Here is a 115,343-nt window from a genome sequence, read left to right as displayed (position 1 = left end):
TGAAGTACATAGTCATATCCCCGATTTTTAAGTTCAGCACAAGCTTTGAGTAGAATATCCAATCCTTTAGCTGGTACGAGACGGCAGACCGTAACAAGCTGCGCTATCTCATTCTCATGGGGAATCGGCTTGAATCTCTTCTCATCAAATCCATTCGGAATGACGTTAATAAGTTCAGGGTGATCAACATGAGATGACAAATATCCTGTAAAAGACTGCGATACCGTTATTAAACGGTCACTCTTGTATTCCAACTCACGATACAGGGAAACCAGAAATTGATGCTCAGGTCCATTCTCTTGAATTTTCCCATTAAGGATCAACTCTCCTTCATAACTGGAGTGGATCGTTTGGATCAGTGGAGTATCAGGAAATAATTGTTTCAGCGCTAGCCCAGCAATCGGATGATGTGCATGAATAAGGTCATATGGTTTTTGAATACGCATGTGACTCCACCAAAGATAATCCCGATAAGTCTGAATATATTTCTGTACGATGTTATTATCTTCATATATAGTCCAGTCGAATGTGTCAAATACAACTTCTTCTTGACCTTTGTTGCGAAGTCTCCTGGGTAACCAGAACATATCCATCTCCCATCGGGAGGAACTGAATCGCTCCTGCATATAAGGAATCATAGATGATACACCACCCGGTTGTTCTGGTGGGAAGAATAATGCTTGTAACAATCTCATTGAGAACTCCCTCTTTCTATTATGTCATTCCTATCTATCATTCGCGGATTTATGGTATATTGAGAACATACGTTTCATTATGACGGATTGATAATTCGTTGTAAATAAAATTCACATTCAGGAACGAGGAATATTGATGCCATCTTCACTTTGGTCCTCCCCCATCGTATCGGGGATTGCTGCAACATGCAGTCTTTACATTGTATTCATCATGACAGTGATGTGCCTCATTATGTATAGTAAACAACGTAGACAGGCTTACCTATATATGGTGCTTGCCTTCCTCTTTATTATGGCATACGAAGGAATGAACATCCATTTCAACCTTACAGATAGAGATGCTGTATATAGATCTTCCCTATGGTCTATGCGAATGCAGGTCTTCTCATTTCTACTTTTAAATGCTTCCGTTTATCTATTGTATCGAAAAATGAATAAAGTTGGATACATACTACTTAGCTTGATGATATTACTATTTCTTGTTCCACTTTTCCCCCTAGGGTTTCCACCCTTCAACACCACTTCGGGACAGTTTCTTTATCTTAATCTCCATCAAGGGATTGTTATTATTATAGGTCTCTGGTTGATATCGCCCCGAATTGGACAACAATTTAAATACATCTTTGGCTCGATAATAAGTCTAATTTGGGTCGTTATGACCATCATTAATCTTTATACAGATCAATTTAATATAGCACTCAATACATTAAGGTTATTACTTCCACTTCTGTATCACACGGTTATCTTCTTTATATTATTCCAAAGAATTGTTGAGCAAATGCAATCCATCTATCGTTCCTCTATTACGGATGGATTAACCAATCTTTATAACCGGCGGTTTTTCATGAAAAATGTGAATCGTTATGTAGATCAGGGATTGAAGGTCTCTATTATTTTTTGTGATATCGATAACTTCAAGAAATTAAATGACACGCAGGGCCACGCCAAGGCAGACGAAGTATTGATTCAGGTAGCTAACATTCTAGAAGAAGAAGTATCTGGAGTAGGGCTTTCGGGTCGATACGGAGGAGAAGAACTAGTAGCCGCATTGGTTGACAAACGAGCCAATGTAAGTCAGATCGCAGAAAGTATACGAGCACGTATTGAACAAGAGAGCATTGTGACGATCAGCGTGGGGTATAGTAGTCTCAGAAAGAATGTGACCGCGGATGAATTAGTCTCACAAGCAGACCAAGCGATGTATCGTTCCAAAACAACAGGCAAGAATAAGGTCTCTCCTTTTCATGCTCCTAGATCGAAAAAGGTGCCTCTTCAAGACTAAGGTCGCTGAAAAATTCCATACACCCTATAAGAAACAAATGGGTTGTCCCTAGCCATTTTCATGACTTTGGGACAACCCATTTCTCTTTACTATTTAGGAGAGACAATATTTAAGGAGAGCAGCATGTACACCATCGTCATTGTTCGAAAGTGTTATTTCATCTGCCGCCGCTTTAACCTTCACCGGCGAATTATCCATAGCAATCCCTTTACCTGCATATTCCAGCATCGTGATATCGTTATAATAATTCCCGATAGATAGTATCTCTTCCTGTTTAATACCACGTTTCATAGCAAGTTGCTTCAACGCATTTCCTTTAGAAGCCTCTTTATTCATGAGGTCTATGAAATAATCTCCACTGCGGAGCATCGTAAGATCGAATGTCCAATTGCTTAATTCTTTATATAATTCATCTATTACATCCGATTCAGCGAACATCGTAAATTTGACGATAGGGTCTTTAAATTCAGTCCATTCTGGCAGATTCGACGGTAAAGTCAGGTAGTTCTCGTACATACCCCTTATTACTTCATCCAAGCCCTCCACGCTATCCACGAACATTTCTAACGGTGTGTTAACATCAAAGTGAATACCTTTATCCCGGCAATACTCCATAAAAGGAGTTAGCGACATCGGATCCATGGGGAATTGATGAACGATTTCTCTTGTGTCTACCTTAGCAGTTGCAGCGCCGTTATGACTGATAACATATCCCGATAACCCCATCTGTTCCATAAAAGGTATCGTATTCTGAGGTCCCCGACCTGTACACAAAATAATTTCTGCTCCTGTGTCAGATACCGCCTTCACGGTCTCCATCGTCTGTTTACTAATTTCATGATCATCATTCAAAAGCGTTCCATCCACATCTAGTGCAATCAGTTTGTATTTCATAACTCCATCCACCCTTTACTATCTCTTTATTTACTTATCTATCTATTATTAATCCTTGCCTAACAAGGATAATTCGTCCATTGTCAACTCACGGTATTTGCCGATATCAAGCTTTGGATCCAGCGGTAGCTGCCCCATTTGAACTCGTTTTAGGTATACCACCTTTTTACCTACAGCCTCAAACATCCGCTTCACCTGATGGAACTTCCCTTCATGAATCGTTAGCGAAATCGAAGAAATCAACACATCTTCAACTTGCTCTTGGCTTAACACAATCAACTCTCCAGGCAAGGTAGTATAACCATCATCCAGTGTGACCCCAAGTGCAAATTTGGCTACATCTTCCGCTCCAACATCCCCGTCTACCTTCGCTTCATACGTCTTAGGGACATGCTTCCGTGGTGACAATAGATTATGTGCGAACTTCCCATCATTCGTTAAAAGTAGTAATCCCTCTGTATCTTTATCCAGTCTTCCAACTGGAAAGGGTTCAAACAAAGCATGCTCAGAGTCCAACAAATCAAGCACCGTTGCTTCGCGCTTATCTTCGGTGGCAGATATGACTCCTTGCGGCTTATGCAACATGATATAGATAAATTCCTTATAAACTATCCTCTTTCCATCTACTTCAACCGTATCATTGAACGGATCGACATGCAACCCGCTGTCTTTCAGAATGGTATCATTTACCATGATGCTGCCTTGTTTAACCATCCTCTTGATCTCACTTCGAGAACCATAACCAAGATGAACTAGAATTTTATCAATTCTTTGCGTCTTCCGGTTTCCTCCACTCATTTAAACGACACCTCCAATTCTTCACTTATGTACGAATGTACGAATGTACGAAAAAAGCTCCAATCATAACATATATCTGTGGAACAACCCGCTATAATATCACATAGCGGGTTGTTCCATTTATTCGTCTCAAGATAAACTTCATCCTGATCGTTATCCATATTCATCCACTATCATGAGTTTTCACTCTCTCTGGTCGTTCAGGTCCCCTACGCTGTGGAATATTAGTCTTAATCGTCAGATCAGCCAAATCAACCGCCTGTTGTAGTGCTGGATCCACAATGACAATGGTCAGATCATAATAAGAAAATGGTTTCTCATCATATCGCTCCAATTTCTTAGCATAACGGCGAACTTGACTCACTAACGAACCCAACTCAATTCCGAGCGACAAGGATGGATAATGCTCCAATCGATCAGCAGCACTATCCATCATCTTCCTACCACCGGTAATATTATTATTTCGGAAATGATATAGTCCGACCGCTACTTGAAGAAGACCCTTGTATAACGGATTCCGGTTATCACGAAGCCACAATTCTTCGAGTACCTCATGACATTCGAAATAATCCTGATCACGATTGAAATAAATGAGGTAGGAAATGTACAACTCCTCATATTTCATCTGTATTCTCACCTTTTTTGGTTATAGCAATCAGTTGCTTCACTTCATCTAGAAGCAGCTTCATTTCATCCATATCATGCCTCTGCCAAATATCATTGAATCGATCTTGGAATCCAATGGCCTCATTAACCAAATGGTAGAAGTACAACTGATGGATCTGTGACAACACCTGTGTAGTAACATTGGATTCATCCTCGAACTGTTTCTGAGCCTCCAATATATCTTCACGAATACTCGACATCTCATTATCCAATGTAGATGCTGCTTCCCCTGCTTTTTTCAACCGCTTGCGAATATTTTCAGGTAAACTTTCTGGATATTTATAGCTTAGTGAATGCTCGATAGTAGCCCAAAAGTTCATCGCCAATGTACGAATTTGAATCTCAGCAAGTACAATTACTTGTCCAAGTGCGGTTTGAACAGGATATTCTACAATCATATGAAAGCTTCGATAACCACTTTCCTTATAATTCGTAATATAATCCTTCTCATACACTACTTTCAGATCTTTACGATTACGAATGTATTCGGCTACTCGTCTTATATCCTCTACGAATTGACACATAATTCGAATACCAGCAATATCCTCAATGCCCGTTTCAAGCTTATCCATCGGGACATCTAAACGTTTGGCCTTATTTAGAATGCTAGATATTTTCTTAACTCTACCTGTTACAAATTCTATAGGAGCATATTCTTCACGCTTCTTCAATTCAGAACGCATCGTTTTAAACTTAACTTTCAATTCCTCTACTGTCTGTTCGTATGGGAGCAAAAACATGCCCCAATCCCTATTGTCCATTCCCATAAGCTAGCGAACCTCCTGTCTTTCACCTTCAGTGATGATCCGCACCTACTGCTTCTGATATATGACTAAATCCATCCTGAAGTAGGCACTTTCTCAACTCAGCATGAATCTTTCGATTCACATCTGGTCCTTCATAGATAAGTGATGTATATATTTCAACCAGACTCGCGCCTGCCCGAATTTTCTCATAAGCATCCTTACCAGTAAAAATTCCCCCAGAACCGATAATCGGCAGGGAGCCATGACTCTGGCTGTAAATTCGAGATATGATTTCTGTAGATCGATTACTTAGCGGTTTGCCACTCAATCCACCGCTTTCCTTCGCATTTGAATGATTCAGCCCTTCTCTAGATAAAGTCGTATTCGTTGCAATGACACCTGAAACACCACTTGTTTGAAGGACTTCTACCATAGATTCAAGCTCCGAATCACTCACATCTGGAGCAATCTTCACCAATATATGTTTACTATTATTATGCTTACGCGCTTGTTCTTGCATTTCCTCCATGATATGCGAAAGTAGAGAAGATAATTCACTACCATATTGCAGATTACGCAAGTCTGGTGTATTCGGTGAACTAATATTGACTACGAAAAAATCACCATAAGGATATAACTTACGAATACATTCCTGATAATCCTTATAAGCTTCTTCATTCGGGGTTAGTTTATTCTTCCCTATATTTATAGCAACTGGAATTCGTCGCCTCTGATTCGTTGAAAGTCTTCGTTCCATTGCATCTATACCTTCATTATTGAACCCCATTCGATTCACGAGCGCCTCATCAGGAGGTAGTCTAAATAGACGCGGCTGTTCATTTCCAGACTGCCCCTTCGGTGTCACGGTTCCTACTTCCATAAATCCAAACCCAATGGAAGAGAATCCTTGCACAGCTACCCCATTTTTATCTAATCCCGCTGCAAGTCCAACAGGTGTCGGAAAATGTAAGCCGAATAAATCAACGGCAAGATCAGCTGTTTCCTTTACACCCCATAAGCTTCGTAACACATGAGATACACCCGGGATGGAGCCAGCAGTATGTAATCCTCCAACAACAAGATGGTGCGCCTTTTCTGGATCTATTTTAAAAAGTATCGGTTTAGCCACATTTTTATATAACACAGGTAATCCTCATCTCCATCCACTGTTTTCTCTATTTTTATAGTTTATCCTTTTACCGTTTAAAAAGAAAGTGAAACGACACCTCTATCAATCTCAATTTCCTCATGAATAGTGTTGTAGCTATTTATTTAAAAACACATTACAATTGGATTAGCGAGTGAAAATCATAGAAAGAGGGTTATCTTTATGGCAACCAAACGCAAACCACCAACACTTCAACATACCAAACAAGAAGTGAATAAGAAAGCGCTCTTATGGGTTGGACTCAGCATATCTTTCGTCGTTATTGCATTTATCGTACTACTTATTTATAACGTTTAATTCAGCCAGCGATATCTCTTGAGGGGGTTCGTCTGATCCTGTCTATGCTGTGATCGATAACGCTCTGTTGGTACCAGCACCTTATCAGGCAGAACCCCTTTTTCTATACGTACCTTCGTACCCATCGGAATAAGATCGAATAACTCCTCTACGTCCGCCTTCTCCATTCGTATACAACCTAACGATTCATCACGACCAATACTATCAGGCTCATCCGTTCCATGAATCGCATAATTGCTTGAAGATAACTGCATTCCACGGCTGCCAAATTCACCATTAGATCGTCCATTCGGGTTCACAACCTTATCCGATATAATAAAGTCATCCTCTGGTGTTCTATCACCACCCAGCCCCACTTTGTAATTACGTAATATGATATTCCCACTAACTACCGCCAAGCGATAGTTCTTTTTATCCACAATAATTTCTAATGGCTCCTCGAAAAACATATCCCCGCCCATGCCTGGGGTAGAATCCGTCGTTACTGGGTCTTCCTTATTACCAGACGTTGTACTAGAATCGCCTTTAGAGGTAGTCGTGGAAGTTGTTGCCGCTACTGTTGCACCAAAACTTGCATTGATTTCATTGAAATACTTCTTCATCACTTCCGTTGATCCGGAGATTCTATTGTGCGGAAAAGGTTGTACTAATTCACTGAAACTTTTGGGAACTCTCCCCTTTTCTTTCACAAAGAAGCGAATTGCACCTGATAATGCTGCTAATTCCTCCTGTTTCTTAACCCACAATACGGAAGATGCCTTGAGAGTCGTATCATCAGGTGGTGTACATTCACATTCATTGGGATCATAAGGCTGATAGACCACTTGTGATCCATCCGTTTTTTCTAGTGTGAACGATATGGGCATATTTTGTTTCCATAACAGCCATTTGTCTTCACGTGCCATCCCAAGCACTGCTAGCCTTGCCGGTAAAGCACCTGAATAAGCAAGCATACTCGACAAACTTTGAGCCCTTTCATCTGTTGAGCCACCAGGTTGAGCCGTAAATAGAGGATTCACAATAGGAGCATTCTGCTTTAACTCCCCTTTAGTTACGATCGTCTCCGGTTTCTGCTCAATTTCATTCATAGCAATCTGCTCTTCATCAGTACCCGAAATAGTCCTATTTTCCGGGGCCTGAATAGAAGGTATAAAGGTCAGGAGTAGGATGATTAGCGCCAGTAGAAAGACCCGTATTTTACGAGTACGACGCTCTTTATGACGTGAAATCTGCAAAATTCTATCTTCGTATTCCTTCCAGACATCATCTGGCACTTTACTCTTTTCAAAAGCTTCAAATACTTCACTAGATTGATTAAAACAATAATTAGCCTTACCTTCCTGACCATTTTTTTCGTATTCCTTACCTAATAAGTACCATCCCATCTTATTCTCAGGATGTAACTTCACATATTCTTTAAGATATATAGAATCTTTCATCTCATCTGAACCCCCGAAACACCGATTTACTATATATATCGGCAGAAAGACAAAAAAAATAGACATCCCCACTTCAAGCTATTTCGTGAGAACGCCTATTTTATTATTTCATCCCTATCAAAACCTGCCATTAACCCTCTTTATTAAAAGGTTCGTCTGCGATCTTGATAGAATCTGTAGGGCAACCATCACATGCATCATCTAAATCATCAAACATGTCTTCTGGTATCACTGTCACACCGCGGTTAGCATCGTTTCCGTAGATAACTTCAGCTATGCCTTCATCGTCATAATCATAAATATCTGGTGCTGTTGCACCGCACGCACCACATGCAATGCATGTATCTTTCTCTACCCATGTATATTTAGCCATTGTTTTCTCTTCCTCCTGTATATCCATTCATTACAGTCTTTATTTCAAACGACATCATTCATAATATTAAACCATTAAAAATGAATTTTCAATTGATTTCAAACAATATTACCAATTGCTATCGCATTTATGACAATTTATCATCTGCTTTATCTCTGAAATCCATTTGCAATGAAGTTCCTCTAACTTTGTGATTCCGGATTAACACCGACGGGTCATCACCTAACATTCCAGCTGTCAGAACCGCATTCTCACCGAACTTATTACGTAGCAAATCCATTGCCTTCGTTAAGGATTCCTTCTTGGGCTGCTGCTCATAATTAAAAAGGTCCAATTGAATGGCTGAATTTTCTTTAGATATAAGATGTTGCAACGTAACGCCTAGCAATCTCACGGGCTTATCCCAGTTCCAGTGTTCATGATATAATTGGCAGGCCTGCTCATAAATATCTTCTGTATGGTCTGTTGGAGCATTCATCGTATGGGTACGTGTAATGGTCTTCATATCAGGCGTTCGAATCGTGATCTGCACTCCACCCGCAACCAATTGTTGTCGTCGAAGCCTACGAGCCACTTGGTCGCTTAAGTTGAGCAGAACACGATGGATATCCTCTTTCACACAGATATCCTCAGGAAGGGTCGTTGTATGACCAATCGACTTGCTCTGTTCACGCCCCTCTAGCACCGGAGAGTGGTCAATCCCATTCGAAGCCTGCTTCATCCATAAACCAAGCACACCAAAACTCTGTTTCAATAATTGGTCTTCCGCTACAGCCAACTGCCCAATCGTATGAATATTAAGTTTACGTAATTTATCTGCGGTTCGGTCACCAATGCCAAATAATTCAACACAGGGCTTTTCCCAAAGAATCTTAGGAACATCACGGATACGGAGTATCGTTAGACCGTTTGGTTTTTTCATATCTGAAGCCATTTTTGCCAGAAGTTTATTCGGTGCGATACCAATAGAGCATGGAAGCGATAGCTCTTTATACACTCTATTCTGAATTTCTGTAGCAATCTCAAGTGGGGTGCCAAATTGTTTGGATCCTGAAATATCTAAGTAACACTCATCTATCGATGTCGCTTCCATACAAGGCGTGTAATCATAAGCTATCTTCATAAAAGCGTTAGAATACTTACGATATGCATTGAAATCCGGCGAAATAACAATCAAGTTAGGACACTTCTTCAACGCTTGATTGACAAGCATCCCCGTTGATACACCTAAACGTCTTGCAGCATATGAACAAGTCACAATAATTCCTTTACGAAGCTCAACACTTCCCGCTACAGCCGTCGGCTTACCACGGTATTTATCAGGCTCTTCCGCTTCATGTACAGAGCAATAGAATGCATTCATATCGACATGAAGTATAACCCTGCCATGAGCTGGATAATATTCATCGATTTTTCTCACTATTATACCCCTTCTTCATTCATATAGATGACGGTATTGTCAGCATACCCCCCTCTCACCTAGAGGTCAAGATATAAGCCTGGCAAAGAAAATTGAATTCTTTGTTACATTCCAGCGTAGAAGTGTTATAATTATGAACTATAAAAAAGGTCATTACAGTGAGAGTTCAAAAGGAGGGCTACCATGTCTGCATCCATTTCTATATTCGATACAACCTTACGTGACGGCACACAAGGCGAAGGAGTCAGTTTATCGGCGGACGACAAATTGAAAATCGCCAAAAAACTAGATGATCTCGGTGTTCATTATATTGAAGGTGGCATTCCCGGGAGCAATAGCAAAGATATTGAATTTTTCAAAAGAGTTCAAGAGCTTGGGCTTCGTGCAAAAATCACTGCATTTGGAAGTACAAGACGCAAGAACACGGAAGCAGCACAAGATAGAAATCTACTGTCCATTCTTGATTCAGGCGCACAGGCTGCAACTTTAGTTGGGAAGTCATGGGACTTCCATGTTCATACTGCACTTCAGACAACTTTGGATGAGAATTTAGCTATGATTTACGATTCCATTTCATTCTTGAAACACAACGGACTTGAAGTAATCTTTGATGCTGAACATTTCTTCGATGGCTACAAAAACAATCCAGAATATGCGCTTGCAGTTCTTCAAAAAGCAAAAGATGCTGGGGCTGATTGGTTAACGATGTGTGATACGAACGGCGGAACCCTTCCCCATGAGATTCACGATATTGTCGCATCTGTTGCCACACATTTACCTCAAGCTAACCTAGGTATCCATACTCATAATGACTGCGAACTTGCTGTTGCTAACACATTAAGTGCTATCCAAGCTGGAGCAAGACAAATCCAAGGGACAATTAATGGGTATGGAGAACGATGTGGAAATGCAAATCTATGCTCGATCATCCCTACGCTTCAGCTTAAAATGGGGTATGACTGCATTGAATCAGAATCGTTAAAGCAACTATCCAATACGGCTCGTTATGTAAGTGAAATCGCAAATGTACACTTACCCGTTAACCAGCCTTATGTTGGTAGTGCTTCATTTGCCCATAAGGGAGGCATTCATGTCTCTGCAATCCTGAGAGATTCACGTACTTATGAGCATATCTCACCGGAACTTGTTGGTAATAAACAACGAATCCTCGTCTCTGAATTAGCAGGTCAGAGCAATATTCTGTCCAAAGCGAAGGATATGGGCGTAGAATTTGATCCAACCCATGAACAATCGCGTAAGGTGATTGATAAAATCAAGGATCTTGAACACCAAGGATATCAATTTGAAGCAGCGGACGCTTCCTTAGAGCTTTTGTTACGTGAAGCAAATGGACAAATATCCGAGCTCTTCACCTTTGAATCCTTCAAAATGCTTGTTGAAAAAATTGCAGGTAAACCTGTCGTTTCTGAAGCATTTGTTAAATTAAAGATTGATGGTCAAAGCGTATACACGGCAGCAGAAGGAAATGGACCGGTCAATGCGCTAGATAACGCCTTACGAAAAGCACTTGTTCAATCCTTTCCAGAGCTTAAAGAAATGCATCTATCTGACTACAAGGTACGTGTCCTAGATGAGAAAGATGCAACAGCAGCTAGAGTTCGCGTTCTTATTGAATCGAAGAATATGGATAGTACATGGAATACGGTCGGTGTATCTGGTAATGTCATTGAAGCCAGTTGGGAAGCCTTAGTCGACAGTATGCGATATGCACTCTTAGGTCAGATTGGGCAAGTTGAGAAACTTCCGAATAATGCAGGCCAACATGGTCTTGTCAATCATTAATGAGTAAGAATAAAACCTCGGCATCCACAATGGACACCGAGGTTTTGTTCTATCAGAATTTAATTAACTGTTGCACTTTCTTTTCCAATTCCTTTGCCGAAATAGTCCCGAGAATGATTTCCTGAATCACACCGTGTTTGTCGATCAGTACATTTGTTGGAAAGGCTGCGCCCTGATATTGATCAAATATCGTAGCCTCGAGATCAAGCAGCACAGGGAAATTCAAGTGATATTTCTCAACGAATTTCTCAGCACTCTTCTTATTATCAAACTTGGTTACATTGACACCATAGATTATAAGCTCATTTGGGTACTCGTTAGCTATTCTTACTAAATCAGGCGCCTCTTGCTTACACGGATCACACCACGAAGCCCAGAAGTTCACCATAATGGCTTTCTCCTGCTCTCCACCTACATTATACAAATCCCCATCCAAACCAATCGCAGAGAATGGAGGAGCGAGTAACCCCGCCTTAGGACCCGTCTCAGTGGGGTGAGGTTTATCCATCTGAAATACAGCTTTCACCCCAGGATCAGCATTCTGATACACAGCTATTGCCAACAAAATAAATGTGACAATCAATACAGTTATGTTGCGCTTCATGATGGTTTCTTCCTTCACTTAAAGTTATTACGTATTATTCTACCCTGTTTCTTAAATAACTTACAGCGTTATCCCTCATGATTGTTTGTTAAGCGCTAGTTATCGTGTTGATCCCTCTCATTATGAACGACTTAAATAGGCGTATAGATCACTAAGTGTATCTACCCTACGCTTGGAGATATCGGTGAGATATGACTTCCACAACTTAGCAGTCATCAACGCATCCTCTAAAGCATGATGTCTTCCTATAATAGGAATATTACGCTCCATTAATAATTCATCAAGTCCGTACCCATCACGCTGTGGTTCGAGCCAGCGCGCAATCATCATCGTGTCAATGATACGATGTCTTAGATGAGTCTTCGAAGTCTTCCACAAAGCTGCATTTAGAAATGCCTTATCATGAGCGCTAGCATGAGCAATTAGCACTCTTCCCCCTACAAAAGACATAAAGTCATGCAAACCATTCATAAGTGGTGGTGCTCCGTCTGTCATCCCTTGCGTGATCCCCGTCAATTCAGTAATATGCTGTGGAACTTGCCTACGGCAATCCACCAATGAATAGAACCTTTCCTCCTCAATGATATCAGCACCTACCATTTTCACAGCACCGAAAGACAAAATTCCATCCCCATGCTGGGAGGAAAAACCCGTAGTCTCAAGATCAAATACAACAGTCTCAAGCTTTGATAAAGGAATCATTAACGCATCTGGACGACGCTGTTCTTTCAATAATGAACGGATAAAGGCCATATATTGAGCAGTGGGTGCCCCTATGCTGGTAGCTTTAGTAGATGGAATTCCCTCATGCCCTTTCATAGTTTCTTCCAATCTGCATATCGTAACATACGCTGTAGTACTCTATGTGTTCTTCTCACTGATCCCAAGCTCTCACGAAGGTCATGCATGATTTTTTTTCTCTTCAGATCTTGTTCCGGAATATAATTACTACCTACAAATAACCCATCAACTATTGTGTAGGAAGTACTTGCCCTCAATTGGATAGCTATTTCAAAGGCTTTATGGCAATCTTCAATGGCGATATCCCCCGCACCTAGAGACATCAATTTATCCAACCTACTCTGTGTCATCGTTTCTTGTACACTGAATTGTATTGCCATAAATCTCACGAAATTTACTAATGGAATATAGAGGCCATATTTAATATCGAATTCACCTGCATGCTCACCAAATCGCTCAGTCACGACTCTCCCCAATAGATTTAATGTTGCCTTATGTTTAACCGTATTGCGTAATATGGAAAATTGTAGTTCAGGAGAATCTTCGAAAGCTTGATATAATGCACTTTTAAAATGCTCGGTTAAGATATTGTCGCCAGCTATATGACGTACATCAGCTGCGATGATCAAATAACGAATTGGCTCCCAACTCATATCTTTTCCCCACTCCGCTAATGTCACTTTCCACTCCTGTAGCGACCTTCTCCACATTGGTTCTGAGCACATCACTTTCCCTAGACATTTCTCATATCCCAAATAAGCAAGCCTGTCACACACGATGATGGAAAACTTCTCGAAATATTTATTTTTGCTCTCACTAAAGTCATCACTGATAATCATCCCATTATCTTGATCACTCCACAGAGTAGATTCTAAACGCCCTGCACTTCCGAATACAACGAACGAATAAACTACAGGTGGTAGACCATAACCGTCTACCACCATTTCTTCTTCACAATTTTTCAATACTTTAGCTACAAATAAATCATGCATATGATTGACAAGAGACATCCATTCTGAAATTGGCAATACACACTTCAACTGCTGAAGATCTGTCTGATATTCAATACGCCTGTCTTTTAATTCCTCCCAAGATGTGGAGATTGCAATTCGGTTCAAGTCTATATTATGCGCCAGTGAATTCAACGATGTCATATCACCCGCCCCTCTCCTTACATGCATTTTGGTTAGCAGATCATAATAATCGTTAATTCATATCCGGTGTTGACGGGTTCACCTGGGATTTAGCTTCTGTATTTACTAGTAATTTCATTTGTTCAGGATATCCATAGGTACCATGTTCACTAATATCCAACCCCATCATTTCTTCTTCTTCCGTAACACGAAGTCCCATAATCATTTTCATTGCACCAAGAATAATGAATGAGACCGTAAATACGAATGCGAAGGTACCAAGGACACCTAGTGCTTGAATCCCTAATTGGTGAAGACCTCCGCCATAGAACAATCCTGCTTCCCCCACTCCCGTAGCCTCAGCCAATTCTGCAGTAGCGAAGAATCCAGTAGATAGAGCACCCCATACTCCTGCAATACCATGAACAGATACAGCATAGATTGGATCATCTAATCCAGCGCGTTCTAACCATTGTCCAGCTAAGAATGCGACCATACCCGCAATAGCACCGATGACAATCGCTGCCCATGGTTCAACAAAAGCACAAGATCCTGTTATAGCTACCAACGCGGCAAGCAGGCCATTCAACATACTCGGAATATCACCCTTACCAAAAATGACCCAGGAGATAGCAAGCGCGGCCAATGCTCCAGCAGCAGCTGCAATATTCGTTGTAAGCGATACATATCCAAAGAAATCTCCTAATCCCGTTAATCCGCTGCCTGGATTAAATCCGAACCAACCTATCCAAAGAATGATAACACCAAGTACCGTATATACTTGGTTATGTCCTGGAATAGAATTCGGCTTACCGTCTTTATTGTATTTACCTAGGCGCGGTCTTAATAAATATGTCGCTACAAGCGCTGCCGTAGCACCCGTCAGATGGACTACAGTAGACCCAGCATAATCTTGCATACCTAACTCAGCAAGCCATCCTCCACCCCATACCCAGTGCGCGACGACTGGATAAATAACTACCATGAACAATATTCCAAATATAATGTAGACACTTAATTTAGCACGTTCTGCCATTCCACCAGAAGCAATCGCCAACGAAATAGCAGCGAACGATAATTGGAATAAAAACTTCACCGTTAAAGATACATCTGAACCTGCTAAGGAATTGAATGAACTAGCCATACCTTCTCCACCTAGGAAGAAGCCCGTTTGACCAATTATTCCATTACCATTACCAAATCCTAGACCAAATCCAACTGCCCAGAAGGAAATCACTGAAACACCCAAAGTCAATATTGTTTTACCTGCAACATGACCAGCATTCTTCATACGAACAGATCCTGCTTCCAACAACACAAAGCCTGCTTGCATGAAGAATACTAGTATAACTGCTAAAAAGACAAAGACTGTGTTAAGCCCTGCTTGTAATTCCAAATTGCTTGCCCCACCATCTGCAAAAGCACGTATTGGAAAAGCTAACAATGCTGTCATTCCCAAAAAGACACCCATCCATCTTCTTCCCATAAAAACCATCCCCTTTTCATGTCAGGTTATATAACACAATTCAACACCCTGTAAGGTGATTATAAGCACGAGCAATAATACCTGACAATTCTTTTTTATTTATCAACAGAATAGATATTTCTTATGTTAGAATCTGTAACATTTCAAGTGTTATATTTATTTATAGTTTCTATTTCACAAATAAAACATTTTATCATCAAGAAAGTCTAACGTTTGACTGTATGGTTGTTCATCAGGTATCATAATTTAAATAAGTACTTAATGGGGTGATTTCACATCGGAGATATCATGTTGTACCGAATTGGACAATTAGCAAGAGTGGCTGGCATCAGCGAACGAACTATCGATTACTATACCAAATTAGGGTTGATTACTCCCGAAAGCCGAACTCAGAAAAATTACCGTCTATACAGTAATGAAACCTCTGAACGTCTGGTACGTATTATTCAGTTAAAGAAAGAGAAGTATACTTTAGAAGAAATTAAAGCAAGGTTAGACAAGTGGAATATGATTATCGAGGAAACACAAGTTTCAGACAAGCTAACCTATCTAGAACTGCATATGCTTCAGTTGGAGAAGGAATTAAGAGAACTTAGCCCTCTAATTGAACAGATGAAGCCAGTACAGGCTAGGCGTACGCTTAGACAATTACTGCCACAAGGGGCAGCTTGTTTAGAGGCACTGAAGATTCTACTCGATCATGGACCATTGTTGTGACTTCTTTAACTGACTTTAAAGTAGCACTATTATACAGGAGGTTAATAAATGAATTCTAATTCCATGTTTATTCTAATTATCATCGCATTCTTATTCTCATTATGGGCACAATTCCGTGTTAAAGGAACTTTCAATAAATGGGCTAAGGTACCCGTCCATAACGGATTAACAGGATATGACGCTGCTAGGCGTATGCTAGATGCTAATGGCCTTCAAGATATTCCCATTGAGCCTGTCAAGGGTTCCCTGACCGATCATTACGACCCCATTCATAAGGTAGTTCGTTTATCGGAAACCGTGTATTACGAAAATTCAATCTCAGCTGTATCTGTAGCCTGTCATGAGATTGGCCATGCTATACAACACAAAGAAAGCTATCCTATGTTAGTACTGCGCCATCGAATGTTCCCAGTTGTTAATTTCGCTTCACGGATAGCACCTTTCCTACTGATTGCAGGATTCATATTCGCTGCTACCAACCTAATCGGTCTAGGAATAATCTTCTTCTCCGCTGCTGTAGCATTCCAACTCGTTACATTGCCAGTTGAATTCAACGCTAGTAATCGTGCTCGTACGATCATGATAGAACAAGGCTTTATTTCGAACGATGAAGAACGCGGTGTAGCTAAAGTTCTTAATGCTGCTGCACTTACTTACGTAGCCGCTGCTATAATCTCGATTCTCGAGTTAATTCGTTATATCATGATCTTTACAAGCAATCGTGACTAATCAAGTAGAAACGGCAATACCGTCCTTTTTCAAAGAGCTTATGCTTTCGATGCTAGCGATACTTCGTATCACTTTAAGGCACCCGTTTCAGCGGAAATATAAGGAATAGAGTATCAAGTGAAACTTATACTTTCTTATATTTCAAATCAAAGAAAACCCCGATTTTATCCAATCGGGGTTTTCTTATTCTCGTCAATAAACTCGAAATATTTAAGTAAGAAATTACGAAATGCCTGTGCAACTAGGGGAAGCTTGTCATCTGATCTATGAATTAATCCGATCGTACGTGTTATTCTCGGTTCGATTACTCTAACACGAGCAGGTTGGAGTGGATTACTCTGAAAGAAGGCCATCTCTGGCAAGAGACTAACTCCCATTCCCGCCCCTACCAAACCACGAATCGTATCCGTTTCTTCCCCTTCAAAGGCGATTTCCGGAGTAAATCCCGCTTCAAGACATGCCTGCCACACGATTGGACGTAGAGAATATCCTTTACTAAATAAAATGAATTTATCTTCTTTCAGTTGATCTAGAGTTATCGATTCCTGCTCTGCCAATGCATGACTTAGGGGAAGTATCGCGTACAGCTCCTCAGTTAAAAGAACATCTCCTTCTACGTGTTCATGCCCCTCAGGAAATGGAGATATAAATGCCAAATCAACTTCAGCTGATATGACATCCTTTATTAGCGATGGGTACATCCCTTGTTTGAAGCGGAATCTCACATTAGGGTAACGCTTTCTGAACTCTGCAACAACGGATGGAATCAAGTGAATACCCAGACTATGAGGAAAGCCTATTCTAATCTCCCCACGTTCAGGATCTAGAAATTCATGAACCTCAGCCACAGCTTTATCCAGATCCTTCATAAGGGTCTCTACTCGCTTACAGAATAGATGACCTACAGGTGTTAATTGTAGGTTTCTACCCTTTTGCATAAATAAATCCACACCTAATTCCTGCTCCAATTGATGAATCTGCCTACTTACTGCAGACTGGGCTACATGAAGTTCTTCAGCCGCTTGAGTTACGTGCTCTTTCTGTGCAACTTTCATGAAATAGTGCAACTGTCTCAGTTCCACGCGGATATCGCTCCAATCTAGAGTGTGTAATTTTCATTCATTATCGCTTTTTTATAAGTCTAATCATGAGTCCATATACGAAGAATCCACCAATCATACCGCCGAAATGAGCCATCAAGTTCACATTTGGGGCAATGAAAGAATATACGATCCCAATCATAAGCATAGCATACAACGTCTTGCGAGAGGACTCATCTATTATTTTCCGTTGGAATACAGCAATGTATAGTAACGCACCGTATACGCCATAGATCGCACCTGAAGCACCCACAGATATCATATTCGTACCTATTTGAGTATAATAGGCAGTGGATAGAATATTCCCTACAATGCCACTCAAGACGTATAGCAGTGTGTATCTCCACCAACCCATAAGTCGTTCAAGTGGCGGAGCGAATACTAATAACGCAAAACTATTAAACAGCAAATGTTCAAACCCATTGTGAAGAAACATAGAAGTGACATATCTCCAGGCTTCACCACCATTCACAAGTGCCCCGAATCGATATAGTGTCTCTTTTTCGGTTGAGCCACCATTCAAAGATAACACCAAGAACATGATGATGTTAGCTAATAATAGAAGTGTTGTGACAGGATAAAATTTAATATAACTTTTCCAGTTCTCATAACGAATAAATATCATAATAGCCTTCCTTTCTTTATACTTAGATAACGCCAACATTGGTAATACATTCTTAAGTAGATTATAATAATCTTGGAAGTCTTTACTTAAATCAAATAATCAAGGAGGAATCTCACAATGCCACAAGAACGCTCAGGTATAGCTACTCTTAAAGGTAACCCCATCACATTGGTTGGTCCAGAATTAAAAGCAGGTGATTCCGCTCCCGACTTCACAGTAAGTAAAAACTTGCTTGAAGAAGTATCCCTGAAGGATTATGCAGGTAAAATTAAATTAATAAGTGTCGTTCCTTCACTTGACACAGGTGTGTGTGACGCACAGACTCGACGATTCAATGTAGTTGCAGATCAACTAGGAGACGATGTCGTTATCCTTACGATCAGTATGGACCTTCCATTCGCCCAAGAACGTTGGTGCGGTGCAGCCGGTGTTGAGCGTGTCGTGACATTATCTGACCATAAGTCATCTTCTTTCGGTGAAGCTTATGGAGTATTGATTAAAGAATTACGTCTTGATATGCGCTCAATTTTCGTTATAGATAAAAACGATAAACTCGCTTATGTTGAATATCTCAAAGAAATGACTGAACATCCAAATTACGAAGATGCTATAGCAGCAGTTAAAGAACTACTGTAATTCATACTAAAAAAAGCGAGAGAAAGAGAACATCTTTCTCTCGCTTTTTTATAAATTCATATAATAATTGCTTGTCCACTATGACTGTATATTTCCAATCCATTGAATCCCTGTTATGAAATTTTATATTTAGCTAGTTTCTTATCTAATATGGTGAACAAATGGATAATATATCGATAATTAGCTCCTAAATCTCCTAACGAGCCCCTTGAAGCTGAGTATATATCGACCGCACTACGAACTGGTGTGACCGATAATACAGATACTGTAATATCCACCGTACGTCCCATAGCACTCCTCTTCTCTAGAATGATCTCTCCAACCGAGGGTACCTCATGCAAAACTTTATAACCTGGAATTTTTTTTAGCGTGGATGTCACTTCCTCCCATGCCTTGTCCTTCGATAAATTGTAGTAGCGCGTTTTCATTTTAGGATCTTTCGCTCGGTCACTCGTTCCCTCTTGACTCCGTATGACCCCAATTAAAACTCTCTTTAACGACAAGACCGTTCCCCCTTTATATTATCCATCAATACATACCTATTAGTTTAACATTGAACTGTTCAGAACAAAAGAGGTGCTACCTTATAATCTCATTCTTGAATAAAAAAAACATTCGAATGTCGTTAAATTATCGACATTCGAATGCAGGTAACAAATACTTATTAGATAAAAAGGAATCCCGCTTATGCCGTCCGGTCAAATAGCCCTCTGAACCTGCAGTAGCAGGTGGGTGATTTCGGAAATGTTTTTGAAGTCCCCGTGTCATATAGACAGGGCGTTCCAGCCACGCTTCTTATTAATCTCCCTAGACAATCATCATTGGTTCAAAATAACGATCAACCGTGGCGAACATCGCAGGATGTATTTTCATTATAATCCTAATCTCTATAAAAGTAAACTCAAATGAAGTCGTTTTCATACTCCACCTTATTCCAAGTCGTTTTCTTTTTCCTTCTCCGCTTTCTCTTCTTCTAACAGTCTCAAGCGCTCTGCTTGCTCCTGCATTTTGAGGAATGATCCATAGAAGTTAAAGAATGACCATAACGCTATTAAAGTGATGATAAAAAAGAAAACCAACACTGGGTAGAGTGAAGCTATATACAATAGCAGTCCGCAGCCCAGTACAGTTGAAATCATCCGGAAAGGTCTAATGATTGTCAGAAGGATTGCATTCTTAATAATCATAAAAATACCCAAGTGATAATGAACAACCATCGAGAAGAAGTTAAACATAGAAACAAATAAAATAAGAAGCAGTAACAACATAACTCCGCCCACAAGTTGCAAGTTGTCCATGGTCATATACACTTTATAGTCGACCCACATCACAACAAATAATAATGTGTAGAATATTCCACCAATCATGCTTTGTTTATAATTTTCCTTGTATCCTGAAAAAAACGTTCGAAACACAGGAACATCCGCATCCCCCATAACCCACTTGCGTATGACAGCGTATAATGCCGAAATTGCCGGAAATAGTATGAACGGAGCTAGAATACCCAGAACCCAATTTAATAATAACTGATCGTCTGCCGTTGCTTGCGTTTGAAATAACATGAACTTGAGTATTAACACCAATACGAATGGTGATGAACAGATAAGCCACAGTATGTTAGTATACGCAATCCGTGTAATCCATTCCGTTAATTTGTAAATGCCTCCCATTGTGCCCTTGAATTCCAAAAATTCTCCCCCTCTATAATTATGCTTGTATATAATAATATAACGCATTTCCTATCGACAAAGCCAGTGCCTAATTTTCTTAATCATAGGTAGATGTCTAAACAAGCTTTAACCTATTGCATAGAATATCAAGTAAACCAAGTAATTTACAAATCAGAGGAGGTTTTTCACAATGTCTGGTCATATGGGATTTGGTGGTTTCACTTCAACAGGTGCAATTCTGGTATTGTTCATATTGTTGGTTATCATCACACGCGCATTCATTATCTAATTCTAAATTTCAGTGGGGTCATCCCTTATTTACTCATACAAAAAGGCAGAGTGTAGTTACACTCTGCCTTTTTGTTATAGTACACAAGCCTAATTGAATAATTATTCGAAAGAGCTATCTGGACGCTTCGCCGGACGAGTGCTACTGCTACTACTTGGACGAGGTTTATTCGTACGTGCAGAAGAATCACGAGAAGCTCCACCATCTTTGTTGTAGCTGCTCTTACCTGCGTAACCACCACGGCTACCTCCACCACTACCACTGCTACTATCACGACGGTAGTTGCTTCCGCCAGTGCTTGAACCAGAGGAACTGCCGTTACGGGAACCATAACTGCTTGATGGCTTGCGGCCACTACGAATGTCTGGTTTACGACGTTTTGCGCGCATTGGATCTTCCGGTGTTAATTGGATATCTGAATCCTTTTTATCACCTGTCAGTAGTTTCATAGCTGCTGTTAGTAATTGAACTGAATCATATTGCTCCAACAATTGGATCGCGATTCCTTTATACTCGTTCAATTCACCGTTTCCTATCGTTTCAATCAATCTTTCTGCCGTAACTTTTTGTTTACCTTCAACAGCTTCGGCCATTGTCGGAAGTGCCTTACGAGTAATACGATGGCGTGTAACGCGCTCAATAAAGTGGAAATGATCCATTTCACGAGGAGTTACGAACGACCATGCCGTACCTTCTTTACCCGCACGACCTGTACGACCAATACGGTGTACATAGCTCTCAGGATCTTGAGGCAGATCGAAGTTAATAACATGCGTTACACCAGAAACATCGAGACCACGTGCTGCAACATCTGTCGCAACTAATACGTCAATACTTCCATCGCGGAATTTACGCATCACTGCATCACGTTGATTCTGCGACAAGTCACCATGCAATCCGTCAGCTGAATATCCGCGCTTTTGCAAAGCTTCAGACAATTCATCTACACGACGTTTTGTACGTCCGAATACAATCGCAAGATCAGGGGATTCCATATCAATAAGACGGCTAAGTGCTTCGAACTTTTGACGTTCCGGAACCTCAATATAGGCTTGATCAATAAGTGGACCTTGATCTACTTGTTTAGAGATAACGGAAATATGTTCCGGATTACGCAAGAACTGTTGCGCAAGCTTCTGAATGTTAGCTGGCATTGTTGCGGAGAAGAGCATCGTTTGACGTTCCTCAGGAACTAGCTTAAGAATGGATTGAATATCTTCCATGAAACCCATATCCAGCATTTCATCAGCTTCATCAAGTACAACGGTTTGGACATCATTCAAACGAATCGTTTTGCGATTAATATGATCCAATAGACGACCAGGTGTACCGATAATAATTTGAGGTTTGTTCTTTAGGGAACGAATTTGGCGGCTAATATCTTGGCCACCGTAAATTGCCAATGAACGAACTCCTGCAAAGCGGGCAAGTTTACCAATTTCTTCTGATACTTGAATAGCCAACTCACGTGTTGGAGCCATAATCAGCGCCATAATTCTGTCTTCATCTTTGCTGATTTTTGAAATCAACGGTATACCAAATGCTGCTGTTTTACCTGTACCTGTTTGTGCTTGACCGATTAAATCTCTTCCTGCTAAAGCAGGGGGAATAGCTTGAGCTTGAATGGGTGTAGCTTCTTCAAACCCAAGCTCCGTGATTGCTTGGAGAATTCTCGGATCCAAGTCAAATTCTGCAAATGTTTTCAAATATATTCATACTCCTTCTATAGAGTGGACATTCCACTTCATCATAAGTGGACATTCCACATTCTTGTCTGTATTCTTAAGTAGCGGCATACAGTTATAGGGTAGCCATACATGCCATAAAATATTGCATGAACAAAATGTTCATGCTTTAAGTCGGGATATTTAACCATTCTAATGACTAATGGGTTATTATTTTACCGAAAGAAAATCGAAAATAATACTATTGTACAACCCTACTCAAGAACATCCAATACATTATATCACATAACGAATTGCGATTACTACTACAGTTAGCAAGTTTATATAAATTTTTGTATCAACAAGACAATTAAAGGTGGTTTTATTTTGTTCGAAAAATGTTGGAATGCGTTTGTTATCATTCTTGGTGCCGCTATCATAGCATGCGGTTTTAATTTATTTCTTATTCCGCATCAACTTCTTAGCGGCGGTGTATCTGGCTTATCTTTACTCATTAGCTATTTCAGTGACTTTAGTGTCAGTACTATGTATTTGCTAATTAATATCCCTATGCTAATCCTCGGCTGGTTCAAGCTTGGAAAGAAGTTTATAAGTTTAAGCATTCTTTCCGTTATCGCTACCACATGGTTCATTGCTGTGATCCCTGTCCAAACAATCGCAACAGATATACTTCTTGCTAGCGTATTCGGTGGTGTATTAGTCGGAATCGGTGCCGGAGTATCATTCCGTATTGGAGGATCATCTGGAGGGTTTGACATCATTGGCTCGTTAATTACACGTTATCGTGATTTCCCAGTGGGTACTATCCTTGTTGGAATGAACGCTTTGGTCATTCTTGCTGCAGGATACTTAAATGACAATTGGAATATCGCCTTAGCTTCTATGGCTTCAATTTACATAACCGGTAAAGTTCTGGATCTGATTCATATCAGTCACATAAAGGTAACCGTATATATCATTACTAACCAAACCGAAGAACTCCTTTCTAAATTGCTAGAAATCCCCCGGGGTGTCACCAAAATCAAAACGGAAGGTGCTTATTCTCACGAACCGAGAGATATGCTAATGACGGTCACCACTCGCTATGAACTAGCAGAACTTAAGAGCATTATTAAAAAGGCTGATCCACAAGCATTTGTTAATATTGTTGATACCGTAGGCGTGATGGGTTCATTCCGCAGAAGATAATTATCGAGGATAACAGTGTCATACCATCCATATTATGATATATTAAAGGTGCGCGGTTCCCATTTCTTTGCCATAAGATTTAGCCTCACTCTTAATGCTCAGGCACTAAAGACTTTTCCGATTCGCTACTCTAGAAATTTTGGTGGTAAAGAATTCGAAGGAGGAAGGGTGATCTTTATGGAAATGGAATCGGTAAAACTATCTGAAATTGTATTGCGTTGGTATCCCGATATGATGCCTTTCCTGAAGCAGAATGAACTGAATTTACTCATTATGCTTAGAGATGGAATCAGCATCCTTGAACCACATGATGCCATGGAGATTATCCAATTCAGTATTTGCGAACATCAGAACTTAGCGCATCTTCATTAACCAAAGGGCTATACCGATTACCGTGCCGTCTTCTCCTCCTTACTGGCGGGGAAGGCGGCATTTTCCATATATAATGACACATGAATTACTCCAGAAGGAAAATACTTAAAGGGAGTATTCAAAAAAAATGACTTTTTGAACATCCTCTTAAAGTCCAAGTTCAAAAAATTATCTTTTCAGCACCGAGAAGATTGGATGAAAATGGGGAGTGAGGAGCGGAGCGTAGGCAGTACCTACGTGAGCACCGGAAGGACCGGCTGAATTCAATATTCGATGTCGAATACACTTCTTGTTATACTTCGTGATCAAAAGATAACTTTTTGAATATCCTCTTAAAATGTTACAAAGCTGTCCTTTCAATTCTTCATTGATTCTATATAATTACAAAGAGACCGCACCTTATAAGGGAGAGAATAAAATGAACATCATCTGGGCATTATTGCTACTCGTACTAGGAAGTACAACAGGAAATCAGACAGACGATCACAACACGATAAACACTCTGCAATCATCCATTCATTCAGCTATCACATCTTCTCAACAAAAAGACTCTGAAACTACAATGGGTAATATTCCACTAGATCCGTCGATCAAGACCGATCCCCAGTTGGATGCTCCCATTGTTAAAGGGATTTACGTAACAGCACATAGTGCTGGAGGGGCACGCATGACCGAGCTTCTAGATCTCCTTGATTCAACAGAACTCAATGCCATGGTTATAGATATTAAGGATGATGCTGGATACATAACGTATAAAACAGATAATCCACTCCTTCAAATGAACGGCAATCTTAAGTCATATATTGGTGATATCCAACTACTAATGGAGCGTCTACAAAAACATGATGTCTATCCGATTGCACGTATTGTTGTATTTAAGGATACATTCCTTGCTATGAAGCAGCCAGAGCTATCTTTCGTTAACAAGGATGGAACACTGTGGAAGAATGGAAATGGCGACGGATTTGTAAATCCCTACAGCAAGGAAGTTTGGGATTACAACATTGAACTTGCAAAAGAGGTAGCGAAGCTGGGTTTCAAAGAAATACAATTCGACTATGTTCGTTTCCCTGAAGGATTTGATAAGCGAGCTGATATTTTGAAATATATCAAAAGCGACTCCTCCCGTGTAGATATTGTCTCTGACTTCGTACAATACGCACGTCAAGAGCTAGCCCCACTCGGAATTCGTGTATCGGTTGATATTTTTGGGTATGCCGCTTCGGTTCCAGCAGCCGAAGGTATTGGACAGGATATGGTCAAAATTTCAGAGAATGTAGATGTTATAGCCCCTATGGTATACCCAAGTCATTACTCTACAGGATGGTACGGAGCGACTAATCCAGATAAAGAACCGTACAACGTAATCAAAGGCTCTATGGTTGATACTCATAAAAAATTAGACCCACTAGGAGATCAGAAACCGATCATACGTCCTTGGATCCAAGATTTCACTGCTAGTTGGCTTGGTAGTGGACATTACACTAAGTATGGTAAGAAAGAAGTAGAGGATCAAATTCGGGCATTGAAAGATATGGATGTTCATGAGTATCTGCTCTGGAATGCTAATAATCGCTACAGCAAAGGTGTCATCTACAAATAAACATGAAAACTACGACAACTATAACAGAAAAATTCAAACAGTTTCTAGCTATATTACTTCCTATTCTAATTACACAGATTTCATTATCAGCTATCACCTTTTTTGATACGAATATGTCGGGTAAGTCAAGCTCTATTGATCTTGCAGGAGTTGCCATAGGATCTAGTCTGTGGGTTCCCATTCAAGTGGGACTTACTGGGATTCTGATAGGTCTTACCCCCATTGTATCGCAGTTAATTGGCAACAATCAGAAGAACAAAGTGTCCTATTACGTCGTACAAGCACTATGGTTATCCCTTCTCCTGGCATTGCTCGTTCTACTTATTGGAGGAATTGTAGTTCCCCCGATATTAGATGCCATGAGATTGGATATCAATGTCCGCACTATCGCCTATCAGTTCCTACTAGGTATCTCCATCGGCGTAATTCCTTTGTTCGGATACACCGTATTACGTAGCTTAATGGATTCACTCGGTGAGACACGAATTTCGATGACAATTACCCTTATTTCCTTACCCATTAATATTAGTCTTAATTACTTATTAATATTCGGCAATTGGGGTTTCCCGCGTTTAGGAGGAGCAGGTGCTGGAATAGCCTCTGGTATAACTTACTGGTGTATTTTCATTATTGCGATATGGTTTGTTCAACGACGACAGTCATTTGCAATTTTGGGTATATTTCAGACATTCCATAAGATCTCTTTAACAGCATGGAGAACGCTACTCAAGATCGGCGTGCCCATCGGCCTCTCTATCTTCTTGGAAACAGCTGTATTTGCGGCTGTTACGCTGTTGATGACTCAATTCGATACATCTACGATCGCCGCACATCAGGCAGCTTTAAACTTTGCAACAACGCTATACATGATTCCACTTAGCATTTGTATGAGTCTTACGATATTAATCGGTTTCGAAAAAGGAGCCGGTCGGAATAAAGATGCCAAGCAGTATGCCATTATTGGAATAAGTTCCGCCATTGCTTTGTCTCTACTAACAGCTATTATACTTATCTTCGCAAGTAGACAGGTCGCTTCACTCTATTCGAATGAGATACAGATTATCGAACTCATTCAGCATTTTCTTGTCTATGCTATTTTCTTTCAAATTTCCGATGCCATTGCTACACCTACACAAGGTGCACTTCGTGGTTACAAGGATGTCAATGCTTCCTTTATTATTGCACTGGTTTCCTTTTGGGTTATTGGACTTCCCAGCGGATATGTACTGGCTAATTTCACTTCACTTGGAGCCGATGGTTATTGGATTGGCTTAATAGCCGGATTAGCTATTGGGGCTACCCTTCTGCTGAGACGTCTCTTCCGTATCCAACGAGACCTCGTAATAATATGAAATAGGGGGTGTCTCAAGCCATTGTTCATGGCTTTGAAGACACCCCCTATCTTTATAAAGTTCATTCATTATTGAGACAGTCGTGCTGCCAATTCATACAATTCCATATTGAAATCTTTCTTACTGTTAACGACCTTGTCAATATCGGTCAGCACTAACTCATTTTTAATGATTCCACAAGCTTTATCCGATTCACCTTTAATGAGCATCCGTACCGCGAAATCACCTAAACGACTTGCAAGATTTCTGTCTGCTGGCGTTGGTGTACCCCCACGTTGAATATGACCTAGCACAGTTACTCGTGGCTCCAATGAAGGGCAACGTTCAACCAGTTGTCTAGCGACATCTTCCCCACTACCGGCACCTTCAGCAACGACTACGATGCTATGACGTTTACCGTGAGCGAAATTCTGCTCCATGCGATCCGCTATTTCATTCATATCGTAAGAAACCTCAGGTACAAGAATGGTCTCTGCGCCTGATGCTAGCCCAGCGTATAATGCAATATCGCCACAGTGTCTACCCATAACTTCTACGATCGATGAACGCTCGTGAGACGACATCGTGTCTCTAAGTTTATTAATCGCATCCACGACAATACTTACGGCAGTATCAAATCCTATTGTGAAATCCGTAAAAGAAACATCATTATCAATCGTCCCCGGCAAGGCCATCGTATTAATTCCCAACTTACTTAACTTATTAGCGCCATGGTAAGACCCATCGCCACCGATGACTACTAGACCGTCAATTCCGTGCTTACGCAAAATTTCCGCACCTTTTTGTTGACCTTCTAGAGTCGTAAACTCTTTACATCGTGCAGACTGAAGAACGGTTCCCCCGCGCTGAATAATATCTCCCACGCTCCGTAGATCCATGGAGAATATATCATCATTGAGAAGTCCTTGGAACCCTCTTTGAATACCATATACCTCCAAACCATAGTACAATCCACTCCGAACTACAGAACGAACCGCTGCATTCATGCCTTGAGAATCTCCACCACTTGTTAATACTGCTATTTTTTTGACTGACATGATCTTTTTCCTCCTTATTTATCACTTGTACCAATATTTACGAATCCATCGGCTATTGATGAAGAAGAAGATCCTGGTAAGCGGGCTCCCTTTCATCAAATGCTTTGAAGCAGTAACGACTTCCTGTTGCTCACTAACTTTCGGATCGGATAAATAGATGGCCAATAAACCCTCAATGATCATTCGATGAAATGAAGTCGACGGGATTGTAATAACGTCTTTTCTTGCAGACTCCACAATCATAGTAATTCGTTGCAACATCGTTTCGGAATCATTATAATAGTTGCAAAAATTAAGATCCCCGCCCAAGCGATCTTCTTCCTGATCAATCAAATAATCCAACAAAATATGTAGACAACATAAATGTGGGAAATAAGATTTATGAATAGAAGCCGCTTCATCACCGGATAACCCTTCATTCGATGCAGCAAGAAATAACATATATACTGCTAAGGTAGATCCCGTAGCAGCAGCAAATTCTTGCCACTCCAAATGGGGTGCTCTATACCTTTCCGATGACCACCAATCCAGTAGTGCCTCTTCTCTTAGCTGCGGATCAATATGCTTATATACCTGCAGATCCGTATACAGACTAACCAGATCCTTTATGTACGGCTTCGCAGCACTATAACCTGGAAGCATTCGAATGCAAGTCTGACAGGTCTCAACTAATCTAGATAGATAACCACCATCATCCACTTCCTGATGCATAGCATAATAATCGCATTGTTCTGCTTGAGGATCAACCGCATCCAGCATGGACTGATGCAACAATCTGAAGTCCTCTGGATCCATGGACGTACTTCGATCACATAAATTATCAAGATAATCACTAATAGTTTGATAAGAGACGATGAGACGAATTAAAACGTTCCTATCCGGCAGACCAATGGCTGCATAAACAGCACCACCTTGACAATGAAATTGTTTCGTATCGATGCTGGCAAGTGCCTGCGTCCGTAACTCTGGATCCGGGATTTCGATAGCTATCTCGCGCCAAGCGCCTAATTCTCTGCGCACTTCCGGCAAAATATGTTTATATACCCGGCTCATGAGACTTAATGGATTACGAGGAACTTGATTTAGGTGTTGCACATTATCATTCACTGACGGGTGCCTCCACATGATTGTCTACTTATTCCTGACCAAATTATTATTATTATAATATGTACCCACCTTTTGTACAAATAAACTAAGTCACGTTTCTTAACTATTCTACATTAGTATGAAGAAACATGTCGAAATCAGACCAATTCACATCCGTATCCCATTCCATATGATATACTATCATTACCGTATAACCTTAAACTAATAAGGAGTTTTTAATCCATGACTATAGATGACTCACTCACTTGGAGAAAATTATTCAGCTTTTTCCTCCCTCTTGGCGTAGCCGCATCACTAGTGACCATTTCACATGTCATTATCAATGGGACACTAGCTCAAGCCGCGAATCCCGAAACCGTCATTGCTAGTTATGCCATCGCATTAAGCTTTTTAACCATTACAGAGCGTCCATCCTCTTTATTGAGGCAGACGTGCTCAGCACTAGTCAGAGATAGAATATCATTTAAAGCCTTGACCTATGTAACCAAAGTCTTTTTAGCATTTGTCATGCTTGTAGGCTTTCTAATCGTATACACACCTGTTGGTCATGGCATATTCAAATATTTATTTGGAGTAGATTCTAGCCTATTGTCTTCTGTCATCGATGTCTACCAGATCCTCATGTTTGTTAGCATCTTTTCTGTCATTCGCAATATATATCAAGGTGTCATCATTAGTCATAATCGCACGAAATGGTTAACGATTGGTATGATCTTCCGTCTCGCTGTTATGTATGCACTTTCCCTATATTTCGTTATTTCTGACAATATTACAAGTGGACGTGTTGGTGCAATTATATTCTTATCAGGGATGATCATAGAAGCAGCAGTAAGTTATTGGGAAGGGAACAACATCGCACGTAACATGCCGCTCAAACAAATAGATCATGAAGTTGAATCGAAGGCTGATGTATTCTCGTTCTATAAACCTTTATTGCTATCCTCCTTCGTCGCTATGTTTATTGGTCCGATGATTAATATCATGCTTGGAAAAACGACTGGTATACTCTTGTCGATATCTGCCTTTGCCGTTGCTAGTAGCCTGATGCAATTAATGCTGAGTTTCTTCACTTATATTCATCAGATTGTGTTGAACTTTTACAATATTAATGCTCCTCTGGTCAAAAGGTTCGCGCTCAGCATCGGGTTTATCCCTTTCGCGCTACTTGTAAGTGTCGCTTACACACCACTTGGCCCATGGGTACTAGAACATATGATGAACGTTAATGGACAATTGTTAAATGAGAGTCTACTTACGTTACGTGCCTTCGCACTATATACACTAGTCATGCCCTGGCTTGACTATGGGAATGGCTTAATACTTCTTCGAGGTCAGACAAAAGCCATGTTCCGTTCCCAGACTGCAAACGCCGTTTGTACAATCATATTCTTAGTTATCCTAATACTCATTTCGCCCGGATGGAACGGAATGGTTGGTGCGCTCTCCCAGTCCTTTGGACTGCTAGCTGAATTGGCGATTGTTTGGATCGTTATTCGTCGCACAAACAAAGAACCTTTGCTTGAACAAAGACAGCAGACTCAGAAGGAACATTTATAATCGTAAGAACAATTGTCTGAGAAGTTTGTTAAACACTTACACCTGATGATTTTTAAATGACTTGTACGTACACCTTACAAGTAAAGCAGAAATAACTATAGCAGTTATTGCCATCATAATGGGTTGCAACAAGCGTGTACCAAATAGATTATAGAACACACCTAACTCGAAATGTTCGTATGCATTCATGATGTTGACAGGGAACAATGACATGATTTTTTCAGCTAGATCAGATACACTCGCCAAGTCAATCATGGGAATATAAAGTGCCAATGCTGAAAGAATGACGCAGATAAACGGATTTTTTCCTTTGGATGATATAAATAGCGTCATAGCAGCGATAAAGATTAAACCAATATAACTTAAACCTAAGACTGACAAATTCAAACCTACAAAGGTTAGATTGTAAGGTGATTGGTAATAAAGTAAATCAAGCTGAACATCGCTATTGTACCCAGTTAATCCATAAACAGCAGCATATAAACCGAAATTGATTGCCGCAAATAAGAGATAAGCAGCTGTTGTGAATAATAATGAGCTGACGAATTTAGCTACAATTAACTTATTTTTCCCGTGTTTCGTCGGCAATATAATGGCATCCGTATGGTTACTGTATTCCTGAGAAAAGACTGGCGACAGACCGATGACAATCACTGCACTTAAAATGATTGCAACAAGCGAAGATAAATTTCGACTGAGGCGTTCCCATCCGAAATAATAGTCATAATAATAGGGCTTGTTAACTTGCTGATACATACTGAGGAGTTTACTCATCTCTTTATCTATCAAAGCTGGACTTTGCGCGCCTCTAAACTGTGCTGGCCTATTCTCATAAATCTCATTCAGGTCACCAGCCTCAAGTTCAGATATGATCTTAGGGATTCGAACGATTAACCCAAGATGGCTACCAAGCAATTCGTATTTGCCGAATTCACTTACGTACACTTCATCCTTCAGCCTCATCACAGGTATTTTCTCAATTCGATCCTCTGAATATCCCAATCCCCTCATTGCATTCTTTTTTTCTGCTAATGCCTCTTCAGGTATTTCCTCCAAATTTTCAGGGTTATTTTCAATAGCCGCTCGTTCTGCTTCCCGTTTGTTAATATACTCATCCGTCAAATATCCCTTTAGCGCTTCCATTGCATCCCGATCAGAGCTGATTGCCTCGAGTCCATGAAGCGTTTGAATATCGGAACTGTAGTGTTTTTCACTAATCACACTAAAAACAAAAAATAATATACTTAGAAGGATCGCTCCTAATAAAGCTACAACCGTCATACGTCTACCCATTATTTTCTTTAGTTCAAAAGAGATTAAACTTCTCATGTTACTAGCTCCTCCTCGAAATAATACAAATATAAATCCTCAAGGTTTGGAGGTGTATTCACTGCACCATCGCAAGGCTTTGTCTCTGCGATAATCCGCAAGTTAACCTGATTACCAATATTTTTTAAATTGCTAACTGTGTATGTTTTATTCAAATATTCGGCTTCCTTATCGGATACGGTACATTCCCAAACAAAACCTTCTATACTTTTTGTAATTTGAGTCACATCGCCCTTGTTTAATAATTGGCCACTTTTCATCACAATGATCTCATCAGCAATATATTCGACATCGGATACAATATGGGTAGATAAGATAACAATTCTGTCTTTTCCAAACTTACTAATTAGGTTTCTGAATCGAACTCTTTCCTTTGGATCAAGACCTGCGGTCGGTTCATCAAGTATTAAAATTTTCGGGTCATTAAGCATCGCTTGAGCAATGCCTAATCGTTGCTTCATCCCTCCAGAAAAGCTTTTAATCTTTTTATTTTTTTCTTTCGTAAGATTTACAGTTTCGAGCAGTTCCAAACTTTTTTCTTTCGCTTTGAAATGGGGCAATCCTTTTAACGAAGCAAAATACATTAAGAAATCGTATGCTTTAAAATCAGGATAGTATCCAAAATGTTGCGGTAAATATCCCAATATATCCCGATACTCTTCACCCAGTTTTGTAATATTTACGTTGTTATATTCTACTCCACCCGATGTTGGTTGTAAGATGTCACAAATCATTCTCATCAGAGTTGTCTTCCCAGATCCGTTCGCACCAAGCAAGCCATAAATACCTGGTTGTAACACAATTGAAAACGTATCTACAGCAATCGTATCGCCATAATGCTTAGTAAGTTTGTCTATCGTAAGTTCCATTCTAATTTCTCTCCTTCTTGAAATGACTTAAACATATTCATAATTTCATACGCTAAGACAGCGGTTGATATTATAAACAGTGTGATCCAAATAAAAGTAGATGTTAATGTAAATAGCTCACTGTATACTGCAAGTATTCCAACTCCTAAAGCCATAAATATTCCTGCTGTTAAACAAATAATTGTCGCTGAGTTACCTCGAATTCTCCTTAAAATCGTTAAATAAATACTGCTTGCCAGATTAAACGGTACAAGTATGTACAAGATAACGTTGATAAGGCTCAATTCATAAAAAGCACTCGTAATGATCACCATGATGGTGATAGCAAACAAATCCAGAGTACCAATGATCATAAGACGAATGGCAATCAACTTTTGGAGATTAAATTTGCAGGTAGCTTCCATCTCCCACACATGATGATTAAAACTTTTGGCAAGTTCAGGTATGACCACAAGAGCTATAATGGGGGATGACACGGAAAGTGTGGCGATTACTGACTGATATACATTTTGGGTACTATTTGAAATTAGCAAAAACCCCGAAACGATAAGAAGTAGTGTAGCTTGGATGACCCATAAATAAGGAGAAATATATTTAATCTGACCTACAAGTATCTCTCTAAATGACATTTTGTATTTGATACCTATTCTTTCGAACTCCCCTTTAGCAAGACGAACCGTATCATCAATCAGTGAATCCGATATCTCTGGAATAGCGTAGTTTCTCAACGTATTTTTGATTCTTTTATCCTTCAAAATATATCCTCCTTCCTTATGATCTTCTTGAGCTTATCCAATCCCTGCTTTAATCTTGATTTTGTCGTAGCGAGACTTGATTTGGTTATCTCGGCAATATCCCTTACCTTCATATCATGATAAAATCTAAGAATAACTACATCCTTTTGTGTATCAGGTAAAACATTTAAAGCTTGTATGACAATTTCCGACTGTTCTACATTAGTCAAATTTTCATCGTTTACTGGTACATCAAAACCCTCATCAAATGGAATGACATCCCTTTTCTTTCTGTAATCATCATTACAAACATTTCTTGCTATCGTAAAAAGATAATTTTTAAATTTCCCATTATGAACATAGCTATGAATGTAATGAACAAGTTTTAAAAATACTTCTTGGGTAAGATCAGCGGCAATATTGGAATTCGCTGTTTTTCTGTAGCAAAACGTATAAATATCCTTGTAATATTTCCGAATTAATACATCAAGTAATTCGCTGTTTCCCTGTTGTATCTGTTTTATGAGTTTTTTATCATCCAATGATTACCGCCTCCATTCAAAAAGCTCCCTCCTCCATTTTTGAGTCTTACAACTAGATTAACGTTCTAACAGATAAAAAGGATTTAACTAAGCTTTATTTATTTTTTGAGAGAAAAAAAACACTGCATCCTCGTAACTCCAAGGTGCAGTGCATTTATGGTTTGGGTAAGCTGGTTTGTTATCCGATACGTTCTATTTCATCTTCACTAATCTCGAAGTTTGTATACACATCTTGAACATCATCATTGTCTTCAAAGATATCCATCATTCGTAGTAGCTTCTCTGCATTCTCACCTTCAACATCAATCGTGTTCTGGGGAATCCATCTTACTTCAGAACTACTAAATTCAAGGTCTTCTTCTTCCAATAGCCTTTTGATCGTTTCAAATTCATGCGGATGAGTTAACACCTCAAAACTGTCATCATTCGTTATGACATCTTCAGCACCAGCTTCAATGGCCTGAAGCATCAATGTATCCTCATCCAAATCTTCATATTTCTCACGATCAATAATAAGCATACCTTTTTGATCGAACATATAAGAAACACAACCAGACTCGCCCATGTTTCCTCCAAGCTTATTAAATATGGATCTTACATCCGCAGCCGTACGATTGCGGTTATCTGTCAGACATTTCACCATGATAGCTACACCACCAGGGCCATAACCTTCATAGTAAATTTCGTCGTATTCTACATTATCACTATTACCGGAGGCTTTCTTAATCGCACGTTCAATGTTATCGACAGGCATGTTAATCTGCCGTGCATTCGCGATAGCCGTCTTTAGACCGAAATTCGCATCTGGATTAGGTCCGCCTTTACGAGCTTGTACATAGATTTCCCGGCCAAGCTTCACAAATTTATTATTTTTAGCCTGATCTGCTTTCCCTTTACGATCTTTAAATAACTTAAACTTCATAACGGAGCGCTCCCTATAAGTGTATGTTCAAAAAGTCAGTTTTTCAGCACCGAGAAGATTGAATGAAGATAGGGAGTGAGGAGCGGAGCGTAGGCAGTACCTACGTGAGCACCGGAGGGACCGGCTGAATTCAATCTTCGATGTCGAATACGCCCCCTGCTAACCTTCGTGATCAAAAGATGACTTTTTGAACAACCTCTATAAAATTGATTATTTCATAGCTACTAGTGTATCATTCTAACGCTAATTCGGTCAAAGGCATGAATATGATTATTTGACATACATTTAAGCAAGCAGAAATGGCTATGCCGTCCTCTTTCAAGGAGTTTATGCTTTCTTACATATTTAATAAAAAACAGATCCAAACACCATTAGAATACATGAATTTTATTATTTTTGTACAATAAGCATCCTTTTCTCCGTTTTTATTTGCTTTTATAAGTGCGTCTGCGTTATCATTTTATCAAAAGAGCAAACGGAGAAATGTGAATATGATAAAAAAACATGAAATATACAAAAAAGACAATTGGAATATGATGACCGTCGAAGTTCAAGGAAAGTATCTCGTACTTCGTGAAATCTCCGATCAATGGGGAGAAGAAACTCAAACTTTTCTAAGTCGGCCTGCTTTGATGAATTGGGCAAATAATCGTTTTCCCAAAGAAGAGTATATCGGTAATGAAGACGAATGGCGTACGATCATAGCGGCCTTCAAAGGAGTTTAATTTACAATGGACTCAAGTAGCACTCTAATCTTTACCATTTGCGCTTTTGCTCTTGGTATTGCCCTTATCATGGGCAAGAATTCCGTCCCACCACCATTAAAGCGTTGGATGGCTCTTACCGCCATCGTTATGATCCTTATTTCTTTTTTCTTAATCGTCATTAGTTTTATAAATATGGGTTCCTAAGTTTGATGGGAGATTTGTAATAATACGTGTAGGGCTGGATATACTAAGGGTTAATTGTATATGCAAAGGAGGTACACCTTTGGTCATCTTAACCAAAACTGTATCGCTTGTACTCACTCTTAGTATATTGTCCACTCCCTTTTCCACCCCCATCACTGCATCACAAGGAACCCAACCTTTATTCTCAAATCACGTGAGGAGGATTCCCATGGATCAATTATTGAACCGTTCAGAAGTATCTGAGGACCATCAATGGAACCTGCAAGATTTGTATGCTGACCAATCGAATTGGGACCAAGCTTACGCCGACGTTCAAAAGAAACTATCCACTGTAACAAACTTAGAAGGAAAGTTAAATACGGTTAAGTCCGTGAAAGAATGCTTTACACTTGAAGATGATATTTCTAATCATGTCGAGCGTCTATATGTATATGCTCATATGCATCATGATGAGGACACAACCAATCCTACATATCAAGCACTAACCCAAAAGGCTAAAAAGTTAAGTGTCGACGCGAATGAGGCTCTTTCTTTTGTGACACCAGAAATTCTGTCTCTCCCAGATGATAAACTAGACGCCTTCATTGCGGATTCAGCCCTATCTGACTTCAAATTCACTCTGCAAGAAATGAAACGTGAAAAGGCTCATGTTCTAACGAAGACTGAAGAAGCTCTGTTAGCTCAGGTAGGCAACTTATCTCAAGCTCCGCAAACGATCTTCGGTATGATTAACAATGCAGATATGAAATTCCCTAAGATCAAAGATGAGAATGGTAAAGAAGTTGAACTGACTCATGGTAGCTACATTCAGTATCTAGAGAGCCCTAATCGTGAAGTTCGCAGTCGTGCTTTCAAAGCAGTCTATGAAACTTATGCTAAACAGAAGAACACTATTGCCGCAACGCTAAGCGCTAACGTCAATAAGAATATTTTCTACTCACGTGTGCGTAAATACCCTTCTGTACTTGATATGTCCCTGTATGGCGACAACATTCCGAAGGAAGTGTACACCAATCTAATCGATACGATTCATGAGAGTTTGCCTTTACTTCATCGTTACATGAAACTTCGTAAGAAACTGCTCGGGGTCGATGAATTACACATGTACGATCTCTTCGCTCCTCTTGTAGATGAATACAAGATGGACATTACCTATGAAGAAGCAAAGAAAACCATTAAGGATGGCTTGAAACCACTTGGTGAAGATTATCTAAGTGCTTTGCAGACAGGTTATGATCAAGGATGGATTGATATCTACGAGAATGAGGGGAAACGAACTGGCGCATATAGCTGGGGAGCTTATGGTACACACCCTTACGTCCTCTTGAATCATAAAGATAATCTTAATAGTATGTTCACACTAGCTCATGAGATGGGTCATGCATTACATTCATACTATTCTGATAATGCGTTGAAGTATCGTGATGCACAATATACTATTTTCTTGGCGGAAGTGGCTTCTACTACGAATGAGGCGCTGTTGATGGATTACTTATTGAAGAAATCAACTGATCCTAAAGAAAAAATGTATCTTCTTACTTATTATGCGGATCAATTCCGCACAACGGTATTTAGACAAACGATGTTTGCAGAATTCGAGAAATTAATCCATGAACATGCTGAACAAGGTGAATCCCTTACTCCGCAAGCACTCTCGGATATCTACTATGAATTGAATCTCAAATATCATGGTCCGGATATGACAGTCGACAAAGATATTGGGATGGAATGGGCACGTATTCCACATTTCTATAACAGCTTTTATGTATACAAGTATGCTACTGGCTTCTCAGCAGCGACTAGCTTCTCCAAACAAATCTTGGAGGAAGGTCAGCCAGCAGTTGATCGTTATCTAGGATTCCTTAAGAGTGGGGGAAGCGACTACTCCATTAATATTCTAAGTAAAGCGGGCGTGGATATGTCTTCACCACAACCGATCCGAGATGCTATGGGCGTATTCGAACAATTAATAACTCAAATGGAGCAACTAACCAAGTAATATGTAAGACTATTATAAAATCCCTTGTCCATTTGGTCAGGGGATTTTATAATGTGATTAAAGTGCGAGTTCAAAAGATGACTTTTTGAACAACCTCTTGAAAGGAGATGTCTATATGAAAATGCAATGGTCATTGATCGCTGGACTTGTATTTGCCCTATTAACTGCCTTATTTGCTGTCATTAATGTGAATCCTGTTCATGTAAACTTTTATTTCAGCGAGGTAAGTATCCCACTCATTCTGCTAATACTGGGCTGTACGCTTATCGGAGGTATAATAGTTGGTTCCTATGGTATTTACAGGCAATATAAGCTACAGAAAGAAATAAAACGTCTATCTACCCAACTGGAGCTAGTCATTAAAGAAACTGGTTATTTACCACCTATCGAGCCCAATTCAGCACCCAGCACGGAAGATTTTAAGGAGGTAGACCCCGTTGTCAATCCAACCAAATGAGACATATATTATAAATTTTCTTCAAAAGTTACTTAACACACCAAGTCCTAGCGGATTCACGGCTCATGTCATGAAATGGATTGAGGAAGAAGCCAAAGCCCTTGAGGTTCCCCTGACATGGAATCAGAAGGGCGGTGCTATCTTAACCGTCCAAGGACATAACAATAGCCGTACAATAGGCCTCAGCGCACATGTAGACACTTTAGGCGCTATGGTTCGAGCTATTAAGCCTGAAGGTACACTTCGGCTCTCTTTAGTCGGTGGATTCATGCTGCAGGCTATTGAGAATGAATACTGTACCATACATACGCGTAGTGGTAAGAACTATACCGGAACTATTCTAAGTACCCATCCTTCCGTCCATGTCTACAGCGATGCTCGTGAATTCAAGCGTCTAGAAGAACATATGGAAGTGCGTATTGATGAGCTTGTAGAATGTAAAGATGATGTCAAGAAATTAGGAATCTCCGTCGGTGATTTCATATCCTTTGATCCAAGAGCCATCGTTACGGACAGTGGATATATTAAATCACGTCATCTCGACGATAAGGCCAGTGTTGCTGCGCTTTTCGGTCTGCTCGAATCTATGAAGCGTGAAAGCTGGAAACCACGTACTACACTAAAGATTCTGATCTCCAATTACGAAGAGGTCGGGCACGGTGCTTCCTCCATACCTGATGATATCGAGGAGCTGATTGCAGTTGATATGGGCTGCATTGGCGATGATCTCAGTTGTAAGGAAACGGATGTATCCATATGTGCAAAAGACTCATCCGGACCCTACGATTACGATATGACAAGCCGTCTCATCTCATTAGCCGAATCAGAGAACATTCCGTATGCCGTCGATGTATATCCGTATTATGGATCTGATGCCTCTGCTGCGCTTAGAGCAGGCAACAATATTCGTGCCGCTCTTATTGGTCCAGGTGTTCATGCCTCTCATGCTATGGAACGTACACATAAGCAAGCTATCTTCAATACGACAAAGTTGCTTGCAGCTTATTTACAGCAGTAATCGTTTTTTTCACAAGCAGAGTATCAAGTAAAACTTATACTTTCTTATCTTTAAATAAAAGGCACAGTGCTTTGAATTACGCACTGTGCCTTTTTTGTTGCATCTATCTAAGATTTCTTACTCTTACATATTCTCTGCTAATTCATTCAAATACGTCCAACGCTCCATCAGATGTTCAAGTCCTTGCTGTGCTTCCTCAAGCTTATGCATAAGCTCCTGTAGCCGCGCAGAATCATTAAAGGATTGTTCCATCTGTTTGTTTATATCCACTATATTCTGTTCAGCAGCCTGAATTAGACTATCGATCTGCTCATATTCCCGCTGTTCTTTGAAGCTGAACTTAATCTTCTCACGAGAAGATTCGGCTTCGCTTTCCTTTTTGGAAACAATACTTGGTTTGTGTACTGGTTCTGCAGGTTGATCATCGCGCTGACGATCCGGTCCTTTGGAAACATTCTTAGTCATCCATTCCTCATATTCACTATAGGAACCTACATGAACTCTAAGGTTTCCTTCCCCTTCAAACGCAATAATCTTATCTACCGTCCGATCCAAAAAGTACCGATCATGCGATACTGCAAATACCACGCCAGGAAACTCATCTAAATATTGTTCCAAGACAGCCAATGTCTGAATATCAAGATCATTGGTAGGCTCATCAAGCAACAGAACATTTGGTGCTCCCATGAGTACTCTCAGTAGATAAAGACGTCGTTTCTCCCCACCAGATAATTTGGAGATTGGCGTCCATTGAAGTGTAGGAGGAAACAAAAACCGTTCCAGCATTTGTCCGGCTGTAATGGTACTTCCATCTGCCGTGGTAATAATTTCCGCTACTTCTTTAATATATTCAATAACACGCTGTTTCTCATTCATCTCTTGATGCTCTTGAGTGAAGTAACCAATATTTACGGTAGTGCCCAAACTTATCTCTCCGCCATCCGGCTGGAGTCTACTAGCTATGAGATTAAGTAGCGTGGACTTCCCAGTACCGTTCGGTCCGACAATACCCACCCGATCTTCAGGCACAGCAATATAACTGAAATCCTGAATAAGAACGGTATCATCATTTGTTTTGTGTAGATGATCTATCTCTAGAATTTTACGTCCAAGACGGCTCGACGCCACCGACATATCCATCGCTCCAGCTCGCTGTATCCCTTGCTGATCTTTCATTTCTTCATAGCGATCAATCCGTGCCTTCTGTTTGGTAGATCTCGCCTTAGGTCCCTTACGCATCCAAGCAAGCTCACTCCGAAGTAGATTCTGTCTCTTATGCTCTGTAGATGCCTCTCTATCTTCGCGATCTGCTTTCAATTCTAAGAATGCTGAATAATTGGCTTGATATCGAAATAACCGTCCATAGTCAAGCTCCAACATGACATTTGCCACTCGATCGAGGAAATACCGGTCATGGGTAATCATGAGTAATGCACCACGCCGCTTCTGTAAATATTGCTCAAGCCATGCAACAGAATCCGTGTCGATATGATTCGTAGGCTCATCTAGAATTAACAACTCGCAAGGTTGGATTAGGGCGTTAGCCAATGCTACACGCTTCCGTTGCCCACCAGACAGCGTTCCCATCAAGTCCTCAAACTGTGTAATTCCGAGTTTATTCAGAATAATCTTCGCTTCACTTTCAAGATTCCAAGCCTGTAGTGTATCCATCTCTTGATTTAGATCCAACAGTCTTTCTAACACCTTCTCATTTGAAGGATCAAGATCTAATAAGTCCATCGTTACTGTATAGTCACGTACGACTTTCATTTGCGGATCATTTCCTTGGAATACTTGCTGTAAAACGGTCATTTCCGGATCATAATCAGGATTCTGCGCTAGTGTTCTAATTCTAACACCATTCCCAATAGAGATTTGGCCTTCATCTGGCTTCTCTAACCCGGCAATTATACGTAAGAAAGTTGATTTCCCCGTTCCGTTCACACCAACGATCCCAATTTTATCCTGATCTTCCATACCGAAAGAAGCATCTTTAAATAGTACCTTTTCTCCATAACTTTTACTTATATGTTCTACCGTTAATATATTCATCTCTAATTTTCCCTACTAACTTTTCTTATTTGGTTGGCAATCATTTGATTATAGCATGAATGCTACTATCGCTCCAACGATAGAGCTCGACATATTTACGGCATCATTGTTCATTCTGATCCAACCACGAATTCTCTTCGTAGTCTGCTCACAGTGATGCAACGCTTCCACCTCTTTACCACAAACAGGGCACTGATACATAACTTGAATCGTGGCACCTAATATCGAATCTGTAAACGCCCCTGCTAATCCAGCAATAAGACCTATTAATACCCAATTCAGAAGCGACTGCAATTGAAAGTCCCATGCCAATAGCGCTTCAAAGATCCATGCGAATCCCCCAATCATAGCTCCACCCGTTGCCGCAGCCGCACTTCCAAGGATGGATACTCCACCCGATGTCCCAACTGTTAATACTTTACCATTCAAGACCGAACGTGGAGGCTTGGTGCTTAAGCTACCTATCTCCGTTGCCCAAGTATCTGCTGTCACCGTTGCCATGATGCCTATAAATAGAATTCCCCATTCTGGATGAGGCCATATGGCATTCAGAATGCATAGGAGCATTCCGAGACCACCGTTTGCTAGCACTTGTCCTGCATCACGCCGCCCAGTCTTCGCGTAAGACTTCTCCATCTCCGCCTTATGACTGTGGCGAAACTTGGATATCACAGAAGAGGAACCAAAGAATACAAGGAGAATTCCGAACCAGAATAGCCCTCCTTCAGCGAAGTAAACAGTCCCCATGATGGTAGCTGCCGCCGCACCTGAACCTGAGAGTGATTTCTTCCGATATGCTGCCGTAGACACCATTAATGCGCACACAACGCCTATAATCCACATCATCTGTTATGCAATGACACAGCTTCCAAGCTGGTTATCTCCCCACAAGAGTTCAAATTCATCACCTGAAGATACCGATCCAACGCCTGCGGGAGTACCTGTGAAGATGATATCTCCTTTGCCTAGTCCATAATGTAAACCGATATAGTCTACAATTTGCTGCACAGAAAAGATCATATCACTCGCATTACCACGCTGTACTTCGACTTTATTCATAATAACCGTGAAATCTTGTGACACAAGCCCTTCTATCCCTGGAAAAGGAATGAATGATGTCAATGGTGCAGATGATTTGAATCCTTTAGCTGCTGTCCAAGGATGGCCCTTTTCCTTAATGACCTGTTGAACATCACGCAATGTGAAATCAATTCCTAATGCCATCACATCAACCAATTCATCCACCGTAATCCCTGCCTCATAATCCCGATTGATGTGAAACACCATTTCTCCTTCATAATGAACTGCACCTTGATCCTTTGGCAAAGCAATTACGCTTTTATCCAGTGGAACAATTGCATGAGAAGGTTTCATAAATATCATCGGTTCTTGCGGTATGTCATTTCCAAGCTCTGCTGCATGTAACCTGTAGTTACGGCCCACACAATAAACATTACGAATCATTGAATCCATCGGTTTATCAGTCCTTTATATCCATTATTTTATGCCAAAAGGTTAGTACTAATTATGATTTAGGCATGACGACGGTACCATCCTTATTTATTTTCACACCACCAATAGATAATTTCTCTATATCCTGAAACAGTTGTTGCCCTTCTGTATCAGACATGGGAACGGGTTGACCTACTTCAGTATGGAAAGGGATAAGTTTAATCTTGCAATCCCCCTTAGGAGTACAGGTGGTTGCGAATATAGCTGTCTTCCATGTAGAAGCGGTGCTCGATTTAGTAAATATGAAATTACCTGTACTATAAGCGATCCATTTGCCTTTATATTGCTCAAGTCCTTGAAGAACATGAGGATGTGCCCCAATCACGAGATCTGCCCCAGCATCTACGAATTGATGAGCCAACTCTGTCTGGTTCTTTATTGGTTGCAATTCTTTCTCTTTGCCCCAATGTGCCATCACGATAACGATATCTGCCTTCGTACGAGCGGTAGCAATAGATTTAAGGGCTTCGTCTGGATTATATACCGTAGCAACACCCGGTTTGCCTTTCCCAGCATGCCAATCTTTATCGGGTACAACACGGCTAACGGCAATAAGCGCAATCTTAACCCCTTGACGTGTGAAATATGTAGGTGCATACGCTTCATCCGCATTCTTACCCGCACCCGCATACTGAATCCCACTTTCCCCTAAATACTTCAATGTATCCAGCAGGCCAGGAACGCCTTGATCCAGTATGTGATTATTAGCAAGACCTACCGCATCCATTCCTGCCTTCTTTAGGGCATCTAGCGCCTTAGGTGAAGACTTGAATACATATTGTTTATTGATTGCTTCGACTCCAGATGTAGTTACTGGCGTCTCAAGATTAGCGATCGTTAAATCATCATTATGAAAAAGTTCACCCAAATGTTCAAAGGGATAGTCGTATCCTTTCTCTTTCAGCATGCCTTCTACTTTTCCTGCAAACATCATATCTCCTGCGAAATTGAACGTAAGAATACTATCTGAGTTCGCAATAATCTGGCTGGAATCATCCGACTCAATAGGAGCTTCAAGTTCGGCAGAATTATCAGGTTTAGTAGAATCCTTAGGTACGTTAGAATCATCAGGTTCAACAGGTTCATTAGCTTTGGTTACAGGTTTAGTTACGTCGGCTTTCTTTGGTGTCTCATTCTTACTTATTTGATCCTGCTCTACCGCTTTAGGAGTAGTGGGTTCAATCTCAGCACCAAGCTTATCAGCTTCAATAACAGGACTCTCTATTGCGATTGCTTCACTCTCTTTCGCTTGTTTCCCTTCTGTGATCCAATGATAGGACAATAGAACAACAATCATAGAAACAAGAAACGCATTAAGCAACACCCATGATTTTCTAAAACGCCTGTTCTTTTTCTTTCTAGTCGACCTATTTTTATTAGAACGTGATAATTGCATTATTTACTCCTTCTCACACAATATTAAATACTCACTTCTATGACTCTATTCAGTATATCAGGTTACGGCAAACAAATAGAACCCCCGAACGAATTCGGGAGTTCTTCTATCATATTTCGAGCTTACGACATATCGCTGGACTATTTTTCAAAAGAAGCCCGTACTGCATCACGTAGGGTCTCCATATAGAGAGGATCACTATTCAATGAATCTGTTCTCATTAGACGGATATCTAGCTCCTTCGAGATCGCTTGAGCTTCAATATCTAAGTCATATAGCACTTCCAAATGATCAGATACGAAGCCAACAGGGGCGACAAGCACATTCTTCACCTGTTCTTTACTGAGTTCTTGTAGTGTATCCAGAACATCAGGTCCAAGCCATGGCTCAGCTGTTCGTCCAGCACTTTGCCACGAGAACTGCCATTGCGTCACACCTGTCTGCTCAACAATCGCACGAGAGGTTTCCAACAATTGCTCTGGATATGGATCTCCCATTTCGAGTATCCGTTTCGGAAGACTGTGTGCGCTAAATAACACCATGACATCCTTACGGTTAGCACCAGCTTCCTCGAATTGATCCAGCTTCGCACTTACACGCTCACTAAGCGCCTGGATCAATTGCGGATGGACATGATAACTCTCTACGAAAGTCATTTCTATGCCTAGCTCCGTTGATTTTTCTTGAGCTCGTTTAATATAGCTCCCAACACTCATTACTGAATAATGAGGTGCCAATACGATCCCTACCGCTCGCTTGATCCCATCTTTAGCCATTTGCTCCACACCATCTTCTATCAAAGGCGCAGCATGCTTAAGTCCTTGGTAACATACATACTCAAACTCGGATTGATCTATACCTTGGTTAAGAATAGCTTGTAATTCTCTTACCTGTTGGTTAGTGTTCTCACGAAGGGGAAATACTCCACCTACAATTGCTTCATAACGACTCACTAAATCTTGAAGTTGCTCCGGAGTAGGAGGATGTCCTCTGCGGATATGCGTATAGTAAGCTTCAATTCCTTCTAGACTCTCTGGTGTTCCATATGACATAACCAATACGCCTACTTTGGATTTCACGAAATTACCACCTCAAACTCAGTATAGGTTTATATGACATTCTTTACTTTTTTAATTGAGAAGCAGAATATTCATGAACAAATTCTGTTAATTCACGAAGTTTATCAAGTGATGCTTCTGGGAATAATCCATGCCCTAAATTAAATATAAAGCCAGGTTCCTGTATTCCATCATCAATAATTTCTTTGGCATATTGTTTAATAACATCTATAGGTGCAGTTAATATATATGGATCTAAGTTTCCTTGCATAGCGAAGCGTCCATTCGTTCTTCGTCGTCCTTCAGAAATCGACACTCTCCAATCCAGACCCATCACATCAGACTGAATATTGGTGAGCGTAGGTAAGAGTTCCCCTGAACTTACGCCTGGAAAATAAATCTTGGGTACATTCAAATCGGATAGTTCGGAAAAGATACGAGTAATCGTTGGAAGCACAAACTTTTCGAAATCCTTCGGAGACAATGCCCCCACCCAACTATCAAATAATTGAAAAGCCTTACCGCCATTAGCAATATGGGCTCTTACATATGTAATGACCATATCTCCCAGCTTGTCCATCAGTGTATTCCAAAGATGCGGCTCATTATACATCAAAGTCTTGGTAAGAATATAACTTTTGGATGGTCTGCCTTCAATTAAATAGCTGGCTATTGTGAAAGGTGCTCCTGCAAAAGTGATCAGAGGAACTTTCAATGCTTTATCCAGAATTCGGATGGTCTCCATGATATGGCTCAGATCCTTGTCCACATCAATGGGACGAAGACGTTCAATATCTGCTGCCGTTCGTATAGGATTGTTTATAACTGGACCTATATTCTTAACAATATCGAAATCAATTCCGAGTGAAGCTACAGGATTCATAATGTCAGAGTAAAGAATAGCGGCATCAACGCCTAGCTTCTTTACAGGCATTAATGTGATTTCAGCTGCCAGCTCCGGTTGACGACAAATTTCAAGAAGGCTATATTTCTCTTTAATTTTACGATAATCAGGATCAGTTCGACCTGCTTGTCTCATGTACCATACGGGTACATGCTTCACTTCCTGCTTATAACAAGCTCTCGTGAATACGTCATTGTACGTCATCAGTTAGCCTCCAGTATAATAATTTCCCTACTTATTATTATGCCCTTTTTAAAAGTAAGTAACAACTGTCTCAAAGGCTAATGTCATGACAATACTATGACATTATTATCCGCTGATACATCGTTTTTTATGATATAATGATATATTGTTCTTTTTTTGAGAAATCGAAATCACAGCTTAGAAAGGACGTGTGCGGCACGTGAACACTTGGAAAGTAAATCTTATTGTTCTTTGGATCGGTCAATTTCTCGTCAATGCTGGAATAACAATGATCACACCTTTTCTAGCTTTATATCTTGCTAAGGATTTAGGAGTACAGGGCGAATATGAAATTGGTATATGGGCTGGGGTCATTTTTGCAGCGAATTTCTTGACGGCTTTCATATTTCAACCATTATGGGGTAAACTAGCTGATCGATATGGACGTAAAATTATGTTGCTACGATCTGGATTTGGGATGGCTATTGTCATTATCCTTATGGGTTTTGCACGAAACCCGTGGGAATTACTATTACTACGTCTTCTGAACGGAACCATATCTGGCTTCAATCCTGCGGCCATCTCACTCATATCAGGAACAGCGCCGAAAGCTCGTATGGGGTTCGCAATGGGTATCATGCAATCTGGTATCGTAGCTGGTACTATTCTAGGTCCACTAATTGGTGGCAGCTTGGCAGATCTCATCGGATTCCGTCCCATTTTCTATATCACTGGGGCTTTAGTACTTGCCGCTTCTTTATTAGCACTATTCTTTGTCAAAGAAACGTTTGATCGCGAAGAAGCTTCCCACGCACCCGTGGTTTCTGTTATGCAAGGTTTTAAAGAGCTGGCACATATCCCTCAATTACTGGCGCTTTTTGCAGTGACTTTCCTATTGCAGTTCGCAATGGTAAGCCCTATGACGTTGCTCCCACTGTATGTGCAGAAGTTGCATGCTTCAACCGTTAATATTGCTTTCTGGGCAGGTCTAGTCTTAGCCGTAACAGGAATTTCTAATATGATTTCATCACCAATTCTCGGTAAAATAAGTGATAAGTTCGGCTCACATCGCATTCTAACTTACGCATTAATAGGAACAGCTCTAACCATTATTCCTCAAGCTTTCGTTCAAAATGTGTGGCAGCTCATCGTGATCCGCTTCCTCATGGGAATCTTTATGGGAGGATTACTACCGAGCGTGAATTCCCTCATACGCTCCTATACTCCTGACGGCATGGAGAGTCGAGCATTCGGATTTAACAGCAGTACACTTTCCCTTGGGAATATGATGGGTGCACTCATTGGAGGTCTTTTATCAGGTTTTATTGGTATCGAGGGTTTGTTTATCGTTTCGGGTTGCTTGCTACTACTGAACGTGGTGTGGGTAAGGTTGAAGCTTTATTCCCCAACGAACTAGCGACGGTATTATGAACAAGCTTCCAACTATGTGCAAGTAGAAACCGCTATGTCGTCCTTTTTCAAGGACAGCACCCGTTTCAGCGGAAATATAAGGAATAGAGTATCAAGTGAAACTTATACTTTCTTATATTTAATAAAAGACGCCTTTCGGCGTCCTTGGTGAAAGAGTTCCTATAGCGAAGAAGTTTAAGTTTCCGATGCCAGGGATACACTGTATCGCTAGCAGGTATAAACTGCAACACCATTAGTCACTTTCCGCCTCCACCATTCACTTTTAGCTGCTATAAATACAACTAAATTCAACCCAATCCCTCTGAAGCTAACTTTAGTTGCATGGAGTACATCTAAATTACTGGAAACTCCATTTTTCTGCGTTATCGCCATTTTTAACTGTCCTTTGTACAACTAATTCTCTCTTTCCCTACTTTTCCTGCTAATTAAATGTACTTTCTGCATCTATTCTAACCTCACCTTCACTACCTTCATGCACGAAGCATTGCTCGTCAATCTAACGTCGCCACTCCATGCATATCCACTGAATTACATCCGGAATTTAAGATCTTTCATGGAATATGGATGGAATCTTGTAGGAATAATTGACTAAATGTAGTTTCGATTCCTTTTTAACGGAACCTACCGGCACTATTCTATGAAAAAAGACCAATATGAAATTGTAACGTAAGTCATCATTTCACCCATGAAATCGACAAACCATCGTAGTCTGGGAGCAACGTGCTAACTAGTCGATCATCAGAAGCGATTTGCTCGTTGAAACGGCGCATTCCCTGCACGGCTGGACCATTCTTCTCTGGGTTCAACGTTCGTCCACGTAAGAAGCAGTTGTCTCCCACAATGACAGAGCCTGGATTCGCCAACTGAATAGCATATTCTAGATACAATGGGTAATTTTCTTTATCAGCATCAATAAAAAAGAAATCAAATTTTCGTCCGTCTTGCTTAAGTCGTTCCAAACTATCAAGCGCAGGACCTATCATGTAGTCTACACAGGTACCGAATCCTGCTATCTCAAGATTCTCTTTCGCTAACTTCGCGTACTCCTCCTTTAATTCCAAGGAAAGTAATTGTCCATGTACAGGAAGCCCTTTTGCAATACAAATTCCGCTATATCCTCCAAGAGCACCGATCTCAATCGCACTTTCTGCACGGGAGGTCTGAACAAGTATCGTTAGGAGCCTTCCGTATGCGGGAGCCACTGATACTTCTGGCATTCCCAGCTCTCTAATGCTTTCTTTCACCTGCTCCAATTGCTCATCATCTTTATACAATTGGTTAACATATTCTTCAGGGGTAAGATTCAATTCCTTTTCCTCCTCTAACTAACTTTCCATATTAGCCTATTTGTTTTATAATTGATGTTTGGTTGCATCGTTATGGATTACTAATGTCATTATTGTATGTGTTTTGTCGAAAATCGGCAAGACTGCATGAAATTTATAGGTCTCCTGATGGTGCCCGTGAGGCGGCAAGGATGGCCGGATGGGGTTGAATTATTTACATGGCTCACTTACAACTTATTGCTACTGCACCAATGGGCTTAGAGTCTATCGTAGCTCGTGAATTAAAAGAACTTGGTTACCATGATATGACGGTCGAGAATGGACGTGTCACCTTTAGTGGAGATTTAATCGATATATGTCGTTGTAATTTATGGCTTCGTACCTCGGACCGTATTCTGATCAAAATGGGCGAATTCACCGCCACTACTTTCGATGAATTGTTCGAAGGAACCAAAGCATTACCGTGGCAGGACGTTATTCCTCAGAATGGTGAATTCCCGGTTGAAGGACGTTCTCTTAAGTCACAGCTAAGTAGCGTGCCTGCTTGTCAAAGTATCGTTAAGAAAGCAGTCGTCGACAAATTAAATCTGACTTACCATACAGAATGGTTTCCTGAAGATGGACCACGCTATGTGATTGAAGTTATTATGTTGAATGATATTGCCTTGATCACGCTGGATACAACTGGCTCTGGTCTTCATAAGCGCGGATATCGTAAGCTCATAACCGAAGCTCCAATTAAGGAAACGATGGCTGCTGCCCTCATCCAATTAAGCCGTTGGAATCCAACAAGACCTTTTTACGATCCATGTTGCGGTTCTGGTACGCTCTTAGTCGAGGCGGCTATGATCGGTTGGAATATCGCTCCTGGATTACGCCGTACTTTTAATTCTGAAGATTGGCCGATTATCCCTGAAGCTCTGTGGTCTGAAGCTCGGGAAGAAGCATTTGATTCGATACGTGATGATATTCCATTACAAATATCCGGAAGTGATATTGATCCAGCAGCAATAGAGGTTGCTCAAGCCGCCGTAAACAGTGCTGGATTCGCCAAAGATATTCAATTGGAAGTTCTACCTATCACCAAAGCAAGACCCAAAGGAGACTTCGGCTGTATCATTACAAACCCTCCTTATGGTGAACGATTAAGTGAAATCGAAGAGGTCGATAAGCTTATTCGTGAATTAGGACGAATGGCAGTAGGACTACCATCTTGGTCATTTTTTGCGATCAGTTCAACTAAACGTTTTGAACAACTTTTCAATAAAAAAGCCGATAAACGTCGCAAGCTCTACAACGGAACGATCGAGTGTCAGTATTATCAATATCTAGGACCACTTCCACCTCGTCACAAACAGATATCTCCTAGTGAATAACATTCACTTTTCGCTTGAAAGAAAGGAGCGAACTCTTACTACTGAGTTCGTTCTTTTTCATAATTAAATTTATAATCTGTTAATAAAGAGAGGAAACTATTCGTGTATTTTCAAAAAGAAAGCACAGCTGGGTATATCCGGAGATCGTACAGCAATCTCCTTCAATTTCGATATATCATCTATCCGTTGTTTATTGCTCTCATGCTTTATAAATTAACTCTAATTGATAACCGTCTTCACATTCTATATGTAGAACTGAGTTTCTTAGATTACATCATTGCAATAGGGTCCGTCATGTTAGTATCATTTTGGACATTTTGGCTACCTCGTCGTGGCTATCTCGTATCACTTGTTTTATTGAACTTCCTTTTGACGGCAATCATGTATTCCGATCTCGTATATTATCGCTATTTCGAGGACTTTATTACGGTCCCTGTTCTTCTTCAGACTGGACAGGTCAGTTCTTTAGGGGAAAGTATACAATCACTACTACATTGGAATGATCTATTATTCTTTATAGATTGGATTCTATTCATCGTTTATGCCATCATCCGAATGACTCTGCTACACAAGAGTAAGTCTACTTTCCATATTCACCATACCCCATTATCACCGTATAGAAGCGTAGGCGTTATCCGTCGCTTTAGCACAGGAATTCTAATATTTGCAATCGGCGCCGTCCTCACCTTTGCTCCCATTAAATATTATAGTGAAACTTGGGCCAAAGGATTATTCGACAGCAATTGGTGGAACATGAGTATCTACAATGTAACAGGGTTGATTGGCTTCCATGGGTACGATATTTATCGCTACGCACAAGAGCATCTGGGTCCTGAACATCAGCTTCCACAAGATGAATTAGATAGCATAGCGGATTTATTTGCACAAAAAAGCGCACAACGAACCGAACCGAACGAATTATTCGGAAAGTACAAGAACAGTAATGTTATCGTCATTCAAGTTGAAGCTTTTATGAACTTCATGATCGGTAAGAACATAAATGGCGAAGAGATTACGCCGAACTTCAACAAACTAATGAAGGAAAGTATGTATTTCAGCAATAATTATCACCAGACAGGACAAGGAAGAACATCTGATGCAGACTTTAGCTCTCACAGCTCACTTCACGCATTGCCCACAGGTTCTGCATTTATCCGTTATCCCGATCATAAGTACGATATGTTACCTACAATATTGAAAAATCACGGTTATTCACCTAATGTTTTTCATGCGTATGATAGTAGCTTTTGGAATCGTACCATTATGTATAACTACATGGGTTACGACCGATTTTTCAGCAAAAAGGATTATACGATCGATGAACCGCTGGGCTGGTCACTTGGTGACAAATCATTCCTCAAACAATCATTAGATGAGATGAAGTCAATCAAGCAGCCTTTCTACTCTTTCCTTATTACGCTTACAAGTCATCATCCCTATACGATTCCAAAAAGCAAACAACAGTTGGATGTGGGTGAATTTAGCGGTAACATATTCGGAAATTACCTCCATGCGATCCACTACGCTGATGATGCACTCGGGCAGTTAGCCGAACAAATGAAAGCACAGGGACTTTGGGATAATACGATCCTTGTTGTATATGGAGATCATGATAATTCGATTAAAGACAAACCTTATTATGAACAATTTCTAGGTAAAAGCTTAAATGAGCTTGATATGGAACAAATCATGAACCAAGTTCCTTTACTGATTCATCTACCCGATAGCAGCCAAGCAGGAGAATACTCAGAAGCTTCTGGCCAGCTAGATATGACCCCATCTCTTCTTCATCTGCTTGGAATTCCAACAGAATCCTATCATATGTTGGGCAATAATCTGTTCGTTGACAATGAGCGTTTTGTAGTTCTTCGTTCAGGGGCTTTCACAAACAGCAACGTATTCTATATTCCATCACCAGATGGCATCTTCGAGAACGGTAGTTGCTATGATCTCAACACACGAGAAACAACCGAAGTCAGTGGATGCCGTGTTGGTTTTGATCAAGCTAAGCTTGAACTCAACGTCTCAGATCAAGTGATTCAATATGATTTGCTAAGTAAATTGAACACGAATTAGAACGCATGAAAAAACCGCCACAAATGAGGATTACTCTTTTGTAGCGGTTTTCTTCCATTTGTAAGACTAATCATTCATCTCAGAAACGTTAATTGCTGCTAGCCGACTTTTCTCTTCGGCAAGCCATTCCTCAGTTTGTTCAGCAGCTAGTCCTATCTCACTGCCTTGAAGGGCCTGAACGGCCTGCTCCGCATGAGCTAAGGAATTCTCCGCTTGATCCACTAGTTGCTTCGTTGGATGGCTTACAGCTTGTGTTATCGACTGATGGAGCCTATCTACCGCATTATTCGCTTGAGAAATGGGTGTGTTCGTTTGCATACTAGAAAAATCACGTTTAGACATTCACTTGTTCCCCCTTCAATACATATTCCTTATCAGTTACCATCATTAGCTTGGTTACTATGGTAAGGAATTATGTACTCGGAGAAACATCATCATTTACCAAAGCCGCTACTTTATAAAAGGAGCCGCTTTAGCCAGTACCTCATCTTCTGTCGATGCACTTAGATAACGTCCATTAATATAGATGAACGCTCTCTTTCCGCAAGGGCCACAGTAAGACTTACATACTACCTGTATTTCAGCGTCAGGCGCCATCTTTTGAAGCTTAGGTACAATAGTTTTGAGACGTATATGCTTACATTTATCACATACGCGTATATCGTTTGCCATGTCTAATCCATCCTTCTTTACAATATAGCTTTAATGGTCTCCATGATTACCTTTAGATGGATTTGTAATAACAAAACCTTCCTCAGGGAGATAAAAGTAATCTATCCTCACACCATCAAGTAATGGTTCGCTTGAATCCAAAATGACATCGATATCTTTATCCGTTGATACCACTTCGTCTTTTTCCGTTGCTGTATCTAAATCCATCCCATAATGAGCATGGTCTCCGTGAGCGTGTGTAACAAATACACGAAGTTTCAAATCCTTATTCTCATCTTTATTCAATTCTTTAGATAGTACTTTTGCCGCACTGCGGGTTATTTTACAATTCATCTGATGTGTCCCCTAAATTCAATGTAATATTGCACTCTTATATTTATTGTAAAGAAACAGAACTTAATTCGCAAGACACTTCATCACTTGTCCTTATTTATTGCGATCAAGATCCCCTTTTATTCAAATAAATCGCTTTACAATGTTGGGTGTTTACGTTGTATTCGTGAAGTGAACCATCCCATCAAGATCATAGTCACTCCAATATCGTCAAATGGAAGTCCTGGTAATAAATCTAGAGGAAATAGCCAATAGACAATGACTGGAACTAGAAACAATAGCTTGTCCAACAATGACACTTCGGATGAGAACACATACCGTCGTATATTACCGATCATAACAGACCAATGCCTAAATGATAGCAATCTTCTAAGTTTCATGTTTTCTGCCTCCATCTTTAAAGCTATAACGAGAGGGAGCAACCACTATTAAGAGGTTGTTCAAAAAGTCATCTTTTGATCACGAAGTATACCAAGAGGCATATTCGACATCGAAGATTGAATTCAGCCGGTCCTTCCGGTGCTCACGTAGGGACTGCCTACGCTCCGCTCCTCACTCCCTACCTTCATCCAATCTTCTCGGTGCTGAAAACCTGACTTTTTGAACTCTCATTATAAGAAATTGAATCCTATTAAGCGGTCAACCCCCCCTTGAATATCATACGGCTTTTCCACTAAAATGTTACATCATTTCGTTATAAATCCATTAATTCTCTTATAATCATTCCGACTTCAAGAGTCATATTTCGATAATGATTCGTGGGAAGGGGGTTCACTCCTTGACCAATTTCCACCGTAAACCCAGGACGTTTGAATTGTTGAATGAACCAATCTTTATATCCTGCGTCACTTCCCTGTAATTTAACAGCTCGGTATCCACTCACTTGAGCTAGTCTAACACTCATCCTCCGGCTTTCTTCAGGCTCAAAGTCACGATAATTCCAATAAATCTCTTGCCCTTGACTGTGTAGCGAAATAACAGCATCTGGCGCTATATCGAGCGTAAACGTAGCAAGAGCTTCTGCCTCTGGCTCACTAAGTGGAAACGCTCCCCCATAATCGCGAGGTGATGGAGACTTTATGCCCCTGCGCTTCCCTTCTTCTTCCCAATAAGCAGGAAATTGGTCGCCTAGATCTACACCCCGAATATTAGATTTCCAATGTTTAAAATCTCTTCGTTGGTTATTGTAACTCAATAGTTGCTGAGCATAAACATGTTCATGTGTAACACCTTCTTGAACCAGTTCTACTCCATCTGGATTAGCCATAGGTAGCAGCCAAAGGGTGCATTGTTCGAACCACTCTTGCGGATCATACCCATTCCACATTTGCTCGCTATAATACGCTTCAGCATACTCTTCGATAAATTTCATCAAACATAATGTGGTAATCCACTCATTGGCATGAATAGAAGCATTGACATGTATCTGTCTTTTACCTTTCCCTATTCTCAACATAACGAGTGATTTACCCATAACACTATGGCCTATTTCCTTCGCCTCGATAAACTTATATTTATCCAATAATTCTTCCATGTCTTCCATCATTTCCTTATATCCATACTCACCTTGTGGCTCAACAATACATTTACACTCCGGTGAAGGAAGTACCAGGACACGTCCTGTTGGAAATCGATCATGTGAAATTCCAGGATTCATTTCTACTAGAGTCTGTTCATTAACAGCGAATTGTTCTGCAACTCTTTTCAGTGAATCCCCTGACTGTATCTCATATCTACGCCGGGGTGTTGAAGGAAGAAATAGTATTTGCCCAGGAATAAGATAAGGTTGATCAGAGGACCATGGATTCGCATATACAATATTCTCAAGCTTAAGCCCTCTCTTGGCAGCGATGCGCTGAAGTGTATCTCCCTTACGAACAATATATTGCAGCATACAAACCTCCCTTTCTGCGGACTTCATATTTAACCGCAAACAACAAAGAATGAGTGGTTAGATTGTATGCCTATATCGGGGTACTTCATGCTATATAATTTCAAATTTAGTCATCAAACCTAGAAACTTGCCAGATTACAGGAGTCCTCTGTATCTGCTCACCTAACCATTGTTTCGCAATGCCCTTGAATATTTCGCCATCCCCGCTACAAATAAATTGATGAACCGGAGATTCATCATTTTTAGCGAGCTGACCTTTATCATATAATATCGTGCTGATTTCTCTTGCCGTCTCATCGGCTGAGTTAATCAACTTGACGTCACTCCCCATCACATCTTGAATCGTATCCATAAGGAAAGGATAATGTGTACAGCCAAGAATAAGACAATCGATATTTGTATTACGTATGTTCTCCAATGATTGTTCCACAATATGTGTTGTCACTTCTGAGCGAAATAAACCCTGCTCAACGAGTGGTACAAGCAATGGGCAAGCCTCACTTATTACATTGACGTATGGAGAAAGTTCTTGCAATGCAACCGTATAAGCTCCACTTCCAATCGTACCTACTGTGCCGATCACACCAACCTCACCAGTCTTAGTAGCACTGATCGCTGCACGAGCTCCTGGGTGAATAACACCGATCACCGGGATCGTTACCTTTTCCGAAATATACGTTAACGCTGCTGCTGTTGCTGTATTACAAGCGATCACAATCATCTTTGGTTCGAACTGAATGAGGAAATCAACAATTTGCTCTGTAAACACTCTGACTTGTTCAGATGACCTCGGTCCGTATGGTGTACGAGCAGTATCCCCAAAATATATAATTTTCTCTCTCGGGAGTTGTCTCATGACTTCACTAGCTACAGTTAGTCCCCCAACTCCTGAGTCTAATATCGCAATTGCATGTTGCACGAACACACCGCTTCCTTCTATGTCAATTTCTATTTCCCAACTGTGCTACTATATGTCCAAGGAAACAATAATGTACCTAAATATTATCCCAGTTCAATTAAACCTTCAAGATATATCATCACAGAAAAAAAGACCTTGTATCCCATTCATTCAGGATAAGGCCTGCTCTTCACGTTAAAGTTAGATCAACTCATTATCTACATCGATATCAAATGCATCTAATTCTGGAGCTTCAAGGATAGATGAAACTTCAAGTTTCTCATCTGAATCTTCATTGTTACATTGACGCCACGATTGAATATTATGAGCAATATCAGTTGCCTTGTTCTTCACTATCCCATAGATATTTGAACCCTGTTCACTAGCAACACCCACCAGTTCCTGCGTCTTGCTACTTACTTGACGAGTGGTATCGGCAATATCTTTACGTAGTTCAGACCCTTGTTTCGGTGCTAACAGTAATGCTGTGACAGATCCGAGCAAACTCCCTACCAATGCTCCCCATAAGAAGCTTTTATCATTGTCCTTCATCATTCATCTCTCCTTCTTAGTAACTAAAGCAACCCATGATCGGGCGAATGCCTATTTCTTAATGCATTATAATCAGAAGGAGCTTGACTTGACACACAGGACAACTCATATAAATAATCATTTATTCATTCTGCTTAAATTGCCTCGCATCATGCTTAGATCCAGGATTAAGATCAAGAACATAACGTTCCGGAATGACTAGCGCATGCTGATGCTCACATAGATAGGCTTTGTCAGCTGATGTTCCAATGGACTCCCCATCGCGAATAATATCCCCCTGATCATATATATACTTAGAAATCACGAGCAAATCACGTGCGACCTCACTAGGATCCATGTCATAGAAATGACATTGTAAATCCGGAATTCCCAGAGATGATAATCCAAGGGTATCCATAATCATTACCTTGTCTTTGGCAGTATTATAAAGGCGCAGATTCACCGCACCATATAGCTTCTCCCCCATCTCAACAGCTTCCAAATATGTATTGGGCTCGACTAGTTTCTCACTTCCATGCCAATACATAGCCTTACATGGTGCTGTTTCTTGAATGGCGTGAACTAAACCTAATATAAGCTCGAAACGTTCCTTATAAGGTAGCCCTGCCGTAAATAAATCATGAACACGCAGACTATATTTACAGCTGTCCACAGTTTTTTGAGCGTCCTGCCAGTGAAAACTTTGTTGTATAGCACGTTCGAAACGTTTGTTATCTTGAATAAGACGAGGATCATAGATACAACTTTGAGCAGGCACTTCTACATCGTCGAAAGATACCTTATGATCCATATGAAAGAAAACATGTGGCTTAGCTGTCTCTTCTTCAGACTCATCCAATTCATTTGCAAAAGGCGAGGGTAACTCTTCTTCTGCATCTGATATTTTCACTTTCCCTGTATACTTTACAATGGCTGTACGAAGTTTCTCCAAGGATACAACAGGTGCTTGATCATACAGAAATTCAATGATATACACAGGTGCAAATCCCGAAAGATCACTATCTTTCATTTCTTGATCATCCTTGTTCTTAATTTCCATTTCAGAAGTCATTCAATACTCGCTCCTTTATCATCACGAAGTCCCTAATTCCTGATCTAAATAATCTCTTACAGAAGTAGAGAATTCATTCAAGATCGTTGGAAGCGCCTGTGTAAGAGGGTGAAGAGAAGGTCGATCCCATTCGTAATAGTTCTGTACCAATGGTTTACGGAGTTTAACTAACGAAATTAAGACCGCATGCACCGTACTATTAAATACCTTCTCCTCGTGTGTAATATCTAGAATATCTTCGTAACTGCTGGCATCTCGCATAATGAAACCATCAATAAGATAGCTCCCGATATCTGTTACTACCTCAATGGCTAAATGTAAAGCTCTCTCTTGTGCAAATCCCAAGATGAGACCTCCATCCCATTGGTCTGCCACGATTTGCAGACCTGTTACAATCTCAGGAATGGTATGCAAGCGTCCCTCAATCTGTTCTTTATTAACATAATACACAGCCTGACCCCCATGAAATTTGTTAGCGATTGCTTCCTTCTACTTAATTAGAGGTTGTTCAAATAGTCATCTTTTGAACTCTCTCTTATAACTCATAGTCTACAGCGATAGAACTTTCCTTAAACTCGTTCATATGTTGAATCACTGCCTGATGTACGGGGTGAACTTGATAGGCTTGTAGAGCTTCTAATGACTCTACTTCCGTAATAAGTGAAATGTCGTAAGATCTTTCAGAACGAATAACATCGATCCCAACTTCTATGGATATGAGCTGAGGTATTTTCCCCTTCATATCTCGCAGTACATCTGCCGTTCTATTAATACTTTCAGGAGAACTATCTTTTAATTTAAACAATACAATATGTTTTATCATGGAATACTCCTTATCATCTTAAAGTAATAGGTTTATCAAAAATATAACATACCACATGACTTTCGGAAAGAAGCTTGTCATTTATAACTTCTTATTGCTATCCTTATTTTTCAAAACAGCAATCAATCTCGTTATTTGGTCGGGAAGCGGTAACCCTAGTTGTCCATAATTCTCGGTAATAGATATGAGTTCATTCGCCATGTAAAAGTAGATCACTCCACTTTTCACCGCTTCGATTCCATTACCTAGCAAAAGATCCATTTGATGCGCTATTAATATAACAAGGAACATTAACGCTTTTCTAGTTAACCCCCAAAACCCAATTTTGCTATTAAGTCCAGATTTAGTCTTAATAGCTGCTAGCACTCCCGTAATATAATCAATAATAATAACAATTAAGAAAACAGTAAGTACTTGAGTCCAGCCACCAAACAAAAATGCAAAGATGGTTCCAATAACTCCGCTCATTCCTTTAAGGAAATATATATTCATCCAAACCACACCCCCATAACCTCCAACGTACATTATCATATGTTGGAGATGCTAGATTGCGTTGGCGTATATCATCATTCTCAATAGATTCATAGAGTTAGTCTGATTGTGAATTGGGGATGATTAGTGTTATTATTGAAGTACAATGAACATGTAGAGTAATAAATTTAATTAAAATTATCGGAGGAATTATGCCTATACAACTAGAGAAACATTCGATCCAGGCTTGGGCTCTGATCAATCGTAAGTATTTAGGAAAAGGTGTTCGCGTGAAACGTTTCCGCAAACCCACTCGTTGTCAAATACGCAATCGTGTTCTGCTCGCTATTCTGATGGTAAAAGACATCAAACTGTCTACATTGGCTGAGGAACTTTCTATATCATCTCGAAGTGTGAGTGCTTGGGTATATGAAGGAAGAATTCCCGGCAAGAAAAATATGGAGAATGTATGTCGGCATTTAGGTTATCCTCGACATATTCTATTTAATGAAACTCTCCTTGAGCAGAATCCTATCATTTGCCAGCCTACCCATTCGAAATTCATGCGAAGAACGATAACTCGTTCTCCAGTTAGCAACCATATTCTTACCGGGCTTTGTATGGTTTATGATCTTTCAGTAAGTGATGTGAGTAAATGGATTGAAGTTCATCCGGGTACATTCCGTAAATGGTTACACCAGGGGACACTACCATCTATATCATTCCAACAAAAGGCAGAAGACTTTTTCCGAATCCCTAAGACTATTCTATTTGCAGACTGCGTATTGTAACCACATAAAGCTCGGAGGACTGAAATACATCACAGTCCTCCGAGCTTTATTCATTCTGCACACAAGAAGAAACGGCTATATCGTCTTTTTAAAGGATGGTTATACTTATGCCTGTTCCTTCAAAGACTTCAACTTCTTCATCACATTATTCTCACCACGACCGAAGTAATCATGGAGCTTGCTATATTCTTGATACAACACGTCATATACTGCCTGATTCTCAGGAATTGGCGTAAAGCTATCGTCACGGATGCGAGCCATATGACTTGCAGCATCAACGATATTGTCATATCCGCCTGCCTCCGTACCAGCCGCTACCGCAGCAAACATAGCTGCACCAAGAGCAGGTGTCTGAGTAGATGCAGCCACTTTTATCTCACGACCAGTAACGTCAGCATAAATCTGCATAAGTAACCTATTCTTCTGTGGTAATCCACCACAAGCATATAATACATCAACAGGAACACCATTATTATGGAATGCATCCACAATTTTACGAGTTCCGAAAGCTGTAGCTTCCAGTAGCGTACGGTATACTTCTTCTGGCTTCGTTAATAGAGTATATCCAACAATTAAACCTGTTAGATCCGTGTCTACCAACACAGAGCGGTTTCCATTCCACCAGTCAAGAGCCAACAGTCCCGTCTGACCTGGACGGTATGCTGCCGCTTTCTTCTCAAGCCATTCGTGAACGGAGATGCCTTCCTCCTCGGCCTGATCTTGCACCGTACTAGGAACAGACTCATCGACGAACCATGCAAAAATATCCCCTACGGCTGATTGCCCAGCTTCATAACCGAAATAACCAGGAATAATACCGTCTTCTACCGCACCGCACATTCCTTCTACTTCGCGTTCTTCATCTCCCAATAGAAGATGGCAAATGGATGTGCCCATAGCCATAACTAGCTTGCCTGGAGTAACTACTCCTACAGCTGGAACAGCTGCGTGTGCATCTACATTCCCAACAGCAACTGCGATTCCAGCCATTAGCCCCATCTTCTCGGCCATTTCTGAGGTCAACCCACCCGCTTTAGTCCCAAGAGGATACACTTCACCCCGTAGCTTCGTATCTGCAATATTCTCCAGCCGTGGATCTAGCGCTTTAAAGAATTCTTTGCTAGGATATCCATCCCGTTTATGATGAATAGATTTGTAACCTGCCGTACATTGATTCCGCATCAAATTACCACACATTTTCATAATAACCCAATCCGTTGCCTCAACAAATTGGTCTGCAGCATCATAAATTTCTGGTGCTTCATTTAAAATCTGCCACACCTTTGCGATCATCCACTCCGAAGATATCTTACCGCCATATCGTGGAAGGAAGTTCTCTCCTCTTTCTTCAGCGATAGCATTTAATCGGTTAGCCTCATCCTGAGCGGCATGATGCTTCCATAATTTCACCCAACTATGTGGGTTTTCTTTATAATCATCTACGAAACATAGTGGTGTACCATTTTCATCTATCGGAAGCATTGTACATGCTGTGAAATCAATTCCAATACCGATAACGTCCTCTGGTGAGATACCCGATTCCTTCATAACAGCTGGAACTGAATTCGTCAGAACCTCGATATAATCTGCGGGATGCTCAAGAGCCCAATCCATTCCTAGCTTCAAACCGTTCACAGGAAGAACTTCGTCAATAACACCATGACGATAGGGCGTCACATGCGTTGCTATTTCGTCACCATTCGTTAGATTCACAAGTACTGCTCTTCCTGATTCCGTACCATAATCCACGCCAATTGCATATTTCGTACTCATCTTAGTTATCCTCCTTCTTCTGACCATAGTAAGCATTCGCGCCATGTTTACGGAAAAAGTGTTTATCTAAAAGGGCTTGATCCATTGAACCTAGTTCTGGATTCAGTATAAAAGAGCGGTACGCCATCTTAGCAACCTCTTCGGTTACAACAGCATTATGAACAGCATCATGCGCATTCTTCCCCCAACTAAAAGGAGCATGCAGGTTCACCAGAACACTAGGTACATCCATTGGATTCAAATCTTTAAAAGTTTCTATAATGACATGACCCGTCTCTAACTCATATTCACCCGCTATTTCTTCGTCTGTCATTCTTCTAGTACATGGAATAGTTCCATTGAAATAATCACCATGCGTCGTTCCTAGTGCTGGAATCCCACGTCCTGCTTGTGCCCAACTTGTAGCCCAAGATGAATGTGTATGTACAACTCCACCGATGCCTTCAAAGCTTCGATATAAAGCAAGATGTGTTGGTGTATCCGAAGACGGTCGAAGATCTCCTTCAACGATATCTCCCTGTAAATTTACAACAACCAATTGTTCCGCCTTTAATTGTTCGTAAGGTACACCGCTTGGTTTGATGACTACCAGCCCTTGCTCGCGGTCAATACCGCTAACATTTCCCCAGGTAAATGTAACTAACCCATACTTCGGAAGGCTTAAGTTCGCCTCTAATACTTCCTGCTTCAGTTGTTCTAACATGTATACAGCATCTCCTTTTCCCTACATTCATTTTCGGTGAAGATGATCATGTAAGCGCATCATATAATGACCAATATCATTTCAGTTCTAGCGTAATAAGGAATCAATCCGCTTCTTGCTACGATTATATTATACACTTGTACGTACAACTTTTCCAACCTTTTTCGGAATAAAATAAAGAGCCCTTTCCCATGATGAGAAAAGACTCTAAGTTGTGTCTAGATGGACCAATCCGGCAACCCAAGGATACTTCATTGTTTAGGTATGGCCGTTGACTCTCGAATAACTAGCTCAGGCTTGTAAATCATTTGACTATCCTCAGGTAACTCTGATTTCCCTTCAATCATAGAGATAAGCCATTCAGCAGCTCTAATTCCCAGTTCCTGCTTCGGATGACTTATCGTTGTCAGCTTTACTTCAGTGGCTGTTGCCAAGAATGAATCATCAAATCCTACAATTGATAAATCATCAGGTACAGATAACCCCGCAGAACGCACTGTATCAAGTAAAGTTACTGCCAATTGATCGTTATATGTGACCCATCCTGTCGGTCTATCCTCAACAGATTGACTCAATAACTGCTTAGCTTGCTGAATGGGTGTATCATTCTTCTCCTCTGTCGTATACGTGAATACAGAAGAAGGGGATATCGATACATTGTATTTATGGTGCGCGGAAATGAACCCCTTCATTCGACGGATGCCTTGCTTATCATCTGTTTTGAAGAAGCCTGCTAATCTTCGATGTCCTAATGAAATCAGGTGCTCAGCTGCAAGGAAGCCACCACGTTCATCATCCACGCGTAAACAGGGTGAATTCATTTCTTCATACGCAGCATTAAGCATAACATACGGAATTCTCCTATTCTCCAGCGTCAAGAAATAGCTGAGATTAGGATTACGTTCTCCGCTTTTGGTCGGCTCTATAATAAGTCCACTGAGGGATTGATCAAGCATCATCTCAAGACACTCTCGCTCCTTGCCCCGATCATTATCCGTACTAGATAATACAAGGCGGTATCCTCGGCTACTTAGCTCACTCTCAATACCTTGTACGATTAATGGGAATATGTAATCCGATATATAAGTCGTAATGACACCGATAGTCTGAGTACTGTTACTGACTAACTTAACACCCGGTTCGTTAGATACGAACGTTCCTTTACCTTGAATACGATATAGCCATCCTTCCTGCACCAATTCACCAATAGCCTGCCTCACCGTTTGACGGCTAACTTTATACTGTTCAGAAATCTCATTCTCTGAAGGGAGTTGGCTTCCTGGCAAAAGCTTAGATGAATGAATCCAGGATAGAATCTCTTGCTTCACTTGCTTATATTTCGCGATCATGTATTCCTCCGTTAGAACATTGATATCCAAACAAACAGAAACGGCTATGCCATCCTTTTTCAAGAAGTTTATGCTTCCGATGCTAGCGATACTTCGTATCGCTTTAAGGTATCCGTCTCTGCCGAAATATAAGAAATTGAGTATCAAGTGAAACTTATACTTTCTTATATTTTGTTGAACTCTAAATCGTACAACATTATAACACAGAGAAGGGTTGTACGTACAATATCGTTCACTTTATTGCATTTAACGTTCCTGTTTTACTTGGTTCATATATTTCAGACCTATAAAACGATCTTTCAATGTATGTACCGGTAGACTCACCACAAAAGCTGTCCCTTCACCGGGTCGGCTTGTTACAGTTACGCTCCCTTCATGAATCTCGACAATCTTCTTCACCAGCGGCAGACCGAGCCCACTTCCGCCTTCACTAGAACTTCTGGCCGTATCCACCTTATAAAAGCGCTCGAAGATGCGGGGCAGGTCCTCCTCAACAATGCCTATGCCACTATCTTTTATCGCAACCTCTATTCTCTTATCGATAGTCCGTAGTCGGATCTTAATAAGCCCGCCCCGTGGGGTAAACTTGATGCTGTTATGTAGTAAGTTCGTCCATACTTGACTCATCAAATCCTCCACCGCATGCATAGATATCTCTTCAAGCTCAGCCTCCACCTCAATATTTTTCCCCAGCCATTGAGGCTCAGAGACCAGTATCATCTCCCGTAACTGCTTATCTAGACGGTAAGTTCTAGCCTCAAACGGGAAGCTACCTACCTCCAGCGCTGACAGCTTCAGCAGATTGTCGCTGAGACCAGACAGGCGAATACTTTCCGATTCAATAATATCAAGGTAATGTCTTCTGCTATCCAGGCTCAGAGTCTCATTCTGTAACGCGCGTGCAAAACCGCGGATAGATGTCAGCGGCGACTGAATCTCATGCGATACATTGGAGATGAAATCCTGACGCATTAACTCCATTCGGCTCAGCTCGCTGGCCATCTCATTGATTCCCTCAACAATTCCCCCAAACGGACCGTATCGTTTATCATTTTCTAATACAACCTTGAAATCGCCTTTGGAAATTTGCCTTATCGCCTTAATGATCGAAATATAGAAGGATTTCTCCCGTCCGCGCGTGGCTAACCCGGCAATAGCGACCATACAGAAAAGAATTGGAATTTGAATTAGCATACTGATCATTTGGGTTACATAGGTCGAGGATGGCATCCCAAAAGTCCGAAAAATAAATTGAGAGGTAAAATACGCCACCGTCCATGAAGCAAAAATCGCTGTAAAAAACACCAATATACCCATTATAGCCTTGGCTATTTTCCTAAATCTTTTCATCTTACATCACCCTCCAAGCGGTAACCCAGCCCTCGGATCGTACGGATAACAAACCCATATGTCTCCTGGGGAAAACGTTCACGTAGGCGATTAATATGTACATCCAGTGTACGTTCGTTGCCTACATAATCATAGCCCCAGATGTCTTCAATCAGTCTATCTCTTGTCAGTGTCTGCCCAGGGTAACTACCTAGCTTAAACAGCAGTTCATATTCCTTAAGGGGTAGGGTTATATCTCCATGTTCCGAGAATACCTCGTACGTTTTGCGATTCATTCGCAAACGGCCAATGATTACACTTTGTGCGGCGGAGATCTGGTAGCGTTTCAATAGCGCTTTAACCCTCGCTATGAGCACCAGCGGCTCAAACGGCTTCACTAGATAATCATCCGTCCCAAGTTCAAAACCTTTAACAATTTGAGAAGTTTCGCCTTTGGCCGTCAACATAAGAATCGGGAAATCATAGGTTTTCCGTAGCTGCTTGCATAGTTCCCAGCCGTCCATATTCGGCATCATTACATCGATAATAGCCATATCTACAGCAGTGCTTTCGAGGAAATGGAGAGCTTCCACTCCATCGGAAGCCTCATATACCTCATCTATCCCCTCGGCCCTTAGAAACACTTCAACTAACTCGCGGATATGCGGGTCGTCATCCACCACTAATATTTTGGTCATATACCTGTCTATCCCCCTCTTCAGCGCTAATATAACCTTCCGGTGCTAGCACTTGGAGTTGCTGAGTGGCGAATTGTCGGTAAAGCTCATGGCTCTGAAGCAGCTCTTCGTGCCTTCCCGTACCGGTAATCCGACCCTTCTCCATAAATATAATCTGATCGGCGTTCACAACCGTAGACAGCCGATGCGCAATGACAACCGTTGTCCGTCCCTTCATCAGATTGGAGAGTGCCTTTTGTACAACGGCCTCCGATTGACTGTCCAGACTGGAGGTAGCTTCGTCCAACATTAATATAGAAGGATTGCGTAGCAATGCTCTGGCAATCGCAATCCGCTGACGCTGTCCACCCGACAACTTCACACCGCGTTCTCCCACATCCGTATTATAACCGTCCGGTAGTTCTTCAATAAAGCCGTCGGCATATGCCATTCGTGCAGCATTGCTCATTTCATCACTGCTAACTTCACGCTCCAGCCCATACGCTAAATTCTCGGCAATGGTACCGGCTAGCAGAGGACTTTCTTGGGATACATATCCGATTTGACGGCGCCAAGATGCTAGGGAAAAAGTTGAAACTGGCTTATCCCCGAATTTGATCACACCTGATAATGGTACATAGAACCGTTCCAGAAGGGAGAATAACGTCGTCTTGCCACCTCCGCTCGGTCCAACTATCGCGGTCACCTCACCGGGTAGCATCTTGAAATTCACATTGTTCAGCACATTCTCGCCAGTCTTATATCCAAAGGAAACCCCTTCCACACTAATAGCAGTCTCTGCACCATCTACATTCTCTTCCCCATCGTAATTCTCCTCTTCTGCCGCCAGTGTTTCAATGATACGCTCCGAGGCACCTTTCGCTTTCTGAATTTGCGTAAAAAATGTCGTCAGTTGAGTAAGCGGCATCACAATATTAATCAAATACAAAATAAAAGCTACCAATTCACCCGCCGTCAAAACACCCGCCGAAACCTGCATCCCCCCGTAGCCGATGATGACTACAAGCAGCATCATAAGCACAAATGAGACGAGTGGGCTGATCATAGCATTAATCTTACCCTCACGGATTCCGAAGGATAGCAGATTCATAATACCCGTTTTCCCAGCCTCATATTCTTTGCGTTCTGCCCCGGAGGACTTAACCAGTCTTATTTCCGACAATACTCCACTTAGTGTAGCTGTGAATGAAGCAGTTTCATCCTGCATCCCTTTTGATATTTTGTACATCTTATGCCCAAGTGGCACAAGAATAAGTGCAGACAGCGGAAGCACAGTGAACAGTACGAGCGTCATTTTCCAATTCAAATAGAGTAATACCGAGATCGAACCAACAATAGAGATCACGCCGGTAAAGAGGCTTGCAATATGCTCCGATACCAGCGTTTTGATTACCCCCGTGTCGTTCGTCATGCGACTGACGCTCTCACCCGTGCGAGTTTCGTTGTAGTACGCCACAGGTAGAACTAGGAACTTGCGCCACAGTCGTTCACGAAGAGCTGCAACCATCTTCTGCCCGACATAGTTCAGTAAATAGATAGATACGCCTCCGGCTATTGTCTGCGCGATAAAAGCGCCGGCAATAGCCGCAATTTGCATTCTACTGACAGAAGCTAGCGAGAAGCCATCTACTAAGCTTTTGGTAAACCAAGGAATAACTAATCCTACCAGAGTTGATATCACGCTAAGTGCAATAGCTATAGCCAGTAAACCATAGGAAGGCTTTGTTTCTTTCAATAGAGTCAAGAACGGCTTACTTGCCGTACCCCGCTGACGTTTGGATGCTTTCTTATTCATGGATGTATTTCTATTCATCGATGTTCCCCTTTTCTTCTCGGATATATGAAAGGAGTCCGAGGACACTTTCTTGCCGTAAGAATACAATAATCTTCTTATGTAAACTGAAGTTAAACGAACCATTGTCATGTGTACGTCATTAGGAATTCATTCAAAATAGAAGGCATGACAGCAGGCATAATAACACGAGATATAACCCATTACTGCTACTGTCGCAGAAAAGGATTTATTGAGATAGAGCAGCATGTGGTGTGATCCCAGAAATGATAAAATCAAGACAGGTTTTAGGAAAAACAAAACAACCTTAGTCCAGCAGAATGCCAAACCAAGATTGCTTTGTGGCGTTTCAGTTTTAACTGTATCCTTTAGACCGGGACAGGATCAAAATACAGGAGCCATGCCGTATAGCGAATGAGACATTATTATGGGAACGGAGTTCTTCTTCTCTTCTGGAATGTAGCTTCTTTGCGTTCTATTTCCCAGCTCTAATATCTTTCATAGTCACTCTTTCAATCTGAAGATCTGAAAAGTCACTGACCAGACCTTTGCCGATTGGCGATTGAGAAACAATTCCTACTTTTAGCGTATCTGAAACCTTCAGATTAAAAACTCTTACCATCTGATAATGAGACCCATCCGTGGAGTAATGCATTGCAAATGCATCGCCTTTTCTACCCATCTGAAGCCATACACTTTTATCTGTTAGGTTCTGGCCGTTTGCATCGTCAGATACTCCGTTGGTTACAACGCTGACTACAGCATATGTATTAAAATCCGTATATTCATAACAAAGCTTTGCCCAGCGATCATCACTATCCATAATAAAAAGCGCAGCCCCATCAAATTTCGATATGAAATCATGCCTTACTTTGGCACGCAACACAAAATCACCTTGTATATCGGCATATAAAAAAGGAGCATTGTTCTTTACCTGCCCATTTTCTGGATTGATAAAATAATCCGTCTCCGCTGGTGCTGTGATCTGAATTAGGTCATCCTTTTCATCCATCTGAGATTCATTCAACCACTTTTCGAATAGATTCATATTATCGCTCCTAAAGTTATATTTATTTTTATTATAACTTACATTCACGCGCCCTACCAGACGCTAACTGGAAGATTGAGGAATTAGCGTCATAGCTAGTCTCCGAATTTAGAGACTGATCAAAAAGGGAATACTTTTTTTATATCTCTACTGCTGGTACAATCTTCTTAATATGAGAAGTTGAATCTTAAACTATGACATAGGAGTGAGGAATCCGTGCTGAGTAATCGATTGTCTATTAGTAGTTGGAGTTTGCACAGATGTTTGGGTCCATTGCGATGGACATTTTGGAATGAAGAAACGAGCACACAAGCAATGACCGTCGAGGATCAACCTTGCGAGTTTGAATTAATCGAATTGCCAAAGATAGCAGCTGACCGGGGACTAACCGATTTGGAATTATGCCACATCCACTTCCCATCTCGGGATACATCCTATCTGACTCAATTGCGCCATACATTTGAAGATACTGGGGTACGCTTTCATACATTACTCGTTGATTACGGTGATATTTCTTCCCCTAATCCCATACGTCGGGAGTCAGATATTAAATATTTAAAAGGCTGGATCGAAACTGCGCAAATTACAGGAGCATCAGCCGTTCGTATTGTAGCAGGCGAGCAACCTGCTGGGGATAAGGCGTCCATTGCTCGCAGCATTGAGGCACTGAAAGAATTAAGAGACTATGCCGAGGGCAAAAATGTTGCAATCGTCACAGAAAACTTCCGTTCCTTAACGTCTACCGTTAACAGCTGGTCAAGCATCGTGACTGGTGATCCCAACTCTTTTCAAACGATAGTAGACTTTGGTAATTTAGCTGCTCACGAGAAGGAAGAAGGCATCCGTTATGGAGCACCTTTGGCACATTCTATTCACGCAAAGCCGGAGTATTCAGCAGAAGGTGAAGTGAATGAGGAAGCGTTCTGTCGTCTGCTTGCTATATTGGCAGAGACGCCATCCACCGCGCCGATTTCAATTATTTATGACCGTGAGGGCAACATGTGGGCTGGAATCGAACGCATACAAAATATTATCAAACGATTTGATCAATAATTTGAATGGATAAATTAAAAACCGTGAATCCTTATGCTCAAGATTCGCGGTTCTTTATTGTTTCTTACTATAACACCCATTACCCAAATCGACCTGTTATATAATCCTGAGTCTTTGGATTGGATGGATTGGTGAATATGGTATCCGTAGCATCATATTCCATCAGAGTTCCTAAATAGAAATATGCGGTATAGTCAGATATTCTCGCCGCCTGTTGCATATTATGCGTAACAATAACGATGCTCAATTCCTTTTTCAATTCCACAATGAGTTCTTCTACTTTAGCTGTTGATACAGGGTCAAGTGCCGACGCAGGCTCATCTAGCAATAGAATTTGAGGATTGACAGAAAGTGCTCGGGCAATACAAAGCCGTTGCTGTTGACCTCCAGATAGGGATAGAGCAGATTGCTTCAAGCGATCCTTCACTTCATCCCATAGCGCAGCTTTCCTCAAACTGCCTTCAACGATCTCATCTAATTTCTGTTTATTTTTAATTCCATGATATTTCGGTCCAAAGGCAATATTCTCATAAATAGATTTATAAAAAGGATTGGGTCGTTGCCATACCATCCCAATTTTTTGTCTTAATTCAATAACGTCAGTACCCGGTGAATTGACGTCTTCACCACCAATCCAAATTTTCCCTTGGATTCTGGAACCGACAATTTCATCATTCATGCGGTTTAAGGAACGTAGAAATGTAGATTTCCCGCAACCAGAAGGACCGATTAAAGCCGTTACACTTTGTTCAGGAAAGTTCAAATCAATACCTTTTACTGCTTCGTAACTTCCATAAAAGACACTAAGTTTCTCGGTTCGAAAGGATGTTTGCATATTATTGTACCCCTATTCCATAACTTTAGAAGCTGTAAAGAATCGATATACTACTCTTCCTAGCCATCTAGCGAGCAAATTGAATACTAATACAAGGATTACGAGTACTGCTGAAGCTCCCGCTGCAATTGCAGCCGCATCCGGAGCAAGACCTTCACTATTTATTTTCCAGATATGAACTGCCAGTGTTTCTGCAGGACGGAATGGATTAATCGGTGACGTAGGACTCAGTGGATTCCAATCCGTGAAGTCAAGTCTCGGTGTGGACATCCCTGCCGTGAACAGAAGTGCTGCCGCCTCACCGAATACTCTGCCTGCTGCAAGAACGGTACCCGTTACAAGACTCGGTAAAGCTACCGGAAGAAGAATTGAAGTAATAATCTTCCACTTCGATAACCCAAGTGCAAGTCCAGCTTCTTTCTGCTCCTTAGCAACTCCTCTGAAAGCTTGCTCTGTAACACGCACCATGAGAGGTAAATTGAAAATGGTCAGTACTAGTGCACCTGAGAAGAGTGAGAAACCAAACCCGAATGTATTTACAATAAGCAATAAACCAAACAACCCGACCACGATGGATGGAAAAGAAGACAGCACTTCAACAACGAGGCGAATCGCGCCTGTAATTTTACCCGGTTTAGCATATTCCGCCATGTAAATCCCTGCTCCCAGGCCCAGTGGAATGGTAATAAGTAATGTAAGAACAAGTAAGAATAGTGAGTTGAATAATTGCGGTCCAATCCCCCCACCTTCTCTAATCGTCTGTGGAACTGATGTTAAGAATGACCAACTAATATGACTGAGTCCACGGAATAAAATATATCCCAGCAAAGCCAGTAATACAGCAACAATGATCAAGGAGAAGGTGACAATCACCCCAGTAGCAATTTTATCAGCTGTTTTTGGTTTCAAGTCCTATGTCTCCTTTCCAGTACTCTTACAATGATTACGAATATGAATGTCATGACCATAAGAGCAAGAGCCATACTCCATAAAGCATTATTTTCGATGGATCCCCCAACTGTATTCCCCATATTCAACGTAATAACACTCGTAAGTGTTGAAGCTGATTGGAACAACGAGGTAGGAATATGAGGAGCATTCCCAATAACCATCTGTACTGCTAACGCTTCACCAAATGCACGTGCCATCCCTAAGACTACCCCAGTAAGTATGGATGGTAGGACTGTTGGTATAACTACTCCAGAAATCGTCTGCCAACGTGTAGCACCCAGGGCAAATGAAGATTCCTTCAATCCTTTAGGAAGTGAACTAAGTGCATCGGTTGTAATACTGGTGATCGTTGGTAGAATCATAATGGAAAGCACTAGTGCACCTGCTGCTATCCCAATTCCTTGTCCTGGGAATATATTACGAAAGAACGGAACGATCACGGATAAGCCTACGAAACCATACACAACGGATGGGATCCCGGCAAGCAACTCAATCACGGGTTGAAGAATTCTTTTACCCCACCCTGGAACAATTTCAGTCATAAATAGTGAAGCACATATGCTTAAAGGACTAGCAATTAATGCTGCTAGAATGGAGGTTGCAAAGGATCCCGCAATAAATGGCAATGCTCCATAGAGTGGATTATCCGCATCTGGACTCCACTTTGTTCCAAACAAGAAATCACCAATATTTAGTCCATCTTTAATAAAGGTCGCAAGTCCTTTAGATGCCACGAAATAAATCATAGATACAATAATGATAACTAGAAGAGATACACAAAAGGTCGTGTAAATACGACCAATCCAGTCTTCCAAATGATGTTTTTTAATTAGAACAGGAGGTGGATTTTTCGCTTTCATAGTTGTCCTACTTTCTTAAAGTGAAAATAGAGGCAGATAATTCCGCCTCTTTTGGTAATATTAACTAATCTTAAGTAAATCTCTTCTATTATTTCTTAGTAACGTTGCCATCTGCATCACGGGATACTTGCATTTGGGATGCTGGAATGTACCCCAGTTCAACAACGTCTCCGTTTTGAACTTCATCTGAAGCCATATAATCTAGGAAGGCTTTTACTACTTCGTTAGGCTCACCCTTTGTATACATGTGCTCATAAGCCCACACTGGATATTCACCTGATGTTACGTTCTCTACTGTAGCTTCAACGCCATCATATTGAATGGATTTAATGGATTCATTTAGATATGATAATGCAAGATAACCAATCGCACCTGGTGTTTCTGCAACAAGCTTACGAACGTTACCTGATGATTCTTCTAGAATGGAGTTTGGAATATCTTCAACCTTCGTACCAAGTGCATATTTCTCAAAAGTACTACGTGTTCCTGAGCTACTTGGGCGGTTTATGATAACAATCTTCTCATCAATTCCACCTATTTCGTTCCAGTTCGTAATTTTACCTGAGAAAATATCTACCAACTGTTGCTTATTCAAGCTATCAACACCAACATCTTTATTCGCTACCGTAGCCATAGAAACGACTGCTACTTGATGATCCACCAATTCCTTCGCCTTATCTGCATCAGCATCTTTTAGCTTCTCTTCGGCAAATACGTCGGAGTTACCAATATCCGCTTGTCCGCCAGATACTTGCGTAAGTCCTGTTCCGCTACCGCCACCCTGTACTTGTACTGCTACTTTCGAATATCTTGCATCAGCCATAAACTTCTGCCCTACTTGTTCAACCAATGGTTGTAATGCCGTTGACCCAACTGCAAGAATAGATCCACTTAGAACTTCTTCTTTCTTTGTTTCTGTGTCTGTAGTATTAGCTGCCCCTTGGTTCGTTCCGTTGTTTGTTGCATTGTTTGTACCACATGCTGCTAGTGCAATAACTAGTGCGAGTGATCCCAACATAAGAAATGGCTTTTTGAATTTCATTCGTTAATTTCTCCTCCTATTTATATCTAAATTCGTCATGATGAGTTGTTTTCTCGTAACTCACAATCTCATTATAGTTCTCAATCATTTTTTCAAAATCGTTCTTTTGTAAACTTAACAATAAATCTCTCCATATAAACTTTATTTATGTATAGATTTTATCTATAATGATACGAAGGATGATCATCTATCCTATGTCAAACTTAATAAGGTGGGAGAAACATCAATATCATTAAATTAATGATCCTTGTGCATATAGAGAAATATAAAAAAGTGACCGATGTTGCACGAGAAATGAATATGAAACAACCCTCCGTAACTTTCCATATGAAGAGCCTAGAAGAGGAATTAGGCACAGTCCTATTCGAATCAAAGAGAGGACGCATGGTGCTAACTGAGGCAGGGCAAGCACTCTACCCTTACGCCTTGAAAATTACAGGACTAGCCGCCGAAGCGAAAAAGGTTGTTCAAGATTACACCTTATTAGATAAAGGTACTCTACGCATTGGTGCGGATTGTGGTACTAGTACGTTCCCGTTGCCTCAACTGATTACTGCCTTCACCAAACGCCATACGGGCATTCAACTCCAAGTCATTGTAACTCCAACTCAGACCATCAGAACCTTGTTAAGTGATCGTGAAATCGATGTTGCTTTGTATCACGCAAAGGTTCAGCAGCTATCGGATGAAGAGCTAACCACTACTCAATCTATATTTGATGATGAAATAGTAGTCATCTTTGGAGCTAATCATCGTTTCGCGAATCTTCAACATCTCGAACCTCAACTTATTGCCATGGAATTTTTCATTCAGCATGCTGAAGGTTCCTTCGTCAAACAATTTACACATGAATGGTCCAACAACAATAACATCCACCTATGGGAACGAATTCAGCTTGATTCACCTGAAGCGATCAAGATATCCGTACAGGCTGGACATCATATCACGTTCTTTCCCAAACGAAGCGTTCAACAGGAACTTGAACTTGGCGTTCTCAAATGTCTTCCTATTCCAAACGATACCACTGCCATGATAAAGTCAGTCATTGCCTTCCAACACGATCCAACTCAACATTCACTACGTAATGAGTTTGTGGAGTTTGCTCGAAATTATACTTTGTAAAAAAAAAAAAGCCGTTAGATACTTGGTAAAAACCAAGTATCTAACGGCTTTAGTATATTTATTAAGATAAACGGGAGCTGTAGTCTTCATAACTGAATTGTCTAATGATTTTGATCCCATCAGCTTCGCTATATGTTGCAATTGAAGGAAGATTCACTCCATTGAACATATGATTCTTAACCATGGTATAGTGCCCCATATCACAGAATACAAGCTTGTCACCAGGTTTCAAAGGTTCTTTGAATGAATAGTCGCCAATGACATCTCCAGCAAGACAGGTCATTCCACCAAGTCTGTAGGTATGCTCATACTCTCCTGGTGTTCCTGCATCTATAATACTCGGTCTATACGGCATAGCGAGCACATCGGGCATATGGCATTCAGCGGAGGTATCTAGAATAGCAATGTTCATCCCATTGTCTACAATATCAAGTACTGTAGCAACAAGATATCCTGTATTCAAAGCGATCGCCTCACCCGGTTCCAGATATATATCTACTGAATACTTTTCCTTAAGATATAGAATCGTCCGGACAAGCGTTTCAATATCATAATCAGGTCGCGTAATGTGATGGCCTCCACCTAAATTAAGCCACTTCATGCCATGGATATATTCACCGAACTTCTCTTCCACCACTTTGACCGTACGCTCAAGGGTGTCCGAGTTTTGTTCGCACATGGTGTGGAAATGAATTCCGTCAATACCTTCTAGATCTTCAGGTCTAAAATTGGATAGCGTCACTCCAAGTCTTGAATGATCATAACAAGGATCATACAGTGGAGTCTCAATTTCAGAATATTCAGGATTGACGCGAATGCCACATTCAATTTTCTTCGAATGAACATTCTTTACTTTGTCCTTATATTTATTCCATTGATCAAAGGAATTAAACACAAGATGATCAACATAACCCAGAAGTTCATCAAATTCTCCGTCAATATAAGCGGGAGCATAAGCATGTACTTCCTTACCCATTTTTTCGTAACCAAGTCTGGCCTCAAATAATGAGCTCGAAGTTACACCCTTTAAATACTGTCCTACCAAAGGGAATACGGAAAACATGGAAAATCCCTTTAAAGCAAGAAGAATGCTAGCTCCTGTACGCTCTTGAACGGAATTCAGAACTTCAAGATTTTTAATAAGAAGTCTTTCATCTATAATATAACAGGGAGACGGTAGCGCACTAATATCAATGTCTATGCTCATTCTGTATCCCTCAATCCAGTAGCGTTGGCGAGAAATCCTCTTGCCAAGGCAATCCATGCTTATTCAAAGCTTCCATAAATGGATCTGGATCAAACTCTTCAACATTGTATACACCAGGTTTTTTCCAGATACCTTTGATAATTAGCATGGCACCAATCATTGCAGGAACTCCTGTTGTGTATGAAATTGCTTGAGAACCAACCTCTGCATAACATTCCTCATGTACACAAACATTGTAAACATAATAAGATTTAGGCTTTCCGTCTTTGGTTCCTTGGATAATACACCCAATATTTGTTTTCCCTTTTGTTCTTGAACCCAGTGAAGCTGGATCTGGCAGAATCGCCTTTAAGAATTGAAGAGGAACGATCTCTTTACCTTCGTATATGATAGGCTCGATGGAGGTCATCCCCACATTTTCAAGCACACGTAAATGATTAAGATAATTCTGTGAGAATGTCATCCAGAATCTGATCTTTTTAACACCTTTAATATTAACGGCTAAGGATTCTAATTCTTCATGGTACAAAAGATAGATGTCCTTCGGACCGATTTCTGGAAGATCATAAACCTTTTTCTCAGAAAGTGGTTCCGTTTCAATCCATTCACCATTTTCAAAATAACGACCTTTAGCTGTAATCTCACGAATATTTATTTCAGGATTGAAATTTGTTGCAAAGGCATAGCCATGATCGCCAGCGTTCGCATCCACTATATCAATGGAATGAATCTCATCAAAATGATGTTTTTGCGCATGTGCAACGAAAACGCCAGTAACGCCTGGGTCAAATCCGCTCCCTAGTAGCGCTGTAATACCTGCTTTTTCGAATCTCTCTCTATAATCCCACTGCCATTTGTATTCAAACTTTGGCGTATCCAGTGGTTCATAGTTAGCAGTGTCCACGTAATGAACACCTGTTGCAAGGCATGCATCCATAATGGTCAAGTCCTGATAAGGGAGAGCCACGTTGATCACTACATCTGGCCCGAAACTCTTAATCAACTCAATTACCTCATCAGTATTATCAGCATCCAGCTGAGCCGTGTGAATAATCGTACGGCCTCCGGCCAATTTATTTTTTAGAGCTTCGCATTTTGAAACAGTCCTACTTGCTATGCAAATCTCTTCAAAAACATCCGGGTTCTGGCAACATTTGTGAACAACAACACTCGAAACGCCGCCAGCGCCAATAATCAAAGCTTTTCCCAAAATTGATAACCTCCTATAATTCATATGCAAAATCAACAAGAACGATTATACAAAATATTATACAAATAATCAATGAAAACGACAATAATCTATCATTTTTCATGAAAATCGCTTCCTTTATCCATAATCCCTCTAGAATTCATCAACATTCTTCATATACCATCGTTTTAAATCATTAAAGTAACACACATAGAAGCACTTGGCATTTAGTGGAATTAATATTGATTTTAGTCATTTACAGCGCTACACTATTTTATAGGATATGTTCATCCTTACATAGTAAATCTGAGAGGTGAAAATACGTGCCCAGCTTAATTCTAGAAGGAGGAACACTTCGTCCTATATTCAGTGCAGGTGTCATGGATGCGCTACTAGATCAGGAGTTGATGTTCCCTTATTGTATTGGTGTGTCTGCAGGAATCAGCAATGGATTCTCTTATATCTCTAAACAGAAACAGAGAAATTTAGAGATCCTTGAAAAGTATCGTCATGATAAACGATATATAGGTTACCGAAATTTTCTGCGTAGTCGTAGCCTATTTGGATTAGACTTTGTATTCGATGATATCCCAAATAAGTTACTCCCCTTTGATCTGAAGACTTTCCATAGCTACAGTGGACAACTTCTAGTGGGTGTCACTAATGCCCAAACTGGATTGCCGGAATATATGAATGGAATGCATATTGATAAAAAGTCGACTATGTTACGAGCTACATGTGCCATTCCCATGTACTTCCCTGCAATTGAAATGAACGGATATAACTATTATGACGGTGGATTATCTGATCCGATCCCCATTCGCAAATCCATCGCAGATGGCAATAAACAGCATCTTATCGTACTGACCCAACCGAAAGGCTACGTTAAGCAATCTAGCAAGCAAAATGCGATGATTGGCAAGTTATTTAAAAGTAAATATCCCCATCTTGAGGAAGTCTTACTAACTAGACACAATAGATATAATGAAACTGTGAAGTTCTGTGAGCAATTAGAACAAGAAGGGCGGGCTATCATCCTTCGTCCTAAGCGATCTCTTAACAGCTTTGAGAAAGATATCAACAAACTAAGGGATGCCTACCAGCATGGCTACGACTTGGCTAGCGACCATATGAAAGTCATTCACAAACTATTTGTCTGAGGTGACGAGTTACAAATCACCCCCATTTGGGGACTAGAAACAAGAAATAAGACCGTATGTTGTACGGTCTTACTATTCATTTCAAACCTGTGTATGTCTATCTCACACCGATGGTCTAAGCGTGAAAATCGGTTCCGGATTGAACCGCTTTAACATGCCCAACACGGACGACGAAATCACCGAAATGTTCGCCGTTCTGACGTTCCTTTGCAAACTGATGAAACATCGGATTTAATATGGATAGAATTTCTTCTTCTCCGATATTCTCCCGGTACATCTTATTCAATCGTTCACCGGCAAATCCTGCACCCAGATACATATTGTATTTACCAGGACCCTTACCCATAAATGCAATTTCACCCAGAGCTGGTCGAGCGCAGCCGTTAGGACAGCCCGTAATACGAATATTGATTTCCTCTTCGCTCAATCCAACCTCCGCTAGAATAGGCTCTATTTTGTCCAATAGAGAAGGAAGATAACGCTCTGCTTCAGCCATAGCCATCCCACAAGTCGGTAGGGCTACACAAGAAATAGAACTTCTTCGTAATGCGGAATAGTGCAATCCATCCGTGAGTCCATACTCCTCTATCAAAGCTTCAATTTTACGCTTCTTCTGACTTGTCACGTTACCAATGACAAGGTTCTGGTTCGGACTGAGTCGGAAATCTCCTGTATGAATCTTGGCAATTTCTCGAAGGCCAGTCATCAACGGATAATTTTCTTGGTCTTCAATCCGGCCACTCTGAATATAGAGGGTCAGATACCATTTGCCGTTAGTTCCCTTGATCCAGCCATAACGATCCCCATTATGTTTAAACTCATAAGGTCGTGCTCCCTCAAGTTTCCAGCCAAGTCTGTCCTGAAGTTCGTTAACAAACCACTCGATTCCGTATCTGTCGATCGTGTATTTGAAACGTGCGTATTTACGAACCGAACGATTCCCATAATCACGCTGTATCATAACCGTCTTCTCCGCCACATCGATGATCTGTTCTGGCGTGCAGAATCCAATAACCCGGGCTAATTGCGGATACGTCTGTGTATCACCATAAGTCATACCCATCCCGCCACCGACTGCAACGTTGAATCCCTTGAGTTTCCCTTCTTCATAAATAGCAATCAAGCCAAGGTCTTGGGAAAAGACGTCCACATCATTGTTAGGTGGCACTGCCACACCAATTTTGAATTTGCGCGGTAGATAGACCTTTCCGTAAATCGGTTCAATTTCTTCCTCATTCTTATCGGTGTCCACTACCTTTTCACCATCGAGCCAAATCTCATGATAGGCATTGGTCCGTGGGGACAAGTGATCGCTCACCTTCGTCGCCCATTCATACACTTCCGCATGAACCTCAGATTGATAAGGATTTGGATTACACATGATATTCCGGTTCACATCACCACAAGCGGCCAGCGTAGTCAGTAACGCGTCGTTAATCGTTCGTATACTCTTCTTTAAGTTCCATTTCAGAATTCCATGAAATTGGATGGCTTGCCGAGTAGTAATTCGAATGGATCCAGTGGTATATTCCCGAGCAATTCGATCCATCTCTAACCATTGTGCAGAAGTAAGGACTCCACCAGGTGCGCGTATACGCACCATGAACTGGTAAGCAGCTTCCAACTTTTGCCTTTGCCGTTCATTCCGTAAATCTCTATCATCCTGCATATAGCTACCGTGGAATTTCATCAGCCGATTCTCGTCCTCAGACATGGATCCAGTGATCCCGTCTTTGAGCGCTTCTTCAAGTTCCCCCCGCAGGTAGAGACTCCGTATCTTGATGTCTTCAACATCGCTTGGTGGGCCATCTTGTACCGTAACCGTTTTATTGTGCGTCATTTATTGCTCGCTCCTTTCACTTTCGTTCTTATGTCTCAATATACGTCGCGCTGATAGCGATTCTGCTGTTGCATATCAGCAAGGTATGCTACCGCTTCCTCGTTGCTCTTGCCGCCCTCTTGTTCAAGTATCTTAATTAAGGTGTTGTGGACATCATGAGCCATATGTTTCTCATCACCACAAATATATACGGAGGCACCTTCCAGCAACCATTGGTAGAGCTCTTGGCTCTTCTCAAGCATACGATGTTGCACATACACCTTCTTGTCCGTATCGCGGGAGAATGCGACATCCATCCGTGTTAGGACACCTTCCTTAACCCAGCGTTGGAAGTCCAGTTGATAGAGGAAATCTGTCAGGAAATGCTGATCTCCATAGAACAACCAATTCTTCCCTTGTGCACCCGTCTCCGCCCGTTCTTCGACAAAAGCACGGAACGGAGCTACACCAGTACCAGGTCCAATCATAATGATCGGTGTTTCTGGATTGGCAGGAAGCTTGAAATTAGGGTTCTGATGAATATATATCGGCAAAGAATCACCTGATTCCAATCGTTCTGCACACTGTGTAGAACATACACCATATCGCTCGCGTCCATTCACTTCGTAGCTCACTGTACGGATGGTAAGATGAACTTCATCAGGGTTGGCCTTTGAACTACTAGCAATCGAATAGAGACGATGAGGCATCTTCCGCAAGATCGATACGAACTCACGGGCAGAAGCTTCCCAAGGAGTGAAATCCTGCACCAAATCTAATAAATCTCGCTCGCTTAGATAAGCCCTAAGTTCTTGCTCATGACCTGGCTTTAGAAGTTCATGCAGATCATTGTTCGGGGTAAGCTTCGCGGCTTGCTCCAATAACGGCTTGGTAAGCACGGTAATCTCTAAATTACTTAGTAACGCCTCACGAAGCGGACGTTCTTCGCCTTTTTTATTGATCGGAACGAGCTCTTCAGCCTTCCAACCCATCTGCCCGATCAGTGCGTCCACTAAGTTGGCACTGTTCTCTGGGAAGATACCTACACAGTCACCTGGTTCGTACTGCAAATGGGATCCCTCAAGAGATAGCTCAAGATGACGCGTTTCGCGGTCTGATCCACGACCATTAAGATTCAAATTCTCAAGCACTTCAGCCTTAAAAGGAGACGTTCTAGAATACGTCGCTGATATCCCGTTCCCAATTGCTGTGACAGCTCCTGCAGCAACAGATGTTTCTGATGTTTCACTCAGGCTAGCTAGTACATTGTCAAACCACTCTGCCGCAGGTTCATCATAATCTAAATCACAATCAACACGTGGAGTAAGTCGGTTTCCACCTAACTCTTCTAAACGCGTGTCGAAATCCTTACCTGTTTTACAATAGAACTCATAGGAAGTATCACCTAAAGCTAGCACCGAGAACTGTAGGTCCTTCAATTGTGGTGCTCGCTTACTATGTAGGAATTCATAGAAAGGTAAAGCGTTATCAGGTGCATCTCCTTCCCCATGGGTACTCACGAGGATCAGTAAATTCTGTACCTGCTTTAAGCTATTGGATTTGAAGTTGCTCATGGAAGAGAGTACCACCTTAAATCCTTGCTCTTCCAACTTAAGGGTTAGCCCCTTCGCTAATCTTTGGCAATTACCTGTCTGAGACCCGAAGAGTACTGTCACTTCTCGAGAAACAGCAACAGGACTGTTCGTAATGAGTGCTGCTGGTACCTCCGAAATAGATTGCACGACAGCGTTTGGTGTCAACTGTGATGACGCACTTTGGCTAGCCGTAAGAAATCCGCTAAGCCAGATCTGTTGTGTCTCCGTTAGTGTTGGCAAGAGACGATTGAGTAGTTCTACTTGCTCCTGATTAAAAGGGCTGTTCATTACCTGAAGTTGCAACATTATCCACCTCACAAAGAAATACATTCATTTTAAAACCAAGTATACACATATGAATTAGTCAATAGATTATTCCAACCTATCATAAAGCGACAATAAGGTCAATGAGATTATACAATCGCTCAAATTCCGATAACTTTCTTATATTTAATTATAGTTTCAGATTAACCCATTAGTCCAATCACAGTATCACAATGGAATCATAAGTTTTTCTTATAGTTCGAGTTCAAAAAGTCAGCTTTTCAGCACCGAGAAGATTGGATGAAGCAAGGGAGTGAGGAGCGGAGCTACACGTTTTCGTAGAAAACGACTTCGGAAGCCTACGCTTGCAGTACCTACGTGAGCCCCTGAAATGTTTCCAGAAGAAACATACTTCGAAAGCATACGCTAGGACCGGCTGAATTCAATCTTCGATGTCGAATACGCTTCTCGGAATACTTCGTGATCAAAAGATGACTTTTTGAACTTCCTCTTATAGTAGGACGTCAACTTGATTAACCTCATCAGGCTCTTCAACATGAATCTTGAACACATTAATTTCCTGGAACAGCATTTGTGAAATTTCATTGATCTTGATGGCTTGCTCGGCAATATCACTTATAGCGTTGTCCTGCTCTATACTTGATGCGTTCACTTCCTGAACTCCCGCTGCAGTCTCTTCAGCAATGGAAGCAACACAATGAACAGATTCAGAAAGTCTGGCATTGTTAGTCCGGGTTATATTCACCTTATCGTGGATTTGTCCAATCTGCCTACTAATCTCTTCTATAGAATGGTCAATAGCATCAAAAGATGAAAGAGTCTCTGCTACTTTATGATCCTGCTTCTCAAAGTTCCCTTTCGTCACAAGCATATCTCTTTGAAAATCGATCATACCCGATTGCAAATCATTGATTATTGTTCCGATATGAACGGATGATTCTTTCGTTTGTACTGACAACTTCCTCACTTCAGCTGCAATAACGGAAAATCCCTTTCCATAGGCTCCCGCCTGTGCTGCCTCAATAGCTGCATTCAATGAGAGAAGATTCGTTTGAGTCGAGATTTCTGTAATCGAATTGGTAATTCTCGATATTTGCTTCGATTTCTCCACTAACTTAATTAACGCATCATATACATTTGCTATCGAATCACGAGATTGTTCGGATACGATCCGTAAGTCAGTGACAGCCTCAAACCCTTTACGGGTATTGTTATTAGCCGTTTCACTCGTCAATACCATAACCTTCGTATATTCCGTGATTTCATGAACTCCTTGTTCTAACTCTTGGATCAGACTCGCACTATGCTCGGATTGTTCAGCTTGTTGTCCCGCTCCAACAGATATTTCCTGAATTGTCTTCACAATATCCCGATTCGTGTGAGCAGTAATCGCTGAAGATTGTTGGAAGGAGTGCGCGTAAGTCGCTAAGGAGGATGCTGCCGATTGCGTTTGCTGAAGCATGTCCCTTACCCTCTGTACCATATGATCGAAATGATGACTCAGTTGACCTAGCTCGTCGTGATATGAAGAATTAATCTGATAGCGCAGATCACCTTCCGAAATTTTATGGAGAGCCGATTGTAGCTTGTTTACCGGAGATGTAAAGGAACGAATAAGTACTATCGCTATAACAAGCGTCATAAGAATTACGAGAATCGCAGCATAAGTAGTAATAGATGTTGTATCGTGTAATAAAATAAATGAATAATCTTCTGCCTTTTGTGCATTCTCTTCTGCCGCCATGTACAATTGTTCATTCGTATTAAGCATTGCTTGATTCATGGCAAGTGCTTCGATATGTAAGTTATCCATCTTCGCGAGGACCGTCAATGGGTTCCGTTCTTGAGTCTCAATTATACTGATTAATTCATCCATATTCCCTCTATATTTCTCAATCTGACTTTGTAGAAGTTGTAAATTGTTGAATGCTCCTGTATTTCCCTCAAAAGTCACCCTAGCTAATTTCGTATTAAGTTTATGCTGCGTTTGCTTGAAAGAATCCGCAAATTTAAGATCGCTAGACTGAGCAAGCGAAGTTTCCAATCCATTCAACTCTTGCAACAGTTGAGTCATTTGTGCGACGGTAATTCTTTTCTCCATCTCTATTTGTTGGATTTCCATTGAGGATTGTACGAGCTTTATTGTATGACTCTGATAAAGTGCCACCCCCAGAAATATTAGAGCAACAGCAGAGAAGCTTAAAATTAACTTCCATTTCATAGAAAGGTGCAAGGTATTTCCCTTCATAAAGTATCATCCTCCATTATTCCTATCAAATTGAATAGGTCTTTTTTACTATTCTCTTGATTGTAAGAGCTAGTTGTTAATGGATTAGCATGATTGTGTAAAGGGAATGTAAAGAAGACAACTTCGTTAAAAAAATTCTGAAACGACAGTGCCAAACGCCAATGAAATAATCGATCCAATATGTACAAATATAGAAACAAATAACGCTTGGAAATCCAAGCGTTTCATAGCAAGATATTTAAACTAATACGACGTGGTTACTTACTCCACCACCAATATCCTGGCCGATGTTGTATTTACCACTCTGGATGACACCCAAGAACCAAGGCCCGCAGCCAATATACTTAGAAATGTAAAGCCTATAACGCCCCACCACTGGATAACGAGAGGGAAATCAACTATTCCATAATCAGAGACAATACTCTCCAGGAGCTTAGGTAACAAATACACCCCAGCCAATCCACCAAGTAGCGCTCCAATCGCAGACAGGATGATAATTCCTAGCGTTACAGATAATCTGATATGACTAGAAGTCATACCAATGGATTTATAAATGCCGTACGTTTTGCTTTCTTTCTTAATGTTAATGCGACAAGTGCTCAATATAATGATGAATGTAACCATGATGAACAACAAGCCCATAATACTAAATGGAATACTGAATACGGTTGTAGCTTCTTTGAATGTGGCGTCCAGTAACGTCTGTTGATTCAACGCTTTAAGGGAGTCTTTGTATTGATCATTAATCTCATCAACCATAAGATTGGCTTGCGTACCGTCGTGTACATTAATGAAACTCGTCTCCATCCCGTTATACTCTGGATTATACGACTTGACGACATCCACGGTAATTCTAGCTGAGTAGGACATATTTGCAATCGCCTGGTAGATTCCGGTTATGGTAAGGGTTTGTTTGTGCCTCTCTATATACACTTCTACCACATCGCCTATATCTTTACCTAGTGTCTTCGCCACGTTGACACCAATAGCGATTTCATTCTTATTATTGGGGTTAGTTCCTCTTATCGTCATATAGCCCATATCATCAAAACTTCCATTAGCAACTGCCATAGTGATACTCAACGACTCCGATATGCGATCGTTACGATCTTGCTTCTCATCCGAAGGAAAGACACCCACTACATCCCCCATCCAACTGATGTTCTTTACCCTTGGGTCTGACAGCATTTCCTTATCGAATGTAACACGATCAAAGGCAGAATCATTATATACCATAGCTAGAATATGAGATGAATCATACCCCCACTTAGGCGATGTCTGCCCAATCGAACTGATACTGCTCAACAGAAGAAAGCCGAACACAAGTACCGCGGATGTAATGGTAGCTAGTACCATCATTAAGATGGAGCCCTTCATATTATTCATAATATTTCGCAGTCCAATAACGAATGTGACAGGATACCGTTCAAATCCCATTCTGTTGGTTCCCATTGAATTCAATCGTCTTGTCATCTTGCTGCTATCCATTTCAGACATGCCATACCTGATCGCTTGCACGGGTTGAATAAAACGCGCTTTGCCCGCATACCCCCACGCACACAGTAAGACGAGTATCAATATTAGCAATCCTATACTAGTGACGATTGGCATCCATTGGATATCGATTGGGTTATTCTCCGTCTTCATATAAGAAAGTGAGCTCTCTATGATTATTCTCGACACAAATATACTAACGATTAGACCCGGTATGATCGAGATTGTTGATAGAAGACCATATTGAGCAACATATATGCCTATCATTTTCTTTGAGGTTAATCCCAATGATTTAATAACACCCATCGTTCTATAATTGGACAGTATCGCATCAGAAATGGTATATCCAATCGTGTATAGGGCAACTAACATCATAACGACTCCGAGAAAAATCATCACAAACCCAATCACTTTATTGAGAATAAGATAGAAAGCAGAGATCTCCTCAAACTCTATTTTTGATTCAAGAAAAGGGGTACCCAAATCTTCCTCAAACTTCTGCCAATACATCGAACTTTGACTGTAATCATCATATCTCAGCCCCATCATATACATATCTTTGCCCGGCATATTGTCTAACTGTTCCATATAATCTTGACTATTCATCCATATGCGTGCACCCGTTGAAAAGGGTCCACCTTCAGGAATATCAACCACTATGCCAGATACTCTCAATTCAAATTCACTATCACCCGTATTGAATCCAATCGTATCCCCTATCGAAATATCATGGGTATTTGCCGCCGAAGTTGGAATCCATATCGTTCCGCTCTCGGGTTGCAAGCTCTCAATACCTTGAGCAAAAATAAGCTTATCCACTGTAAAGGGTTGTTCCGGCGTATCCATCATCATTAAGAATAGCTCTGGAATCTCTTTACCCTGATGGGTAATACCTGCTAGAGTTCTATACGGCATCAACGCAGATGTAGTAACCCCTTCCTGCTTATCCCACCACTCTTTCACCCTATGCCGATCGTGTAGTTCGCCTCCCAGTTGTAATATTTGATGTGATCCCTTCGTTTCGTTATGAATATCTGTAAATACATTCTCTGTGTTCAGAATAACCGTGACCGAGGTTGCAAGTAGCAACGTGGATAACATGATAAGTAAAGTGATTAATCCGTTTTGTAATTTCTTTCTCCTTAAATTAGCCAGGCAAAGAGTCCACACAGCATACATAACGTCTATTCCCTCCCCGACACGTACGAGAAGATGATACTTTCTCTGTCGTGAATAGAATCCTCATCGTATTTGTCGAACTGAAGCACACCGCCAATAGTGCCATCTTTAATCAAAATTAATCGATCCGCTCTACATGCCGCTTTGATATCATGAGTCACCATTACGATAGACTGTCCTATATGATTCATCTTCGTGAGAATATCCAGAACCGCAACACCCTGATCATAATTCAAGCTTCCAGTCGGTTCATCCGCGAAAAGAACATCTGGAGAATTAACAAGAGCTCTAGCGATCGCTGCTCTTTGCTGCTGTCCACCTGAAGTCTGCGAAGGCAGACGGTTACACTGGCTTTCGATATCCATACCTTGCATCAGATCAACCGACTGCTTCTTCACTTCTGCCCTCGGATAACCGGCAACATAACCCGGCAAGGCAATATTCTCAAAGATCGTAAGGTCAGGCACCAGATTAATACTCTGATAAATATATCCGATCTTCCTCGCTCTAAAGTCTGCTAATTCCCGTTCGTTATATTTATTAATGTGTTGACCTTGAAATTGCACATCACCAGCGGTGACGCTATCCAGTCCACTCAGAAGGTATAGCAAAGTAGACTTGCCTGAACCCGAGTTCCCCATGATAACGGTAAAATCCCCTGCGTAGATATCTATATCTACATTACGTATGGCATGATATTGCTCACTTCCAGTTGAATAAGTCTTGCATAGATTGGTTCCCTTAATAATCACTTGCTTTGACATATTTAAGCCCTCTCCTTATTTCCGTATAAGATCATTGTAAGGGGCTAATCTTGTGAAATACTTATCAAGTTATTAATACAATATTACAGACACACAAAATATAAGGAAGATCACCGAAGAAACCACCCTTAATTAGCATAATGGAATAGCACAGAAGAATTCCGTTCCTTGACCCTTCACGCTTTTAAATGAGATCGTGCCCTTGTGCGCTTCAATAATATGTTTGCAAATCGAGAGTCCTAACCCTGCTCCTTCATTTCGATGTATGGATTGATATGAACTCACTCTTCCTTGGAAATAGCGTTCAAATATAAACGGCATCTCTTGAGGTAGAATTCCCTCTCCTGTATCGGATATGGTGAATGTTAACTGTTCGGGTTGAAGTTCGATGTGAATACGGATCGTATCGCCGGCCGATGTATGTTTCAATGCATTAGCAATCAGATTTGAAATAACCTGTTCCAATCGCGTCGCATCCACATGAATTAATACATTAGGAACATCCTCTTGCTTAGGTTCGGTAAATACAACCCCGGTAGTTCGAACATAATGTCCGATAGGTTTCAGAATGTTCAGAAGGATGTCTCGACTATATTGCTCTGTAAGAGTAACTGAAATTTGTCCCAATTCACTCAAGGCATGAACTAATAGATCTTCGATCAGTCTTGTCATTTGGTTCGCATTCGTCTGCATCACTTCCATATATTCCATAATAGAAGGAATATCCGGGCATACCCCAGCGTGAATAGCTTCAATGTAAGCTTTTATAGTGGTAAGCGGTGTCTTGATATCATGCGAAATGTTAGAGATCAATTCTTTCTGTGCTGTATCTTGTTCTGCTCTTTGGATGTTCAGAGACATGATCTCTATTCTCATCTGATCGAACATGGCATACACTTCACCAACTTCGTCCATTCTGCCATATGTGAATTGCGGTTCATAATTCCCTTTGAGGATCGCTTCGGAATAGTTCTTCAATTGATAGATAGGCTTGATGGCGTGATTCTTTATTTTGCGAAGGAGAATGAATAGTAGAATGATTAGGAAGATCCCACACAGAATAATGATTACGAATGGAATCCAAGACATTGAATGTGATTGCTCGTTCAGAACCATACTTTCAGGCATCGTAAAAATAGCATTCCCCACTTGAACTTGGGACACTTCATCAATTACAGGAAAGGTGATTTTGAACATATCCTTATCTACTCTTGAAGTATATAAATCATAATGAAGTGAGGTCCTCACATCGATATGTTGAATAGATTGTTCTAGGGGAACTGTAAACGCTACGTTACCATCTAATAGGGAATAGATAAGATTCACACCGCGATCTTCGATCATAGCTCGCATTGTCTTTTGCATATAGGGGTCCGTAGAAATATCCTTATGATGTTGTTCTAGATACTGCATGATATCACTCAGTTGGACGCGTACTTGATTGATTACAAATTTCGATTCAGACGCTTGATCACTCCCAAGGGGATTCACCCACGTATATGTCGTGCATCCTATTATCACAATCACACAAATCAAAGCATAAGATTGCCATCTATTCATCCAGTTACGTAAATACATATAAGGCTCCCATCTCACATTTCGTCCACATTCAATTTATACCCAACACCCCAGACCGTTCTAATATAGATTGGATGTGACGGATCGGCTTCCACTTTCTCTCTTAATCTTCGAATATACACAGTAATCGTGTTCTCATCTCCTAGAGAGTTATACCCCCAAATGGCGTCTAACAATTGGCTCTTGGTAAACACCTGATTAGGATTATTGGCTAAAAAATAAAGTAGTTCAAATTCTTTGGAAGACAACGATACTTCCTTATCGTCCACGGTCAATATGTACGCTTTCTTATCTATTCTGATATTTCCTATATGTATCGCATCACTGTCTAATTTCATATTTTTACTTACCATTCCCTCCATTCTTCGCAAATGAGCATTTATTCTTGCAACCAACTCACTTAATGAGAATGGTTTAGTCATGTAATCATCTGCACCAAATCCAAGGCCTAGCACTTTATCTGTGTCACTTCCACGCGCGCTTAGAATAAGTATAGGTGTTGTACTTTTATCTCGAATTTGACGACAAAGTTCAATACCATCCACATCTGGTAGCGTAAGATCCAAAATTATGAAATCCGGATTTGATGTATCAACACACCGCAGCCCGTCTGCGCCGTTGTTCGCTACCTCTACCTCGTACCCATGTATACTTATATAATCTCGTAATATACGAGCAATGTCTTGCTCATCTTCAATAATAAGAATCTTGCTTGGTCGATTCATAGGTTATGACCCCTCACTCTAATATTCAACAGACAACCTTAAGTCCAACGCAACGGTTCAGGTATCTTCGACTTTTTTTTAATCCCTCTTATTCTACTAGATTCTAAGATGTTTTTCTATTATTTGTGAATTATTAAAGTGGCTGTTATGATCGTTACCAATTCTATGATTCCCCTTTCATGAAAATATGAGATAATAGAAATAGTATGAATTTAAAGGAGAATATAATTATGACTGACCGCTTTAACCATTCCAATTACCTCATTCGCAAAAAAGTACTCAAAGTTTTCGGTGATGCCTTCCATATTTATGACGCTCAGGGCGGACTAGCCTTTTACGTTAAACAAAAGGCGTTTAAACTGAAGGAAGATATTAGAATATATAGTTCCGAGGACATGACTGAAGAAATTCTAGTTATAAAAGCACGATCAAGAATTGACTTCTCTGCTACATACGATGTCTACGATCCCCAAAGAAATGAGTCTGTTGGTAGCTTAAGAAGAAAGGGGATGAAGTCGATCCTCAAGGATGAATGGACCATTCTCGACACTCAGGAAGTTGAGGTCGGACTGATTACAGAAGATAATATGTTGTTAGCTATCATCCGTAGATTTCTATCCAATCTCGTACCACAGTCCTTCCGTGGTACAATGGGGCAATATAACGTGTTTACTTTCAACCAACGATTTAATCCTTTCATTCAGAAGATTGAGCTTGATTTCTCCATGGACCACAACCGTCTCCTCGATCGTAGACTCGGTATCGCCGCTAGCGTCTTGCTGAGTGCAATCGAAGGTAAACAACAATAATATACTAAACCGCCCAGATCATGAATTTATGACTGGGCGGTTATTTGATATGCTGATGTACGAAGATTCTGTTTTCTATACAGGCCTTTAATAACTGTATTTTTGATCTATTTTCATGCTTGGATACGAGTCTCTCCGAAAGCAGACGAAAAGCGAGGTATCTGGGATCAATAGCAGATGTCCTCTTTAGTGAAAATATTACCATTTACAAATGCCCCCTCATTTTCCTACGAAAATTAAGCGGAGAAGTCCCTTCTTTATTCGAAAAGCAGAAAGTGAAGTACGAGCCATGTTGAAACCCTACCTCCTCTGCTATACGCGAGACCGACCATTCAGTTTGTATTAACAGTTTCTTCGCTTGCTCAAGTCTGTAAAATAATAAGTAATCCATCGGAGTCATCCCATACACCTTAAACATGCATCTTGCCATATAGTTCGGATGATAATTCAGTTTGCTCTGCAAGATCGAATTGTTAACTTTGTTCGTGTAGTTCTGCCTAATGAACAACTCGACCTTCTCTGCTAAATTAAATGCAGTTCCGTCAGATGTCGAAGCAATCTCCCGGTCAAGATACTGGATAAAGAGCTGGAATACCGATTGCCTCTTCCAGTTTCGAAGAGACCTCGGCTCATCTTCCAATTGAAAAAACTGACCCAATATATCCATCGCCTTAGGCTTAAGCTTCGTATGCTTTGGGATAAACACCGAGCATACTTCACTATGGTTCAAATAGGCCGTTTGCTTATGAGTGGCGAACAACGCAGATTGATTATCCAAGCATTTGCCCATGTTACTACATTCATCCCAAGCACCAAAGGTATGGAAATGAATCCAAATAATTTCCGTGTCCGTAAGGCAGGCCTCCGTACCATAATGATTGGCATCAGGCCTAAGAATGAAAGCTTCACCCTCCTGAATTTCCCACTCATTTTCCCCTTCTCCCAACCTTAACATCCCCTGAGTAACAACGACCAAATCAAATACACCGATGTTACTACGACTGACGTGACGTTCACCCGCACGATAAAAAGCGCGGCCGCAATCTATGAAGTAAGGGATAGGTGGAGAAATGAAATGCAAGATCGGTGAGCTCATTTTCGTTACCTCCAGTTGGTTGTAATTTTTAAAAATATAGTTGCAATTTATTATATAAATAACATAGTAATGCATGTAATATGAAATTAATAGCGCTTTCATAAAAGTTTGGATTTATAAATCAAAGGAGACTATTTGATGAGAAACTTATCCATATCCACACCCGTTCCATTTAAGGTTGTTACGATCCAGGATGACTTTTGGTCTCCTTATATTTCATTGATCCGAGACGTTGTCGTTCCTTATCAATGGGAGGCGCTTAATGACCGTGTAGAAGGATCTGAGCCCAGTCATGCCATACAGAACTTCAAAATTGCAGCTGGATTGGAAAAGGGCGATTTCCACGGCATGGTATTCCAAGATAGTGATGTTGCTAAGTGGTTGGAAGCTGTCGGTTATTTACTCGCGCTCGCGCCAGATCCTGAATTGGAAAAGATCGCTGACGAAATGATTGATCTCATTGCCAAGGCCCAACATTCAGATGGATATTTGAATACGTACTTCACTCTTAAGGAGCCGGAAGGACGATGGAAGAATCTAGCGGAATGCCATGAATTATATTGCGCCGGGCATCTTATTGAAGCTGCAGTTGCATATTACAATGCAACTGGGAAAATCAAGATACTGGACATTGCGTGCCGCTTAGCAGACTGTATCCATGAGACATTCGGTGTTGGAGAAGGGAAAATCAAGGGCTACGATGGCCATCAAGAAATCGAGCTTGCATTAGTCAAACTCTATCATGCAACAGACAATGATCAATATCTGCAGCTAGCCAAGTTCTTCTTAGACGAACGAGGGCAGAGCCCACATTTCTATGATGTGGAATACGTAAATCGAAACGGTCAAACGCATTTCCCTTTGCTACGTATGGCTTTGGATAAATCGTATAGCCAATCTCACCTGCCAATCAGAATGCAAGAGACAGCCGAAGGGCATGCGGTGCGACTTGTCTACATGTGTACGGGGATGGCTGATGTTGCGGCCGAAACTTGCGATGAACAATTATTGGCTGCCTGTCGAACACTGTGGAGGAATATCGTCTCCAAGCGAATGTACATCACGGGAGCGATAGGATCAATGGCGTATGGTGAAGCATTCTCACTTGACTATGATCTACCTAGTGATACCGCATATGCGGAAACCTGTGCATCCATCGGATTAATCTTCTTTGCCCACCGTATGCTGCAAATCGAAGCAAAGAGTGAGTATGCGGATGTACTGGAACGAGCTTTGTACAACACGGTTATTGCCGGTATGTCCCAGGATGGGACTCATTTCTTCTATGTTAATCCACTGGAGGTATGGCCTGACGCAAGTGGTAAGAATAGAAACTTCGACCATGTTAAACATCAAAGACAGCGATGGTTCGGTTGTGCGTGCTGTCCACCTAACATTTCTAGGCTGTTGGCTTCACTTGGATCCTACATCTACTCAGTCAGGGAGGAGACGTTGTATACCCACTTATATATTGGAAGTCAAATAGAGCTTGAGTTCTCCGACCAGAAGGTTCAGGTCATTCAGCATTCCGAACTTCCATGGGAGGGTAATGTTCGCTTCGAGTTCAGAATGGATCAAGCCTTTCGGTTTACATTTGCGATGAGATTACCTAGTTGGTGTGAGAGTGCTGATATTCTAATCAATGGTATCCCCTATCCGATCAATGAAGATTCATTGCTAGATGGCTATATTCACATCGATCGCCAATGGGATCCTAAAGATATCATTCATCTTGTACTACCTATGAAGATTAACCATATGAAGGGTAACCCCCTTATCCGTGAGACAGTCGGAAAAGTGGCACTGCAACGAGGACCGTTAGTGTACTGCATGGAGGAAGCTGACAATGGAAGCCATCTGCATCAATTGATTATCGCGTCAGATAGCAATAACCATTCTTACTACCTCCCTAAGCTTCTCCATGGACTCCAAATAATAGAGGTACCAGCCTTCCGCATTCGAGAACATAGCTGGGGGGATCAGCTATACCTTGCACACGTTGAAGATCAGCTAGAACAGACGACAGCCTATTTCATCCCCTACTTCGCTTGGGCCAATAGAGGCATTGGTGAAATGCAAGTATGGGTGCGAGAACAACGGTTTTAATCTGAAGAGGTGCAATCATAGATGTTTCTTACTCAAATCAGGAAGGGGGTATGAAGTAATTTATCGCAGAAGTGAACAATTTTTCTGAAAAGCGACGAATTATATATGATGGAGGGGTTAATTTGAAATTAGTTAAAAAAGGCTTAGCAATGAGCGTTGCAATGATCATGATGTTCGCATTAATCGTTGGCTGCAGTTCGAATAACAATAACGGTAGTGCGCCTTCCCCTAGTAACAAAACTTCCGATTCAAAGAAATCTGACGAAATTGTAACTCTGAAGTACTTAGACTGGGCTCCAGATGAAGAAAGAAAGTCTCAACAGAAAAGCTTCGATGCATTCATAGAAGCGCATCCCAATATTAAAATTGATTATCAAAGCGTTCCTGAGGATGAGTTCCCTTCGAAGTTGACCGCCATGGCTGCTTCGAAAACGCTACCTGATATTAGTGCAATGAATGAAGCACAAGCTCTTAGATGGGCAGAATCAGGTATATTGATGGATATGTCTCAATATTATAAGGACGGTACCATTTCGCCGAAAATGGAAAGTAATAAATTCGTCTCTCCAGACGGCAAGCTACTTGGGTACAGCGTTGCCAATGAAATCATCATCCTTCATTATAACAAGCAGTTATTCGACGACGCTGGCATTCCTTATCCTCCTGCCGAAACAGAGAAGGCATGGACATGGGATCAAATGTTGGAGGTTGCTCGCATGCTAACGGTAGATAAGAATGGTAAACACCCAAATGAAGCTGGTTTTGATAAAGGTAACATTGTGCAATTTGGCATCGATGTTAATCATGCTGCGGATTTCTTCTGGACTCCTTTTGCAATTAGTAATGGCGGTGGAGAAGTAAGCCAAGATGGTAAGGAACTACTGATCAACAAACCAGAGACGATCGAAGCCATTCAGAAGGTAGCGGATTTATCCTTGAAAGAGTTTGTCTCTCCAACTCCGGCACAAGCGCAAGGTCTGCCGGGTGACGTTGGTCAGAAATTAGCCTCTGGTAAGATCGCCATGGCTACTTCTGGTCAATGGGAGCTCGTCAACATCGGTCCCCAAGTTGAGAAAGGCTTGAGAAACGGTGTCGGTGTGTTGCCAATCTTCAAAAAACCAGCTACAACAAATACTGGATTACCCCTTGTTATCTACAATACAGCGAAGCATCCAGATGAAGCCATCATGCTCTACAAATGGTTAATGGATCCGAACCAAAACCAAGCTAACTTTGATAGTGGTGTGTGGATGCCGACGGAGCTAAGCTGGTACACAGATCCCGATTTAATCGCGAAATGGACAGCGACTCCGGTACATCCACCAGAATATAAAACCGCTGTTATCGATTATGCACTGAAAGCAACGTATCCAACGCCATGGTTCTTCCTACCAACCTATAGCCGACTCGGTGAAGTGTTGAATCCAGGACTTGATCCGGTATGGCTCGGAGAGAAAACAGCACAAGAAGCTATTGATGCGATCTATCCAAGGATGAAAGAAATCTTTGACAGTGGCACAGCGAATCCATAAGTATTCGGTTAACGGAGGCTGCGATCAGAAGCAGCCTCTCCATGCATTCCAACAATAAGGAGGCATAGTGGATGCCCAGACTCAAGCGACATACTAGCTACAAAAGCCATAAACGGAGGAGGATATGGGCTGGATATCTTTTTATCCTCCCCGCTATTTTAGGCATTATTATTTTCACCTTGGCTCCACTGCTATACAGTCTTTATTTGAGCTTTACGAATTGGACTGTTTTGGCACCGAAAAAGTGGATTGGTTTCGAAAACTATCAAAAGATATTTATGGAGGACTATTTTTTCGTTAAATCGTTGAAGGTAACTGCCTACTATTCTATTGGAAGCGTAGTAGCCATCATAGTGTTCAGCTTCATCATCGCGATGTTGCTCAATTCTGTCAAACGAGGAAAGGCCTTTTTCAGAGCCGCTTTCTATTTGCCAACGGTCATCCCAATGCTTGCTGGTGCCATCTGTTGGATTTGGATGTTTAACGTAGATTTCGGCATCATTAACTACGCTCTCGGATTTTTGGGTATTGATAAGCAATATTGGGTCGGATCACCTGATTCAGTCATTCCTTCATTGATTATCATCGCAGTATGGGGAGCAGGCAATGTGATCATCATCTTCATGGCCGGCATGCAGGATGTTCCCCGACAGCTTCTTGAGGCGGTAGAAATCGATGGTGGTGGGTGGTGGGGGAAGCTGCGTTCGGTTACCATTCCGCTGATTTCACCCGTCATCTTCTATAATGTTATCTTAGTATTCATCAACTCGTTAACAGCATTCACACAGACGTATGTCCTTGGTCGCAACGGCGGAGGACCCAACGATTCCGCCCTATTCTATTCGTTCCTAATCTATCGAGAAGCTTTTAAATATCAGAATATGGGATATGCATGTGCACTCGCTATGGTGCTCTTCGTTATCGTAGGATTCTTCACTTACCTGCTATTTAAACTCTCTTCTAAATGGGTGCATTATGAGGGAGGGGGCAACAGATGAATTACCGTGTACGAGGTCAGATTACTACTTATTTTTTCTTGGGAATTCTTACGTTCCTCTTTCTATTCCCGCTTTACTGGATTTTCCGTTCTTCGCTACTGGATTTAGGAGAGATTATGGAATACCCTCCCATTCTGTTACCAACAGTTTTTAGGTGGGAGAATTATAACGAGGTATTGAATCGGGTCGATTTTCTCATGTATATAGGTAATACGTTTATCATTATCGTTCCGGTGTTAATCGGAGTCGGTCTTACGAGTAGTCTGGCTGCTTTCGGGTTCGCGCGAATCGATTTCCCTCTCAGGAATTTCTGGTTCTCTCTAGTTATCATGACGATATTAATGCCGAGTATTGTTACTTTAGTACCAACTTACATCGGTTGGTCCAAGCTAGGGTTAACAACCACTTTTCTACCGCTCATTCTTCCAGCTTTCTTCGGTGGTGGTGCGTTTAACATCTTTCTCCTCAGGCAGTTCTTATTGACAGTCCCCCGTGACTTGGATGAGTCAGCCGTTATGGATGGTGCGGGATTCTTCACAATATACTCCCGAATTATCCTACCACTGGTCAAGCCAGCTCTGGTCGCCGTCTTACTGTTCACTTTCGTTGGGGTATGGAATGACTTCTTGAACCAGCTCGTCTATTTGAACGATCAGAATATGTATACGGTAGCACTCGGGTTATCAACGCTACGTAGTAGCCTTACATCTCCGATGCACCTGATTATGGCTGGAACAATGATTATGGTTATTCCTGCTACGATCATTTTTCTCGTCGGACAACGATACTTTACTGAAGGCATCGCGACAACAGGTATTAAAGGTTAAGGCTTCTATAAGCGACACTCTATGTAATGCCACTCTATCCGCGCGGACTAATTCCTCGGGACTTGCTCCCAAGGCTTCGACCAACCAAACATAAAAACACGCCACATGTGGCGTGTTTTTATGTTTGGTCAATCCTAGGCGATCCGAACCCCTGACCTCATCGCTGGCAGCGATGCGCTCTCCCACGTTAGTTACACCCCCAAAAAATTATTCGTATAGAACAAAATGAACCTAAAGTATGAGTTCCATGTGTCCCTTTTATCATTCATTCATTCATTCGTTCTGACCTTCCCTCAAAAAAGTAGACAGTAATAAAACTTCAGTTACAGCCTGTATAAATCGCTCGAATCGTATCCAGTAGCTTTTGATTATTTCCACAATCATGTTTAAATTTACATTTGTATAAAAAGATTAAATTTGTTAGAATAACTGACGAACGTTCGTTAATAATAGAGGTGATTCGATTGAAACGTAAAGAGATTAAAGACGTCGCTTTAAAATTTTTCACAATTCATGGGTATGAGGGAGCATCTCTGTCTCAAATTGCCGAGCAAGTCGGTATGAGAAAACAGTCTCTCTATGCTCATTTCAAAGGGAAAGATGATCTATTTCTACAAGTTTTACATGATGCTAAAGAGGCAGAGATCTCATCGATACTACATTATTTGAGTAAAGTGGATACCCTTAATCCCAAAGCAGATTTATTAGGATATCTGCAATTGGTCATTGATTTGTTTCAACAGAGCGAACAGTTAAAATTTTGGCTACGTATGTCTTTTTTTCCACCTCTCCATCTTGCAATAGCGATTAGTGAGGAAGTAATCGACACGGAAGAAAAGATTCAAACCGTACTAGAAAGCAAATTTCAAGAATGGATCGATGCCAAAGCCATCATGGAAGATACAGCCTCCGTACCTACTCTTGCCTTCTTAGGTATAGTTGATTCGATCATGCTAGAGCTTGCTTATGGAAATAATGAACAACGTTTAAACGATAAACTAAATGCCTCATGGACCGTGTTTTGGAGAGGTATTACACAGCAATAATTTTGCAGAGAGAGGTATTTCTTCATGAAGAAACCATTGAAAGAACAAAAAACAGTTTTACTCATTCTATTAAGTAATATATTCATTGTTTTTCTAGGAGTCGGACTTATCGTCCCTGTGATGCCATCCTTTATGAATATGATGCATTTATCAGGCCAATCGATGGGGTATCTTATGGCGGCCTTTGCGTTCGCACAATTACTTATGTCCCCCCTCGCAGGACGATGGATTGACACTTATGGTAGAAAGAAAATGATCATAATCGGCTTATTCCTCTTCAGTATATCGGAGATCATCTTTGGTTTAGGTACACATATATCCGTTCTTTATTTTTCCAGAATTCTAGGAGGCATTAGTGGTGCATTTATTATGCCAGCCGTAACTGCCTTTGTTGCAGATATTACCTCAGTAGAGGAAAGACCGAAAGCGATGGGCTATATTTCTGCCGCCATTAGTACCGGTTTTATTATTGGACCAGGTATTGGAGGCTTTATTGCTGAGCTAGGTGTGCGTGCCCCATTCTACTTTGCTGCTGGCTTCGCATTAATAACATGTATTTCATCGTTATTTATTCTAAAAGAGCCACTATCCAAACAGCAGCTTTTGGAAATCAGTCGGCTTAAAAAAGAGACAAACTTGGTAAGTGATCTCAAACGATCACTTCAGCCACTATACATTATTGCCTTTATTATTGTGTTTGTACTGGCCTTTGGTTTATCAGCATATGAAACTGTATTTAGTCTGTATTCTGATCATAAATTTGGATTCACTCCACAAGATATTGCTACCATTATTACAATAAGCGCAATCTTCGGGGTTATCGTTCAGGTCTTTATGTTTGGTAAAATGGTAGATAAACTCGGTGAAAAGAAACTCATCCAGATATGCTTAATTGCTGGCGTAGTATTAGCGGTAGCATCCACCATGGTCTCTAGCTATTTAACCATTTTGCTAATAACTTGCTTCATCTTTCTCGCATTTGACTTGCTACGCCCAGCATTAACGACCTATTTATCAAGAACTGCCGAAAAAGAACAAGGATTTATCGCTGGAATGAACTCAACATATACAAGTTTGGGCAATATCGTCGGGCCCGCATTAGCCGGTATATTATTTGATGTAAACATCAACTATCCGTATCTCTTTGCTGCTGTCATTATGTTTATTGGTCTTGTAATTACAATGATGTGGAAAGAACAACAATCAGCTAGTATCTTGGCACAATAAGTTGAGGAATCACCTGCTAAGGCTGTCGAGAAATTCTCGGCAGCCTTCTTTGTACCCTAACATCGCTGAAATTTCTTTTACCGAGTACCCCTCGAAATAGTAAAGTTATAAAACGGTATATTTTATTAGTTATATATCATGAGATCCATTAAAAATGAACAGGGAGATGCTAATGACACAATACAACCCAAATCCATTTCTGAATATAGGCATAGCCAGTCTAAAGTTTGCTCGAGAGTATAGTGTTCTTTTTAATGACTTAATCATGAATAACCATACTTATTTGAATGATGTTCAACCCCAAGTGGGTAACATTCTGGATCAAATGAGACTTGATCCTGAAATGCATGACTTTACAGACGAGGATCTCATGGGAATTCTGTTGAAAATGCAAATATTCCAAATGGGTTTATCCGTAATGGACGTCAATGGATTGCTTCCAGAAGTATTTGATGAGGAGAAGTTAATTGCGATGATGGAACGCACGGGCAAAGATATCATTGCTGGTGCCCGCTCCCTCAAGATCCAAAGATTGGATTAATATCATTCAATATGGGAGTGATGCTTAAATGGAGAAGGACAACGCACAATCCTTAATTGCAAACCTTTTTAGGAATACAGTCCACAAAGACCCTAAAATATATAATGCTTATATGTTAGTTCATTCTGATAAGCTCGGTATTCACATGAATATAGCAGAAGGTTCAACGGGTAGTCTGGCCGCAAATGCACAACAGCCCTTTTTCATCGCCAGCATTGGTAAGCTATTTACAGCGGTCCTCATTGGTCTTTTAGTGGAAAAGAAACTGATATCCTATGAAGATACCCTCTCCTCCTATTTCGACCAAGACCTATTGCGGAATCTACATATATTCAAAGGAAAAGATTATACACATGATATCCAAATAAAGCACTTATTGAATCACACCTCAGGTCTAAATTGTTTTCTAGAAGATAAGCCTAAACAAGGTAAATCTATGCTCGATATGCTGTTTGATGATCCCTCTCGTTTCTGGACACCGCAAGAAGCCATTCAATGGTCTAAAGAGCATCTGCAATCACATTTCCCACCAGGTAAAGGATTTCATTATTCAGATACAGGCTATAATCTATTAGGATTAATCATTGAGCAAATAACTTCAAAATCCTTGCACGATGTCCTTCGTCATGTCATTTTTGAACCGCTTGAGATGAACCATTCATATTTAATTCTCCGTTCTGAACCTACAATACCAAGCGAATTCCCTATGGCTCATTTATATGGACGAAATATCAATATGACAGACTACCAAAGTCTTAGTATTAGTTATGCCGGAGGTGGTATTGTGTCCACAAATGAGGATTTACTTAAATTCATGAAAGCACTAGTACATGATGAAATTGTTAAAGAAGACACTCTTGCAAATATGAAGAAGGATTGGGCGAAATTCTTCATAGGTATTGATTATGGTTATGGAATAATGAATTTCAAAACCATCCCCTTATTCATGCCACAGAAATATAATATGTGGGGAAATGCCGGATCAACAGGAACGTTTCTGTTTTACCATCCGGACATGGATACATATCTAATAGGAAGTTTAAATCACTTTCGTTACAATAGAAAAGGAATACGGTTGATGCTTCAAATCATTGATAAGCTCTCAAAATGTGATTAAAGGAGACTCTAATTCATGAAGGTAATCGTTATTGGAGCAGGTATTGGCGGATTATGTGTTGCTCTTGCCCTACGCAAGATTGGCGTACAAGCGACCGTTTTTGAAAAAAGATCAGAAGTGTCGTTAGGAGGTGCAGGTCTTGGAATAGGTGCAAACGCTGTGCGCGCGTTACAGGTACTTGGTGTAGGCGACGAAGTACTTCAAGCCGGGAAGCTTCTGCAAAGCATACAGATCATGACAGATACCGGTAAACAGTTAAGTGTTACGGAGACCACGGCCGTAAGTGGAAAATACGGACCCGACAATGTAACCATTAGCCGAGCAACGCTTCTAAACATTCTTATGAAAGAATTAGGAATAGAGCAACCCGTACATTGTGGTAAAACTTATAAAGGATTCGAACAGCATGCATCCGGCGTTACGGTATGGTTCGAGGACGGATCGCAAGAAGAAGGAGACCTGCTGATCGCAGCTGACGGAATTGGTTCCTCTATCAGGAGGGGGGTTCTACCAAATTCTATCCCGCAGTACGCGGGATACACATGCTGGCGCTCTATACTTCATTTCGATTCTCAACCCGTTAGTTATGATCCTAACGTGTTTACAGAATCATGGGGTAGACAGGGACGTTTCGGGATCGTTCCACTAGCCAATAATCAGATATACTGGTTCGCTTGCCTGAATGCTCACGAAGCTGATCCACAGTTTGCTAACTATACGGTTTCTGATTTGGAAAGAACATTTCGGAAATATCATAAACCGATTCCTCAAATACTAGAACTTTCTGAGAACGAACAACTACTACATCATGATATCATGTACCTGTCCCCACTATCTCGCTACTCCTATGGACGTGTTGTGCTTCTCGGCGATGCGGCCCATGCAACAACTCCGAACATGGGACAAGGAGCAGGACAAGCCATCGAGGATGCTGTTATTTTGGCCGGACACTTAAAATCTACTCCCAGTGTAGACGCTGCTCTACAACTTTATAATCGCGAACGCGTCCAGCGTACGGGTAAGATTACTAGAATGTCCAATCGCATCGGCAAGATCGCCCAACTTGACGGACGGATGTCTGTATCACTCAGAAATATGCTATTTCCTTTATTACCCGACATCCTCATGGAACGGCAATTGGACTATCTTTATCGCGTCAAGTTGGATGGGTTATTATAGTGTTCATCGCAACAGACTCCCTTCAATTTAGAACCAATCGGCGTAACCCATCTTTCTCAAGTTGTCCGCAGATGTTGACAAACAATCAAATGGATCACGTCCGTACACATCGTCTTGCTCAACTAAGAAATACTGTGCACCACTTTCAAGACCAGCTTCAATAATGGCTGGCATATCAAGATTACCTTCACCAACTTCTGCAAATTCAATCGTATTCGTGAAGATACTCATGAATTTAGCCATATCTTTAAAATCTACTTCACTTAAATCCATTTGTCCTATTCGGTAATCCTTCAAGTGTAATAGAGAAATCCGACCTTTGTATTTCTTAACAAACTCTACTGGATTCTCACCCGCTCTTTGAATCCAGTGGACATCTAATTCAAAACCGAGCTTGGAAGTGTTATTTTTTATCATATCCAATAAATATTCACCGTCATATTTCTGGAACTCAAGATGATGAGTATGATAATATAATTCAATTCCATGCTCAGCTAATCTTTCTGCCATCACTTCACACTTTCCAATGAAATCCATGATTCGGTCTTTATCACCCATGACATTCAACGGCATCATACCGATACGCAAGAAATTACAATCTAATATTTCGCAATCATTCACAATTTTTTCGAAATCATCTGTCAAAGTCTCCCCAGGCGCGCCCGGCAACATGGGCTCTAACCCGGCAGAAAGAGCAGCAATTTTGATATTGAAATCTATACTCGCTCTCTTTAACTCAGCTACGTTTTCTGCCGTCATTGGAATTTGAGATACCTCTACAGCATGATAGCCAAGCTCATGTATTGTTTTCATCGTCTCGTAGACGCCAATCTCTTCTACCTTTCCTTTAAGCATCATCATTTGAACGCCAATTTTTCCTTTTTTCATAAGATTAACCTCCCATTTTCATTTCGGTTTTTAATTCTGATGATTTACGAATCGCGTCAATCATTTGAATCGATGTTAGTGCATCCTTCACATGGACATAATCCTGAGAATCAGATTCTATACAAGAATAGAAATGGTTAATTAGCCTCATATGGCTTGCCCCATAGTAGAACTTAGCACCAGGGAGCTTGGCATCCTCAACCATCTTTTCTTTCTTACCGTTCTCATTTACCCTAGTTAGAGTGCTATCTTTAATAGTAAACTTTTCATTCTCAAATACGACCTGCAACTCTACGCTTGAATTCCCAAAATTAGAGTTCGTTGCAAAAAACAGCCCTTTGGCACCATTTTCAAACTTAATATGCGCTGTTGCTGTATCTTCAACCTCAATTCCATAATCCAATAGATTATCAAGGGATCCTCTAATTCCTTTGATTGGTCCACCAAGCAATTGCATTAAATCTAACGTATGAATCGATTGATTAATCATCACACCACCGCCAGCTTCCGCCATCGTACCCCGCCAAGGCTTAAGCTTATAGTAGTCTTTCGGTCTGAACCACGTTACTAATCCCTTAATACCGATAATCTTTCCATTCTGTCCGCTGTTAACGATTTCTTGTAACTTTTCAAAAGATTCATTGAACCGATTTTGCATGCATAAGCATATTTTAATATCCTTATGCTCTTCCTCTATTTTTAATAGAGCCAATCCTTCTTCTTCATTCAATGCTAAAGGTTTTTCTTGAAATACATGGACACCCTTCTCAACACAAGCCCGTGTTACGGGGTAATGAAGATAATGGGGTAAACAAATATGCACACAATCTATAGCTTCATTATCAAGCATCTCGTTATAATCCGTATAAAACTTCGTCTGAGGAACCATCGACTTTCTTGTTTCATCAATATCACATATCGCTACCAATTCAACATTTGAATTAGCCTGTATAGCTGTTAGATGAATAGCAGAAACATCCCCAAGTCCAATAACGGCCACTTTTAACATAAGCTCATCTCCTTTGACAACGAACCCATAACCTAACCCAGCTATGAGTCCATTCAAGTCTTATTTAACTATTTTGATTCTTCTTCAATTTTTTTGTTTAACTCCACTAAATACAACTCTTCATCAATTGGAAGCTCTACTTCTTTCCCTAACCAGCTAGATAGATGGATTGCGTTCGCCAATGCTACGCCATTAATTCCATCACTACCTGGTGCAAGTAACGGTTTGCCTTCTACAATATTGGCTGCGAAGTTCTCCAACACAGCGATATGTTGAGCACCCCATACACTGTCAAATTCAAGCACTTCTTCACTGTATATTTCACCTAGATCTCCGCCCATGAAAACTTTCATAGCATCTGCCCAGCTCATCGAAGCGTTCATTTCAGGCTCAGGTTTTACAAGTCGTTTGATGGTAACTTTCTTACTATCATCCACAACGATTTTTCCCTTATCACCTAATATTTCAAAACGGTCCGTACCTATAATGTCATGTGTACAGGTAATAAATACACCCGTTGCACCATTGCCGTAATCCAAAATTGTCGTCACTTCATCTTCAACAACGATATTTCTTTGATAGCCATATTTCACATTGGAATATACCCTTTTAGGCATACCACATATCCATTGAAGCAAATCAATTTGATGTGGTGCTTGGTTTACAAGTACACCACCGCCTTCTCCGCCCCATGTCGCTCTCCATGCACTTTGATCGTAGTAAGCTTGTGGTCTCCACCATGTTGTAATCATCCAGTTGGTACGACGGATATTACCAATTTCACCATCATCAATAAGCTGTTTCACCTTTTGATAAAGTGGATTTGTTCTCTGATTGAAGAAAATAGCGAATGTCAATTCCGGTTTGGATGCTGCGAATTCATTTAATTCTCGAACCTGTTTCGTGTAAACACCCGCTGGTTTTTCTAGCAATGCATGAATGTCTCTTCGCAATGCTTCAATTCCCATCTCGGGGTGAAGGTAGTGTGGAACAGTGGTCACAATGGCGTCCACATGACCGCTCTCAAGCAAATCAATATAGTTATTATAGAAAGGTACATCTGGGTATTTATCAGCACTCACTTCCTTTTTAGCTGGATCAATATCACAAATAGCTCCGATTACCATGTTTTCAACTTTTCCTTCTGCTATGAAACCAGCATAAGTTCCACCTTGTGTACCTAATCCAATAATTCCTAATCTCACTGTTTTCATTATCATTTCGCCTCACTTTCAATTTGTTTAACCATTTTTAATAAAGACTCATATTGAAGCTTATATCCGCTTGCTCCATCAAGACCTTTGTTATCCTTAATAACTTCTGTCGCTTCCTCTAGCTCTAGATCTTTTAAAGAATCAAATAGAACTAGATGTGGTTCAAGCGTTAAAAATCCTTTGTAACCATTATTAATCGCTTGACCCAGAATTTCAGATATCTTCCCTTCACCTGTCCCACACACAACATTTTGGCTATTCGTTGTCACTGCATCCTTGATGTGTATATATACCACTTCATCTTTGAGCAAATCGTAACACTTTTGGGTATCCTCACCGCACTGTACAAAGTTAGCAAAATCGAAAATGGCTTTAAAATGTGCTGAGTTAACCGCTTTCAACATCTCGTAACAACGGCTGGCGATATCGCCATAAATATCCTTCTCATTCTCATGTAATAAAATAATGTCATATTTCTCTGCAATCTCGGCTAACGTCTTGAGCTTGCTTATTACTTCATCTGTATAACGTTCTGCTTCTTCACCCTTTGGAATATAAAAGCTGAATATACGGATATATTTACAATCTAATACATGACTTATTTGGCAAAGCGTATCTAACATCAGTTTCTGTTTTTCAAATCCATCACCATCGTTAATAAACACTTTACCTATTGGCGATCCAATGGAAGAAACACCCATTGCCCATTTTTGAAGCCGAGGAAGTACATTCCCCTTAATCTCATCTACCGTAAAATCACCAATGTTTCTTCCATCAATACCACGTAATGAAATGTAGTACATTCCCAGCGTTGATACTACTTCAAGTTGTATATCGAAATTAGACGATATTTCATCTGAAAAACCTGAAATCATCAAGTCGTTATTCATTTGTGATTGTCCTCCATTTATACTGGATTTAGTTTTTTCTTTTATTAGCTAAATCAGTATTAAGTTGCGTTGAACGTTGCTTAGTCAATGGATATAAGAATACTAAAATAATGAAAATCAATAGAAAGATGACTGCCGGTATTAGTGTAGCCAATGTATGAATTCCATTAAGTGCAGTTTGTGTCTGTACCTCACGAGTAGCATCATATCCAACCGCAGCAATCGCAAATCCACCGATACCACCAGCAATGGCTTGACCCACTTTTCGAGCAAATGAATAGACAGAATACACGGTTCCATCTTCTCGTAAACCTGTTAAATATTCATGATAATCGATGACATCTGTTACGAACGCCCATACGACGATATTGAAGAAAGCATATCCAAACATCCCAATAGCCGATACAATAATAAATTGAATTGAGGTTAAATTGGGTAAGAAGAATAAAATAGCATAGACAATACTTGATAGTAACATCCCTACTGCTGCTGTTTCCTTCTTACCATATTTACGTACCAAAGGTTTGGCTAGAGGAATGGCAATAAATACCGCAGCGGTCTGGATAAATCCTACGAAACTTAATGCTGCTGCGTTATTGAAATAGTCTTTAAACAAATACACGTTAACTGCACCCAAAAGCATGCTACACATCATAAACATAAGCGATGCGATTAGAATGGAAATAAGCGGTTTGTTTCTCAGCAGACCTTTGACCGTTTTACTTAAATTAGATTTCTTCTCTTTAGATTCAGGTATTACAACGCGTTCAGTAGATAATTTATAACACGCCATGTAACAAGAGATAGATAGAATACCGAAAATAATGGCTCCTAATGTAAAGCGGTCCGCAACTGCCTTATTGTCTACAAACAAAATCAATGGCCCAGTTACAGAAATAATTAACGATGCCAACATGGCACCCATCGTTCTAAAAGAAGATAAAGATGTACGTTCTTCCGAATCACTCGTAATAACAGAGGCCATAGATCCGTAAGGAATATTGACTGTACTATATAAAGTGCCCCATACAATGTATGTGATAAAAGCGTACGCCAGATAAAACCCATCTGACATCCCTGGAATGTGTACGAACATTAATACACCTGAAATGACAAGTGGAAAAGACATTCTGAAAATCCATGGTTTAAATTTACCTTGTTTGCCAGCCTTCCGCGTATCTATGAATCGCCCCCATGTTACATCCGCCACAGCATCCCATAATCGTGCAACTAAGAAGAGTACCCCAACAGTAGCTGCACTAATACCGAATACATCTGTATAATAAACCATTAAAAATGAACTAACTAGAATAAAGAAGAAATCATTCCCGAAATCACCGAACAAATAACCAAGCTTATCTTTCATCCCAAACTTTCTTACTTCCTGGTTTGTTACTATTGTTTCAGCACCTTTTAGACTGCTATTTTGACTCATATTTTTCCCCTCCGTTACTTGGTTGTAGTTCTCTTGATGAAAATATATACAGTATCCTGATTTCGGAGTAATTGTATTCAATGGTGTACAGTTTGTAAGCGTTTGCCAATGAAGTGATCAAATTCATCAAACACTTCATGATTGGCCCGTAAATATTCAACCTGAAACTCTTCCGTAAACATGACAGGGTCTATATCATGTAGTCCAGCAAGCGTATCTGCACCGTACTCCGTCATCATAATTTCCACGTATTTCTCTTTTCCCCGCCACCGAGCATCGTAGCCATAAAGTTCAAATGTAAACCAACAGCGGGCGTTTTCGTACCATTTCTCATTAAATCCTTCACCTTTATCCAACTTGAAATTCCAAATACCATTAAGTTCAATGATTCCACGGGAATCTGTAATGATTGGATACAACATATCAGCTCACTCCTTATCGCACATTACGTTTTGTAACTGCTTACAAAATGAGTATAATCATATTTATGAGGTTCGAGAAGGATGCGGATTGCCTTTTCAGGACTCTATTAACGTTGAAGGGATTGATTCATTAATGGTGCAGCATCTACACACGACATCCGCAAGCATATCCATTTTTCATTTAGTCGATACTAATACTGTCATACTGACAGAGGACGGTTCAGTACTATTAGCACATGAGCGTGATCATTTACCGGATTTCTTACTCAAACTTCAACAAGAAAACTTCAAGTTACTTAGCCTGCATACTAAGCAAGATTCTAAGCAATGCTATATGTTCACTAACTCACTGGGACTGACATATCTATCAACATTAGTCGAATTTGAGATGGAGACTTCCAACACTTGGGTTATAGGACCTTTCCTGATGCAAATGCCTGATATAAATACGATCAATGCGCTATTCCATACAGAACAGAGTAAGCGGACTGTTATGCTGGATTTTGTCCGGAGTTTAAAACTGATCAGCAATTCCAAAGTTCAGAGTATCGTCAATATACTGCACCATGCTGGCTCTATTCTTCAGGCTCCCTATCGCATACTAAACTCACCCCAAGAAACCTTGGATCCATTAAATGCGAAGGACATGCAGCATATTCTGCAACAGCCCGATGAACATAGTACTAAGAAGATCGAATTAATTTACGAATTGGAGAAAGATATCGTCCATGCGATCGAAAATGGGGATAAAATAAAAATAAAAGAGGCCATGTCGGAGGTAAAGCATTTGCACGATTTTTCCGAACGATTCCCGAATCAGCCAGTAAGAGCATTAAAAAATATGTTAGTTGTTCTAAATACGATCTTTCGTATAGCTGCCGAGAGAGGAAAAGTTCATCCGTTTTTCCTTCATCACATTTCAGAGAAATTCTCCAAGCAAATTGAACGTTCTGACACGATCAATTCACTCAATTTATTACTTGATGTTATGCCTGAAGAATATTGCGATTTAGTAAAGAATTGCGCCGTTTCTGGTTATTCACCATTAGTACAACGAGCGATACAACAGATCAAGATTAACTTCAGTAAACCGCTAGACCTGCAACAACTATCCGAGGAATGTCATGTGCATCCTTCACATCTATCGAGACAATTCAAGAAAGAAACAGGAATGACATTAACTGATTACCAGAATAGGATGAGAGTAGATGAAGCCAAGATACTTTTGAAAAAAGATCTCCGCTCGATCGATATGGTTGCTGGGTATGTTGGTTATGAGGATGCCGGATACTTTACGCGAATATTTAAAAAGCTAGAAGGCATAACTCCGTCCACTTATAGAAAAGTAACTTGAGTCTAATATCAATAGTTAAAAGCCAAACTTAAACAGCGCGCACCGATGGAGTATCGATACGCGCTGTAATGTAGAAGGCAAAGAATCGCACGACTGGAATTTGTCTTGTTGTCAGGAAAGAAATCCGCTCTTAATCAGCATTTTTCTTATTTCTTCCTTGGTCATCAGAACATCATTGGAAGAATAGGTCTTGTTCTTAAGCGAAGGATAATTGGAGTAATACTCATTTAACTGAGAATTTTTGATTGTAGGAAGTATGACAATTAATTGTTCGTTGTATTGCACCGCATTGTGACTTTCGTATTCGGAAATGAGAAGTTCGTTAAGTTTCTCACCTGGTCTAATGCCATTCTCCTTTATCCCTACATTCTTCTTCCCGGACATCTCGATCAGTACCTCAGCTAGTTCAATGATTTTACACGCAGGCATTGCCATGATAAAAACTTCACCTCCTCTTCCTTCTATGGCGGCTTTAAGCAGAAGCCCGGTGACTTCTTGCAGCGTCATGAAGAATCGGATCATCCTCTTATCCGTAATACCGACTTGATTGTTTTCTTGAATTTGCTTCATAAATAAATGAAGCACACTTCCGCTGGTCCCTAGAATATTTCCGCCTCTTACGCAAATCATTTTCGTTTTTGTATTCAAATTATTCGATAAAACCATCATCTTTTCCCCAATTGCTTTCGTCATACCGTAAAAGTTGCTCGGATCCGCCGCCTTGTCGGTCGACATGTTAATAACCTTTTTCACCCCGTTATGCAATGCAGCATCAATGACATTTTGCGTACCCCCAACATTGGTCTTCAAAGCCTCGATAGGCTGTTCCTCGCAAATGGGGACGTGCTTAAGCGCAGCTAGATGGAATACGTAATCGATGCCCTCGCAAGCTTTGAATAGCGCTTCCTTGTCGCGGATGTCACCGATGCAAAAGGACAATCTAGCATCGCTGAAGGTCTGCTTCATCGCAACTTGTGCTGATTCATTCCTTGTATAAACGACAATCTTTTTGGGATTATACGAAAGTAACTGAGTAACCAGTTCATAGCCAATAGAACCCGTTCCACCGGTAACCAAAATACTAGATTGTGTTAACATATCTCTCCCCATCCCCTATTTTTTATAAATGGTGAATCCCCTTAAGCATCGTTTTCCAGATTTCATCGTTACCTACCCATTTTTCTCCGTTGGGGAATTGAACGGCACATACTTTATCTAGCGGCCAGTCTAATTCCACAATTCCACCTACAGGAGCATGATTAATGAGAAGAATCCGAAAATCATGCTTTACAAGTCCCGTTAAAACCGTTTGAAGGTCATATACATCCTGAAGGCTCCCTTCTGTTCTGACAAAAAGAATCCGTTGACAGCTTTCCATCTTCTCCAGAAAGCGCTGAATGCGTCGGTCAAACTTTTGTTTCACCTCAGGATAGGCAGATAAGTTGGTGTAAGTATTGCTCGCTTTGGTAAAATCATGGTTGGAAAAAATATGATAAGCATCTTCCGATACAAGCAGCATTTCTTCGCCTGCATCTCCGACCACCCTCAAGTTATCCAGTTCCATAAAACCTGTAAATCGATTCATCAACAACCTATTTACTTCCGACAACTGTGGCGATCCCACCCAATCTAACACGCCGGAAAATAACCTTAAGTTGTTTTTTTTAAGCTGAATGGAAGCCAGACAAAGATCTCCCAAACTGAAAATACTATCGTACTCCCCTTTTAACTCCGCTAGTCTCATAATCTCTCAGCACCTTTCGTTTACTAAGGTTTCTACTCTATTGAATTCACTCTTACACCTAAATGCTTGGACTCAAGTAATGGTAATAACATCCATCTTTATAATTTTGGACTTATTCGCCCATAACTTCGCCCGAACTTATTCCTTATTTCTCAATATGCTGTAGTCTATAATAAAAAAATTAATATCAAGGACAAAGGAGAGATGAATGGTGAAGATACTGCTTGCAACATACTGGCCCATTCCGCATATTGGAGGGGTATGGCCTTTTATGGTGCAGCTTAAAGCTAAGCTGGAATCCATGGGGCATGAAGTGGATATTCTCGGAAATGGGGACGACGCCACAAATTCTTTTATTTATATGCAGAACCAAAATCGAATACTTTCAAAGGACAAACTGCTTCCGTTGCTAAAAGCCAAGTTAAATTTAACAACATATCCTGTTCTTCATGCCAACCCCCTTGTCAACTATGCTGAATTCCAAAGGTATATGTTTGAATTAGCTGCTGCTTATTTCAATGTAAATGACTATGATGTGATTCACACGCAAGATGTCATATCCACCACTGCCATAGCTCGAATTCGTCATCCAAAAACTGCTCTAGTAGCCACATTACACGGTTGCGTAGCTCATGAGATTAGAAAAATTCAACACCCAACGGATTTTGTGGCCCATGCTTATTATGATGCGATTGAACATACAGGAGCCACTTCCGCTGAGGTCACTCATGTTGCCAACCAATGGCTGCATGACATATTGACAAGTGAATATAAGGTACCCGCTGAACAACTGAAAGTGTTTCCTTATGGATTCGATGTAGATACATTTTTATACCGGATGCATATGGGAAGCGACATAGCCCGCCCTACCGACAAGAAGGTAATCATCTTTACGGGGCGATTGGTAGAGTTAAAGGGAATTCATTTTCTTTTATCCGCTCTTAGTAAATTAAAGAAGAAACGAAAAGACTGGGTTTGCTGGATTGTCGGAGAAGGGGAGAAAAAAGAGGAACTGTTGAAACAATGCCAAGACCTTGATCTGGAGAAGTATGTTATGTTTCTGGGGGTAAGGAACGATATTCCTGCACTGTTACACAAGTCTGATATTTTTGTATTACCAAGCCTTATCGAAAATCAATCTATATCTTTAATTGAAGCACAAATAGCAGGAAAAGCGGCGATTGTCAGCAATGCTGGTGGTTTGCCTGAGATGATTGAGCATGAGGTTACAGGTTTAATTACTCCGGTAGGGGATATTGATGCATTAGCGAAGAGTTTGAGGAAGTTACTAAAAGATGATGCTTATCGGACGGAACTCGGAATAGCCGCTCAGCAGTTTGCCATGAAGCAATGGCCGATGAATGCTATGTCAGAACAATTGCTTAATCTGTATGAGACCGCTATCCAGAAAAGAAGACAGGAGTAATGCATATGAAAAGGTTACCTACTTATGAGGTTGATGGAAATTCATATAATTTCCTGTTTCTTTCGCCGCTAAAGAGCCTTGATGTACTTGTTGACAGCAGAGTCTGGCCACTTGCCGTGGGAAGACTCCCGAAAGGTTATACCATTCCTGATCAGGCCTCACTCGATGTTCTGCAGAATATGAACGGCGAGTATTACAAAACCTTATTTTCTAACCCCCTGCCTACGTACGGCATTTACGTAGATGGCTCTGTTTGGTCACTAATTAAGGATTCCTTGCCTGATCATTATGTTATCCCTGATCAAGCATCGGTCGAGATCTTGAGAACGATGCCTACGGATTACAATAACACTCTATCCACCGGTCCCTTATCCCAGCATGGCAATATATTCGATGAGAAGGAATGGGCACTAATCACTGCTACATTGCTTAATGGTTATCGTTCAGCCGATTCCGTATCCACCGATAACGTGAAAAAAATAAAAAGGAAATCGAAATTATGAAAGCTATTGTGACCGGCGGAGCAGGATTTATCGGCTCCCATCTTGTAGATAACCTTCTGGCTATCGGATTTGATGTGCATGTAATTGATGACTTGTACTCCGGATATTTATCCTACGTCCATCCTCAGGCTATCTTTCATAAGGTAGATATTCGTAGCAAAGAGTGTAATGAAATTATTGTCAGCGAAAAGCCGGACGTTGTATTCCATCTGGCCGCCCAAGCGGACGTGCAGCGATCCATAAACGACCCACGCTTTGATGCAGACGTCAACATAATGGGAACCGTAAACTTGCTTGAGGCCTGTCGAGCGGCTTCCGTTAAAAGATTGATTTTCTCCTCTACCTCCGCTGTTTATGGGAACTTGCAAAGTGATCTGATCTCCGAAGAAGATCCTGCGGCACCCATATCCTACTACGGTTTGTCCAAATGGACTGCAGAAGCGTATATCCGCATTTTTTCCACGATGCATGGGATTCCTTTTACGATTCTTCGCTACGGTAACGTATACGGTCCAAGACAAATGCCAAAGGGAGAAGGAGGCGTCATTGCAGTCTTCATACAAAGAATCAAGGACGGGTTGCCCTTGCACATTCATGGGGACGGCGAACAAACCCGTGACTTCGTATTTGTTAAGGACGTCGTTCAGGCCAATATTTCCGCGATAACCTTTGGTCACCGGGAGACCATTCAAATCAGTACAGGCCACAGTATTTCCATCAATAACTTGGTCCAAATGCTGAAACAGATACACGGTTCCGATATTGAGACTACTTACTCATCGGCCAGAGACGGTGATATCAGTCATAGTTGTCTTGACTGTAGAAAGGCTTACCGTGATTTACAGTGGCAACCGCAAGTAGACATGATAAAAGGACTTATTGAAACATATAACTCTATTTAAAATCTCAAAAGGGTATGCAATGATTATATATCAACTGCATATCCCACTTTTAACCTATCATTAGACAAGCTCTTATTCTTCAAAAAAAAACGCAACCTATAACGGCTGCGTAAGTTGATTGTTTATAATGAAGCGCCTAGGACTACTGCTTTGAGCGACTACTTCCAAATTTCATCAGCGATTTCCTTGATGAATGCAAGCTTGCTCCACTGTTGCTCTTCTGTCAAAATATTACCTTCCTCTGTGGATGCGAACCCACATTGAGGACTAAGGCAAATTTGGTTGATATCCACCACCTGTGCAGCTTCTTTAATGCGCTTGATGATTTCTTGCTTATCCTCTAGCTCGCCATTTTTTGAAGAGAACAGACCTAGTACAACTTGCTTGTCTTTCATAAATCTCAACGGTTTAAAGTCCCCTGCACGATCGGTATCGAATTCAAGGTAATACCCATCTATGTTCTCAATACCAAGAAGTGTTTCTGCGATTGGCTCATATCCGCCTGAAGATGCCCAAGTTGAATAATAA

Annotated in this window: 113 protein-coding genes, 1 other RNA gene and 1 pseudogene (2 of these 115 cut by a window edge); 38 read left to right on the top strand and 77 right to left on the bottom strand. The window is 40.9% G+C overall.

The annotated features are described in order from the left end of the window. Positions 1 to 695, bottom strand: partial view of a glycosyltransferase family 4 protein gene (locus ACP8HI_RS03690; protein ID WP_438349788.1) — the 5' portion only. It extends 448 nt beyond the left edge of the window; the window shows 695 of its 1,143 coding nt (coding positions 1–695); the start codon lies at positions 693 to 695; its stop codon lies off the left edge, out of view. A gap of 136 nt (positions 696 to 831) precedes the next feature. Between ACP8HI_RS03690 and ACP8HI_RS03685 the strand changes: the two genes are divergently transcribed. Next, entirely contained in the window at positions 832 to 1,977 is a 1,146-nt protein-coding gene (locus ACP8HI_RS03685; protein WP_438349787.1) for a GGDEF domain-containing protein, read from the top strand. Positions 1,978 to 2,070: 93 nt separating this feature from the next. On the opposite strand, the gene ACP8HI_RS03680 is transcribed toward ACP8HI_RS03685, so the two are convergent. From ACP8HI_RS03680 to ACP8HI_RS03655, 6 genes are read right to left on the bottom strand one after another with little or no spacing between them, the layout of a single operon-like run. Further along, positions 2,071 to 2,871, bottom strand: a complete 801-nt coding sequence (locus tag ACP8HI_RS03680; protein WP_438349786.1) for a Cof-type HAD-IIB family hydrolase — start codon at positions 2,869 to 2,871, stop codon at positions 2,071 to 2,073. A gap of 48 nt (positions 2,872 to 2,919) precedes the next feature. Further along, entirely contained in the window at positions 2,920 to 3,669 is a 750-nt protein-coding gene (locus tag ACP8HI_RS03675; RefSeq protein WP_438349785.1) for a pseudouridine synthase, read from the bottom strand. Beyond that, positions 3,666 to 3,830, bottom strand: a complete 165-nt coding sequence (locus ACP8HI_RS03670; protein WP_438349784.1) for a hypothetical protein — start codon at positions 3,828 to 3,830, stop codon at positions 3,666 to 3,668. The genes ACP8HI_RS03675 and ACP8HI_RS03670 overlap by 4 nt, the downstream gene beginning before the upstream one ends. 2 nt (positions 3,831 to 3,832) lie before the next feature. After that, positions 3,833 to 4,294, bottom strand: a complete 462-nt coding sequence (locus ACP8HI_RS03665) for a DUF309 domain-containing protein (RefSeq protein ID WP_438349783.1) — start codon at positions 4,292 to 4,294, stop codon at positions 3,833 to 3,835. After that, the gene (locus ACP8HI_RS03660) at positions 4,284 to 5,096 is read right to left on the bottom strand and encodes a GTP pyrophosphokinase (RefSeq protein WP_438351695.1); all 813 of its coding nucleotides are present in this window, start codon (positions 5,094 to 5,096) and stop codon (positions 4,284 to 4,286) included. The genes ACP8HI_RS03665 and ACP8HI_RS03660 overlap by 11 nt, the downstream gene beginning before the upstream one ends. Before the next feature lie 34 nt (positions 5,097 to 5,130). After that, the gene (locus tag ACP8HI_RS03655) at positions 5,131 to 6,225 is read right to left on the bottom strand and encodes a quinone-dependent dihydroorotate dehydrogenase (RefSeq protein ID WP_438349782.1); all 1,095 of its coding nucleotides are present in this window, start codon (positions 6,223 to 6,225) and stop codon (positions 5,131 to 5,133) included. 186 nt (positions 6,226 to 6,411) lie between these two features. Between ACP8HI_RS03655 and ACP8HI_RS03650 the strand changes: the two genes are divergently transcribed. Then, positions 6,412 to 6,546, top strand: coding sequence for a hypothetical protein (locus tag ACP8HI_RS03650; protein ID WP_438349781.1), 135 nt, complete (start codon positions 6,412 to 6,414; stop codon positions 6,544 to 6,546). Here the strand turns inward: ACP8HI_RS03650 and ACP8HI_RS03645 are convergent. The 3 genes from ACP8HI_RS03645 to ACP8HI_RS03635 all read right to left on the bottom strand — a co-directional run bounded on the left by ACP8HI_RS03645 (position 6,543) and on the right by ACP8HI_RS03635 (position 9,778). Then, positions 6,543 to 7,985: a L,D-transpeptidase gene (locus ACP8HI_RS03645; RefSeq protein WP_438349780.1), complete on the bottom strand. Its 1,443-nt coding sequence runs from the start codon at positions 7,983 to 7,985 to the stop codon at positions 6,543 to 6,545. The two genes, ACP8HI_RS03650 and ACP8HI_RS03645, sit on opposite strands and share 4 nt — an antisense overlap. Positions 7,986 to 8,115: 130 nt before the next feature. Next, positions 8,116 to 8,358 carry a ferredoxin gene (locus tag ACP8HI_RS03640; RefSeq protein ID WP_438349779.1) on the bottom strand — a complete coding sequence of 81 codons (243 nt, stop codon included), beginning with the start codon at positions 8,356 to 8,358 and terminating at the stop codon, positions 8,116 to 8,118. A 127-nt stretch (positions 8,359 to 8,485) separates the two neighbouring features. After that, a complete protein-coding gene (locus ACP8HI_RS03635; protein ID WP_438349778.1) occupies positions 8,486 to 9,778 on the bottom strand; it encodes a DNA polymerase IV in 1,293 nt (430 codons plus the stop codon). Between the two features lie 183 nt (positions 9,779 to 9,961). Here ACP8HI_RS03635 and cimA point away from each other — a divergent pair, with 183 nt between their 5' ends. After that, positions 9,962 to 11,581 carry a citramalate synthase gene (gene cimA, locus ACP8HI_RS03630; RefSeq protein ID WP_438349777.1) on the top strand — a complete coding sequence of 540 codons (1,620 nt, stop codon included), beginning with the start codon at positions 9,962 to 9,964 and terminating at the stop codon, positions 11,579 to 11,581. A 52-nt stretch (positions 11,582 to 11,633) separates the two neighbouring features. Here the strand turns inward: cimA and ACP8HI_RS03625 are convergent, their stop codons facing one another. The 4 genes from ACP8HI_RS03625 to ACP8HI_RS03610 all read right to left on the bottom strand — a co-directional run bounded on the left by ACP8HI_RS03625 (position 11,634) and on the right by ACP8HI_RS03610 (position 15,545). After that, positions 11,634 to 12,185: a TlpA family protein disulfide reductase gene (locus ACP8HI_RS03625; protein WP_438349776.1), complete on the bottom strand. Its 552-nt coding sequence runs from the start codon at positions 12,183 to 12,185 to the stop codon at positions 11,634 to 11,636. A 120-nt stretch (positions 12,186 to 12,305) separates the two neighbouring features. Then, positions 12,306 to 13,004 carry an exonuclease domain-containing protein gene (locus ACP8HI_RS03620; RefSeq protein ID WP_438351694.1) on the bottom strand — a complete coding sequence of 233 codons (699 nt, stop codon included), beginning with the start codon at positions 13,002 to 13,004 and terminating at the stop codon, positions 12,306 to 12,308. Next, positions 13,001 to 14,080: a DUF294 nucleotidyltransferase-like domain-containing protein gene (locus ACP8HI_RS03615; RefSeq protein ID WP_438349775.1), complete on the bottom strand. Its 1,080-nt coding sequence runs from the start codon at positions 14,078 to 14,080 to the stop codon at positions 13,001 to 13,003. Before ACP8HI_RS03615 ends, ACP8HI_RS03620 begins: the two co-directional genes overlap by 4 nt. 52 nt (positions 14,081 to 14,132) lie before the next feature. Beyond that, positions 14,133 to 15,545 carry an ammonium transporter gene (locus ACP8HI_RS03610; RefSeq protein WP_438349774.1) on the bottom strand — a complete coding sequence of 471 codons (1,413 nt, stop codon included), beginning with the start codon at positions 15,543 to 15,545 and terminating at the stop codon, positions 14,133 to 14,135. 288 nt (positions 15,546 to 15,833) lie between these two features. Here ACP8HI_RS03610 and ACP8HI_RS03605 point away from each other — a divergent pair, with 288 nt between their 5' ends. Both ACP8HI_RS03605 and ACP8HI_RS03600 read left to right on the top strand, forming a co-directional pair. Further along, positions 15,834 to 16,262 carry a MerR family transcriptional regulator gene (locus tag ACP8HI_RS03605; RefSeq protein ID WP_438349773.1) on the top strand — a complete coding sequence of 143 codons (429 nt, stop codon included), beginning with the start codon at positions 15,834 to 15,836 and terminating at the stop codon, positions 16,260 to 16,262. Between the two features lie 48 nt (positions 16,263 to 16,310). Next, a complete protein-coding gene (locus tag ACP8HI_RS03600; protein WP_438349772.1) occupies positions 16,311 to 16,991 on the top strand; it encodes a zinc metallopeptidase in 681 nt (226 codons plus the stop codon). 164 nt (positions 16,992 to 17,155) lie between these two features. Here the strand turns inward: ACP8HI_RS03600 and ACP8HI_RS03595 are convergent, their stop codons facing one another. Then, positions 17,156 to 18,073 (bottom strand): LysR family transcriptional regulator, encoded by a 918-nt coding sequence (locus ACP8HI_RS03595; protein WP_438349771.1) that lies wholly within the window; start codon positions 18,071 to 18,073, stop codon positions 17,156 to 17,158. A 40-nt stretch (positions 18,074 to 18,113) separates the two neighbouring features. Beyond that, positions 18,114 to 18,716 carry a rhomboid family intramembrane serine protease gene (locus ACP8HI_RS03590; RefSeq protein ID WP_438349770.1) on the bottom strand — a complete coding sequence of 201 codons (603 nt, stop codon included), beginning with the start codon at positions 18,714 to 18,716 and terminating at the stop codon, positions 18,114 to 18,116. 117 nt (positions 18,717 to 18,833) lie between these two features. Between ACP8HI_RS03590 and tpx the strand changes: the two genes are divergently transcribed. Beyond that, positions 18,834 to 19,352 carry a thiol peroxidase gene (tpx, locus tag ACP8HI_RS03585; protein WP_438349769.1) on the top strand — a complete coding sequence of 173 codons (519 nt, stop codon included), beginning with the start codon at positions 18,834 to 18,836 and terminating at the stop codon, positions 19,350 to 19,352. 113 nt (positions 19,353 to 19,465) lie between these two features. On the opposite strand, the gene ACP8HI_RS03580 is transcribed toward tpx, so the two are convergent. From ACP8HI_RS03580 to ACP8HI_RS03570, 3 genes are all read right to left on the bottom strand, one after another. Next, the gene (locus tag ACP8HI_RS03580; protein WP_438349768.1) at positions 19,466 to 19,855 is read right to left on the bottom strand and encodes a DUF1499 domain-containing protein; all 390 of its coding nucleotides are present in this window, start codon (positions 19,853 to 19,855) and stop codon (positions 19,466 to 19,468) included. Between the two features lie 171 nt (positions 19,856 to 20,026). Continuing rightward, positions 20,027 to 20,218: non-coding RNA, 6S RNA (gene ssrS, locus ACP8HI_RS03575), on the bottom strand. 63 nt (positions 20,219 to 20,281) lie between these two features. Further along, on the bottom strand, positions 20,282 to 21,040 hold the full coding sequence (locus tag ACP8HI_RS03570) for a YesL family protein (RefSeq protein WP_438349767.1): 759 nt from the start codon (positions 21,038 to 21,040) through the stop codon (positions 20,282 to 20,284). A gap of 172 nt (positions 21,041 to 21,212) precedes the next feature. On the opposite strand from ACP8HI_RS03570, the gene ACP8HI_RS03565 reads away from it, so the two are divergent. Continuing rightward, positions 21,213 to 21,311: a YjcZ family sporulation protein gene (locus tag ACP8HI_RS03565; protein WP_438349766.1), complete on the top strand. Its 99-nt coding sequence runs from the start codon at positions 21,213 to 21,215 to the stop codon at positions 21,309 to 21,311. A gap of 101 nt (positions 21,312 to 21,412) precedes the next feature. Here ACP8HI_RS03565 and ACP8HI_RS03560 read toward each other — a convergent pair whose 3' ends face one another. Further along, positions 21,413 to 23,017 (bottom strand): DEAD/DEAH box helicase, encoded by a 1,605-nt coding sequence (locus ACP8HI_RS03560; RefSeq protein WP_438349765.1) that lies wholly within the window; start codon positions 23,015 to 23,017, stop codon positions 21,413 to 21,415. A gap of 345 nt (positions 23,018 to 23,362) precedes the next feature. On the opposite strand from ACP8HI_RS03560, the gene ACP8HI_RS03555 reads away from it, so the two are divergent. The 4 genes from ACP8HI_RS03555 (at position 23,363) to ACP8HI_RS03540 (ending at position 27,511) form a co-directional block, all read left to right on the top strand. Continuing rightward, entirely contained in the window at positions 23,363 to 24,184 is an 822-nt protein-coding gene (locus tag ACP8HI_RS03555; protein ID WP_438349764.1) for a YitT family protein, read from the top strand. Between the two features lie 177 nt (positions 24,185 to 24,361). Further along, positions 24,362 to 24,556: a hypothetical protein gene (locus tag ACP8HI_RS03550; protein WP_438349763.1), complete on the top strand. Its 195-nt coding sequence runs from the start codon at positions 24,362 to 24,364 to the stop codon at positions 24,554 to 24,556. A gap of 418 nt (positions 24,557 to 24,974) precedes the next feature. Beyond that, complete coding sequence (locus tag ACP8HI_RS03545) at positions 24,975 to 26,159, top strand: putative glycoside hydrolase (RefSeq protein ID WP_438349762.1); 1,185 nt, start codon at positions 24,975 to 24,977, stop codon at positions 26,157 to 26,159. A gap of 2 nt (positions 26,160 to 26,161) precedes the next feature. Next, positions 26,162 to 27,511: an MATE family efflux transporter gene (locus ACP8HI_RS03540; RefSeq protein WP_438349761.1), complete on the top strand. Its 1,350-nt coding sequence runs from the start codon at positions 26,162 to 26,164 to the stop codon at positions 27,509 to 27,511. Positions 27,512 to 27,579: 68 nt separating this feature from the next. Here the strand turns inward: ACP8HI_RS03540 and pfkA are convergent, their stop codons facing one another. After that, the gene (gene pfkA, locus ACP8HI_RS03535; protein ID WP_438351693.1) at positions 27,580 to 28,551 is read right to left on the bottom strand and encodes a 6-phosphofructokinase; all 972 of its coding nucleotides are present in this window, start codon (positions 28,549 to 28,551) and stop codon (positions 27,580 to 27,582) included. 18 nt (positions 28,552 to 28,569) lie between these two features. Continuing rightward, entirely contained in the window at positions 28,570 to 29,673 is a 1,104-nt protein-coding gene (locus ACP8HI_RS03530) for a tetraprenyl-beta-curcumene synthase family protein (protein ID WP_438349760.1), read from the bottom strand. Positions 29,674 to 29,877: 204 nt separating this feature from the next. Between ACP8HI_RS03530 and ACP8HI_RS03525 the strand changes: the two genes are divergently transcribed. Further along, positions 29,878 to 31,212: a multi antimicrobial extrusion protein MatE gene (locus tag ACP8HI_RS03525; RefSeq protein ID WP_438349759.1), complete on the top strand. Its 1,335-nt coding sequence runs from the start codon at positions 29,878 to 29,880 to the stop codon at positions 31,210 to 31,212. Positions 31,213 to 31,248: 36 nt separating this feature from the next. Here ACP8HI_RS03525 and ACP8HI_RS03520 read toward each other — a convergent pair whose 3' ends face one another. From ACP8HI_RS03520 to ACP8HI_RS03500, 5 genes are all read right to left on the bottom strand, one after another. Beyond that, positions 31,249 to 32,541, bottom strand: coding sequence for a hypothetical protein (locus ACP8HI_RS03520; protein WP_438349758.1), 1,293 nt, complete (start codon positions 32,539 to 32,541; stop codon positions 31,249 to 31,251). Next, positions 32,538 to 33,410 (bottom strand): ABC transporter ATP-binding protein, encoded by an 873-nt coding sequence (locus ACP8HI_RS03515; protein WP_438349757.1) that lies wholly within the window; start codon positions 33,408 to 33,410, stop codon positions 32,538 to 32,540. The genes ACP8HI_RS03520 and ACP8HI_RS03515 overlap by 4 nt, the downstream gene beginning before the upstream one ends. Then, the gene (locus ACP8HI_RS03510; protein WP_438349756.1) at positions 33,395 to 34,165 is read right to left on the bottom strand and encodes a hypothetical protein; all 771 of its coding nucleotides are present in this window, start codon (positions 34,163 to 34,165) and stop codon (positions 33,395 to 33,397) included. The genes ACP8HI_RS03515 and ACP8HI_RS03510 overlap by 16 nt, the downstream gene beginning before the upstream one ends. Next, a complete protein-coding gene (locus tag ACP8HI_RS03505) occupies positions 34,162 to 34,686 on the bottom strand; it encodes an RNA polymerase sigma factor (RefSeq protein WP_438349755.1) in 525 nt (174 codons plus the stop codon). The genes ACP8HI_RS03510 and ACP8HI_RS03505 overlap by 4 nt, the downstream gene beginning before the upstream one ends. A gap of 178 nt (positions 34,687 to 34,864) precedes the next feature. Further along, complete coding sequence (locus ACP8HI_RS03500; RefSeq protein ID WP_438349754.1) at positions 34,865 to 35,608, bottom strand: YebC/PmpR family DNA-binding transcriptional regulator; 744 nt, start codon at positions 35,606 to 35,608, stop codon at positions 34,865 to 34,867. Positions 35,609 to 36,099: 491 nt separating this feature from the next. Here ACP8HI_RS03500 and ACP8HI_RS03495 point away from each other — a divergent pair, with 491 nt between their 5' ends. The 5 genes from ACP8HI_RS03495 (at position 36,100) to ACP8HI_RS03475 (ending at position 39,993) form a co-directional block, all read left to right on the top strand. Continuing rightward, complete coding sequence (locus ACP8HI_RS03495) at positions 36,100 to 36,333, top strand: hypothetical protein (RefSeq protein ID WP_438349753.1); 234 nt, start codon at positions 36,100 to 36,102, stop codon at positions 36,331 to 36,333. Between the two features lie 6 nt (positions 36,334 to 36,339). Then, the gene (locus tag ACP8HI_RS03490) at positions 36,340 to 36,519 is read left to right on the top strand and encodes a hypothetical protein (protein WP_438349752.1); all 180 of its coding nucleotides are present in this window, start codon (positions 36,340 to 36,342) and stop codon (positions 36,517 to 36,519) included. A gap of 208 nt (positions 36,520 to 36,727) precedes the next feature. After that, on the top strand, positions 36,728 to 38,518 hold the full coding sequence (gene pepF / locus ACP8HI_RS03485; RefSeq protein ID WP_438349751.1) for an oligoendopeptidase F: 1,791 nt from the start codon (positions 36,728 to 36,730) through the stop codon (positions 38,516 to 38,518). Between the two features lie 115 nt (positions 38,519 to 38,633). Next, entirely contained in the window at positions 38,634 to 38,975 is a 342-nt protein-coding gene (locus ACP8HI_RS03480; protein WP_438349750.1) for a LapA family protein, read from the top strand. After that, positions 38,956 to 39,993 carry a M42 family metallopeptidase gene (locus tag ACP8HI_RS03475; RefSeq protein WP_438349749.1) on the top strand — a complete coding sequence of 346 codons (1,038 nt, stop codon included), beginning with the start codon at positions 38,956 to 38,958 and terminating at the stop codon, positions 39,991 to 39,993. The genes ACP8HI_RS03480 and ACP8HI_RS03475 overlap by 20 nt, the downstream gene beginning before the upstream one ends. Positions 39,994 to 40,116: 123 nt before the next feature. Here the strand turns inward: ACP8HI_RS03475 and ACP8HI_RS03470 are convergent, their stop codons facing one another. The 6 genes from ACP8HI_RS03470 to hemE all read right to left on the bottom strand — a co-directional run bounded on the left by ACP8HI_RS03470 (position 40,117) and on the right by hemE (position 47,119). Then, complete coding sequence (locus ACP8HI_RS03470) at positions 40,117 to 42,045, bottom strand: ABC-F family ATP-binding cassette domain-containing protein (protein ID WP_438349748.1); 1,929 nt, start codon at positions 42,043 to 42,045, stop codon at positions 40,117 to 40,119. Positions 42,046 to 42,093: 48 nt separating this feature from the next. Continuing rightward, positions 42,094 to 42,891, bottom strand: coding sequence for a DUF92 domain-containing protein (locus tag ACP8HI_RS03465; protein WP_438349747.1), 798 nt, complete (start codon positions 42,889 to 42,891; stop codon positions 42,094 to 42,096). Positions 42,892 to 42,894: 3 nt separating this feature from the next. After that, positions 42,895 to 43,518 (bottom strand): fumarylacetoacetate hydrolase family protein, encoded by a 624-nt coding sequence (locus ACP8HI_RS03460; RefSeq protein ID WP_438349746.1) that lies wholly within the window; start codon positions 43,516 to 43,518, stop codon positions 42,895 to 42,897. Positions 43,519 to 43,570: 52 nt separating this feature from the next. Beyond that, positions 43,571 to 44,953, bottom strand: coding sequence for a CapA family protein (locus ACP8HI_RS03455; protein ID WP_438349745.1), 1,383 nt, complete (start codon positions 44,951 to 44,953; stop codon positions 43,571 to 43,573). A gap of 140 nt (positions 44,954 to 45,093) precedes the next feature. After that, positions 45,094 to 46,032: a ferrochelatase gene (gene hemH / locus ACP8HI_RS03450; RefSeq protein ID WP_438349744.1), complete on the bottom strand. Its 939-nt coding sequence runs from the start codon at positions 46,030 to 46,032 to the stop codon at positions 45,094 to 45,096. 43 nt (positions 46,033 to 46,075) lie between these two features. Next, positions 46,076 to 47,119, bottom strand: a complete 1,044-nt coding sequence (hemE, locus tag ACP8HI_RS03445; RefSeq protein ID WP_438349743.1) for a uroporphyrinogen decarboxylase — start codon at positions 47,117 to 47,119, stop codon at positions 46,076 to 46,078. 199 nt (positions 47,120 to 47,318) lie between these two features. Between hemE and ACP8HI_RS03440 the strand changes: the two genes are divergently transcribed. Continuing rightward, positions 47,319 to 48,515, top strand: coding sequence for an MFS transporter (locus ACP8HI_RS03440; RefSeq protein WP_438349742.1), 1,197 nt, complete (start codon positions 47,319 to 47,321; stop codon positions 48,513 to 48,515). A gap of 221 nt (positions 48,516 to 48,736) precedes the next feature. Here the strand turns inward: ACP8HI_RS03440 and ACP8HI_RS03435 are convergent, their stop codons facing one another. Together ACP8HI_RS03435 and ACP8HI_RS03430 are read right to left on the bottom strand one after the other, a co-directional pair. Continuing rightward, positions 48,737 to 48,901 (bottom strand): hypothetical protein, encoded by a 165-nt coding sequence (locus tag ACP8HI_RS03435; protein ID WP_438349741.1) that lies wholly within the window; start codon positions 48,899 to 48,901, stop codon positions 48,737 to 48,739. A 302-nt stretch (positions 48,902 to 49,203) separates the two neighbouring features. After that, positions 49,204 to 49,836, bottom strand: coding sequence for an O-methyltransferase (locus tag ACP8HI_RS03430; RefSeq protein WP_438349740.1), 633 nt, complete (start codon positions 49,834 to 49,836; stop codon positions 49,204 to 49,206). 197 nt (positions 49,837 to 50,033) lie between these two features. On the opposite strand from ACP8HI_RS03430, the gene ACP8HI_RS03425 reads away from it, so the two are divergent. Then, positions 50,034 to 51,191 carry a THUMP domain-containing class I SAM-dependent RNA methyltransferase gene (locus ACP8HI_RS03425; RefSeq protein WP_438349739.1) on the top strand — a complete coding sequence of 386 codons (1,158 nt, stop codon included), beginning with the start codon at positions 50,034 to 50,036 and terminating at the stop codon, positions 51,189 to 51,191. 102 nt (positions 51,192 to 51,293) lie between these two features. Then, complete coding sequence (locus ACP8HI_RS03420; RefSeq protein ID WP_438349738.1) at positions 51,294 to 53,267, top strand: LTA synthase family protein; 1,974 nt, start codon at positions 51,294 to 51,296, stop codon at positions 53,265 to 53,267. Between the two features lie 66 nt (positions 53,268 to 53,333). Here ACP8HI_RS03420 and ACP8HI_RS03415 read toward each other — a convergent pair whose 3' ends face one another. The 11 genes from ACP8HI_RS03415 to ACP8HI_RS03365 form a co-directional block, all read right to left on the bottom strand. Next, positions 53,334 to 53,609, bottom strand: a complete 276-nt coding sequence (locus tag ACP8HI_RS03415) for a hypothetical protein (RefSeq protein WP_438349737.1) — start codon at positions 53,607 to 53,609, stop codon at positions 53,334 to 53,336. 108 nt (positions 53,610 to 53,717) lie between these two features. Further along, positions 53,718 to 53,939, bottom strand: coding sequence for a DUF1450 domain-containing protein (locus ACP8HI_RS03410; RefSeq protein ID WP_438349736.1), 222 nt, complete (start codon positions 53,937 to 53,939; stop codon positions 53,718 to 53,720). Positions 53,940 to 53,969: 30 nt separating this feature from the next. After that, complete coding sequence (locus ACP8HI_RS03405; RefSeq protein WP_438349735.1) at positions 53,970 to 54,272, bottom strand: HesB/IscA family protein; 303 nt, start codon at positions 54,270 to 54,272, stop codon at positions 53,970 to 53,972. A gap of 137 nt (positions 54,273 to 54,409) precedes the next feature. Beyond that, on the bottom strand, positions 54,410 to 54,652 hold the full coding sequence (locus ACP8HI_RS03400; protein WP_438349734.1) for a hypothetical protein: 243 nt from the start codon (positions 54,650 to 54,652) through the stop codon (positions 54,410 to 54,412). A 314-nt stretch (positions 54,653 to 54,966) separates the two neighbouring features. Next, positions 54,967 to 56,166: a M14 family zinc carboxypeptidase gene (locus ACP8HI_RS03395; RefSeq protein ID WP_438349733.1), complete on the bottom strand. Its 1,200-nt coding sequence runs from the start codon at positions 56,164 to 56,166 to the stop codon at positions 54,967 to 54,969. 106 nt (positions 56,167 to 56,272) lie between these two features. After that, complete coding sequence (gene racE / locus ACP8HI_RS03390; RefSeq protein ID WP_438349732.1) at positions 56,273 to 57,085, bottom strand: glutamate racemase; 813 nt, start codon at positions 57,083 to 57,085, stop codon at positions 56,273 to 56,275. Between the two features lie 180 nt (positions 57,086 to 57,265). Continuing rightward, the gene (locus tag ACP8HI_RS03385) at positions 57,266 to 57,619 is read right to left on the bottom strand and encodes a YtxH domain-containing protein (protein ID WP_438349731.1); all 354 of its coding nucleotides are present in this window, start codon (positions 57,617 to 57,619) and stop codon (positions 57,266 to 57,268) included. 118 nt (positions 57,620 to 57,737) lie between these two features. Next, positions 57,738 to 58,667 carry a DUF4261 domain-containing protein gene (locus ACP8HI_RS03380; protein WP_438349730.1) on the bottom strand — a complete coding sequence of 310 codons (930 nt, stop codon included), beginning with the start codon at positions 58,665 to 58,667 and terminating at the stop codon, positions 57,738 to 57,740. 21 nt (positions 58,668 to 58,688) lie between these two features. After that, positions 58,689 to 59,117, bottom strand: a complete 429-nt coding sequence (locus tag ACP8HI_RS03375; RefSeq protein WP_438349729.1) for a DUF86 domain-containing protein — start codon at positions 59,115 to 59,117, stop codon at positions 58,689 to 58,691. 85 nt (positions 59,118 to 59,202) lie between these two features. After that, positions 59,203 to 59,490: a Dabb family protein gene (locus tag ACP8HI_RS03370; protein WP_438349728.1), complete on the bottom strand. Its 288-nt coding sequence runs from the start codon at positions 59,488 to 59,490 to the stop codon at positions 59,203 to 59,205. An 81-nt stretch (positions 59,491 to 59,571) separates the two neighbouring features. Then, positions 59,572 to 59,958 carry a phage holin family protein gene (locus ACP8HI_RS03365; RefSeq protein WP_438349727.1) on the bottom strand — a complete coding sequence of 129 codons (387 nt, stop codon included), beginning with the start codon at positions 59,956 to 59,958 and terminating at the stop codon, positions 59,572 to 59,574. 215 nt (positions 59,959 to 60,173) lie between these two features. Here ACP8HI_RS03365 and ACP8HI_RS03360 point away from each other — a divergent pair, with 215 nt between their 5' ends. Continuing rightward, on the top strand, positions 60,174 to 60,752 hold the full coding sequence (locus ACP8HI_RS03360; protein WP_438349726.1) for an XRE family transcriptional regulator: 579 nt from the start codon (positions 60,174 to 60,176) through the stop codon (positions 60,750 to 60,752). A gap of 105 nt (positions 60,753 to 60,857) precedes the next feature. On the opposite strand, the gene ACP8HI_RS03355 is transcribed toward ACP8HI_RS03360, so the two are convergent. The 7 genes from ACP8HI_RS03355 to ACP8HI_RS03325 form a co-directional block, all read right to left on the bottom strand. After that, positions 60,858 to 62,525: a ribulokinase gene (locus ACP8HI_RS03355; protein ID WP_438349725.1), complete on the bottom strand. Its 1,668-nt coding sequence runs from the start codon at positions 62,523 to 62,525 to the stop codon at positions 60,858 to 60,860. A gap of 1 nt (position 62,526) precedes the next feature. Continuing rightward, positions 62,527 to 63,228: an L-ribulose-5-phosphate 4-epimerase gene (araD, locus tag ACP8HI_RS03350; protein WP_438349724.1), complete on the bottom strand. Its 702-nt coding sequence runs from the start codon at positions 63,226 to 63,228 to the stop codon at positions 62,527 to 62,529. A 251-nt stretch (positions 63,229 to 63,479) separates the two neighbouring features. Next, positions 63,480 to 64,577 (bottom strand): GntR family transcriptional regulator, encoded by a 1,098-nt coding sequence (locus tag ACP8HI_RS03345; RefSeq protein ID WP_438351692.1) that lies wholly within the window; start codon positions 64,575 to 64,577, stop codon positions 63,480 to 63,482. A 246-nt stretch (positions 64,578 to 64,823) separates the two neighbouring features. Then, the gene (locus tag ACP8HI_RS03340) at positions 64,824 to 65,927 is read right to left on the bottom strand and encodes a sensor histidine kinase (RefSeq protein WP_438349723.1); all 1,104 of its coding nucleotides are present in this window, start codon (positions 65,925 to 65,927) and stop codon (positions 64,824 to 64,826) included. Beyond that, positions 65,924 to 66,604, bottom strand: coding sequence for a response regulator transcription factor (locus ACP8HI_RS03335; RefSeq protein WP_438349722.1), 681 nt, complete (start codon positions 66,602 to 66,604; stop codon positions 65,924 to 65,926). Before ACP8HI_RS03335 ends, ACP8HI_RS03340 begins: the two co-directional genes overlap by 4 nt. After that, complete coding sequence (locus ACP8HI_RS03330) at positions 66,579 to 68,417, bottom strand: ABC transporter ATP-binding protein (protein ID WP_438349721.1); 1,839 nt, start codon at positions 68,415 to 68,417, stop codon at positions 66,579 to 66,581. The genes ACP8HI_RS03335 and ACP8HI_RS03330 overlap by 26 nt, the downstream gene beginning before the upstream one ends. Positions 68,418 to 68,871: 454 nt before the next feature. Then, positions 68,872 to 69,444 (bottom strand): DUF1349 domain-containing protein, encoded by a 573-nt coding sequence (locus ACP8HI_RS03325; protein WP_438349720.1) that lies wholly within the window; start codon positions 69,442 to 69,444, stop codon positions 68,872 to 68,874. A gap of 216 nt (positions 69,445 to 69,660) precedes the next feature. Between ACP8HI_RS03325 and ACP8HI_RS03320 the strand changes: the two genes are divergently transcribed. Further along, on the top strand, positions 69,661 to 70,497 hold the full coding sequence (locus ACP8HI_RS03320; RefSeq protein WP_438349719.1) for a sugar phosphate isomerase/epimerase family protein: 837 nt from the start codon (positions 69,661 to 69,663) through the stop codon (positions 70,495 to 70,497). A 79-nt stretch (positions 70,498 to 70,576) separates the two neighbouring features. Here ACP8HI_RS03320 and pstB read toward each other — a convergent pair whose 3' ends face one another. From pstB to ACP8HI_RS03300, 4 genes are all read right to left on the bottom strand, one after another. Continuing rightward, a complete protein-coding gene (pstB, locus tag ACP8HI_RS03315) occupies positions 70,577 to 71,332 on the bottom strand; it encodes a phosphate ABC transporter ATP-binding protein PstB (RefSeq protein WP_438349718.1) in 756 nt (251 codons plus the stop codon). Positions 71,333 to 71,344: 12 nt separating this feature from the next. After that, complete coding sequence (gene pstA / locus ACP8HI_RS03310; protein WP_438349717.1) at positions 71,345 to 72,241, bottom strand: phosphate ABC transporter permease PstA; 897 nt, start codon at positions 72,239 to 72,241, stop codon at positions 71,345 to 71,347. Next, positions 72,238 to 73,143: a phosphate ABC transporter permease subunit PstC gene (pstC, locus tag ACP8HI_RS03305; RefSeq protein WP_438349716.1), complete on the bottom strand. Its 906-nt coding sequence runs from the start codon at positions 73,141 to 73,143 to the stop codon at positions 72,238 to 72,240. The genes pstA and pstC overlap by 4 nt, the downstream gene beginning before the upstream one ends. Positions 73,144 to 73,231: 88 nt before the next feature. Next, the gene (locus ACP8HI_RS03300) at positions 73,232 to 74,185 is read right to left on the bottom strand and encodes a phosphate ABC transporter substrate-binding protein (RefSeq protein ID WP_438349715.1); all 954 of its coding nucleotides are present in this window, start codon (positions 74,183 to 74,185) and stop codon (positions 73,232 to 73,234) included. Between the two features lie 240 nt (positions 74,186 to 74,425). Between ACP8HI_RS03300 and ACP8HI_RS03295 the strand changes: the two genes are divergently transcribed. Then, entirely contained in the window at positions 74,426 to 75,307 is an 882-nt protein-coding gene (locus ACP8HI_RS03295) for a LysR family transcriptional regulator (protein ID WP_438349714.1), read from the top strand. 61 nt (positions 75,308 to 75,368) lie between these two features. Here ACP8HI_RS03295 and nspC read toward each other — a convergent pair whose 3' ends face one another. Both nspC and ACP8HI_RS03285 read right to left on the bottom strand, forming a co-directional pair. Beyond that, positions 75,369 to 76,508: a carboxynorspermidine decarboxylase gene (gene nspC / locus ACP8HI_RS03290; protein ID WP_438351691.1), complete on the bottom strand. Its 1,140-nt coding sequence runs from the start codon at positions 76,506 to 76,508 to the stop codon at positions 75,369 to 75,371. Between the two features lie 16 nt (positions 76,509 to 76,524). Then, positions 76,525 to 77,724 (bottom strand): saccharopine dehydrogenase family protein, encoded by a 1,200-nt coding sequence (locus tag ACP8HI_RS03285; protein ID WP_438349713.1) that lies wholly within the window; start codon positions 77,722 to 77,724, stop codon positions 76,525 to 76,527. Positions 77,725 to 78,026: 302 nt separating this feature from the next. On the opposite strand from ACP8HI_RS03285, the gene ACP8HI_RS03280 reads away from it, so the two are divergent. Next, a complete protein-coding gene (locus tag ACP8HI_RS03280) occupies positions 78,027 to 78,863 on the top strand; it encodes a patatin-like phospholipase family protein (protein ID WP_438349712.1) in 837 nt (278 codons plus the stop codon). Between the two features lie 115 nt (positions 78,864 to 78,978). On the opposite strand, the gene cysI is transcribed toward ACP8HI_RS03280, so the two are convergent. The 7 genes from cysI to ACP8HI_RS03245 all read right to left on the bottom strand — a co-directional run bounded on the left by cysI (position 78,979) and on the right by ACP8HI_RS03245 (position 90,550). Then, entirely contained in the window at positions 78,979 to 80,703 is a 1,725-nt protein-coding gene (gene cysI, locus ACP8HI_RS03275; protein ID WP_438349711.1) for an assimilatory sulfite reductase (NADPH) hemoprotein subunit, read from the bottom strand. 35 nt (positions 80,704 to 80,738) lie between these two features. After that, positions 80,739 to 82,580 (bottom strand): assimilatory sulfite reductase (NADPH) flavoprotein subunit, encoded by a 1,842-nt coding sequence (locus ACP8HI_RS03270; RefSeq protein ID WP_438351690.1) that lies wholly within the window; start codon positions 82,578 to 82,580, stop codon positions 80,739 to 80,741. A gap of 472 nt (positions 82,581 to 83,052) precedes the next feature. Then, positions 83,053 to 84,783 carry a methyl-accepting chemotaxis protein gene (locus ACP8HI_RS03265; RefSeq protein ID WP_438349710.1) on the bottom strand — a complete coding sequence of 577 codons (1,731 nt, stop codon included), beginning with the start codon at positions 84,781 to 84,783 and terminating at the stop codon, positions 83,053 to 83,055. A 288-nt stretch (positions 84,784 to 85,071) separates the two neighbouring features. Beyond that, a complete protein-coding gene (locus tag ACP8HI_RS03260; protein WP_438349709.1) occupies positions 85,072 to 87,483 on the bottom strand; it encodes an ABC transporter permease in 2,412 nt (803 codons plus the stop codon). 5 nt (positions 87,484 to 87,488) lie between these two features. Next, a complete protein-coding gene (locus ACP8HI_RS03255; RefSeq protein ID WP_438349708.1) occupies positions 87,489 to 88,247 on the bottom strand; it encodes an ABC transporter ATP-binding protein in 759 nt (252 codons plus the stop codon). 132 nt (positions 88,248 to 88,379) lie between these two features. Next, positions 88,380 to 89,807 carry a sensor histidine kinase gene (locus ACP8HI_RS03250; protein WP_438349707.1) on the bottom strand — a complete coding sequence of 476 codons (1,428 nt, stop codon included), beginning with the start codon at positions 89,805 to 89,807 and terminating at the stop codon, positions 88,380 to 88,382. A 32-nt stretch (positions 89,808 to 89,839) separates the two neighbouring features. Next, a complete protein-coding gene (locus tag ACP8HI_RS03245; RefSeq protein WP_438349706.1) occupies positions 89,840 to 90,550 on the bottom strand; it encodes a response regulator transcription factor in 711 nt (236 codons plus the stop codon). Between the two features lie 230 nt (positions 90,551 to 90,780). On the opposite strand from ACP8HI_RS03245, the gene ACP8HI_RS03240 reads away from it, so the two are divergent. After that, a complete protein-coding gene (locus ACP8HI_RS03240; protein WP_438349705.1) occupies positions 90,781 to 91,359 on the top strand; it encodes an LURP-one-related family protein in 579 nt (192 codons plus the stop codon). A gap of 205 nt (positions 91,360 to 91,564) precedes the next feature. On the opposite strand, the gene ACP8HI_RS03235 is transcribed toward ACP8HI_RS03240, so the two are convergent. Continuing rightward, positions 91,565 to 92,455: a helix-turn-helix domain-containing protein gene (locus tag ACP8HI_RS03235; RefSeq protein WP_438349704.1), complete on the bottom strand. Its 891-nt coding sequence runs from the start codon at positions 92,453 to 92,455 to the stop codon at positions 91,565 to 91,567. A 138-nt stretch (positions 92,456 to 92,593) separates the two neighbouring features. On the opposite strand from ACP8HI_RS03235, the gene ACP8HI_RS03230 reads away from it, so the two are divergent. The 6 genes from ACP8HI_RS03230 (at position 92,594) to ACP8HI_RS03205 (ending at position 100,191) form a co-directional block, all read left to right on the top strand. Beyond that, on the top strand, positions 92,594 to 94,561 hold the full coding sequence (locus ACP8HI_RS03230; RefSeq protein ID WP_438349703.1) for a glycoside hydrolase family 127 protein: 1,968 nt from the start codon (positions 92,594 to 92,596) through the stop codon (positions 94,559 to 94,561). A gap of 122 nt (positions 94,562 to 94,683) precedes the next feature. Next, on the top strand, positions 94,684 to 96,093 hold the full coding sequence (locus tag ACP8HI_RS03225) for an ABC transporter substrate-binding protein (RefSeq protein ID WP_438349702.1): 1,410 nt from the start codon (positions 94,684 to 94,686) through the stop codon (positions 96,091 to 96,093). 71 nt (positions 96,094 to 96,164) lie between these two features. Further along, a complete protein-coding gene (locus tag ACP8HI_RS03220; RefSeq protein WP_438349701.1) occupies positions 96,165 to 97,091 on the top strand; it encodes a carbohydrate ABC transporter permease in 927 nt (308 codons plus the stop codon). Beyond that, positions 97,088 to 97,918 (top strand): carbohydrate ABC transporter permease, encoded by an 831-nt coding sequence (locus ACP8HI_RS03215; protein ID WP_438349700.1) that lies wholly within the window; start codon positions 97,088 to 97,090, stop codon positions 97,916 to 97,918. Before ACP8HI_RS03220 ends, ACP8HI_RS03215 begins: the two co-directional genes overlap by 4 nt. Before the next feature lie 464 nt (positions 97,919 to 98,382). Further along, a complete protein-coding gene (locus tag ACP8HI_RS03210; RefSeq protein ID WP_438349699.1) occupies positions 98,383 to 98,964 on the top strand; it encodes a TetR/AcrR family transcriptional regulator in 582 nt (193 codons plus the stop codon). A 24-nt stretch (positions 98,965 to 98,988) separates the two neighbouring features. Beyond that, positions 98,989 to 100,191 carry an MFS transporter gene (locus tag ACP8HI_RS03205; protein ID WP_438349698.1) on the top strand — a complete coding sequence of 401 codons (1,203 nt, stop codon included), beginning with the start codon at positions 98,989 to 98,991 and terminating at the stop codon, positions 100,189 to 100,191. A gap of 9 nt (positions 100,192 to 100,200) precedes the next feature. Here ACP8HI_RS03205 and ACP8HI_RS03200 read toward each other — a convergent pair. Continuing rightward, positions 100,201 to 100,293: pseudogene (locus tag ACP8HI_RS03200) on the bottom strand (terminase gpP N-terminus-related DNA-binding protein); the annotation flags it as partial. Positions 100,294 to 100,363: 70 nt separating this feature from the next. On the opposite strand from ACP8HI_RS03200, the gene ACP8HI_RS03195 reads away from it, so the two are divergent. The 3 genes from ACP8HI_RS03195 to ACP8HI_RS03185 are packed head-to-tail and all read left to right on the top strand — an operon-like array spanning position 100,364 to position 103,028. Next, positions 100,364 to 100,732 carry a hypothetical protein gene (locus ACP8HI_RS03195; RefSeq protein ID WP_438349697.1) on the top strand — a complete coding sequence of 123 codons (369 nt, stop codon included), beginning with the start codon at positions 100,364 to 100,366 and terminating at the stop codon, positions 100,730 to 100,732. Positions 100,733 to 100,760: 28 nt separating this feature from the next. Continuing rightward, positions 100,761 to 101,849, top strand: a complete 1,089-nt coding sequence (locus ACP8HI_RS03190; protein ID WP_438349696.1) for a serine hydrolase domain-containing protein — start codon at positions 100,761 to 100,763, stop codon at positions 101,847 to 101,849. Between the two features lie 15 nt (positions 101,850 to 101,864). Next, positions 101,865 to 103,028, top strand: coding sequence for an FAD-dependent monooxygenase (locus ACP8HI_RS03185; RefSeq protein WP_438349695.1), 1,164 nt, complete (start codon positions 101,865 to 101,867; stop codon positions 103,026 to 103,028). 27 nt (positions 103,029 to 103,055) lie between these two features. On the opposite strand, the gene ACP8HI_RS03180 is transcribed toward ACP8HI_RS03185, so the two are convergent. The 6 genes from ACP8HI_RS03180 to ACP8HI_RS03155 all read right to left on the bottom strand — a co-directional run bounded on the left by ACP8HI_RS03180 (position 103,056) and on the right by ACP8HI_RS03155 (position 108,886). After that, positions 103,056 to 103,916, bottom strand: coding sequence for a sugar phosphate isomerase/epimerase family protein (locus ACP8HI_RS03180; RefSeq protein ID WP_438349694.1), 861 nt, complete (start codon positions 103,914 to 103,916; stop codon positions 103,056 to 103,058). 4 nt (positions 103,917 to 103,920) lie between these two features. After that, positions 103,921 to 104,925: a Gfo/Idh/MocA family protein gene (locus ACP8HI_RS03175; RefSeq protein WP_438349693.1), complete on the bottom strand. Its 1,005-nt coding sequence runs from the start codon at positions 104,923 to 104,925 to the stop codon at positions 103,921 to 103,923. A 68-nt stretch (positions 104,926 to 104,993) separates the two neighbouring features. Beyond that, the gene (locus tag ACP8HI_RS03170; protein ID WP_438349692.1) at positions 104,994 to 106,139 is read right to left on the bottom strand and encodes a Gfo/Idh/MocA family protein; all 1,146 of its coding nucleotides are present in this window, start codon (positions 106,137 to 106,139) and stop codon (positions 104,994 to 104,996) included. 2 nt (positions 106,140 to 106,141) lie between these two features. Then, the gene (locus tag ACP8HI_RS03165; RefSeq protein WP_438349691.1) at positions 106,142 to 107,029 is read right to left on the bottom strand and encodes a sugar phosphate isomerase/epimerase family protein; all 888 of its coding nucleotides are present in this window, start codon (positions 107,027 to 107,029) and stop codon (positions 106,142 to 106,144) included. A 28-nt stretch (positions 107,030 to 107,057) separates the two neighbouring features. Then, positions 107,058 to 108,464 carry an MFS transporter gene (locus ACP8HI_RS03160; RefSeq protein WP_438349690.1) on the bottom strand — a complete coding sequence of 469 codons (1,407 nt, stop codon included), beginning with the start codon at positions 108,462 to 108,464 and terminating at the stop codon, positions 107,058 to 107,060. Positions 108,465 to 108,541: 77 nt separating this feature from the next. Then, the gene (locus ACP8HI_RS03155; RefSeq protein ID WP_438349689.1) at positions 108,542 to 108,886 is read right to left on the bottom strand and encodes a hypothetical protein; all 345 of its coding nucleotides are present in this window, start codon (positions 108,884 to 108,886) and stop codon (positions 108,542 to 108,544) included. An 88-nt stretch (positions 108,887 to 108,974) separates the two neighbouring features. Here ACP8HI_RS03155 and ACP8HI_RS03150 point away from each other — a divergent pair, with 88 nt between their 5' ends. Then, positions 108,975 to 110,240, top strand: coding sequence for a helix-turn-helix transcriptional regulator (locus ACP8HI_RS03150; RefSeq protein ID WP_438349688.1), 1,266 nt, complete (start codon positions 108,975 to 108,977; stop codon positions 110,238 to 110,240). 111 nt (positions 110,241 to 110,351) lie between these two features. Here the strand turns inward: ACP8HI_RS03150 and ACP8HI_RS03145 are convergent, their stop codons facing one another. Both ACP8HI_RS03145 and ACP8HI_RS03140 read right to left on the bottom strand, forming a co-directional pair. After that, entirely contained in the window at positions 110,352 to 111,338 is a 987-nt protein-coding gene (locus ACP8HI_RS03145; RefSeq protein ID WP_438349687.1) for an SDR family NAD(P)-dependent oxidoreductase, read from the bottom strand. 22 nt (positions 111,339 to 111,360) lie between these two features. Beyond that, positions 111,361 to 111,984 (bottom strand): DUF1796 family putative cysteine peptidase, encoded by a 624-nt coding sequence (locus ACP8HI_RS03140; RefSeq protein WP_438349686.1) that lies wholly within the window; start codon positions 111,982 to 111,984, stop codon positions 111,361 to 111,363. Between the two features lie 208 nt (positions 111,985 to 112,192). On the opposite strand from ACP8HI_RS03140, the gene ACP8HI_RS03135 reads away from it, so the two are divergent. Genes ACP8HI_RS03135 through ACP8HI_RS03125 form a run of 3 tightly spaced genes read left to right on the top strand, consistent with a single transcriptional unit; the run spans position 112,193 to position 114,815 of the window. Continuing rightward, positions 112,193 to 113,410, top strand: a complete 1,218-nt coding sequence (locus ACP8HI_RS03135) for a glycosyltransferase family 4 protein (RefSeq protein WP_438349685.1) — start codon at positions 112,193 to 112,195, stop codon at positions 113,408 to 113,410. A gap of 5 nt (positions 113,411 to 113,415) precedes the next feature. Next, the gene (locus tag ACP8HI_RS03130; RefSeq protein WP_438349684.1) at positions 113,416 to 113,913 is read left to right on the top strand and encodes a hypothetical protein; all 498 of its coding nucleotides are present in this window, start codon (positions 113,416 to 113,418) and stop codon (positions 113,911 to 113,913) included. A gap of 8 nt (positions 113,914 to 113,921) precedes the next feature. Further along, positions 113,922 to 114,815 carry an NAD-dependent epimerase/dehydratase family protein gene (locus ACP8HI_RS03125; protein ID WP_438349683.1) on the top strand — a complete coding sequence of 298 codons (894 nt, stop codon included), beginning with the start codon at positions 113,922 to 113,924 and terminating at the stop codon, positions 114,813 to 114,815. Between the two features lie 158 nt (positions 114,816 to 114,973). Here the strand turns inward: ACP8HI_RS03125 and ACP8HI_RS03120 are convergent, their stop codons facing one another. Then, positions 114,974 to 115,343, bottom strand: partial view of a 5-methyltetrahydropteroyltriglutamate--homocysteine S-methyltransferase gene (locus ACP8HI_RS03120; protein ID WP_438349682.1) — the 3' portion only. It continues 767 nt past the right edge of the window; only the last 370 of its 1,137 coding nucleotides appear in the window; the start codon falls outside the window, past its right edge; the stop codon is at positions 114,974 to 114,976.

Source organism: Paenibacillus sp. FA6, from assembly GCF_051550225.1.
Taxonomy (GTDB): Bacteria; Bacillota; Bacilli; order Paenibacillales; family Paenibacillaceae; genus Paenibacillus_AQ.
This window is presented reverse-complemented; position numbering and strand designations above follow the sequence as displayed.

Excerpts from the sequence above, each read along its gene's own strand:
- ACP8HI_RS03195 (WP_438349697.1), top strand. The coding sequence starts at position 100,364 with ATGACACAATACAACCCAAATCCATTTCTGAATATAGGCATAGCCAGT.
- pstC (WP_438349716.1), bottom strand. The coding sequence starts at position 73,143 with ATGAAAGCGAAAAATCCACCTCCTGTTCTAATTAAAAAACATCATTTG.
- ACP8HI_RS03495 (WP_438349753.1), top strand. The coding sequence starts at position 36,100 with ATGATAAAAAAACATGAAATATACAAAAAAGACAATTGGAATATGATG.
- ACP8HI_RS03360 (WP_438349726.1), top strand. The coding sequence starts at position 60,174 with ATGCCTATACAACTAGAGAAACATTCGATCCAGGCTTGGGCTCTGATC.
- ACP8HI_RS03300 (WP_438349715.1), bottom strand. The coding sequence starts at position 74,185 with ATGAAATTCAAAAAGCCATTTCTTATGTTGGGATCACTCGCACTAGTT.
- pstB (WP_438349718.1), bottom strand. The coding sequence starts at position 71,332 with ATGCAAACATCCTTTCGAACCGAGAAACTTAGTGTCTTTTATGGAAGT.
- ACP8HI_RS03340 (WP_438349723.1), bottom strand. The coding sequence starts at position 65,927 with ATGAAAAGATTTAGGAAAATAGCCAAGGCTATAATGGGTATATTGGTG.
- ACP8HI_RS03515 (WP_438349757.1), bottom strand. The coding sequence starts at position 33,410 with ATGGAACTTACGATAGACAAACTTACTAAGCATTATGGCGATACGATT.
- ACP8HI_RS03230 (WP_438349703.1), top strand. The coding sequence starts at position 92,594 with ATGAGAAACTTATCCATATCCACACCCGTTCCATTTAAGGTTGTTACG.
- ACP8HI_RS03590 (WP_438349770.1), bottom strand. The coding sequence starts at position 18,716 with ATGATATTTATTCGTTATGAGAACTGGAAAAGTTATATTAAATTTTAT.
- ACP8HI_RS03235 (WP_438349704.1), bottom strand. The coding sequence starts at position 92,455 with ATGAGCTCACCGATCTTGCATTTCATTTCTCCACCTATCCCTTACTTC.
- ACP8HI_RS03385 (WP_438349731.1), bottom strand. The coding sequence starts at position 57,619 with ATGATGAAGGACAATGATAAAAGCTTCTTATGGGGAGCATTGGTAGGG.
- ACP8HI_RS03400 (WP_438349734.1), bottom strand. The coding sequence starts at position 54,652 with ATGAAACTTAGAAGATTGCTATCATTTAGGCATTGGTCTGTTATGATC.
- ACP8HI_RS03565 (WP_438349766.1), top strand. The coding sequence starts at position 21,213 with ATGTCTGGTCATATGGGATTTGGTGGTTTCACTTCAACAGGTGCAATT.
- ACP8HI_RS03365 (WP_438349727.1), bottom strand. The coding sequence starts at position 59,958 with ATGAGCGGAGTTATTGGAACCATCTTTGCATTTTTGTTTGGTGGCTGG.
- ACP8HI_RS03665 (WP_438349783.1), bottom strand. The coding sequence starts at position 4,294 with ATGAAATATGAGGAGTTGTACATTTCCTACCTCATTTATTTCAATCGT.
- ACP8HI_RS03130 (WP_438349684.1), top strand. The coding sequence starts at position 113,416 with ATGAAAAGGTTACCTACTTATGAGGTTGATGGAAATTCATATAATTTC.
- ACP8HI_RS03480 (WP_438349750.1), top strand. The coding sequence starts at position 38,634 with ATGAAAATGCAATGGTCATTGATCGCTGGACTTGTATTTGCCCTATTA.
- ACP8HI_RS03160 (WP_438349690.1), bottom strand. The coding sequence starts at position 108,464 with ATGAGTCAAAATAGCAGTCTAAAAGGTGCTGAAACAATAGTAACAAAC.
- ACP8HI_RS03170 (WP_438349692.1), bottom strand. The coding sequence starts at position 106,139 with ATGAAAACAGTGAGATTAGGAATTATTGGATTAGGTACACAAGGTGGA.
- ACP8HI_RS03645 (WP_438349780.1), bottom strand. The coding sequence starts at position 7,985 with ATGAAAGATTCTATATATCTTAAAGAATATGTGAAGTTACATCCTGAG.
- ACP8HI_RS03465 (WP_438349747.1), bottom strand. The coding sequence starts at position 42,891 with ATGATGTGGATTATAGGCGTTGTGTGCGCATTAATGGTGTCTACGGCA.
- ACP8HI_RS03540 (WP_438349761.1), top strand. The coding sequence starts at position 26,162 with ATGAAAACTACGACAACTATAACAGAAAAATTCAAACAGTTTCTAGCT.
- ACP8HI_RS03255 (WP_438349708.1), bottom strand. The coding sequence starts at position 88,247 with ATGTCAAAGCAAGTGATTATTAAGGGAACCAATCTATGCAAGACTTAT.
- ACP8HI_RS03600 (WP_438349772.1), top strand. The coding sequence starts at position 16,311 with ATGAATTCTAATTCCATGTTTATTCTAATTATCATCGCATTCTTATTC.
- ACP8HI_RS03165 (WP_438349691.1), bottom strand. The coding sequence starts at position 107,029 with ATGAATAACGACTTGATGATTTCAGGTTTTTCAGATGAAATATCGTCT.
- pepF (WP_438349751.1), top strand. The coding sequence starts at position 36,728 with ATGGATCAATTATTGAACCGTTCAGAAGTATCTGAGGACCATCAATGG.
- ACP8HI_RS03205 (WP_438349698.1), top strand. The coding sequence starts at position 98,989 with ATGAAGAAACCATTGAAAGAACAAAAAACAGTTTTACTCATTCTATTA.
- ACP8HI_RS03675 (WP_438349785.1), bottom strand. The coding sequence starts at position 3,669 with ATGAGTGGAGGAAACCGGAAGACGCAAAGAATTGATAAAATTCTAGTT.
- ACP8HI_RS03185 (WP_438349695.1), top strand. The coding sequence starts at position 101,865 with ATGAAGGTAATCGTTATTGGAGCAGGTATTGGCGGATTATGTGTTGCT.
- tpx (WP_438349769.1), top strand. The coding sequence starts at position 18,834 with ATGCCACAAGAACGCTCAGGTATAGCTACTCTTAAAGGTAACCCCATC.
- ACP8HI_RS03415 (WP_438349737.1), bottom strand. The coding sequence starts at position 53,609 with ATGTCTAAACGTGATTTTTCTAGTATGCAAACGAACACACCCATTTCT.
- ACP8HI_RS03175 (WP_438349693.1), bottom strand. The coding sequence starts at position 104,925 with ATGTTAAAAGTGGCCGTTATTGGACTTGGGGATGTTTCTGCTATTCAT.
- ACP8HI_RS03370 (WP_438349728.1), bottom strand. The coding sequence starts at position 59,490 with ATGATAAAACATATTGTATTGTTTAAATTAAAAGATAGTTCTCCTGAA.
- ACP8HI_RS03680 (WP_438349786.1), bottom strand. The coding sequence starts at position 2,871 with ATGAAATACAAACTGATTGCACTAGATGTGGATGGAACGCTTTTGAAT.
- ACP8HI_RS03295 (WP_438349714.1), top strand. The coding sequence starts at position 74,426 with ATGATCCTTGTGCATATAGAGAAATATAAAAAAGTGACCGATGTTGCA.
- ACP8HI_RS03605 (WP_438349773.1), top strand. The coding sequence starts at position 15,834 with ATGTTGTACCGAATTGGACAATTAGCAAGAGTGGCTGGCATCAGCGAA.
- ACP8HI_RS03545 (WP_438349762.1), top strand. The coding sequence starts at position 24,975 with ATGAACATCATCTGGGCATTATTGCTACTCGTACTAGGAAGTACAACA.
- ACP8HI_RS03615 (WP_438349775.1), bottom strand. The coding sequence starts at position 14,080 with ATGACATCGTTGAATTCACTGGCGCATAATATAGACTTGAACCGAATT.
- ACP8HI_RS03490 (WP_438349752.1), top strand. The coding sequence starts at position 36,340 with ATGGACTCAAGTAGCACTCTAATCTTTACCATTTGCGCTTTTGCTCTT.
- hemE (WP_438349743.1), bottom strand. The coding sequence starts at position 47,119 with ATGACGTACAATGACGTATTCACGAGAGCTTGTTATAAGCAGGAAGTG.
- ACP8HI_RS03260 (WP_438349709.1), bottom strand. The coding sequence starts at position 87,483 with ATGTATGCTGTGTGGACTCTTTGCCTGGCTAATTTAAGGAGAAAGAAA.
- ACP8HI_RS03660 (WP_438351695.1), bottom strand. The coding sequence starts at position 5,096 with ATGGACAATAGGGATTGGGGCATGTTTTTGCTCCCATACGAACAGACA.
- ACP8HI_RS03625 (WP_438349776.1), bottom strand. The coding sequence starts at position 12,185 with ATGAAGCGCAACATAACTGTATTGATTGTCACATTTATTTTGTTGGCA.
- ACP8HI_RS03325 (WP_438349720.1), bottom strand. The coding sequence starts at position 69,444 with ATGAATCTATTCGAAAAGTGGTTGAATGAATCTCAGATGGATGAAAAG.
- ACP8HI_RS03265 (WP_438349710.1), bottom strand. The coding sequence starts at position 84,783 with ATGAAATGGAAGTTAATTTTAAGCTTCTCTGCTGTTGCTCTAATATTT.
- ACP8HI_RS03240 (WP_438349705.1), top strand. The coding sequence starts at position 90,781 with ATGACTGACCGCTTTAACCATTCCAATTACCTCATTCGCAAAAAAGTA.
- ACP8HI_RS03395 (WP_438349733.1), bottom strand. The coding sequence starts at position 56,166 with ATGCTGCAATATATTGTTCGTAAGGGAGATACACTTCAGCGCATCGCT.
- ACP8HI_RS03455 (WP_438349745.1), bottom strand. The coding sequence starts at position 44,953 with ATGCAATTATCACGTTCTAATAAAAATAGGTCGACTAGAAAGAAAAAG.
- ACP8HI_RS03550 (WP_438349763.1), top strand. The coding sequence starts at position 24,362 with ATGGAAATGGAATCGGTAAAACTATCTGAAATTGTATTGCGTTGGTAT.
- cimA (WP_438349777.1), top strand. The coding sequence starts at position 9,962 with ATGTCTGCATCCATTTCTATATTCGATACAACCTTACGTGACGGCACA.
- ACP8HI_RS03460 (WP_438349746.1), bottom strand. The coding sequence starts at position 43,518 with ATGGATTCAATGATTCGTAATGTTTATTGTGTGGGCCGTAACTACAGG.
- ACP8HI_RS03610 (WP_438349774.1), bottom strand. The coding sequence starts at position 15,545 with ATGGGAAGAAGATGGATGGGTGTCTTTTTGGGAATGACAGCATTGTTA.
- ACP8HI_RS03190 (WP_438349696.1), top strand. The coding sequence starts at position 100,761 with ATGGAGAAGGACAACGCACAATCCTTAATTGCAAACCTTTTTAGGAAT.
- ACP8HI_RS03670 (WP_438349784.1), bottom strand. The coding sequence starts at position 3,830 with ATGGATAACGATCAGGATGAAGTTTATCTTGAGACGAATAAATGGAAC.
- ACP8HI_RS03525 (WP_438349759.1), top strand. The coding sequence starts at position 29,878 with ATGACTATAGATGACTCACTCACTTGGAGAAAATTATTCAGCTTTTTC.
- ACP8HI_RS03470 (WP_438349748.1), bottom strand. The coding sequence starts at position 42,045 with ATGAATATATTAACGGTAGAACATATAAGTAAAAGTTATGGAGAAAAG.
- ACP8HI_RS03380 (WP_438349730.1), bottom strand. The coding sequence starts at position 58,667 with ATGACTTCTGAAATGGAAATTAAGAACAAGGATGATCAAGAAATGAAA.
- ACP8HI_RS03640 (WP_438349779.1), bottom strand. The coding sequence starts at position 8,358 with ATGGCTAAATATACATGGGTAGAGAAAGATACATGCATTGCATGTGGT.
- ACP8HI_RS03345 (WP_438351692.1), bottom strand. The coding sequence starts at position 64,577 with ATGATCGCGAAATATAAGCAAGTGAAGCAAGAGATTCTATCCTGGATT.
- araD (WP_438349724.1), bottom strand. The coding sequence starts at position 63,228 with ATGTTAGAACAACTGAAGCAGGAAGTATTAGAGGCGAACTTAAGCCTT.
- ACP8HI_RS03500 (WP_438349754.1), bottom strand. The coding sequence starts at position 35,608 with ATGAAGTTTAAGTTATTTAAAGATCGTAAAGGGAAAGCAGATCAGGCT.
- ACP8HI_RS03410 (WP_438349736.1), bottom strand. The coding sequence starts at position 53,939 with ATGGCAAACGATATACGCGTATGTGATAAATGTAAGCATATACGTCTC.
- ACP8HI_RS03245 (WP_438349706.1), bottom strand. The coding sequence starts at position 90,550 with ATGAATCGACCAAGCAAGATTCTTATTATTGAAGATGAGCAAGACATT.
- ACP8HI_RS03520 (WP_438349758.1), bottom strand. The coding sequence starts at position 32,541 with ATGAGAAGTTTAATCTCTTTTGAACTAAAGAAAATAATGGGTAGACGT.
- ACP8HI_RS03180 (WP_438349694.1), bottom strand. The coding sequence starts at position 103,916 with ATGAAAAAAGGAAAAATTGGCGTTCAAATGATGATGCTTAAAGGAAAG.
- ACP8HI_RS03140 (WP_438349686.1), bottom strand. The coding sequence starts at position 111,984 with ATGAGACTAGCGGAGTTAAAAGGGGAGTACGATAGTATTTTCAGTTTG.
- ACP8HI_RS03355 (WP_438349725.1), bottom strand. The coding sequence starts at position 62,525 with ATGAGTACGAAATATGCAATTGGCGTGGATTATGGTACGGAATCAGGA.
- ACP8HI_RS03405 (WP_438349735.1), bottom strand. The coding sequence starts at position 54,272 with ATGAATTGTAAAATAACCCGCAGTGCGGCAAAAGTACTATCTAAAGAA.
- ACP8HI_RS03330 (WP_438349721.1), bottom strand. The coding sequence starts at position 68,417 with ATGAATAGAAATACATCCATGAATAAGAAAGCATCCAAACGTCAGCGG.
- ACP8HI_RS03145 (WP_438349687.1), bottom strand. The coding sequence starts at position 111,338 with ATGTTAACACAATCTAGTATTTTGGTTACCGGTGGAACGGGTTCTATT.
- ACP8HI_RS03685 (WP_438349787.1), top strand. The coding sequence starts at position 832 with ATGCCATCTTCACTTTGGTCCTCCCCCATCGTATCGGGGATTGCTGCA.
- ACP8HI_RS03135 (WP_438349685.1), top strand. The coding sequence starts at position 112,193 with ATGGTGAAGATACTGCTTGCAACATACTGGCCCATTCCGCATATTGGA.
- ACP8HI_RS03620 (WP_438351694.1), bottom strand. The coding sequence starts at position 13,004 with ATGAAAGGGCATGAGGGAATTCCATCTACTAAAGCTACCAGCATAGGG.
- ACP8HI_RS03215 (WP_438349700.1), top strand. The coding sequence starts at position 97,088 with ATGAATTACCGTGTACGAGGTCAGATTACTACTTATTTTTTCTTGGGA.
- cysI (WP_438349711.1), bottom strand. The coding sequence starts at position 80,703 with ATGACGCACAATAAAACGGTTACGGTACAAGATGGCCCACCAAGCGAT.
- ACP8HI_RS03425 (WP_438349739.1), top strand. The coding sequence starts at position 50,034 with ATGGCTCACTTACAACTTATTGCTACTGCACCAATGGGCTTAGAGTCT.
- ACP8HI_RS03250 (WP_438349707.1), bottom strand. The coding sequence starts at position 89,807 with ATGAATAGATGGCAATCTTATGCTTTGATTTGTGTGATTGTGATAATA.
- ACP8HI_RS03220 (WP_438349701.1), top strand. The coding sequence starts at position 96,165 with ATGCCCAGACTCAAGCGACATACTAGCTACAAAAGCCATAAACGGAGG.
- ACP8HI_RS03435 (WP_438349741.1), bottom strand. The coding sequence starts at position 48,901 with ATGGCGATAACGCAGAAAAATGGAGTTTCCAGTAATTTAGATGTACTC.
- ACP8HI_RS03650 (WP_438349781.1), top strand. The coding sequence starts at position 6,412 with ATGGCAACCAAACGCAAACCACCAACACTTCAACATACCAAACAAGAA.
- ACP8HI_RS03335 (WP_438349722.1), bottom strand. The coding sequence starts at position 66,604 with ATGACCAAAATATTAGTGGTGGATGACGACCCGCATATCCGCGAGTTA.
- ACP8HI_RS03530 (WP_438349760.1), bottom strand. The coding sequence starts at position 29,673 with ATGTGGAGGCACCCGTCAGTGAATGATAATGTGCAACACCTAAATCAA.
- ACP8HI_RS03155 (WP_438349689.1), bottom strand. The coding sequence starts at position 108,886 with ATGTTGTATCCAATCATTACAGATTCCCGTGGAATCATTGAACTTAAT.